Origin of the sequence: Pseudomonas tumuqii, assembly GCF_013184545.1 — a bacterium.
Classification (GTDB): domain Bacteria; phylum Pseudomonadota; class Gammaproteobacteria; order Pseudomonadales; family Pseudomonadaceae; genus Aquipseudomonas; species Aquipseudomonas tumuqii.
Genome location: NZ_JAAOJA010000011.1, coordinates 111,620 through 205,577 on the forward strand (window position 1 = coordinate 111,620; position 93,958 = coordinate 205,577).

Genomic DNA, 93,958 nt, shown 5'->3' on the forward strand with positions numbered 1-93,958 from the left:
AGGCCATGCCGCCGACCACCAGGAAGATCAGGGTGGCGATGGCCGCCGCCAGGGCGAAGTTCTGCCCTGAGTCCTGGAACGCGATGCGGTAGGTGTAGCTCACCAGCAGGTCGGTGGTACCGGCCGGGGTGGTTGCGCCGATGATGTCCGGACCGCCGCGGGTGAGCAGGGTAATCAGCACGAAGTTGTTGAAGTTGAAGGCGAAGCTGGCGATCAGCAGCGGCGCCAGCGGCTTGATCAGCAGCGGCAGGGTGATCTTCAGCAGGTTGTCCAGGGGCGTCGCGCCATCCATCGCCGAGGCCTCGTAGAGGTCGCGCGGGATCGCCTGCAACAGGCCCATGCTCAGCAGCAGCATGTAGGGATAACCGAGCCAGGTGTTGACGATCAGGATCATGCTGCGCGCCAGGGTCGGGTCGCTGAACCAGTCCGGGCGCACGCCGAACAGGCTGTCGAGCAGCAGGTTGATCTCGCCGAAGTTCTGGTTGAACAGGCCGCGAAATACCAGGATCGAGATGAAGGCCGGCACCGCATACGGCAGGATCAACATGACCCGGTAGAACGCCTTGCCGCGCACCAGGTCCCACTGCAGCAGGCTGGCCAGGCCCAGGCCCAGGGCCAGGGTGAAGAGCACGGTGAGGCCGGCGAAGGCCACGGTCCAGACGAAGATTTCGAGGAAGGGATCGCGGATGCTCGGCTCGCTCAGCACCCGGGCGAAGTTGCTCCAGCCGGCGTACACGGTGAAACCGGGGGCCACCTTGCTGCCGTGGCTGTCGACATAGAAGCCGCTGCCCTGATCGGCCTCCAGGCGCTCATTGCTGCGGGTATTGAGCAGGTCGCCATTGTCCAGCAGGCGGTACAGCGGCTTGACCGCCGCCACCTCGCGCAGGCCATAGAGGCGCAGCAACTCGCCGTCGGCGCCGCGCAACACCCACTGTTCCAGTTCAGCGCGGCGTTGGATCACCTCGCGCAGCGGCAGGGCTTCGGCCAGGCTCACGGCGCTGTCCGGCAGCAGCTCCAGCGGCTCGCTGAGCAGCGGATCGCCCTGCAGCGGCGGCGAGACAAACACGCCCTGCTCGCCCTGGTCCACCCGCAGGCGCAGTGCGCCGGCGTCATCCGCGTGCAGGCTGAAGGCGAAGCGCTCGCCGGCCAGGTAAGTCTGATTGAGGTGATAACGCTGCACCTGCTCGAAACTCAGCAGATTGGTCGCGCTGTAGTTGGTAAAGCCGATGCCCACCGTGTACAGCAGCGGAAAGATCACAAACACCAGCATGCCCGCCACCGCCGGGTAGATATAACGGTGGGCATAGGCTTTCTTGCTGATAAAAACGTAACTGGCGATACCGGTAACCACCAACCCGAGCAGGGCGAAGGCGACCTGCTGTTGGGCGTAAAGCGCCACCACCAGGTACAGCGCCAGGGCGTTGAACAGCCCCCAGACAGACCAGCGCAGGGGCTGACGCAGGTACGCAAAAGCGGATGTTCGGGTCATGGCAGGGCTGACCGGTGCGATTGAAAATTCCAGGGCTGACATCTTGTTATAGCCTCAAGCAAGGCGGTTGCCGACGTTCGGCGTCGGCAACCGCCGGTTGTCACTTGGCGATACGCTTGGCAGCGTCATCCAGCGCAGCGTCCACGGTCTGGCGACCGGAGGTGATATTGGTCAGCGCCGGGGCCATGGCCGACCAGAAGCTGCCCATTTCCGGGACATTGGGCATCGGCCGGCCCATGGCGGCGTTGTCGAAGGTGGCCTTGATCAACGGATCGTTGGCCAGCTCGGCCATATAGGCCTTGTTCGGCACCGCACCCAGGGGCACATCGGCATTGACCGTCTTCAGCCCTTCGACCTGCAGCAGGTAGTTCTCGAGGAACTCCACGGCCAATGCCTGGTTGGGGCTGGCGGCGTTCAGGGTCGCGGCCATCACCCCGGTGAACGGCCGGCTGGCGGCCTCGCCCACGGCGGGGATCGGCGCGACGCCGAAGTCGATGCCGCTCTTCTGGATGTTCGACCAGGCCCAGGGCCCGCTGATGAACATCGCCGACTCGCCCTTGTTGAAGGCTGCCTCGGCTGCGCTGTAATCCGCACCCTTGGGCATCACCCCGGCATCGATCAATTGCTTGAGCACGGCCGCGCCCTGCTTGGCGCCGGCGCTGTTGACCCCGGTCTGGCTGACGTCGTAGCCGCCGTCCACTTCGGCGAAGGCATAACCGCCGTTGGCCGCCAGCAGCGGCCAGGTGAAGTAGGTGTTGTTGTAGTCCCAGAGGATCGCGCGCTTGCCGTCTTTGGCCAGCTCGACGTTGAGCGCCAATACCTCGTCGAAGTTTTTCGGCGGGGTCGGCACCAGCGCCTTGTTGTAGATCAGACCGGTGGCTTCCACTGCCATCGGGTAGCCCCACAGCTTGCCCTGGTAGGTTACCGCGTCCCAGGCGAAGTCCTCGATCTCGGCCTTGTTCTTGGCACTCGGATTGATCGGCGCGATCAGCCCGCTCTGCGCCCATTCGCCGAGGCGATCATGGGCCCAGATAAAGATGTCCGGACCGTTACCGGTGGCGGCGGCCTGCTGGAACTTGTCGGTAGCGCTGTCGGGGTGCGCCACTTCGACCTTGATCCCGGTGTCGGCGGTGAACTTCTCGCCGACCTCGGCCAGGCCCTTGTAGCCCTTGTCGCCATTGATCCAGATAACCAGCTTGCCTTCCTCGATGGCCGCCTGAACCGATAGCGGCAGGCTCAGGGTGGCGGCCAGGCCGATGGCGGCAGCACTAAATAGCTTTTTGTTCATTGGGTGAGAGTCCTCGTGGCTTCTTGTTGTTGATCCACAACCGCTGCAGGCCGGTGAATGGTCGCGCAGCCCTTGCATCCTCGGACAGAACCACAAGCGCCACATCCTCCCCCGGCGCAGCTCGCGAGGGCGTAGAGACGGGGGCGTAGTCTGCCAGCCGCCAGCGAAAAAAAGTATGCGCACCGGCCCTTTCCACGCCTGCCGCAGACGGCAAAAACCGACTTCAATGGCGGCTCAACCGTACCGGGAGAAGTTCATGCGCCGCTCGTCACCGCTGCTCGCCAGTCTGCTTATCGCCATGCTCAGTCCTCTTGCCCAGGCAGCCCCGCAGTTGCAGGCCTGGCTCGACCAGCAGCCGCTGCAGCTGCTCTGGCACAGCGAAGCTAGGCAGCGTTACAGCAGCGAACTGGAGCTGCAGCCCGGCCTGCTGACCCTGCGCGGCCCCGCCAGCGTGGAGCCGGCGCAGGCCCTGGCGCTCTACCAGCGCCAGGCCTGGCAGGCCGACAGTCACCTGAGCCTGCAGGTACCGACGGCCGGACGCTATCGTTTGCTGTTCCAGGACGGCGACGACGCGCACCTGCGCCTGCTGCCGATCAAGGCGGCGGCCGTCAGTCAGGTCGCCTGCACAGCTTGGCAGGGCCAGGCCCTGAGCGTCGATGTCAGCCGGGTATTCGCCGACGGCCAACAGCTGCGCGATGGCTATAGCGGACAACTGGCGACGGTCGAAGACGGCCAGGTGCGGATGACCCCGGCCCCCCACAGCGGCGGCCTGCTGTTGCTCGAAGCCGCCGCGGCGCAAGCCAAGCCGGCCCACGACTGGCGCAACGCCACGGTGTATTTCGCCCTCACCGATCGCTTCGCCAACGGCGACCCGAGCAACGACCGCAGCTACGGTCGCCAGCCCGACGGCGAGCAGGAAATCGGCACCTTCCACGGCGGCGACCTCAAGGGCCTGACCGGCCAGCTCGACTACCTGCAGCAGCTTGGGATCAGTGCGCTGTGGATCAGCGCGCCCATTGAACAGATCCACGGCTGGGTCGGCGGCGGCGACCAGGGCGACTTTCGTCACTACGCCTATCACGGCTACTACGCCCTGGATTTCACCCGCCTGGACGCCAATATGGGCAGCGAGGACGACCTGCGCGAGCTGATCGCCCAGGCCCACGCCCGCGGCATCCGCGTGCTGTTCGACGTGGTGCTCAACCACCCCGGCTACTCGACCCTGGCCGATATGCAGGAACTCGGCTTCGGCGGCCTGCGCGACGGCATGGCCCAGTACCTGCCGCAGCGCTGGAGCGACTGGCAGCCGGAGAGCTACGAGAACCTGCACGCCTACCACAACCTGCTCGACTACCAGCACCCGGACTGGAAGCAATGGTGGGGCAAGGACTGGCTGCGGGCCGGCATCGCCGACTACGACAGCCCGCCGAGCGTGCTGGTCGATCCGCTCAAGGGCCTGCTGGCGTTCCTTCCCGACTTCAAGACCGAAAGTGAGCAGGCCGTGACGCTGCCGCCCTTTCTGCTGCGCAAGGCCGATACTCGTGCGGTGCCGCGCGAGGGCTACCGGGTGCGTGACTATCTGGTGGAATGGCTGACGTTCTGGGTACGCGAGTTCGGCGTCGACGGTTTTCGCGCCGACACCGTCAGGCATGTCGAGCTGGACAGCTGGGCGGCGCTACGCCAGGCGGCCGACCAGGCCCGCGCCGAGTGGTCGGCCGCCAACCCCCTTGATCCCATGAGCGGCAGTCCGTTCTGGATGGTTGGCGAAGTATTCGGCCACGGCCCCCAGGCCAACGTCTACCAGAGCAACGGCTTCGACGCCCTGATCAACTTCGCCTTCCAGGGCGAACTGGCGGCCAAGGCCAGCGACTGCCTGAGCCAGGCCGATAGCGGCTACGACGAATACGCCGGGCTGCTGCAGAACAGCCCTGGGCACAACTTCATGAGCTACGCCTCGTCCCACGACACCTCGCTGTTCTTCGCCGAACAGCACAATGACCTGACGCGCCAACAGGGCCTGGCCGCGGCCCTGCTGCTCAGCCCCGGCGCGGTGCAGATCTACTACGGCGACGAAAGCGCCCGCCGCCTCGGCCCCAGCAGCTCCGACCCGTATCAGGGCACGCGCTCGTCGATGAACTGGGCGGCGCACCAGCAGCCGCCCATCGCCGCCCTGCTCGACCACTGGCGCATCCTCGGCCAGTTCCGCGCGCGCCACCCCGCCATCGGGGCCGGCAGCCACCAACGGCTATCCAGCCAGCCCTACGCCTTCGCCCGCCGCCTCGGCGAAGACAAGGTGGTGATCGTTCAAGGGCCGTAAAAACCTTGGTGCGCACAGCGCACCCTGCGACAACGCGAACCCCGTAGGGTGCGCGGGGCCGCCTAGGCCGTGCGCACCAGCTCCCCCAGAGGTACCGATATGACCCCGGAACAACAACGCCAGCAGGCCCAACTGGCCTTCGCCGCCAGCAACGCCGACATCCAGGTCGGCCAGGCCGCCGACTGTCCGCTGCCCATCGAACAACTGCTGCTGACCACGGCCGCCAGCCCCTGGGTGCGTCGCCACTTCGCCAGCGGCCTGACCGCCGAGGTCTACCAGATCGAGGCCGACGGCAGACTCTGGACGCTCAAGCGCGCGCGGGCGCACTGCAAGGTGCAGAACCTCAACGGCCAAACCTCCTTTCTCAACGAGGTGCAGCGCCGCGCCGAACTGCAGGCCCTGAAACAGCAACCGGCCTGGGCCGCGGCGCTAAGCGGGATAGTCGCCACCCAGTACGCCAGCTATCGCCAGGGCCTGCTGCTGTCGCCCTGGATCGCCGGCGAAGCCGTACAGGAGTGGGACGAGCGCCGCCTGCTGCAGCTGTTCGCCAGCCTCTCGGCGCTATTGCAACTGGGCTTCTTCGACTGGGACCTGTGCCCGGGCAACCTGCTCGACGACGGCCAGATCCGCCTGTTCGACTTCGGCTATATGTACCGCTTCGACCCCTTGCGCGCCTGCAACAGCAACGGCCTGCTGACCCCGCAGTGCCACGCCGCCGAACGCTTCGAAACCCGCAGCTACTACGCCTACCTGCTCGAGCTGGAACAGCGCCGGGGTAGCGCCGCCGCCCTCAGCGCCCTGGAACTGGAAAAACGCATCGCCCTGGAGTGCTACCAGCACCTGCGCCACACCCTGGCCCGGTGCGGGGCATGCCACGACGTATTGACCTGGCTGGATGGCATCATCGGCGACTGGCAACAGGCCCTGCGCCACGACCTCGCCCGCCTCTACCTGCGCGAAGCCTGGCGCTCGCACTGGAGCGACCTGGACGACGACCTGCAAGGCCAGACCTGCACCCCCCTGACCCTGCAACGCCTGGATTGGCTGACGGAATGCCTGGACGCTCAGGGCTCGGAGTTACAACGCCTGGACCTGCTGCAAGACAGGCCCGTGGCTGCCTGGCGACAACAACTCGAACAGGCACGGGAACAGGCCCTGGCCTGGCAGGTCGGTGGTTAACCTACGAAAGAGCCCCCAGCAGCGCACGCCGTAGGGTGCGCCATGCGCACCGCGACTTGCGCGATTCTTCGCCAAATGCCACCCCATTCTGCGACAGCAATTTGACCGGTCGCTAGCCTGACAGATCGGCGTTTAACCCCGGTGCGCACGGCGCACCCTACGGGACCGCTGCCAACCCAGCACCGCCGCAAGGCACCGCATTTCGTAGGGTGCGCCGTGCGCACCGCGGCTTGCGCGGTCACTCGCCGACCGCGCCCTCCGCGTCCCCGCCACCGCCCCAATCCGCCGGGTATACGCCTTCGCGCACCAGGCGGTGATAGCTCGACCAGGGCCAGTCGGCCACCCGCTCGACCAAACCATGGCGCACCGGGTTCCAGTGCAGATAGTCCAGGTGCCGGCGGTAATCCTCGTCATCGCGGATGCGGTGTTCCCAGAAGCGCCGTTGCCACAACCCGGACTCGCGGCGCAAGCAACGGCTCAGGCTGATCGCCCCCGGCGCGCGGGGTAGCGCCTGGCTGGTCAACCGCTTGATCAGCGACCAGCGCAGGCCGAAGTCGGCATCGCCCGCGGGCAGCTGCCACAGGCAATGCAGGTGATCGGGCAGCAGCACCCAACCAGCAATAGTGAAGGGATAACGCTGACGCACCTGGACGATGGCCAGGCGCAGGGCTTCGCGCAGCCTCGGCTGGGTCAGCACGGGCTGGCGCTGGTGGGTCACTAGAGTGAAGAAATAGCAGGCACCCGGATCCCGGGCGCGGCGGTAGTCGGACATTCCCTGTCGCCTCAACGTTGATCGCCCCGCAAGGATAGGCCATGGGGCGCACGGCGCACCCTACGCCAGAGCTTGTGAACATATCGAGCGCCGTCGCGAGAGCGTCTGCTGGTGCGCGCGGCGCAGCCGCCATATTGGTCGCGCCGGATGCCGTAGGGTGCGCCATGCGCACCGGGCGTTGCCCCCTCAGGTCAGGTAGCGGCCACACAGCGCCTGCTGTTCGGCGACCATTGCCGCCTGGCGCACACTGGTTTCGCTGATGCCGACGAGGCGCTGCATATTGCACTCGGCCACCGCGTGAATGGCATGCATGCTGCGCGTCACCTCCTCGGCCGCCTGTTGCTGCTGGGCGGTGGCCTGGCTGATCTGCCGCGACATGCCGGCGATATCGCCGACCTGCTCGCGAATCTGCTGCATCACGCCGTCGGCCTGACTGACCTGGGCGAGGTTGGCCTGCATGCGCTGCCGGCTCAGCTCCACCGACTGCACCGCCACCTGGATACCCTGGACCAGACACTCGATACGCGACCGGATCTCCCCGGTCGAGCTGGCCGTACGCAGGGCCAGGTTGCGCACTTCATCGGCGACCACAGCGAAGCCTCGACCCTGTTCGCCGGCCCGGGCGGCCTCGATCGCGGCATTCAGGGCCAGCAGGTTGGTCTGCTCGGCGATGCCGCGAATCACCTCGAGGATCTGCCCGATCTGGGCACTGAAGGCTTCGACCTTGGCGATTTCGTCCACGCTGCCCTGCAGCTGCTCGGCCAGTTCGCGGGTGCTACCGATGGTGCCGGTCATGATGCGGCTGCCGTCGCTCACCCGATCCTCGACGCTGCCGACCCGCTCGGCCGTGTCCTCGGCATGCCGGGCGACCTCGGCGAAGCTCGACTCCAGCTGGGTCAGGCTGGTCGCCAGCGCACCGATGCTCGAACGCTGCTGTTCCAGGCCCTCACGCGCCTCGGCGCAGGAACCGGTATTGCTGCGGGCGATGGCGTCCTGTTCGTTGGCGGCGTGGCCCAGCCGGGCCAGGGCATCGCGCAGGTTGCCGGCGACCCGGTTGACGTCCGCTGCGACCCGGCCGAATTCATCCGCACGGCGGTAATCGCACTGGCCGCGCAGGTCGCCCTCGGCCAGCCGGTTCAGGGCGCCGGAAACCGCGCCCAGGGCCCGGCGCATGGTGCGGCTGAGCCACACGCCCATGCCCAGGGCGATGCCGAGCGACAGCGCGGCCAGCCACAGCAGGCGGTCGAAACCGCTGCGGTAGGTCGCCCGCGCCTGCTCGAGTTGGGCCTGGGCGTCCCGCTCGCCCGCCTCGATCAGCCGCTCGACCTGCTCTCCCACCTGCCCCTGCAGCCCCTGCAGCAGGCGCTTGCGCTCGTGGTTGCGCTGCTTGTCGGCGAGCCAGCCGGCGTACTGGCCCAGGGTACCCTGGCCGTCGAGGAGGATGTTGCGCTCGATCTCGGCGAATTCGCCCAGGTAGGTGTGGGCGTAGTCGGTGCGGCTGTCCTGGTGCGGCTTGAGGTCGTCGAGCACCCGGCCCAGCTTGTCGCGCAGGTTCGGCAGGCGTTCCCTGACCTTGACCTCGGCCTGCTCCAGGCGCTGCAACGATGCGCTGCCGACGGCATCGAAGATCAGCGCCTCGACCTGTTCCAGGGGAATGATGAACTGCTTGAGCGAGTAGGCCACGTAGTCGTCCTTGGTGCCGGCCTGCACCCTGAGCAGATCCTGCTTGAAGCGCGACAGCTGCAGCTGCAGATCGCGCAGCGCCACCGCGGTCTTGTCGACCCGCTCCAGCAACTGACGCTGCGCCTGCAGCAGCGCCTGGCTCTGCGCATCTAGCTGCGGCAGCAGCTGCACCAGCAGCGCCAGGGCCGGCTGCTCCGGGCTGCTGCCGCTGCCGCGCATGCGCTCGAGGCGCGCGCCGACCTGCTCGGCGCGCTGCCGGTGTTCGGCGACGAACGCCTCGAGATCCTCGGCGCGCTCCGCACCCAGGGCATCGGAAATATTCTGGGTCAGGCCTTGCAGGGCGCTGAAAAAGTTCTGGCTGGCCTGCAGCCGCGCAGCGGTGCGCGCGAGGCGCTCACTGTTGCCCTGCAGGTCGGCGATGGCGGCCAGGCTGCTGCCGCCCAGCAACACCAGCAACAGGGCTAGCGCCGCGATAAGTAGGTAGAGCCGGGACAGGAAGCCGAACTCGAGCGCGGCGAACCTGTTGGCAATGGAGGACAACATCCTTCTCTCCAATCGATAAGGGCCGGGCCGGCGGGTCGCCCCGTCGGCCCGGCAGGCTCAGAAGCTACCGCTGGTGGAGGCACCGGCGGCGCTGGTCAGGCTGTTGTTGGCACCCGGCTGCCAGCTCTTGACCTGGGTCGGGTTGCTTTCATTACGAATGATGCATTTCCATTCGAGGGCCTGCTGCGCGGGCAGGCTGATCGCACCGCGCCAGGTCGGATAGCCGCTGGTGTCGCTCAGCAGCACGGCGGCGGCCGGGCTCCAGTTGCCCAGTTCGCTGCTGTTGCCCACCGCATAGACGCTGTCACCCGGCTGGGTCACGCCGTTGTCGCAGCGAAAATTCACGCTGACCAGATCGCCGTCGCCACCACTGCCGGTGCCGGTGCCGGTGCCGGTGCGCCAGATGCGCACCTGACCGTTGTCGCTGGTCAACGCCTGACTGAAGTCGCCACTGGCCACCTGGCCGGGGCCTTCGAGGTTGGAGTCGAGGGCGATCAGCAGTTGCTGCTGACTACCGCTGACGGTCGCCACCAGGCCGCTGAACCCCGCGTGGAACTGGATCGCCGAGTCGGCCTTGATCCCCGCCGCACGGCGGATCTGGATCAGCTGGCGAATAAAGTCGCCGTACCCCCAGTCATACATGTGCGACCAATAGACCACCGGCATGCCGGGGCTGGCGAGGATATAGGCATAGGCCCGCTTGAGCAGGTGATCGGGCAACGGCCAGTGGTGCTGGCCGCCGTTGGGGCCGGGCGAATAGCCGGTGTCATGGTTGTCGACGAAGGTCACCGCCACCTCGCGCCAGCGTGGGTCGGGGTTGCCGTTCAGGCCATGACGCCAGTCGCTGACGCTGCCGTTCTGCATGCGTTCCTTGAGGGCGAAGTCGAAGATGGTGCACTTGGCCCGGTCCGACCAGTCCTTGAGGATCTGCTGCCAGCTCGCGCCGTTGCGCCAGTCCCAGCTCGGATACTCGCCCGGAGCCTTCCACAGCTCGCCGACGCAGAAGCCGTCGTCGTGGGCCTGGCCCATCCAGCTGTCGACCCGCTCGCCGGCGTAGCCACGGACGAAATCGAAGCGCAGCCCCGCGCCGCCGTAGTTGTTGCGCAGGTTGGCGAACTCCTGCTGGAACATCGCCTGGTTCTGCGGGTGACCGGTGTTGAGGTCGGCATCGCCGCCGACAAAGCGGTCGCCGTCGTCGCAGTCGTTGGGGTAGTTGCCGGGATCGGCGCAATCGTTGCGCCACAGGCCCTGGCCCGCCGGCAGGTTGATTTCCTTGTCCGGATAGCCGCGGTTCATGTGGTTGGGCACCACGTCGTAGATCGGTTTGACCCCGGCACCGTTCAGCGCGCTGGCAGCCTGCTTGAGCAGGCTGTCGCTGCCGTAGCGGCCGTTCTTGTTGAAGTCGTGCCAGAAGTAGCCCTCGCCGCCGCCCGAGGTGCCGTTGCTGGAGTCGCTCCAGCTGGAGAAGTCGCGCCACGGCACCGGCATCCAGATGGCGCTGAAACCGTCCGCGGCGATGCTCGGTGCCATGCCGGCGAGGGTGCTGTACCAGTTGTTGGGAGCGGTGCGCACGACGTTCCAGTGAAAGCCTTGCAGGATGATTTCGTCGCCGCCGTGGTAGCGCACGCCATTCGGCGATTTGCCCGCGGCTTCGGCCGCCTCGAGCAGGCTGCCGTAGGGGTACGCCAAGGGCGTCAATGCCAGGACCAACCCGGCAAGTCGCAGGTATCGTTTCATCGTAGAGCTCCATTTTTTTAGTTGTAGAGAGCATCCGACTACAGGGGATGTGTTGCGCGGGCGGACACCTGGGTCCACTCAGCCGCGCCAGCTTGGCGCTGCGCGCGCCAGCGCCATACCTCCCCTGGGCACTTTCTTGCGGCGTAGCTGGCAGGCGTAGACGCCACCTCACCCCACCCCCTACCCGACTCCACGGCGCTACGCCCCGGACACTCAGCCTTGAAAAAAACTGCCGGGGAGGATGTGGCGCGGGTGGCCGATCCATGACGCTTACCTCAGCCGCCGCCCTCGGTACCCCCTGGTGCGGTCGAGCCTGCGGGTCGAGTGTCGTCACGCCAACGAGGACGCCCACCCCGCCGGCAAATGCCCGAACGGGCAGTGCGCAAGGCTCCGGCCGCCCTGAATCCAAAAACAAAAAAAGGACCCACGATGAGCAAGATCCAACCTGCACAACTATTCCGGCCCAGCGCCCTGCTCGCCGCCATGCTCCTGGCGACCCCGGCCCTGGCCGTGGATTTCCATGGCTACCTGCGTTCCGGTATCGGCGCCACCGCTGGCGGCGGTGACCAGGCCTGTTTCCAGGCCGCCGGCGCCCCGGCCAAATACCGCCTGGGCAACGAGTGCGAGACCTATGCGGAGATCGGCCTCGGCCAGGAAGTCTGGAAGGAAGGGGAGCAGAGCTTCTACGTCGACAGCATGATCGCCTACGTCTCCGGCCAGGAGAACGACTGGGAAGCCACCGATAGCGAAGACAATCCATTCGGCGACGGCACCAGCTCGATCCGCCAGTTCAACGTGCAGGGCAAGAACATCCTGAGCATGCTGCCGGGCTCGACCCTGTGGGCCGGCAAGCGCTACTACCAGCGCCATGACGTGCACATCAACGACTACTACTACTGGGATGTCTCCGGCCCCGGCGCCGGTGTCGAGAACATCGACCTGGGTTTCGCCAAGGCGCACGTCGCCTGGGTGCGCAACACCGATGGCGACTGGACCTATCAGGGCGCCGGCACCGGCACCAACGTGGCCAATGACACCTTCGACTTCCGTCTCAACGACATCGCCTTCAACACCGACGGCAAGCTGGAGTTCGGCTACGACTTCGGCAAGGCCAACCTGACCGATCTGCAGGAGAAGGACCCGGGCTACCAGGACCAGAAAGGTCACCTGCTCACCGTGGAGCACGTCCAGGGCAACTGGTTCGGCGGCTTCAACAAACTCGCCCTGCAGTACGGCACCGACGGCATCATCGGTTCCAGCGGGCGCAACAGCACCGGCAACAGCGACGGCGACATGCAGCGCCTGGTCAACCAGGGCGTCGTGGCGCTCAGCGACAACATCGAAATGATGTACGTGCAGATCTACGAGAACAAAGACTTCGACAACGACTCCGGCCAGGAATGGTTGTCCTTGGGCGTGCGTCCCGTCTACAAGTGGGACAACGTGATGAGCACCGCCCTGGAGTTCGGCTATGACCAGATCGATCCGCAAGCCGATGGCGCCGACACCGTCGACCTGAAGAAGATCACCCTGGCCCAGCAGTGGTCGGCCGGCAGCAGCTTCTGGGCTCGCCCGCAGATCCGCGTGTTCGCCACCTACGCCATGTGGGACGGCGACAAGTACAACGCCGCCAGCGAGTCGGTCGAGGTCGGCGACGACAATGGCCTGACCTTCGGCGTACAAGCCGAAGCCTGGTGGTAACAGCCTGCTGCTGAGCTGTCGCGCAACCCCTACCTGGCGGGCCCCCGTTGCATCCGGGGGCTTTAGCCGGTCGATGCTTCAAACGCTGCTCCAGTAGTTTTTGCCCCGGACCTGCAACAGGCCGGGGCCCTTTTTCGAAGAGGCCGCTCACCCATACCCAAGCGCGTGAACCGGGCTCACAGGCGTGAACACAATAAGAGGAACAACCATGCCGCACTTCAAAACAACCAGCATCGCGCTGCTCGGACTGCTGCTGGCAGGCTGCGCCGGCGATTCCCTGCGCCGTGTCGATGCCCTGAGCCAGGCACCCGCGCCCCTCAATATTTCCCAGGATTCGGCCGTGCAAGCCCTCAGGGCGGCGCCGAACTGCTGCAGCGGTCTCAGCACCCTGCCCTATACCCCGCTCGAACCCGGTTTCAGCGGCAACGTGGTGATCGATCGCCACGCCCCGGCCTTCGAGTTCAAGAGCGGCAAGAGCTTCTTCCGCGCATTCAAACTGCCGCAGCACAGCCGCTCCTTCGAGATCCGCCTGTACAGCCAGGCCGGCGATACCGTGCTGGCGCCCAACGCCATGCTGCTCGACAGCCGGTTCCACACCACCCGCCTGCTCGGCGTGGAAGACTTCAGCTATGTACCCGCCCAGGGCCTCAAGGGCGACAGCCTGGATGCCCGCGTGCGGGTGGATCGCCTGTACCTGGACAACCCCGGCAACGAAAGCTACCTGGTGCTCTATACCAGCGCCGCGCAGATGGCCGGCAAAACCATCATCGAGCACCCGGCCAAGGCCTATGCCAAGGCCCGCGGCAACCAGCCGCCGAACATCCCCGACCTGATGGCCAAGCACGCGCCGGAAGGCATCATCAAGCTGGTGCTGATCGAGGATCAGAGTGGTGGCCAACAGGCCAACAGCTACGTGCCGCCACGCAGCATCGGCATGGAAATGGGCAATCAGGTTCCCAGCGTGCCTGCGCCGGCCGTGCTGCCGGAAACCCAGGCCTACTACCGCCAGGGCATCGACGCCGCATTGGCCAATCGCGACCTGGAGCGGGCCCTGCGCCTGGCCGACGAGGCCGCGCGGGTCGGTGACGACAGTGCCAAGGCCTATCTGCTCGAACGCATCCAGATCAAGTAAGCGAATCCTCTCCAGGGATGCCTTGCGGGCGGCCATCGGCCGCCCGTTTTTTTATTCCCCTGGCCCCTGAAACGCAACAGCCCGGCCAATGGCCGGGCTGTTGCAGGGGATTACCGCGTTCGATTTACTCGACTTCGACCTCTGCGTCGACACTGCCCACGATTGCGGGCTCATCGGCGAGGTCCTTGGCGGCCTGCTTGTCGGCCGCGCTCTGCAAACCCAGAGCCGCCGCCAATGCCGCTGGCGTGCTGGCGACCACGGCCATGGCCTTGGCCAGGCCGGTGGTTTCATCGGACTTGGCCACGGCCGAGGTGGTGGCTCCGCGATTGTCGCTGCGGCTGGCCTCGGCCTTGCCATTGGCTGCACCCAGCCCGGCCGCCGCACTGGCTCGGCCGACACCTAAACCGCCAGAACCCTCCGCACCGCCGCCATCGGCGCCACCACGGCCGCCCGCGCCACCGCCACTGCCACCAGCGCCACCACCTCCTGCGCCACCGCTGCCACCGCCACCACCTCCTGCGCCACCGCCACCGCCGCCACCGCCACCGCCACCGCCCTGGGCATAAGCGGAGCCGATGAACGGATTGGATTCAGGGGCAACCATTGCGGACAGCATCAGCGCGCAGGCGGATACCGCGAGTAACTTGGTGATGTTCGGCATGATCGTTATCTCCAGAAGGTTAGTGAATCCGCCGGCCCGGACGATCGCAGCCGGGCCAATGAGCCACGGCTACCCCGCCACGCCGGCGACAGGCGAATGAGCGGCCAAAAACCAATGTTCGGCACTACTGCATCCGACCGGATCAAACGGCAGCAAGTTCAGCGATAGAGCCAGGACTCTGCCGGCAATTGGCAGGGCTGTCTCGCTACTGGTTCGCAGGCCCGGGATCGGCCAACAAGGCGCCAATATCATCCAGGCCATCCTGCACGGCGGCCAACGCCTGGTCGCAGAGTTCACGGTAGCGCTGCAGCACCCGCGCGCCCATCTCGGTCAGTTGGCTGCCGCCACCATGGCGACCGCCCGCCAGGGTGGTGACCAAGGGTTCCTTGAAGCAGCGGTTCATGGTTTCGACCAGCAGCCAGGCACGCCGGTAGGACATGCCCAAACTGCGCGCGGCTGCGCTGATCGAGCCGGTTTGCCGGATGGCTTCGAGCAAGTCGGCCTTGCCGGGGCCGATGGCAATATCAGCGCCACAGTGCAGGCGAATCTTCAGGTCGAGTCTGTGCATGGGCTGCTTGCGTTTAAAGGTGGGGAGAAACCGTTCACAGCCAGCACTATACCTGCCACTTGCACCTATCAGGCGAACCGCAATCGGGCGAACATCCTGGCGCATGCCTGCCCGGCTTTACGATATATGCGATAAAACGTATATTCCAACAGCCATATATAAAACGAGACCCTGCAATGGCCTACCAAACCCGCGTGCTGTTCGTCTGCGTAGCCAATGCCGCCCGCTCGCAACTGGCCGAGGCGCTGCTCAGGCACACCGACCCGAACAACTTCGCCGCCTTCAGCGCCGGCAGTGCACCCACTGCAATCGACCCGCGCACCCTTGCGGCCTTGCAGCACCTGGGCATCGACACCCAGGGTTTGCGCAGCAAGTCGCTCGACGAATTGCGCTTCGATGAATTCGAATACGTTATCAGCCTGTGCGACAAATCCGCCGAGGAATGCCAGCACCTCGAGTTCAGCGGCGAGCAGCTCACCTGGAATTTCGCCGATCCGGTGCCCAGCGACGATCCAGATGCCTTCCGCCACTGCCTGCATGAGATCCATGAACGGATCAAGATGTTCGTGCTGGTAAAAACCAAACGATGAGGGCCGCAACGATGAGGGCCGCAATGGCAGAACAGCTGACCCCGACCAGCGTCTTCAAATGCCTGGCCGACGAAACCCGCGTACGCCTGATGCTGCTGATCACCGCCGAACAAGAACTCTGCGTCTGCGAGCTGACCTGCGCGCTGGACGAAAGCCAACCCAAGGTCTCCCGTCATCTGGCGCAATTGCGCACCTGCGGGTTGTTGGCGGATCGACGCCAGGGCCAGTGGGTGTATTACCGCCTGCACCCCAACCTGCCGGACTGGGTGATCGCCGTGCTGGACGCCACCCTGGGCGCCAACCAGCATTGGCTCAGCCCCGACGCCAAGCGCCTCGACGGCATGGGTGAGCGACCCGCACGCCTCGCCGCCTGCTGCTGATGCTACGTAACTGGAGCGAATTGATGGACGACGATCACCTGCCCAACCTGGATGACCAACTGGTCGAGCTGCCAACGCTGGAGAAATTCGCCAGCGCGCTGACGCTCAGCCACCCGCCACGCATCCTGCTGCTCTACGGCTCGAACCGCGAGCGCTCGTTCAGCCGCCTGCTGGTTGAAGAGGCCGCGCGCCTGCTGCAACGCTTCGGCGCCGAGACGCGGGTGTTCGACCCTGCCGGCTTGCCCTTGCCGGATGCCGCGCCGGACAGCCATCCCAAAGTGCAGGAACTGCGCGAACTGATGCAGTGGTCGGAAGGCCAGGTGTGGTGTTCGCCGGAGCGCCACGGCTCGATGAGCGCGGTGTTCAAGGCGCAGATCGACTGGGTTCCGCTGGCCATCGGCGCCATCCGCCCTACCCAGGGCAAGACCCTGGCGGTGCTGCAGGTGTGCGGCGGCTCGCAGTCGTTCAACGTGGTCAACCAGCTGCGCGTGCTGGGCCGCTGGATGCGCATGTTCACCATCCCCAACCAGTCCTCGGTGCCCAAGGCCTTTCTCGAGTTCGACGCCGATGGGCGGATGAAACCGTCATCGTTCTATGATCGGCTGGTGGACGTGATGGAAGAGCTGGTCAAGGTCACCCTGCTGCTGCGCGAGCGCCAGGATTACCTGGTGGACCGCTACTCCGAGCGCAAGGAATCCGCCGAAGCCTTGTCCAGGCGCGTCAACCAGCGCGCTCTTTAAATTCATTGCGCAATCGAACTCATTGCATAGTCAAATTCACTGCATAAGGAAGCCATCATGACCATCAAAGTAGGCATCAACGGTTTCGGTCGCATCGGCCGCCTGGCCTTGCGCGCCGCCTGGGGCTGGCCGGAGTTCGAGTTCGTGCAGATCAACGACCCGGCCGGCGACGCGGCGACCCATGCGCACCTGCTGAATTTCGACTCGGTGCACGGCCGCTGGCAGCATGAGGCGAGCAGCGCAGGCGACTGCATCCTGATCGACGGCAAGCAGGTCAAGGTCAGCGCCAACAAGGCCATCGCCGACACCGACTGGTCGGGCTGCGATCTGGTGATCGAGGCCAGCGGCAAGATGAAGACCGTCGCGATATTGCAGGGTTATCTGGAGCAAGGGGTCAAGCGCGTGGTGGTCAGCGCGCCGGTGAAGGAAGCCGGTGCCTTGAATATCGTCATGGGCGTCAATCAGGACCTGTTCGACCCGGCGCTGCACCGCATCGTCACCGCAGCGTCCTGCACCACCAACTGCCTGGCACCGGTGGTCAAGGTGATCCACCAACACCTGGGCATCCGCCACGGTTCGATCACCACCATCCACGACCTGACCAATAGCCAGAGTATCCTCGACCAGCCGCACAAGGACCTGCGTCGCGCGCGCGCTGCGGGCATGAGCCTGATCCCCACCAGCACCGGTTCGGCCAGCGCGATCGCCGAGATCTTCCCCGACCTCAAGGGCCGCCTGAACGGCCTGGCCGTGCGCGTGCCGCTGGCCAACGCCTCGCTGACCGACTGCGTGTTCGAAGTCGAGCGCGCCACCACGGTGGATGAGGTGAATGCCCTGCTCAAGGCGGCAGCCGATGGCCCGCTGAAGGACATCCTCGGTTTCGAGGAGCGTCCGCTGGTGTCGATCGACTACCGCACCGACCCGCGCTCCTCGATCATCGATGCGCTCTCGACCATGGTGATCAACGGCACCCAGGTCAAGCTGTACGCCTGGTACGACAACGAATGGGCCTACGCCAACCGCACCGTGGAACTGGCGCGCCTGGTCGGTTTGGCGGGCTGATACCTGGGCTGGGCCTGGCCATAGCCATCAACCACAACAAAACCTGATCCATGTCCGCTTTGTAGGGTGCGCCGCGCGCACCAACCACCGCGCCATGGTGCGCATGGCGCACCCTACGATCCGAAGCCGCGCCCACTGGATAACACCATGCCTGCCCTTCCCATGCTCTCGTCCGGCGTCCGTCAATACCTGCTGGTAACCGGCAACTACTGGGCCTTCACCCTCACCGACGGCGCCCTGCGCATGCTGGTGGTGCTGCATTTCCACAGCCTCGGCTATACGCCGCTGCAGATCGCCGCGCTGTTTCTGTTCTACGAAATCTTCGGCGTGATCACCAACCTGGTCGGCGGTTATCTGGGCGCACGCCTGGGCCTCAATCGCACCATGAATATCGGCCTGGGCCTGCAGGTGGCCGCCTTGCTGATGCTCACGGTACCGGCCCCCTGGCTGAGCATTGCCTGGGTGATGGGCGCGCAGGCCATGTCGGGCATCGCCAAAGACCTGAACAAGATGAGCGCCAAGAGCTCGATCAAGTTGCTGGTGCCGGACAGCCAGCAGGGCACGCTGTACAAATGGGTGGCGATCCTCACCGGCTCGAAGAACGCGCTCAAGGGCGTGGGCTTTTTCCTCGGCGGCGCCCTGCTCGCCCTGCTCGGTTTTCGCGGTGCGCTATTAATGATGGCGTCGCTGCTGGCGCTGATCTGGCTGGCCAGCCTGTTGCTGCTGAAAAAAGATCTAGGCAAGGCCAAGGCCAAACCCAGGTTCCGCGACATCCTGTCGAAGAGCCGGGCAATCAATATCCTCTCGGCCGCGCGCTTGTTTCTGTTCGGCGCGCGCGATGTGTGGTTCGTGGTGGCGCTGCCGGTGTACCTGTCCAGCGTGTTCGGCTGGGACTTCTGGATGGTCGGCGGCTTTCTCGCCGCCTGGGTGATCGGCTACGGCCTGGTCCAGTCCTGCGCCCCGGCACTTACCCGCAAGATCAGCGGCAAGGCCCGCGGCCAGGTGCCGGATGGCCGCGCCGCCTTCGTCTGGGCCGCCTTGCTGGCGGGTTTACCTGCGGCGATTGCCCTCGGCTTATACAGCGGGTTGTCAGCGCACTGGGTATTGCTCGGCGGTCTGCTGGTCTTCGGTGCGCTGTTCGCGGTGAATTCATCGCTGCACAGCTACCTGATCGTCAGCTACGCCAAGGCCGACGGCGTGTCGCTGGACGTGGGCTTCTACTACATGTCCAACGCCATGGGCCGCTTGCTCGGCACCCTGCTCTCGGGCTGGGTCTATCAGGCTTATGGGCTGGAGGCGTGCCTGTGGATTTCCTCGGCCTTCGTCCTGTTCGCCGCGCTGATTTCCCTGGGGCTGCCCAGGCATGCCGACTGACTGATCAGTTACAGCCCGGCGCACAACCGGATGACGGCCCCGGATAGACCGGCGCGAAACCGCCGCCCGGGGTGCGGAAGTTGGTGGTCTGGCCCTGGTACAGGCGCGCGGCCACCCATTGCACCGCACCGTCGTAGGCATAGTCGCGCACATCGAACTTCAGCGCCGGGGTATCGCTGGCCATCACCCGTTGCCCCGGCAGCACCAGGGCCTGGGCCACGTAGTCGCCGGCGAGAATCTCCTGCCAGACGCGCTGGGTCAGCTTGTCGCCACGGTAGGCGGCGCGGCTGCCATAACCGGCGCTGGGTTTGAAGAACAGCCGCTTGCGTTCGCGCCACAGGCGCTCGGCATTGGCCGGGTCCACCAACTCGGTATGCGGAATGGCTGCCAGCAGCAGCTCTCGAGTGGCCTCGGCCACCCCGAGCGCGGTCAGTTGCTCGGCATCGCAGAGCAGCGCCAGGTTGCGCTTGTCGGCATACAGGGCATGGGCTTGCGGGTGTGGTGTGAGCAGGCTGGCGTGCTCAAGATAGGCTTGGCGCAGCGTGGCATTGGCCGGGGCTTCAAGAGCGAAATCGGTCAGGCGGTTGTAGACCAGGTCGATGGCCAGCTCGCCATGCCAGAGCACGCCATTCTTCAAGCTCAACTCGGCGGGGTCGGCGATCACCGCCTGCAAGCCATGGCGCTGGAACAGCTGCTGAAACAGCAGAAACTCCGGGTACAGGTACTGCTGTTCGGGCGCCTCGTCGACGATGGCGATGCTGCGCAGCGGCCGCGCATGACCGGCCAAGGCCCATTCCTGCCGGAACATGGCGATGATCCCGGCCTCCAGCGTCTCGGCCCGTAGCGCTGGCGGCAGCAGTTGTTCGATGGCCGGGCAACAGGCTCGTTGCGCCCGCGCCAGCACCGCATTGAGCATCGCCCCGCCGGCATTGCTGTTGATCTCGATCAGGCCGAAAGCGCCTTCGGTGACATGGAAGTCGTAGCCGAAAAACACCCCCTTGGCGCCGCCCGGAGCATGCCGCGCGATGGCCGGCGAACGCGCCAATACCAGTTCACGGTAGGCCGGCAGGGCCACCACCGACTCGACGGCGCGGATCACCTCGGCCATGCGCTGCAAGTGCGCCGGCGCGATGAACACCGGATGCGCAGCGAACAGATAGGGGCAACGCTGCTGCACCAGCTCGAACAGACCGGGCTGGCCCAGCGTCGACTCCAGGGCGCCGCGCAACTCCTCGCTGTCCAGGCTGATGCAGAAGCAGCGGCTGTTCAGTGTCTCGATCGAAACCCCGGCCAGGGCTGCCGCAGCGCTAGCCGTCGAGAGATAGGTCGCGTCGTTATCACACAGGGGGAGCAGCGACTTGGTCATATCAGTTTCCGCGGGGCTGGGATTGGCTAACAGGTGCCCCGGAGTGCAGCGACTCTCCTGCCTGGGGTTCTGCAGATTGAGATGCAGCTGCCGCCGCGCAGATCGGCGCCGCCGTCGGGAACCAACCCTGGGTACGGTTGGCGAAGGCGACCAGCGACAGCATCACCGGCACTTCCACCAGCACCCCGACCACGGTGACCAGGGCGGCGCCGGAATTGAGGCCGAACAAACCGATCGCCACCGCGACCGCCAGCTCGAAGAAATTCGAGGTGCCGATCAGGGCGCAGGGCGCCGCCACATTGAAGGGCACTTTCCAGGCGCGTGCCGCCGCATAGGCGATGGCGAAAATACCGTAGGACTGAATCAGCAACGGCACTGCAATCAAGGCAATCAGCAGCGGCTGATCGAGAATGATCTGCCCCTGAAAACCGAACAGCAGCACCACCGTACCCAGCAGACCGAGCACCGACAGGGGCTTTACCCGGGCATTGAAACGAGTGACTGCCTGTTCGGCCTCCACCACTGTGCCGGCGGCGGCGCGGAGCTTCAGGCGGGTGAGCACCCCGGCGATCAGCGGGATCAGCACGTAGAGCCCGACGGACAGCAGCAGTGTCGCCCAGGGCACCTCGATGTCGGTGACCCCGAGCAGCAGGGCGACCAGGGGCGCGAAGGCGAAGATCATGATCACGTCGTTCAGCGCCACCTGGACCAGGGTATAGGTGGCATCGCCTCGGGTCAGTTGCGACCAGACGAACACCATGGCGGTACAGGGCGCGGCGCCGAGCAGGATCAAACCGGCGATATATTGGCTGGCATCGGCGGGATCGATCAGGTCGATAAACAAGTAGTGAAAGAACAACACCCCCAGGCCCGCCATGGTGAACGGCTTGATCAGCCAGTTGACTACCAGGGTGATGATCAGCCCCTTGGGCCGTTCGTGAATACGCTTGAGGCTGGAGAAATCCACCGACACCATCATCGGGTAGACCATCAGCCAGATCAGCACCGCGACTATGAAGTTGACCGAGCCGTATTCATAACTGGCCATGGTCTGGAACAGACCCGGCAACAGGCTGCCCAGGCCAATGCCGACGGCGATGCAGAGCGCGACCCATACCGACAAATAGCGCTCGAAAAAGCCAATAGGCTGTCTTGTACTCATGCCAGAACCTCTTCCAAACGCGCCTGCACGCGCAGACGCTGGCGGCCCTCCGACTCGTGCTTGAACCGCTGAATCACTGCGTAGCGCGCAAAATCGACTACATGAACGGCCTTCACTTTGACTCCCCAATAACTAATGACTGAATTCAGCACCGGCTTGCATACTTTCGGCCGGCGATATGACAGGGCACACGCTGATCAACTTGATGAACTGCGTGACGCAGCGCGTACACGCCTACCCACACCAAACACTGCTACTTTTCGTCGATGCCCGCCGCCCTGAGCCGGCCCTTGAGGCGCCCGACTTCCTCGATCAAATCCACCACCAGGGCAGCCAGTTCGGGGTTGGCGTCGAAATCCCGCTCGATCGCCCGCATGCGCCGGGCGCGGAGCAACTCGGCACTACTGAAGCGCTGCGGCTGGGCTACCTGGCAGAGCAACCCGGCCTCGACCCGCTCGACGATCCACAGCGTATCGACCGAGCAGGCCTGGGCCAGCTCATCGAGGTCGAGGGCAACCTCATCCAGCACGACGCCGGTGACAATTTCAGTGTGTGGCATGGCTCAGACTCCCATGGCCAGGCGCGGGTTGAAGGCCATCTCCCGCGCCATCATTTCATACAGCTGACGCGCCTTGTCGGTGTCGGCAGGCGGCAGCACGATCTCCAGCAGCAGATACAGATCACCCGCCGGTTCGCCGGGAATGCCGCGGCCCTTGAGGCGCAACTTGCGGCCAGCTTGCGAATTGGCAGGTATTTTCACCTGCACCTTGCCTGATGGGGTGGGCGCCTCGATGCTGGCGCCCAACGCCGCTTCCCACGGCGTGACCGGCAGGGTCTCGTAGACATCACGGCCATCCACGCGATAGTGCGGATCCTGTTTGAAGTGCACTTCCAAGAACAAATCCCCCGCCGCGCTGCCACCGATACCCGGGCTGCCCTGGCCGGCCAGGCGGATGTGCTGCCCTTCCTTGATGCCCTTGGGGATCTGCACGGTGAGGTTATGTTCCTGCATGCTCACGCGGCCCTGGGCATCGGCCCGTGCGCCACGCAGGGTGATGGTGCGTGGCGCGCCCTGATAGGCATCGCGCAGGTCGATGACGATCTTGGCGTGATGATCCTCACCGCGCCTTGGCCGCGGCCCGGCATGCCCGCCGCGACCTGCCTGACCGGCAGCGGCTCGACCGAACAGGTTGGCGAAAAAATCGCTGAAGTCGCCCATGTCGGCGCCGGAGAAGTCAGCACCGGAAAACTCGAAGCCGGCGTCCCAATTCGGAGGCGGCTGGAACTCCTGGCCATCCCGATAACGACCGCCGAGCTGATCGTAGGCCGCACGTTTTTCCAGGTCACCCAGTACCGCGTAGGCCTCGTTGACTTCCTTCATGTGCAGCTCGGCATCCGCTTCCTTGCTCACATCCGGATGATATTTACGCGCCAGCTTGCGGTAGGACTTCTTGATTTCATCCTCGCTGGCGCTCTTATCCAGGCCGAGAACCTGATAGTAATCCTTGAATTCCAATGGCTCGCGCTCCCCTGCTGGTTGATGGCTTGAGCGTACTCGATTGCGCTAGCTGGCGACCGGCATCAGCGGGCTTGCAGAAAAGTCGCTATCTCACCGGCCGTCAGCACCTTGCAGATTAGATGAATCAAAGCGGCCGAACACATCGCCCACCTGCTTCCGCTGCGTCAGTTGCGTCAGTTGCATCGGCGGCAGGTCGAGGATCTTGTCGTGCAGCACCCAGCTTCGACATGACGCTCCATCCTGACCCGACCGATCAGACTGCCAGCGAGCACCACCTAGACGATATCGACTGCCTGGAGAAGCCGAGCGGGCATGATGCTAGAACCTGAGTTGTGTTCAGTGTCCCCCAAAAGATACCCGAACAGCCGCAAGCGATCATGATCCAGGGCAGTTCGACAGCATTGATAGGCAACCCGGCGAAAAACGGCTACGAAAATGCAGCTCACTTGAGTCAAGTGAACAGCAAGCACCTGAAAGCAGAAAGAGAGCCTGACGAGCCTTGAACAAATCGGCGGACTTTTGCCAACGCTGGACCGTTGACTGCTCCGGGAGCCCGGAATGAGAGATGAAAACAGCTCCAGAAACTGCCCCCGCGTCATCGGCCAAGCCAGCAAAGAGCGGCACCTGGGTTTCGGCGCACCGCCACTCGGACCTCTGCTACGCCCGAGACCGCCCGACCGACCGTGTGACAGACAACTTCGCCGATATACAGGCAAAAAACCGGAAACCAGTCTTAAAAATAATAAACATCGCCGGATTAAGCGGAATTTTACAGAACAATCGGAGAGGATTTATTTGCAATCAAAGCCACTCAATACCGAAAAATCATTGCGTTCATCACCTTGCTGGGGTATTTCTAGTACTGCAATCCGCATCGATTCATAAGAGATACATCATGGCAAACCGCGAAACTGGCACCGTCAAATGGTTCAACGATGAGAAGGGCTTCGGCTTCATTACCCCGACTAACGGCGGCGATGATCTGTTCGTTCACTTCAAAGCTATCCAGAGCGACGGTTTCAAGAGCCTGAAAGAAGGCCAAACCGTTACCTACGTGGCCGCCCGTGGCCAGAAAGGTATGCAAGCTGAAGAGGTACAGGTAGCTTAAGCTTCCTGTCCTGTTCAAGACGAGCCCCGCACAAGCGGGGCTTGTTTTTTTGTGCTTGCCGAACAGTAACTACCCTGACCTTGATAACGTCCACGTACCTGCGCGAAAGGACACTCAAGCAAGGACGACACGCGAAACACCCCGCCACACAACGCCGCAAGGCCTTCGCGTCACTCTAGAGCCAAATCCCCCCCTATAAGCCCATCTGCTTGCTGATGATCTCGTTCATGATCTCGCGCGAGCCACCGCCAATCGACAGAATCCGATTATCGCGGTACAGGCGCTCCACCAGGCTTTCTCTCATATAGCCCATCCCGCCCATGATCTGCACCGCATCGTAGGTCAGCCGGTCGGCAATGTCGGTGGCGAAGTTCTTCGCCATGGAAATTTCCTTGATCACGCTCTTGCCCGCGGCCATTTTCGCAGCCTGGCGGTAGGTGAACTCGCGGGAAACCTCCAGTTGCGTAGCCATCTCTGCCAGGCGGTGCTTGAGCACCTGAAACTTGCCGATTGGCTTGCCGAACGCCTCTCGCTGCTTCGCCCACTTCATCGCTTCATCGAAGGCCAGTTGCGCCGTCATATTGGCCATGATCGCCAGCGACAAGCGCTCACTCTGGAAGTTGGCCATGATGCAGGCAAAGCCCATGTTCTCGGCACCGATCAGGTTCGACACCGGTACCCGGCAGTCGTCGAAGAACAGCTCGGCGGTATCCGATGCCCACCAGCCCATCTTCTTCAACTTGCGACCGACAGTGAAACCGGGCGTGCCCTTCTCGATCAGCAACAGGCTGACACCGCCGAAACCGTCGCCACCAGTCCGCACCGCCACCGTGTAGTAGTCGGCCCGAATGCCACTGGTAATAAAGGTCTTGCTGCCGGTCACCCGATAGCAATCACCGTCGCGTAGCGCGCGAGTCTTCAGGTTCGCCACGTCGGAGCCCCCGGAGGGCTCGGTGACCGCCAGAGCCATGATCTTCTCGCCCGCCAGCACCTGCGGCACTATGCGTTCGCGCAGCGCCGGCGCGGCCCACTTGACCACCGGCGGCAAACCGATATCCAGGGAACCGAGGCCAGCGACCAGGCCGCCGGAGCCCGAGCGCATCAACTCTTCACTGGCGGCGACCTTGGCGAAGATGTCACCCTCATGACTGCCGCCGAACTGCTCCGGGTAGCCGATACCAAGAATCCCGGCGGCGCCGGCCTTCAGATACAGCTCACGCGGAAACTCTTCAGCCTCCTCCCATTCATCGATATGTGGCAGGATTTCCCGCTCGACAAATCGCCGCACAGAGTCGCGCACCAGTTGCTGGGAGGCATCGAAGTAATCCTGAAAGACGGACATGGGGCAGCTCCCGCAGAGGTTTACGCGACCATACCGAGCGCTTGCTTGGTTTACAAGGCGAGGATTGCGCCATCTACGGAGGTGATAACGCCACACCCGAGACGACGCAGTGATCGACTCGACAGGCTGGACCTGAAGGGCGCACAAGGGGCAAATACTTCATAGGAGCGGCTTCAGTCACGAAGCTGTTGTAGTGCATCAAAGCGTTCGCGGCTGAAGCGGATCGCTACCCGACCGCTGAACTGGAGCAGGCCGACCGTAGCGATGCCCTTACAACTGAATCGGTCGCCGCCCGGCAATCGAATGCGCCAAGGTTCCACCGTCGACAAGCTCCAACTCACCGCCGAGCGGCATGCCGTGGGCGATACGCGAAGCGATCAACCCCTTGTTAGCCAGCAACTGGGCAATGTAATGCGCCGTCGCCTCACCTTCCACGGTCGGGTTCGTAGCCAGGATGACCTCGGCAAAACTGCCCTGGGCAATACGCACCAGCAGATCAGGAATGCCGATGGCCTCTGGCCCCAAGCCGTCGAGTGGAGAAAGATGACCCTTGAGCACGAAGTAGCGCCCGCGAAAACCAGTCTGCTCCACCGCGTAGACATCCATCGGCCCTTCCACCACGCACAACAGGCTGTCATCGCGACGCGGATCGAGGCACAGCTGGCAGATCTCATCCTCGCTGAGGCTGCGGCACTGCTTGCAGTGACCAACGCCCTCCATCGCCTGAGTCAGCGCCTGCGCCAGGCGCATTGCGCCACCGCGATCACGCTCGAGCATCTGCAACGCCATGCGCTGGGCGGTCTTCTGCCCCACCCCCGGCAGGATGCGCAAGGAATCGATCAATTGGCGAATCAGCGGACTGAAGCTCATGGGAGTACTCGTTGGCTACAGGAGTGTTAGCAAGCTTTTGACCTGGGGATCAACGCCGCTGCCAGGGGTGGTCAGACGGTGTGCAGGACAAGGCGCAAGCAGGCGCGGGCACCGGAGTTTACTGGCTGTAAATGAGGATGCCCGTGTCTGCTTGCAACGCAGTCATGTGCGCTGGCTGGACGCCCGGATTAGAACGGCATTTTGAAGCCGGGGGGCAGCTGCATACCTGCGGTCATGCCAGACATCTTGTCCTGACTGTTCTGCTCGACCTTGCGCACCGCATCGTTCACCGCTGCCGCGATCAGGTCCTCGAGGATTTCCTTGTCTTCCTGCATCAGGCTATCGTCCAGACTGACGCGCTTGACGTCATGCCGACCGGTCATCACCACGCTAACCAGGCCGGCACCGGATTGACCGGTCACTTCGGCGTTCGCCAGCTCTTCCTGCATTTTCTGCATTTTTTCCTGCATCTGCTGGGCCTGCTTCATCAGGCCGGCCATGCCACCTTTCATCATGGTGCTAGTCCTCGGTAATCAGGGAGTTAACTTGAGTATCTATGGGTTCGATGCTGTCCGCGCGGATAACCGCGGCGAACTGCTGAATCATTTGCTGCACCAGCGGATCGCCGTGGATCGACTCTTCTGCTTCGCGCTGACGATTGGCACGCTTGCGTGCCGCTGCCTGCGCCGGGGTTTCCTGCTCGGGCGTACACAACTCGATCTGCAGGTGCAATTCGCGTCCATGATACTGATTCAGGGCATCATTCAAACGACGCTGCTGGGTCGCATTGAACAACGCACTGTGCCCAGGATCGAGATGCAACAACCAGCTATCACCCTCGACCGCCATCAGCGTGCAGTTGGCGCCGATACTGCCGGTCATGCCAGACAGACCAAGCTTGGGAAACAGCTCCAACCAGTCGGCAGCCAGGCCGGTCGCCGGCTTCGCAGCAAGCTGCAGTTCCGGCTCGACGGGCGCAACGGAATCAACCGCATCGAAATCGTAGTCGAACGACTGCGCATCCATCTCCACATAATCATAATCGCCCAACGGCGGTTCATCATCGCTGTCGCTACCGGCCTCGACCGGCGGCGCAATGCTGGCGGGCTGTACGGCCAACGCCTCGGCTTGCGGCGGCACCGATAGCGACTCAGCCAGCGGCGTACAGCCCTCAACTGGAGCGGCCTGCTCTTCCCAGGGCAAATTTGTCACTGCAATAACCGCCGCCGGCGGCGCGGCAGTCGGCGGCGCGGCGACAACCGGGGGCGCTGCAACCGCAGGCACAGGCTCGACCAGCGCCGGTGCCTGAAATTCGACCGGCGCAAGCGGCGGTTCTGGCACAACAGCCGTCACCACCCCAGACTCGGCTTCAGCCTCGACAACGGCAGCGGTCACCGCCGACACAGCCATAGCCGTGCCGGCCACTGGGTTGGGACGGGGATCAGCTGTGGCCTGGCTAATCCCTAGCGGCTTTAGCACCACCCTCGGCCCATCGCCGCTATCGGCGGGCCGAAACGCCAACATGCGCAACAGCACCATCTCGAAGCCGCTGCGCGGATCCGGCGCCAACGGCAGGTCGCGCCGACCGATCAAACCCATCTGGTAATAGAACTGCACGTCTTCGGCAGGCAACACTTCGGCCAATGCCAGCACCCGATCACGGTCGCCCTGGCCGTTGTCGACCGCATCCGGCAGCGCCTGGGCGATGGCCACACGGTGCAGGACATTGAGAATCTCCGCCAGCACCCCATTCCAGTCAGGCCCCTGCTCGGCCAAATGGCGTACGGCATCGATCAGGCCGCGCGCATCGCCCTCGAGCAATGCGTGCAGCACGCCATACACCTGACCGTGGTCGAGGGTGCCGAGCATCGCACGCACGTCTGTCGCCAGCACCTTGCCTTCACCGAAGGCAATCGCCTGGTCGGTCAGGCTCATCGCATCGCGCATCGAACCATCGGCCGCACGTCCAAGCAGCCAGAGCGCATCCTCTTCAAACGGAATATTTTCCGCCCCCAGCACATGGGTCAGGTGCTCCACCACCCGCTCCGGCGGCATGTTCTTCAGAGAGAACTGCAAGCAGCGCGACAGAATGGTCATCGGCAGCTTCTGCGGATCGGTGGTTGCCAGCAAGAATTTGACGTGCGGCGGCGGCTCTTCCAGGGTCTTGAGCAAGGCGTTGAACGAGTGCGAAGAGAGCATGTGCACTTCGTCGATCAGGTAGACCTTGAAGCGCCCGCGGCTCGGCGAATACTGCACGTTATCCAGCAGTTCGCGCGTGTCTTCGACCTTGGTGCGGCTGGCAGCATCGACCTCGATCAGGTCGACGAAGCGCCCCTCGTCGATCTCCTTGCAGATAGAGCAGACACCGCAAGGTGTCGAACTGATCCCGGTTTCGCAGTTCAGGCACTTGGCGATAATGCGCGCAATTGTGGTCTTGCCAACCCCACGGGTACCTGTAAACAGGTAGGCGTGATGCAGGCGTTGACTGTCGAGGGCGTTGATCAGCGCCTTGAGCACATGGGCCTGGCCGACCATTTCGCGAAACGTGCGCGGACGCCACTTTCGTGCAAGAACCTGATAACTCATCTAAAACCGTCGCGAGATGAAAGCAAAAGTGGGCTAATCCTAACGGAGCATGGGCTAAATTGCATCCGATGCTCGGCTCGGCGCTGCCAGCGCAATAATCATTGCATCGACTCAGCCCGTATATTGCAGGCGCTAGCGGACTGGCGATCGTTGGCGACTGCTGGCGGATCGCCGGAATGCCGGACCACAGCCAATTGGCTCCTGCTGGGTATTATCCGTGCCCAGCGCAGATTCAGCTGGCTAAAACTTAATCAAACAGTTATCATCCGGCCCGTTAGTACCACGCTGTAAGTCATTCAGGCCTTCCGGCCCCCTCGATGGACTCCAGGTAAAGAACGCATACGCCCCATCAGGCTATGCCGCACAGTTCCTTACCAGACCCAACCTGCTGACTGATCAGGCCGTCTTGCGCAAGCACTGACTCAGCCTGCCTCCGAAGTACCGACCCGCATAAGCACTAGTCAACACTGAACTTATGCGCGCAGTCCCGCTCCGATCAGACTCATTCCTTCGACCAGAAGTCGAAAGCTTGGAGCTTTATTTAGCGCAATGACGCGCCCGTTGTTTTAGGAAACACCCAAAAAATGAATACTCAACACCAAATTCAGGATGCCATTCGCACCCTATCCAACGCCTTTGCGCCATTCGATTGCCGCATTCTTGCCAGCCGCAAGGGTAACTTCAGCTTCACTATCGTCAATCAGGCCGGTATTGCCCAGCATACCCAGCGCCTGTATCCCGAGCAGTACAGCAGCGAGTCCCTGCCGCAGGTAATCGAGCGCGCCCGACAGTCGCTACTGGCCTGACCGAACTACACAACACCATTGGTGTCATAAGTGATTAGCCTCAGGATGGAGAACGGTCATGGATAGCATCAATCGCCAGTTCGTCGAACAGTTGTTTGCTCCTTTACGCGTCACTTTCAGCCCGCGTCGCCCAGACGGCGGCGTTGTCCTCTCCCTGCTCGACGACGCCGACGTCACCGCCTACAGCCGGGTCCTCAGCTCCGCCCAGCGTGACGATGCGCAAGCTTTTGCACAGAGCCTTGAAGACATTCGCCTGGAACTCGCCGTTCGCTCCGGCAATATTCCCGCAGAGATGCGCAAGGCGCTGAAAGAACAGAACAGCGTGCTCAATTATCACATCGACTGAAATAGCCAGCCCAGCCTCGCACAGCAAAATGCCGCTCACTTGAACCAAGTGAGCGGCATTTTTGTAACCCTAGCTGGAACCCCGGGATACGGTCGAATTGCGCAGGTGACAACTCATCGACGCGACTGGAGCTACCCATTCGCTTACTGCGTTTGCACCTTAGCCAGAGCGATACAATTCGAGCAGGCTTAGGAGCGCAGCACAGCTGCCACTCCCCTCTGACTATCGCTTGAACTCGAACTGTAGTTCGGCTCCTTCCAGCGAATCCCAGTAGTCATCACTCCGCTCATTGGTGATCAGCTTGCCATTGAGCTGAAAGGGGCTTTCTGCTGCCTGCTCGGCCCGGAACAGCGGCGGCAGCAAGGCCGGTGACGGCGGTTCATCAGAGACGACGAGCGACTGCAATTCCTCAAACAAATCCGGCGGCAGGCTCAAGTCGAGGTTCGCCTTGAGCGGAGGGGCAACAACAGCGTCTTTAACCACCGGTTTTTTCACAACGACGGCAGGTCGAGCAGGCTCGCTTGCCGCCTTGATCGCCGGCTTGGGCGCGGGTGTGGGCGCTATATCTGCCGGCGGCGCTGGCATGACGGATACCACTGATTTGGCGGGCTCGCGCGGCACGGCGGTAGTAGTCTTTTCGTTGTCGCACGCACTCAGCGATAGCAGAGCCAGAAGTAAAAGCAAAAACCGGAAGCTGATCATCAACACGCATAGTCGCAGTAAAGAGGAAGCATCATGCTCTCCTCTCCCCCAACTTCTAGCAAGCCCACCCTGTAGTGCTTACACAGGATTTACTCAAAGGGTGGGAAAATATCGAGCGCCGCAGCGGGTGAGAGTTTTTCACAAGCTCGTAGCCTGCCGGCCAATGCACTCCACCTTCATATCGACAGCCTGCTAGTGTTTTTTCTCGAGTCGTTCGAGCTGCGCCTCGATATCCAGCTGCGGGTAATCCAGTTGCAGCCGCTGCTGCAGACGCTTTGCCTCCTCGACTTTACCTGCGCGGCGCAATTCGAGCAGATGCATCAGCGCTTTTTCCGTATCCAGCTTCGCCGCCATGCCAGCCAGTGGTGCCGATTCCACAGCAGTCATGGGTAACTCGGCACTCGGCGCCGGTAGCAAAGCGCTGGCCTCATCAGCTGCCTGCTTGCCCGCATCCTCCGCCACGCCCGGTGCCGACGCACTCTTCTCAACCTTTTGCCGCGCCGATGAATAACTCCGCAGCGCCGGCGCCTGTTCGCGCAGCAGGCCTTGCGGCGCCTCGGCTTCGACCATGGGGGCGGTTGGCGCCGGCGCCATCACCGCGCGCGGCATGGGGGCGTCATAGCTATCAGGGGCTTGCTGCAGGGAGCGCCAGGTCAGGCTGACGCCTATGCCGATGCAAGCCAGCCCGGCCACTGCCAGCGACCAGCGCTGGCGACCGCCTGGGCCGAACAGCCAGGCGTGCAGGCGCTGACTCCAGTTGGACGCGCTCGACACCTGCGCGGCGCGAGCAGCAGCGAGGATGCGTGCGTCCAGCTCAGCGGAAGGCTCGGCCTGGCTATGGGCACGGAAGTGATCGAGCAACGCCTGCTCATGCGGCTCGTGTTGATCGCGGTTCATGCAGATAGCTCCTCGGCGGCCGGGTCAGCCAGCAGCCGACGTAATTTCTGCAACGCATAGCGTAAACGGCTTTTCACCGTTTCCGCTGGCGTGCGGGTCAACTCGGCGATCTCGTGCAACTCCAGATCGCCGTGGGCGCGCAGCAGGAATACTTCGCGTTGTTCCGGCGGCAGATCGGCCAGCGCGGCCTGCAGGCGCTCCTGGTCGCGACTCAAACTGAGCTGCTGCTCAGGGTTGGTCTCGCTGCATGGCCGGTCATGCAGCTGCTCGTCGAACGCCTCATGCCTGCCCTGCTGGCGGCCCGTTTTGCGCCAGTGATCGATCAGGCGATTGCGCGCGATCTGGTACAGCCAGGTCTTGAACAGCACCGCCTCGCGCTGCAGCGACTGGCTGCGGATCAGGCTCATCCAAGTGTCCTGGAACACCTCCTCGGCCAGCGTCGGGTCGCCGCACAGACTACAGAGAAAACGGAACAGGCCGAGGCGATGGCGTTGATAGAGCAGCGCAAAGGCCTCGGCGTCGCCCAGGCGATAACGCCGCAACAAGGCGGCGTCCTCTTCGTCGGGCAGTGGAGCAGCAGGATGGGCAGTCACGCTCAATCGACCTTGGCAGCGCTGGGTGCGGGAAGTGAAGACGGAGTTTGCAGGCTTTGCGCCAGTTCGACCAGTTGCACGAACTCGCCGCGCAGGCCGAAGCGATCCTCGCCCTTGCCGCTGCGGGCCAAGTCGGCGCTGTCGGCCAGGTCGAAATCGCCGGTGTAGCGCGCGCCTTTCAGCTGCTGGGCAAAGGCGGCAACAGCGGCGGCGAAGCGCAGATCCTCGCTGGCCTGAGCAATCGCCGGAGTGTTGCGCTGCACCTCAATGGGGATTTCCAGCAACTTACTGCTGCTCTGCTGCGGCGCCTTGTAGCGGATGCGCAGCAGTGCCAGCTCGCCCTGCTTGCCGGCGGTTTTTTCTGCCTGCTGGTAGCGCAGCGGCTCCAGCCAGCCCTTATTGCCAGCCGGAACTATTTCATAGAGCGCAGTGACGGTATGACCCGCTCCTATTTCCCCGGCATCGACCTTGTCGTTACTGAAGTCCTCACGCTTCAACGCCCGGTTTTCATAGCCGAGCAGGCGGTACTCGCTGACCTGCGCCGGGTTGAACTCGACCTGGATCTTCACGTCCTTGGCCACCGTCGCCAGGGTCGAGCCGAGCTGATCGACCAGCACCTTGCGCGCCTCGCGCAGGTTGTCGATATAAGCGTAATTGCCATCGCCGGCATCGGCCAACTGCTCCATCAACCGCTCGTTGTAGTTATCGGTGCCGAAGCCCAGGGTGGTCAGGGAAATCCCGGTCTTGCGCTTGTCGGCCGCCAGTTGCTTGAGCGTTTCGAAGTCGCTGATACCGACGTTGAAGTCGCCATCGGTGGCCAGCAGGATGCGGTTGATGCCGTTCTTGATAAAACCCTGCTGGGCCTGCTGATAAGCCAACTGGATACCCGACTCGCCAGCGGTCGAACCACCGGCGCGGAGCTGATCGATGGCCGCGCGGATCTTGACCTTGTCGCTGCCCGCGGTCGGCTCCAGCACCACGCTGGATGAACCGGCATAGACCACCAGGGAAACCTTATCCTCGGCACGCAATTGCTCGACCAGCAATTTCAAGGTGCTCTGCACCATCGGCAAGCCTTCGCGCCTGTCCATCGAGCCGGAGACATCCACCAGAAACACCAGATTGGCCGGCGGCAGCTGCGCAACCTGCATATCCGAGGCCTTGATCGCGATACGCAGCAAACGGCTCTGCGGGTTCCACGGCGTCACCGCCAGTTCGGTGCCGACGCCAAAGGGCGTGGCGCCGGTCGGCAGCGGGTAGGCATAGGGGAAATAATTGACCAGCTCCTCCAGGCGCACCGCCTCGGCCGGCGGCAACTGGCCCTGGTTGAGGAAGCGGCGGACGTTGGCATAGCTGCCGGTATCGATATCGATACTGAAGGTCGACACTGGTGATTCGGCCACGGCATGCACCGGGTTGTCGGCCAGTTTCTGGTACTGCTCGCGGTATTGCTCACGGTACGCCGACGGCAGATGATCCGCCATAGGTGCGCCAGGCTGACCCGCCGCCGGCAGCGCAGCGATGGCGGCATCACGCTGCAACTCGGTTTTTTTCGCCCGCGGCGGCATCTGGGATAGCTCAACTGCCGCGACCAGCTCCTGCTGATCGGCAACATGACTCTGCGGCGGCTCCGGTTGAGCGGCATTGCAGGCGACCAGGGTCAGCAGCAGGCTTCCGGCAAAACCCTGCAGCAACGGTTGTGGATATAACGCACGAATCCTCGACATGACGCATCTCCTTGGGGCGAAAAAGCTCTTCGCCCTGGTAGACGCAATGCCTTACCGATTCGGGTTAACCGCGAGGACATTCAGCTACTTGCCGTTGCCTCCTGGCACAACTGGCTGGCCAGCATGCCCAGGGTCATCAAGGCCCGCTCGGCCTCGCGGCTCCAGGGGATGCCGCAATTGAGGCGGATGCAGTGATTGAACTGCTCGGTGTTGCTGAAGATCAGCCCCGGCGCGATGCTGATGCCCTGCTGCAAGGCGCGCACGTGCAAGTCCTTGGTGTTGACCCGCACCGGCAGGCTGACCCAGAGGATGAAGCCGCCATTGGGCCGGGTCATCTGCGTGCCTTCGGGGAAGTACTGCTGCACCGCCAGCTGGAAGGCGCTGAGGTTCTTGCGGTATTCCTGGCGGATATAGCGCAGATGGCGGTCGTAACCGCCGTTCTCCAGGTAGGCCGCCACGGCCATCTGCGTGACGCTACAGGCCGAATGGGTGCTGAAGGTCTGCAGACGCTGGATCTCCTCCTGGTATTTGCCGGCGATGATCCAGCCGATGCGCACCCCGGGCGACAGGGTCTTGGAGAAGCTCGAGCAATACACCACCCGCCCCTCACGGTCATGCGACTTGAGTGCCTTGATCGGGCCTTGCTCGAACATCAGTTCGCCGTATATGTCGTCCTCGACGATCTGGATATCGAAATCTCCGGCCAGGCGCAGCAACTGCTTCTGTCGCGGCTCGGGGATGCTGCCGCCAAGCGGATTGCTCAGGCGTGCGGTCAAGACCAGCGCCTTGATCGGCCACTGACTGGCCGCCAGTTGCAACGCCTCGAGGCTGATCCCCGTACTTGGATCGCTGGGAATCTCGATGACTTTCAAACCCAGCAGATCGGCCAATTGCAGCAGGCCGTAATAGGTCGGCGACTCGGTGGCGATCAAATCCCCCGGTTTGGTCAGCACCCGCAGCGACATCTGCAGCGCATCGACGCAACCATGGGTAATCACCACTTCCGATGGGTCGACCACCACGCCGGCATCGCGCATGCGGATCGCCACTTGGCGACGCAGCGGCTCGAAACCCGGGCTGAACATATAGCTGAAGGCGCGCGGACTCTGAAACCGGGTGACCTTGGCCAACTGCTGATGCAAGGCGCGCACCGGCAGGTAGTCGACATGCGGCACCGCCGCGCCGAGAGGGAATACCCCTTCACGGCGCGACTCGGTGAGGATCTGATTGATGATGCTGCTGCGCGTCACCAGGCTGGGACGCTCGACCCGGGCGATATCCGGGGTCGGCGCGGTCAGGGCCGGGGTCTGGTGCACATAGAAACCGGATTGCGGACGCGCGCGAATCAGGCCCTGGTCCTCCAGGTTGGCGTAGGCCTGCAACACCGTGGCATGACTGACGCTGAGCTGCGAACTCATCTTGCGCACCGACGGTACCCGCTCTCCCGGCTGATAGACGCCGCGACGGATGTCTTCCGCCAATTGCTGGGCGATACGCTGATAGAGCAACAGACTGGTCATGGCCGCCTTCCCGCTTTATTGAACCGTTACAGTAACCCGACGAACCGAAAGTGCACCGGTACAGTTCCATAAATTGTGGACGACACAGCGGCGATCCGCCAGCGACTGCAGTGGAACAATTCAATAACAAGCCAACTGTTTGTTGAATTGCTCGCCTCCTCCAGGCCGCTGCGATCCTGGCTAGGGGCGGCGATAAATCGCGGGCAGAAAAAAACCGGTGCACCCGGGCAGAGGGAGGCGCCTGGATCAGCGTAGCCCGGATGCAATCCGGGAAGATCGTTGACGATGCTCCGGCCCCGGCTTTGACAAACTCGGTAGGTGCACGGCAGGCAGGACTTGCGCATGCCGAGGCACGGTTCAGCGTGCCAGGCCCAGACGCCCCTGCTCGTCGGAGAACACGATCTCGACCCGGCGGTTCTGTGCCCGCCCCATGGCCGAAGCATTCTCTGCGACCGGGAAGCTCTCGCCATGGCCCTGTACTTCGATACGCTTGCTATCGATGCCCAGGTCGATCAAGACGTCGGCGACGGTTTGCGCCCGTGCGCGGGACAGTTCGAGGTTTTCCAGCTTGTCGCCACGACTGTCGGTATAGCCCTCGATGCGTACCACCCGGCGCGGATTCAGTTGCAGGAACTGCACCAGCTTCAGCACCGTACGATTTGCCGACGCTTTCAGATTGGCCTGTCCTGCATCGAACAGCACATCGCCCAGGGTCATCACCAAGCCACGTTCGGTTTCGCTGGTTGCCAGGCTGACCATCTGCTCTTCCAGCCAGTTACTCTGCTCCTGCACACTGAGCAACTTGGCCTCACGCAGGGCCAGCTGCAGGCGCTGGCGCTCCAACTCGAGCTTGGCCGCCCGCTCCTGATTCAGGTTCAAGGCACTGTTTTGCCCGGCGATTTCGCTGTAACGCTGACTGAGGTAGGCGTAATGGCTAACGTCATCCGTACTGCCCCAATAGCTCGACAAGCGGTCTGCACGGGCCAGGGACTCACCCGCACGGATCACATCTTTCGGTGCGCTGCGCAGCACATCGGAGTTTTCCTTTACCGCCTGAAAGCTGCTGCGGGCCGCCTCGAGTGCCTCATTGCTGCTCTGCTGCTGCGAACCCGCGCAACCACTCAGCAGCAACGCCGACAGAACGCCTCCCAGCAGCGGGATCCGAGCATTCATCACAGCTCCCCCAACTGCTTGCGCAGGCGATTGATCCGGTTATTCAGTTCGTTCAGCTGGTCCTGACTTTTCTGCGTCAACACCCGAGCTTCCGCCAGACGGGCATCCAGTTCGGCCTGCTCGGCAAGCACCCGCGCCTCCTTGAAGGCATCACGTTGCATGGCAGATTGAGCCTGCAGCAATTTGGCTTCGGCCATTGCCAGTTCAGCTACCTGCTCATCGGCACCAACAGCCTTGGCTTGCGCCAAGGCTTGCTCGGTAAGGCGCAATTGCTCGGTCGGTGCCGGATCGCTGGCGCAACCGGTCAAACTCAGCACCACCATTGCGGCGCATGAAAATCGATTAATCACAAAAAACTTCCTACGGATTCGGGACGCTTGCGGGTTGCAACTGCTGCTCTTTCCAGCGCAATAGGTTGTCCTGCAGCAAGGTTTCCGGCAGGCCGGCAGCGATCGATTCTGTCATCTTTTTCGCCAGTTGTCCGCGCAGCCAGGGATCGTTGCATGCCGAGTTGTGCGACAGGGTCAGGTACAGACCCTCGCTGGAAATAGGCGGATCCAGCACCAGCAGGTTATCTTCCATGCTCAGCGTTTCGGCCAGAGCCAGACCGGGAAAACGCTCGTAGAGGACATAATCGGTACGCCCCAGCAACAGCTTTTGAAAGGCCTGAGCCAGGCTGGACACACCCTCCAAGGTCAGGTTGGCCTTGGCATAGGTATCGAACTGCTGACCGAAGCTGTTATTCACCAACGTGCCACCAGTGCGGCCCTGCAGGTCGGCCCAACTGGCGTAGGGAAACTCCGCGCCTTTACGCACCCAGACCACGCTTGGGGTGAAGAAAAACGCCGGGTGCACATAATCCATGGTTTCCAGACGCGGCAAGGTCAGAAAAGCACCGGCGATCAAATCGACCCGCCCCGTGCGCACCTCGTCTTGGGCGCGAGACCAGGGCCCGGTATAGATCACATCGATCACCAGATCCAACTCTTTGGCCAAATGCTTGAGCAAGTCGGCATTGGCACCGATCAACTGCTGCGGATTCTGCGGGTCACGCCACAAATAAGGCGGATACTCCGGATTGCCGGTGGCGACCAGGCGCTCACACTTGCCGGCGGCAGCACTCAACCCTGGCAACAGCGCCACGCCGAGCAAAAGCATTACGGATTTCAACAACCCACGTTCGAGCATGGCGACTTCTCGGCTGAACTTTTGATGGACTTTCAGGGCACGCGAACACTGGTGGATGCTGGCTGCATGTTAGCGTACAACCGGCTCAATAATAATTCGCGATAAGGGCGCGCCATGAAAAAACTGATTCTCGGCTTGATACTGTTGCTCGGCGGCGCCGCCGCGACGCTCTACCTCTGCCCCGCCGCACTGCTGGCTACGACGCAACTGGTCGCACTGCAGCAGGCGGATCTCAGCACCAAGCGGGTGACAGTCGGCGATCTTAGCATTCATTACTACCAGGGCGGCCCGAGCGTCGGCGAAACCATTCTGATGATCCACGGCTTCGGTGCCAGCAAGGACAACTGGCTGCGCTTTGCCCGCTACTTCACCGAGGGCTACCAGGTGATCGCCCTGGACCTGCCCGGCTTTGGCGACAGCAGCAAGCCCTACGCCAGTTACGATGTCGGCACCCAAGTCGAGCGCCTCGCCGCTTTCACTCAAGCCTTGCAGATCAAAAAACTGCACCTGATCGGCAGCTCGATGGGCGGCCATATCAGTGCCCTGTATGCCGCACGCTATCCCGAACAAATCCTGTCAGTGGCGTTGCTCGGCAATGCTGGCGTCGACTCGCCACAGAAAAGCGAGTTGATCGAGCGCCTCGAACGCGGCGAACCCAATCCGCTGATCGTGAAAACACCGCAACAGTTCGAGCAGCTGCTGGAGTTCATCTTCGTCGAAGTGCCGAGCATGCCCGAGCGCCTGAAGCAGGCGCTGGCGGAAAGAAGCGTCGCCAACAGTACGCATAACGAGCGGGTCTTCGCCCAACTGGTCAGTCGTTATATTCCGCTCGAACCGGTACTGCCGAAGATCCAGGCGCCGACTCTACTGTTATGGGGCGCCCAGGACAGGGTTCTGCATGTTTCCAGCATCGAGGTCATGCAGCCACTCCTACAGCGCCCCAGCGTGGTGATCATGCAAGACTGCGGGCACGCGCCCATGCTCGAACGGCCCAAGGAAACTGCCGAGCACTACCAGGCGTTTCTGCACACCCTCGCAGCAGAGCGTGAATAAAGCCAAATCGTACACAAGAAAAAACCCGCTCAAGGCGGGTTTTTCATGGGGCAAGGGAAGCCGGTTTACACCAGTTTCTCGAACTCCGGGATAGCGTCGAACAGATCCGCCACCAGGCCGTAATCGGCCACCTGGAAGATCGGCGCTTCTTCGTCCTTGTTGATCGCAACGATCACCTTGGAGTCCTTCATGCCGGCCAGGTGCTGGATCGCGCCGGAGATACCGACGGCGATGTACAGCTGCGGCGCGACAATCTTGCCAGTCTGACCGACCTGCATGTCGTTGGGCACGAAACCGGCGTCGACCGCGGCGCGCGAGGCACCGACTGCCGCGCCGAGCTTGTCAGCCAGGGCGTAGAGGTGCTTGAAGTTGTCGCCGTTCTGCATGCCGCGGCCGCCGGAAACGACGATCTTGGCAGCGGTCAGCTCCGGACGATCGGACTTGGCCAGCTCTTCACCGACGAACGCCGACTTGCCGGCGTCGCCGCCAATAGCCACGGCCTCAACGACAGCGCTGCCACCCTCGGCTGCGACCGGGTCGAACCCGGTGGCACGCACAGTGATCACCTTCACGGCAGCGGAAGACTGCACGGTAGCGATGGCGTTACCGGCATAGATCGGTCGCTTGAAGGTATCGGCGCTTTCCACGGCGATGATTTCGGAGATCTGATCGACGTCCAGTGCAGCGGCTACGCGCGGCAGGATATTCTTACCGTTGCTGGTGGCAGCAGCCAGGATGTGGCTGTAGCCCTTGCCCAGTTCGGCTACCAGCGGCGCGACGTTTTCCGGCAGCTGGTGGGCGAAGGCTGCGTTGTCGGCCACCAGCACCTTGGCCACGCCAGCAACTTTGGCAGCGGCTTCGGCAGCTACGCCGCAAGCGGCACCGGCAACCAGAACGTGGATGTCACCACCGATTTTCGCGGCAGCAGCAACGGTGTTCAGAGTGGCGGGAGCCAGAGCGGCATTGGTGTGTTCAGCGATAACCAGGATAGTCATTTAGATTACCTTCGCCTCGTTCTTCAGTTTCTCGACCAGTTCAGCCACCGACTTGACCTTGATACCAGCGCTGCGGGCAGCAGGCGCTTCGACTTTCAGGGTTTTCACGGTGGAAGCGGTGGAAACGCCCAGGTCGCCCGGGGTAACGGTTTCCAGCGGCTTTTTCTTGGCCTTCATGATGTTCGGCAGCGACGCGTAGCGCGGCTCGTTGAGGCGCAGGTCGGTGGTCACGATCGCCGGCAGGTTCAGTGCCACGGTCTGCAAGCCGCCATCGACTTCGCGAGTCACGTTGACCTTGTCGCCAGCCACTTCCACCTTGGAGGCGAAGGTGCCTTGGGCGTAACCGCTCAGCGCGGCGAGCATCTGGCCGGTCTGGTTATTGTCGCTGTCGATCGCCTGTTTGCCGAGGATCACCAGCTGCGGCTGCTCCTTGTCGACCACCGCCTTGAGCAGCTTGGCCACGGCCAGGGAATTCAGCTCATCGCTGGATTCGACCAGAATGGCGCGATCGGCGCCCAGGGCCAGGGCGGTACGCAGCTGCTCTTGAGCAGCAGTCGGACCGATCGACACCACGACGATTTCGCTGGCCACGCCTTTTTCTTTCAGGCGTACCGCTTCTTCCACGGCAATTTCGCAGAAGGGATTCATCGACATCTTGACGTTGGCAAGATCAACGCCGCTGTTGTCCGCTTTGACGCGGACCTTGACGTTGTAGTCGACCACTCGTTTGACAGCTACAAGAACCTTCATGGATTCCTCGTTACTCTCCGGTGAATAGGAATGTCGCCAGAAGCGAACATGGCGGGTGATGCAAATCGGCCGGAACCGACCTTCAGCCCAGACGGCGAACGCAAAACCGCCCGTATCTTGACCGTACGACCTGGCCCGGTCAATACAATGAATCGGCCAGTCATCCACGATGTAGTAGGATTCTAGCAGGACTACAGAATATTCAAACAAACGTTTGTATTGGCCCGCTAGAAGGGTGCAGATATAATGCGCCAGCATCGCCCAGGGAACGAGCCTGATCGTCAAATAAAATTAGAGAGCCTGAGTAGGAGATAGCCTGTGGAACGCGAGTTTATGGAATTCGACGTCGTCATCGTCGGCGCCGGCCCAGCCGGCTTGTCCGCCGCCTGCCGACTGAAGCAGAAAGCCGCCGAAGCGGGCAAGGAAATCAGCGTCTGCGTGGTCGAAAAAGGCTCCGAAGTGGGTGCGCACATTCTCTCTGGAGCGGTGTTCGAACCGCGCGCCCTGAACGAACTGTTCCCCGACTGGAAGGAACTCGGCGCACCGCTGAACACCCCGGTCAAGCGCGACGACATCTACCTGCTGAATAACGCGACAAAAGCCAGCCGAATCCCCGACCTGTTCGTGCCCAAGACCATGCACAACCAGGGCAACTACATCATCTCCCTGGGCAATCTGTGCCGCTGGCTGGCCCAGCAGGCCGAGAATCTGGGCGTGGAAATCTACCCCGGCTTCGCCGCCCAGGAAGCGCTGATCGACGACCAGGGCTCGGTCTACGGCATCCTCACCGGCGACCTCGGCGTGGATCGCGAAGGCAACCCGAAAGAGGGTTACTACACCCCCGGCATGGAACTGCGCGCCAAGTACACCCTGTTCGCCGAAGGCTGCCGCGGCCATATCGGCAAGCAGCTGATCAAGAAGTACAACCTCGACAGCGAAGCCGACGCCCAGCATTACGGCATCGGCATCAAGGAAATCTGGGACGTCGACCCGGCCAAGCACGAGCAAGGCCTGGTGGTGCATACCGCCGGCTGGCCGCTGTCGCTGGTCGACAGTGAAAACACCGGTGGTTCCTTCCTCTATCACCTGGAGAACAACCAGGTGGTGGTCGGTCTGATCGTCGACCTGTCCTACAGCAACCCGCACCTGTCGCCGTTCGACGAGTTCCAGCGCTACAAACACCACCCGGTGATCGCCCAGTACCTGGAAGGTGGCAAGCGCGTGTCCTATGGCGCCCGCGCCATCAGCAAGGGCGGCCTCAACTCGCTGCCGAAGATGGTGTTCAACGGCGGCGCACTGATCGGCTGCGACCTCGGCACCCTCAACTTCGCCAAGATCAAGGGCAGCCACACCGCGATGAAGTCCGGCATGCTCGCCGCCGACGCGGTGGCCGACGCGCTGTTCGCCGGCCGTGAGGGCGGCGACCAGCTGACCGGCTACGTCGAAGCGTTCAAGACCAGCTGGCTGTACGACGAGCTGTTCCGCAGCCGCAACTTCGGCGCGGCGATTCACAAGTTCGGCGTGCTCGGCGGCGGCGCCTTCAACTACCTCGACCAGAACCTGTTTGGCGGCAAGATCCCCTTCACCCTGCACGACACCAAGCCGGATTACGCCTGCCTGAAACTGGCCAGCGAAGCGAAGAAGATCAGCTACCCGAAACCGGACGGCAAACTCAGCTTCGACAAGCTCAGCTCGGTATTCCTCTCCAACACCAACCATGAAGAGGAACAACCCTGCCACCTGAAGCTCGCCGACCCGAGCATTCCGCTGACCAAGAACCTGCCGCTGTACGATGAACCGGCGCAGCGCTACTGCCCAGCTGGCGTGTACGAAATCGTCACCCTGGAAGACGGCGAGAAGAAGTTCCAGATCAACGCGCAGAACTGCGTGCACTGCAAGACCTGCGACATCAAGGACCCGGCCCAGAACATCAACTGGGTGGCTCCCGAAGGCGCTGGCGGGCCTAACTACCCCAATATGTAAGATGCAAAAGGCTCCTTCGGGAGCCTTTTTGCTTTTAGCCACAAGCTACAAGCAGCCACCCGCGCGCGCTTTCTTGCCGCTTGAGGCTTGCCGCTTACAACTGAGCCCTACGGCTGCGGCCCAATCGGGAAGAACTGCCCACTGCTCCACACCCCCAGCCATATCTGGCCGTCGATCTCGCGCGGCACCGCCAACTCGACCAGCTGGTAGAACACGTTGCGGTGGATCAGCGCCTCGAGGTTCGCGCGCACGTGCACATAGGGTGCCGGTTCCTGGGACTGCGCATCCAGCTCGACCCGGAGCGGGTGCTCGGTATCGGCAACGGTTTCCTCCTCGACGTTGGTGGTGAAACGCAGCACCTGCGCCTCGCCCTCGCCGTCTACCTGCAGACTGACGGCAACGAAGGGCGCATCGTCGACCTTGATGCCGACCTTCTCTACCGGGGTGATCAGGAAGTAATCGTCGCCATCGCGGCGAATGATGGTGGAGAACAACTTGACCATCGGCTTGCGTCCAATCGGCGTGCCCAGGTAATACCAGGTGCCATCGCGCGCGATGCGCATGTCGATGTCGCCGCAAAAATCGGGGTTCCACAGGTGTACAGGCGGCAAGCCCTTCTTCTCGCCCTTGGAAATCTGTGCCAACAGGTCGCCGGCTTTGCCTGGGTTCGTCATGCGAGTGTCCTTAGAGGCTCTGGCCAATCAGGCTGCGGGCATAATCGCGCAGCGGTGGACCGAGCAAGTCTTCTGGTTTGGCATCATAGAATGTCAGGAAGCCGCCGCGGCTGTGAATCCGCGCAGTATCGACCAGATAACGGGTATTGGTTTCGATCAGCATCAACTGAATGACGCTACGGTCGGTGCCAAGCCGGTCCAGCACCTGCTGATCAGCCCACTCATCCCCCGTGCCGATGCGGTCATCGGCATAGGCAAAGCGGCTGTAGAGCAGATAATGCGCGCCGGCCGCACGCGCCTGGTCCATGGCCTCCTCCAACCCGGCCGGACTACGCGCCCGACGGACCAGCGGGAAATACTCGACGAAGCCCTTGAACGCCTCTTCCGCAACCACATTCGGTCGCGGATAGGCCGCGCCGGGAGGAACGAAATGCCCCTGGGCGATATAGATGAAAGAGTCCTGCTGCAGGCGCCGCGAGGCCATGCGCTCGGTTCGCCCATGATCGAGAAAACCGGCATCGCGCAATTGATAGGTGGCGCCATCGGCCAGGTCGCTGACCTTCATGCAGCCACCCAAGACCATCAACACCAGGATTAATATCAGGTTGCGCATCACTCTCCTCCCGTTGCCGGTGACGGAATACCGGCGGACAGGCCAGTAATGCAGGTTTCACGCCATCACAGGCCGCGCTGCCACTCCTGGCGCAACCCGGCGCCCTGCGGCTGTTCGATGGCGGCGCGCACCTGCGCCAGCAGACGCGCCTTGTCCGCCCCCAGGTTGCCTTTGAGCACCAGATAGTTGGAGGCATGATCACTGCGAAACACCGTGTCGCGCAGCTCCAGGCCCTGCAACAGACGCTCGACCTCAATGAACAGTTGCTGCTGACTCAACGATTGATAATCGGCGAACGCCTGGCGAAACCGCGCCTCGCCCTGGGGAAAGCTGACGACCAAGGTCGAGAGGAACTCCGGTTGCGCGGCATTCATCAGACGCGCCGAGTTATCGGCATGCTGGCCGCTCAAGGCGGTCCCACCAAGGCCATTGAGGATCATCACCGAACGGGCAATCCCGGCCTGGCCAAGCTTGTCCAGGGCGCTCAGGCTGGACTCGAAGGTTTCGCCCTTGTTGACCCGCGCCAGCACCTCGTCATCACCCGACTCGCAGCCCACATAGGCCATACGCAGCCCGGCGTCGGCCAGTTCCTTTAGCTCAGCGACCGACTTCTTGCGCAGATTGCGCGGCAGGCAATAACTCGAGACCCGCTCGACATCCGGCATGTACTCACGAATGGCCGAAAGGATGACCAGCAAACGGCGCGTCGGCAGCACCAGAGCATCGCCATCGGCGAGAAACACCCGCTGCACGATCAGCCGCTCGCCAGCGCGGCGAATTTCGTCGAGCACCTCCCGCTCATCGCGGGCACGGAATTTCTTCTGCGCTTCGGTGTACATCTCGCAGAAGGTGCAGTTATTCCAGGAGCAGCCGTTGGTCACCGGCAGAATCAGCGAGTGGGCCTCGCTTGGCGGGCGGAATACCGGTTCGATATAGGCAATGGGGAAATCAGTCATACTTTTTCGCGTCAAGCTTCAAGCCAGGATGCCTTGCACAGCCGATAGAAATCACCCTTTTTGCGGCTTGCAACTCTCATCCTCCAATAATCTTCATGACGGTCACGCCTCCGGAAAAGGCCACCTCCTGCTTGTCACCCAGCGCCTTGACCAGCAACCCCTGCAAAGCAGGCAAAGCCTGATGACGCGGTTTATCGAGCAGATCGCCGACATAATGGCGATTGCTCGACGACAGACAGCCGTGCAGCCAGCCAGTCGACGACAGGCGCAAACGTGAACAAGTCCGGCAGAACGGTACACTTTCGTTGGCAATCACCCCGAAAAAGCCCTGGCCTGGAATCTCGTAGCGCAACGCGGTGGCATCCACCGGCGCATCGGCCTGGGTATAGTCGTAGTGCTCGCCGATCATGGCCAACAGCTCGGGCATGCCGACGAACTGGCGCAGGAAACTGTTGCCATCGCGCGCCAGATGGCCCATGCGCATCAATTCGATGAAACGCAGCTCGAACCCCCGCTCCATACAGTAATCCAGCAACGGCAGGACTTGATCGAGGTTTTGCCCGCGCAGCGGCACCATGTTGAGCTTGATCTGCATGCCGGCTGCCTGCGCCTCGTCCAAACCTGCCAGGACGGTGGCCAGATCACCGCCGCGGGCGATGGCGCGGAACGCAACCGGATTGAGGGTATCCAGGGATATGTTGAGGCGGCGAATGCCGTTTTCCAGCAGCAACGGCAGCTTGCGCGAGAGCAGTTGGCCGTTGCTGGTCAAGCTGATGTCAGCCAGGCCCAGCGGGCTGACGCCGCGCAGGAACGCCTCCAGCTTCGGACTGACCAGGGGCTCGCCGCCGGTGATGCGCAAGCGCTCGATGCCTGCGGCTTCGATCAGGTAACCGACCCCGCGCACCATGGCCTCGGCGGACAATTCGTCCTGCGCCGCGACCAGGCGCTTGCCGTCGGGCACGCAGTAGGTACAGGCGTAATTGCAGGCGGCGGTCAGACTTACCCGCAGGTTGCGAAAGCGTCTGCCTTGACGGTCAACAATCATGGAGGACTCCGATTAACGTTACCCGGAGTATATCGCTGCAATCCGCTACGGCACATGCACTCTATGCGCTATCAACCGGCCGAATACCGTCAACTAGCCGGAGTCTCGGTGTCACGTTTGCGCTTGTTGCCCATGCGCACACCGATATCCATGAGGAACTGGAAGAACCCCTCCTGATCTTCCAGCACATTGCTCCAGAACGGCGAGTGATAGAGCGCCACGGCACCGTGCACCAACGCCCAGGCCGCGCAATAATGAAAATATGGTGGCACGTCTTCAAGCTTGCCTTCGGCGATGCGGCCCTTGATCAGTTGAGTCAGGCGCTCGAAGTTGGAGGCGCGGATCTTGTGCAACTGCTCGACCAGTTCCGGCACCTGATTGCCCTTGACCACCTTCTCTTCCAGGCGGTCGAACAAGCGGTAGCGTTGCGGATCGCGCATGCGGAACTCGAAGTAGGCGCGCGACAGCGCTTCCTTGTCACGGTCGATGTCGGCCGAGTGCAGCAACTCGTTCAAGTCGCGCTCGTAGTCGAGCATCAGGCGCAGGTAGATCTCCGCCTTGGACTTGAAGTGCTTGTAGATGGTGCCTTTGCCGATACCGACGGCGTCGGCGATCATCTCGACAGTGACGCTGTCTTCACCCTGCTCAAGGAACAGTTTCAACGCGGTGTCGAGAATTTCCTGTTCGCGGCGGCGAAACTCACGGACCTTACGGGGTTCATTCTGCATAAGAAGGACTAAGAGGTCGAAAATCGAAGCCGAGTATTATGCCTAACTAGCGCAAAATTGCACGGATCATCCGACCATGTACGGCATTCATGACGAGTTTCCGCAACTTCCCGGTCTGCGTTACCTGAACCACGCCGCAATTTCGCCTTGGCCACGGCGTGCAGTGCTGGCGGTCAAGCTCTTTGCCGAACAGAACGCCCAGGTTGGCTCCCGCGATTATGCGGATTGGCTGCAGGTCCAGCGCAGTCTGCGCGAACGCCTGACGCGCCTGCTCAATGCACCCTGCAGTGACGATATCGCGCTGGTCAAAAGCACCTCGCAGGCGTTGTCCTTCGTGGCTTTCGGCCTGGACTGGCATGCAGGCGACCAGGTGGTGATCAGCAACGAGGAGTTCCCCTCCAACCGTGTGGTGTGGGAGGCGCTCGAGCCGCAAGGAGTCGACGTAATCAAGGTCGACCTGCATGGCGGCGACCCGGAAAGCAAGCTGCTCAACGCCTGCGGCCCGCGCACCCGGCTGCTGTCGATCAGCGCCGTGCAATACGCCAGCGGTCTGCGCCTGGACCTGCAGCGCCTCGGCCATGGCTGTCGGCAACGCGGCGTACTGTTCTGTGTCGATGCGATCCAGCAGCTTGGCGCCCTGCCCTTCGATGTCCAGGCCTGCCAGTGCGCCTTTGCCATGGCCAGTGGACATAAATGGCTACTCGGCCCGGAAGGGCTTGGCGTGTTCTATTGCCGCAGCGACCTGCGCGCCCGGCTTGCACTGCATGAGTACGGCTGGCATATGCTCGAACACCGCGGCGACTACCTGCGCCAGGACTGGCAACCCGCGCACTCGGCCAGGCGCTTCGAATGCGGCAGCCCGAACCTGCTGGGCAGCATGGCGCTGGAAGCCAGCCTGTCGCTCCTCGAGGAAGTCGGCATGGTCGAGGTCGGCAAGGCCGTACAGGCACGCGTGCAATGGCTGCTCGACGGCCTGGCCGGCATGCCGGGCATCACACTGCATAGCCCGATTGACCCGGCTCGGCGCGCCGGCATCGTCACCTTCAGCCTCGCCGGCTGGGATAATCAGGCACTATTCCAGCGACTTAGATCCGAACAGGTGATTTGTGCTCAGCGCGGCGCCGGCATCCGCCTGTCCCCCCATTTTTACAGCGAGGCTCGGGTAATAGAGGAAACCCTGAGTCTGCTGCACCAGCTGGCAACAGGCTGAGGACTCAACAGCCGGCCAGGTATTCCAAATCTGTTTAAAAAATGAGCCTAATTGGCCTGGACGTTCGGCAAACTTCGCCAATACTCAAGAGTACTGGCGCGCGGCATCTCCCCCCAAGTGTCCCGCCAGGCAAGGTACCGTGGACCGCGTGCCTTGATTTACTCCTAATGGTCTTAACCCGGATTCCCCCCCAGAACCCGGGTTTTTTTTGCGCCGGCTTTATCCGCCGAGTGCATCCTGTGCTCCATCGGCTGCGGACGGCACGGCAGCTACCCGTCGACGGCCTCGAGCCAATAACGCCGCGACAACCCCCACCCAAGTCTCATGCGCAGATGTCAGGCAACCCGCGCCAGCGGGAACAGGCGCTTGAAGTTGGCGCTGGTCTGCTCGGCCAACTGCTCGAAACTCACGCCCCGCAACAGTGCCAGATACTCGGCCACGTCGCGTACATATTCCGGCAGATTTGGCTTGCCACGGTGCGGTACCGGCGCCAGGTAAGGCGAGTCGGTTTCCACCAGCAAGCGATCAGCCGGCACCTGGCGGGCGACTTCACGCAGCGCCTCGGCATTGTGAAAGGTGACGATACCGGACAGGGAAATATAGAAGCCGAGGTCCAGCGCCGCCTTGGCCATCGCCCAGTCTTCGGTGAAGCAGTGCAACACCCCGGCCTGCGGCAAGGCGGCCTCGCCCAGCAAGGCCAGGGTATCGGCACGGGCTTCCCGGGTATGCACGATCACCGGCTTGCCGGTGATCCGGGCAGCCTGCAGGTGCAGGCGGAAAGCCTGCTGTTGCAAGGCTGCTGCTTGCGGTTCGTAGTGGTAGTCCAGCCCGGTTTCACCGATGGCCACCACCCGCGGGTGGTTCAGCTCGGCCAGCAACCAGTCCAGGGCTGGCGCGGCGCCCGGTTCGAGATCCAGCGGATGAACCCCGACCGAGCAATCGACATCGGCATAGCGCTCGGCCAGGCCTTTGACCGTCACCGCATTGTCGGCACTGACTCCGATACAGAGGAAATGACCAACGCCGCGCGCCCGCGCTGCATCCAGCGCAGCATCGAGGGAGCCGCCATGGGCGGCCAGATCGAGACGATCGAGGTGACAGTGGGAATCGATAAGCATGGGGGCCTCAAGCGACAAGCTGCAAGCCACAAGCCACAGCCCGAAGCGCAGCAGCTTACTTGTGGCCTGGAGCTTGAGACCTGCGGTCTGCGGTTACATGGTATGGGTCGGCCGATCCGACTTCAGCGCACCCGCCAGGTAGGTCTCGATCTTGTTCCGCGCAGTATTGTCACCGTCATTGAACTGCACGCCGACACCTGCCGCGCGGTTGCCCTGCGCACCTTTGGGCGTGATCCACACCACCTTGCCGGCGACCGGGATCTTTTCCGGCTCATCCATCAGATTGAGCAACATGAACACTTCATCGCCAAGCTTGTAGCTCTTGTTGGTCGGGATAAACAGCCCGCCATTCTTGATAAAGGGCATATAAGCGGCATAGAGCACGGACTTGTCTTTGATGGTCAGAGACAGGATTCCGTTACGCGGGCCCAAATTAGGTGGCAAGCTCATGCGGCGTTCCTGGTTTTCATTACTTGATGGCCGATTCTAGCCCGGTCCGGGCAGGCTTGCCCACTGCACCAGCAGGGCTTCGAGAAGCAGGACACGATTGAGGTTGGCTTTCCCGATGACTTTCTGCCGCTGCGCCAGCAACCAATCCTGCATCTGCAAGACTTTCGCCTGAGGCGTTTTCTCCGCCAGGTACTGTACGACCTTGCGCATATCGGCTTGCCCCAGCCCGGCCTCGTCACGCGTCAACTGATAACGCAGGATCAGCTGCGCCCAGTCGCAGAACCAGTCGAACAACAACTGCAGGGATACCGCGTTCCAACTTTCTGCCAGCGGGCTCGGCGCGATCTGCTGCTTGAGCAGCTTCTTGACCCCGTCGACCACCAGGGCACGCTGCTGACGCACGCCCTGAGCATGCATGCGCGCGGCGACCAATGGCGAGCCAGCCGCCAGACAGAGCAACTCGGCGCGCTCTTCATCGGCACACTCCGGCAACGCCTGTGCCAGCCAGGCCTGGCTCATCGCCTGACTCGGCAATGGACAGGCCTGCTGCACACAGCGACTCCTCACCGTCGGCAGCAAGCGACTGGGCTGATGACTGATCAACAGCAACACTGTATCGCCGGAAGGCTCTTCCAGGCTTTTCAGCAGGGCGTTGGCAGCGTTCAGATTCATAGCTTCGGCAGGTTCGACCAGCACCACCTTACGTCCGGCGAGTTGAGCGGTCTGCACCACGAAGTTAACCAAATCACGCACCTGGTCGACCTTGATCGCCTTGTCGGCTTCTTCCGGCTGCAGAATGTAGTTGTCCGGGTGGGTGCCGGCAGCCAGCAGATGGCAGGACTTGCACTGACCACAGGCATCCAGGCCGACTGGCCGCTGACAGAGCAGACGAGCCATCAGGCGCTCGGCGAGTGCGCGCTTACCGATACCGGCCGGGCCATGCAGCAGATAGGCATGGGCATGCTGCGTGCGCCCGGCCAGTTGCTGCCAGAGCGTGGCTTGCCAGGGATAGGCATCAGCCACGGCACAGCTCCACGATATGCACCAACATGGCGTCCAGATCCTGCTGCACCTGACTCAGGGACTGCGCGGCATTCAAAATCCGATAACGCCGAGGCTCTTCACTGGCACGGCGCAAATAGGTCTGGCGCACCGCTTCGAAAAACCCCCTGTCCTCCTGCTCGAATCGATCCAGCCGGCCACGCGCCGCGGCACGGGCCAGACCGACCTCTACCGGCAAATCGAATACCAGGGTCAAATCCGGACGCAGATCGCCCTGCACGAAACTTTCCAGCACGGCAATACGGGCCTCCGACAAACCGCGACCGCCACCCTGGTAGGCATAGGTAGCATCGGTAAAGCGGTCGCAGAGCACCACACAGCCACGGGCCAGCGCGGGGCGAATCACCTGAGCCAGATGCTGGGCACGGGCTGCGAACACCAGCAGCAACTCGGTATCGGCCGCCATTGGCTCATCGCTCGGGGCCAGCAACAGTTCGCGGATACGCTCAGCCAGCGGAGTACCGCCCGGCTCACGAGTCAACAGTACCTCTATACCCTGCGCTCGCAGGCGCTCGGCCAGAAACTCACGGTTAGTACTTTTGCCAGCGCCTTCAGGGCCTTCCAGAGTGATAAACAAACCGCTCACAGGCTGTCCTTTATTGATTGTTCGACTGCACGGGGGCAGGGCTTGAACGGTAATCCTCGCGACGGATGAGCTGGTACTCGCGCACCGCACGGTTGTGTGCCTCGAGGGTATCGGAGAATACATGGCTGCCATCGCCGCGAGCGACGAAATATAGGCTCTTGCCCACCGCTGGATGCAGTGCGGCATTGATCGCTTCGCGCCCAACCATGGCGATCGGCGTCGGCGGCATGCCCTCGATCACATAAGTGTTGTAGGCCGTCAGCTCACGCAGGTGAGCGCGCGTCAACTTGCCGTTGTAGCGCTCACCCAGGCCATAAATCACCGTCGGGTCTGTCTGCAGGCGCATGCCGATGCGCAGACGCCGGACAAATACACCGGCAATCTCGCCACGCTCCTCAGGCACCCCGGTTTCCTTTTCGATGATCGAGGCCATGATCAAGGCCTCATAAGGAGTCTTATAAGGCAGCCCGTCGGCGCGCCCCTCCCACTCCTCGGCCAATACCTGCTCCAGGCGGACGTAAGCTTGCTTGAGCAGATCGAGATCGCTCATGCCACGCACGAAACGGTAGGTATCGGGGAAAAAGCGCCCTTCCGGATTGACCCCTGGGTAGCCCAGGCGCGCCATCAACTGGGCGTCACTCAGGTCGGTCAAGGTCAGTTCAAGCTTGCCTTGGCGCTCCAGGGCCGTGCGAACCTGACGAAAACTCCAACCCTCCACCAGCGTCAGGCTGTACTGCACCACCTCGCCACGCCGCCACAACCCGAGCATATCGCGCACGCTGAGTTCTGGAGTGAGGCGATACTCGCCACTGTGCAGAGGCTGCCCCTTGAGATTGAAGCGCCAGTAGAGTCGCAGCCAGAACGCATCATGCAAGACACCATCAGCCTGCAGGCGATTGAGCACACCGCCAGGAGTGGCGCCAGCAGGCACCTCAAGCATCAGCTCATCGCTCAAATTCAGCGGTTGCTCGAGCGCCGAGTGCTGCTGCCAGGCGACAAAGGCCACCAGCAAACCAGCAATTAATACACCGCCCTCAAGCAGCAACAACAATTTACGTATCACTAATCAGCTGTCCAGTAGATCGCGGGCTATGACCTGCAGTTTACGGGTCAGCGGGCCAACCGACCACTGATGCCGTTGCAGGGCACGAACAGGCCAGATGCCATAGAGACTGTTGCAGAGAAAGACTTCGTCGGCCTGCAGCAACGCATCAAGGCCAATATCGCTCACATCGCAGTGCAACCCCTGGGCCTCTGCCTGCGCCAGCAGCTCGGCACGCATCACCCCGGCTACACCGCAACGAGAAAGATCGGGCGTGAGCAAGACGCCATCCTTCACTAGAAACAGATTGCTGTAGACGCCCTCGATCACCCGCCCGGAGGTATCCAGCATCAGGCCTTCGGCATGCTCGGCGTCCTGCCACTCGGCACGCGCAAGCACCTGCTCGAGCCGATTCAAATGCTTCATCCCGGCCAACAGCGGCTGCTCGGCCAGTCGCGTAACACAGGGGAACAAGCGTACACCCAGCTCTGCGTTGCCGACCGGATAAGATGGTTTGCTGCTGCCCTGCAAAATCCGTCGCGGCAATCCAGGCTGCGGCGGCGCATAGCCGCGCAAACCGTCGCCGCGCGTCACGATCAACTTGGCTACGCCATTACCCAGCTCACGACTGAACGCCAGCAGCTCTGCACGCACCAACACCAGATCGAGATCGATCAGCAGGCGCGCACAACCTTCGCCAAGCCGCGTCAGGTGCCGCTCCAGCAATGCGGGATTGCCGCCACTGACGGCGATGGTCTCGAACAGTCCATCGCCGTAGGCCAGACCACGGTCTTTGACGGAGAGCCACTCCATCGGCTGACCGTCGATCCAGCTCGGCATCAGCCGGCGTACCGGCGGAACACCAGCGAGCCGTTGGTACCGCCAAAACCGAAGGAATTGGACAGCACCACATCGATTGGCATGGCTTTGGCCTGGTGCGCAACGAAGTCGAGGTCGCAGCCCTCGCCAGGCTCGTCCAGGTTGATGGTTGGTGGCGCCACCTGTTCACGAATCGCCAAGATACTGAAGATCGCCTCAACCGCGCCAGCCGCGCCCAGCAGGTGACCGGTCATCGACTTGGTCGAGCTGACGGCAAGCCGGTAGGCATGTTCGCCGAACACCGATTTGATCGCCGCGACCTCGGCCCTGTCGCCCGCCAAAGTCGAGGTGCCGTGGGCGTTGATGTACTGCACCTGATCGGCATTCAACCCGGCGTCGCGCATGGCATTGGCAATGCAGCGTGCGGCACCTGCACCATCCTCCGGCGGCGAAGTCATGTGATAGGCGTCGCCACTCATGCCAAAGCCGATCAGTTCGGCATAGATGGTTGCACCACGCGCCTTGGCGTGTTCCAACTCTTCCAGGACCAGTGCACCGGCACCATCCGACAGCACGAAGCCGTCGCGGCCCTTATCCCACGGACGACTGGCGCTGGCCGGGTCGTCGTTGCGCGTGGACAGTGCCCGCGCCGCAGCAAAACCACCAATGCCCAAACCACAGGCAGCCATCTCGGCGCCACCGGCGACCATCACATCGGCTTCGCCATAGGCAATATTGCGCGCGGCCATGCCGATGCAGTGGGTGCCCGTGGTACAGGCCGTGGCGATCGCATAATTCGGCCCCTGCAACCCCAGATGGATCGACAGGAACCCGGAAATCATGTTGATGATCGAGCCCGGCACGAAAAACGGCGAGATACGCCGCGGGCCCAACTCATGCAACAACTTGCAGTTGTTCTCGATATTGGTCAGACCGCCAATACCCGAACCAAGTGCCACACCGATACGCTCACGGTTGGCGTCGGTCACTTCCAGTCCGGAATCGCGCACAGCCTGAAAGCTCGCGGCCAGACCATACTGAATAAATAGATCGAGCTTGCGCGCCTCTTTGGCGGACAAATACTCCTCGACATTGAACCCTTTGACCGAACCACCAAAACGGGTGGTGTAAGCGGAAAGATCCATGTGCTCGATGGGGGCGATGCCACTGCGTCCGGCCAAAATGCCCTGCCAGCTGCTCGTCACATCGTTACCCAGCGGCGACAGCATGCCCATACCGGTAACCACGACGCGTCTACGCGACACAGCAATCTCCTTTTATCGGTTATTCAACACCTATCCACTCCCTCACCGCTGCTAGCGGACAACGAGCGAAGAACAGGCAAGACGCTACACCGCGCGGTGCAGCAACAGCCAAAGGCCGGCCCACAGGGCAAGCACAGCAAGCGAGTCCGCCGATGATACAGCGAGCCAGCCAGGCCTCACTTCGCGGCCTGACCTGCAAAGCACATAGCCGCCTTCAACAGCCCGTCAAAGAAAAACCGCACGCCCGATGAGGGCTGTGCGGCTTTTCCAGGTCGGGAATCGACGATCAGCTTATTGCGCGTGCGTAGTCACGTAATCGATAGCTTCCTGAACGGTGGTGATCTTCTCGGCTTGCTCATCCGGAATCTCGGTTTCGAATTCTTCTTCGAGAGCCATTACCAGCTCAACAGTGTCAAGGGAGTCGGCACCCAAGTCTTCAACGAAGGAAGCGCTGTTGGTTACTTCGTCTTCTTTGACGCCAAGTTGCTCGGCAACGATTTTCTTGACGCGTTCTTCGATGGTGCTCATACCGTGTTTTCACTCCTATTGGACAAATCCGGGCAGCTGGTCTGCGGCCAAGTGTATATAAAGGGTTTTCAGCATTTCAAGCAAAAAGCAAAGTTGCCCCAGAACACTTCAACGATCTACCTAAACCCTATTGCAGCTTTGTAACGGATTTTAGACAGCATCTATGACAGTTTTCTGAAGAGCGGGGTCACATTCAGCTCATGTACATTCCGCCGTTCACAGGGATAGTAGCCCCTGTGACGTAGGCTGCGCCATCGGAAGCGAGGAAAGCGACCACTTTTGCGATCTCTTCGGCCTGCCCCAAACGACCCAGAGGAATCTGTGTCAGCAATGCATCACGCTGTGCTTCCGGCAGTTCCCGGGTCATATCGGTATCGATAAAACCAGGCGCCACCGCGTTTACGGTGATCGACCGCGAACCCACTTCACGCGCCAGCGCACGACCGAAACCTTCCAGCCCGGCCTTGGACGCAGCATAGTTCACTTGCCCGGCATTGCCCATGGCGCCGACAACCGAACCGATATTGATGATGCGCCCGAAGCGCGCCTTGGTCATCCCGCGCAGCACCGCCTTGGACAAACGATAGAGGCTGTTCAGGTTGGTGTTGATGACATCGAACCACTCATCATCTTTCATGCGCAGCATCAGGTTATCGCGCGTGATGCCGGCATTGTTAACTAGGATCAACGGCTGACCGAGGTGCTGCTGAATGTGCTGAAGAGTCGTGGCGACCGATTCGTCGCTGCTGACATCCAGCACCAGACCAGCACCTTCGACGCCATGTTCTTTCAGGTATTCGGCGATGCGCTCGGCACCAGACGGCGAAGTCGCCGTGCCGATCACAACGGCGCCCTGCCGCCCCAATTCCAGAGCAATGGCTTGACCAATGCCGCGACTCGCGCCAGTGACCAATGCAACCTTACCTTGCAGGCTCATAACAACCTCTCTTAATTCAGGCCAAGGCCGCGCGTGCGGCGGCGAAGGCGTCTGGGGTGTCCAGATTATACGTATTGATTCCTTTGACGCAGCGCTTGTTCAGCCCCGACAGGACACGGCCCGGACCGCACTCGACCAGATCGGTCACGCCTCGCTCAGCCATGCAGACGATAGACTCGACCCAGCGCACCGGGCTGTACAGCTGCGCCAGCAGATCAGCCTTGAGAGTATCGAGATCGGCAATCACGCTCGCGCTGACATTCTGCACCAACGGGATCTGCGGTGCTTGCCAGGCAACAGCCGCAACCGCCTCGGCAAAGCGCTCGGCAGCCGGGCGCATCAGCGCGCAATGCGACGGCACACTGACCGGCAGTGGCATGGCACGTTTGGCGCCACGCGCCTTGCATGCTTCGACGGCGCGTGCCACGGCAGCAGCCGAACCCGCGATCACCACCTGGCCCGGCGCATTGAAATTCACCGCGCTCACCACCTCGCCCTGCGCCGCCTCGGTGCAGGCTGCCAGCACGTCGGCATCGTCCAGCCCGAGGATAGCCGCCATGCCACCCTGACCAGCCGGTACGGCCTGCTGCATCAACTGGCCACGCAGCTCCACCAGCTTGACTGCCTCAGCAAATGCCAGACTGCCTGCAGCAACCAGCGCCGTGTATTCACCCAGGCTATGGCCGGCAACGAACGCCGGCTGCAAACCGCCCTCAGCGCGCCACAGGCGCCACAAGGCAATGGATGCGGCAAGGATCGCCGGCTGGGTTTTGTCGGTTTGATTGAGTTGCTCTTCCGGCCCCTGCTGGATCAGGGCCCAGAGGTCGTAGCCAAGCGCTTCGGAAGCCTCGGCAAAAGTGTCGATAACGACTTGCTGTGAGCCGTGCCCAGCCAACATCGTCAGCGACTGCGAGCCTTGTCCTGGAAAGACGAATGCGAGGGATGCAGACATGTAAACGAGCCTCTATGGTCTTATCGTCGAAAAATTCGCGCCTGGCAGAGTCAAACGCAACAAACTGACAGTTGGATGACAGACCACATGCCGCGGTCACATTAGCAGGCTACGGCATCACCAGCGCCCTGCACCCGCAAGCCCGCATGACTCACCGATAACCGGCTCAGAGCAACATATCCTCGAGACGACCATGCAGGCGCTGCGGCAAATTGTCCTCAATTTCCCTCAGCGCGCGACGAATGGCGCTCTTGAAACCGTCCGCACCTGCCGAGCCATGACTCTTCACCACAATACCCTGCAGGCCGAGCAAGCTCGCCCCATTGTGCTGTGCGGGCGCCAACTCGGCGCGCAAGCGACGCAATACCGGCATCGCCACCAGGCCGGCCAACCGCGAAACCAGATTGCGCCTGAACAACAGCTCGATACGCGCCGCAATCATCGTCGCCAGGCCCTCGCTGGACTTGAGCAGAATATTGCCAACAAAGCCGTCGCACACCACCACATCGGCGTCGCCACGATAAAGCCCGTCGCCCTCGATAAAACCGATGTAATTCAAGCCACGAGCCTGCTGCAAAAGACTCGCGGCAAGCTTGACCTGCTGATTACCCTTGACCTCTTCGGTGCCGACATTGAGCAACGCCACCCGCGGCCGCACTACCCCCAGCGCCTCAGCCGCCACCGCCCCCATCACGGCGAACTGGTAGAGCTGCTCAGCACTGCAGTCGACATTGGCCCCCAGGTCGAGCAAGTGACAGCAGCCAGTCTGGGTTGGTACAGCCGTCACCATGGCCGGACGATCTATCCCCGGCAACGTTTTCAGCACATAACGCGACAACGCCATCAAGGCCCCGGTATTGCCAGCACTGACACATGCCTGAACCCGTCCATCACGCAGCAATTCCAGCGCCACCCGCATCGACGAATCCGTCTTGCCACGCAACGCTTGCGCTGGACGCTCGTCCATGGTGACTACTTCGCCAGCATGCTCGACATGCAGGCGTGCGCGGTCGACGCCAGGACTGCGGGCAATCAAATCTTCGATAAGAGGGGCTTGGCCGACGAGGACCAGGTGCAACGAAGGGTACTCAGCCAAGCAGGCAATGCTGGCCTGAACAATGCTGTGGGGACCGAAGTCCCCACCCATTGCATCAATCGCGATGATCGGAGCGGACAAGGATTACTCGTCAGCGCCCTTGTCGATCACTTTGCGACCACGGTAAACACCTTCCGGCGATACGTGGTGGCGCAGATGGATTTCACCGGTGCTTTTCTCGACGGACAGCGTGCTGGCATCGAGCGCATCGTGCGAACGACGCATGTCACGGGCGGAACGGGATTTTTTGTTCTGCTGAACAGCCATAACTGATTAACTCCTAAACGTTTGGGTCACGCTTTAACTGCGCCAATACACTGAACGGGTTGGACCGTGTCACCTCGTCCTCGCTCGACTCGGGCTCTTCGAGGCCGACCGGCTGCTGGCAATCTTTAGGGTCATGAACCGGGACAATGGGCAAGGCGAGCAACAGCTCCTCCTCAACCAGCGCCAGCAGATCCAATGGATCTTCACCCAACTCCAGCACGTCATAGCCCTTCGGCACGGACTGGGTATTTGCACCTTCCTTCACCACAGCGTAATCACACGCGCTATGGATCGGCAGGACAACCAGTTCCAGACAACGCTGGCAAACCATCTTGACCTCAACCTCGAGCTCACTATGGAAAACCACAGCATTACGCTCATCACGCTCGAAGAAAAACTTCGCACGCACCATGCCTTGATTATCGGCAAGTGGGTCGCAGAGTCGCGCCAGATCGACTAGCGGTACCACGCCTTCAAGCGTGGCACCACGATCAGCCAATTTGCGCGGATCAACATGAGGTGGAATCGGTGCATTTAACATAGGCGCCGCATTCTATGGATGCACCCTGCCCCTGTCAAAGGATATTCGGCCTGTCCAGCACGAAGAGTGCCGACTAGAATTGCCGACCTATATAAAAGGAGATGCACAGATATGCTACCTCTGGTGCTCGCATCCAGTTCGCCCTACCGCCGAGAACTATTGACCCGCCTGCGCCTACCCTTTACCTGGAGCGCGCCCGCGATCAACGAAACCGCTCGACCCAATGAAGACGCCAACACCCTGGTACGCCGCCTGGCAGAAGAAAAAGCCCGCGCGCTCAGCCTCAAGCACCCGCAACACCTGATCATTGGCTCTGATCAGGTCGCAGTACTTGGCAATCAGATCCTCGGCAAGCCCCAGACACACGAACGCGCCCACGCACAACTGCTCGCCGCAAGCGGCAACAGCGTCACCTTCCTGACCGGCCTGGCCCTGCTTGACAGTCAAAGCGGCCACTGCCAGATCGACTGCATCCCTTTCACCGTGCACTTTCGCCGACTGAACGACGCGCAAATCACCCGCTACCTGCAGGCCGAGCAGCCCTACGACTGCGCCGGCAGCTTCAAGGCTGAAGGGCTGGGCGTCAGCCTGTTTCGCTGCACCGAAGGCACTGACGCCACCAGTCTGATCGGCCTACCCCTGATCCGCCTGGTGGACATGCTCCATATAGCCGGCATTGATATCCCATAAAGCAACAAGCCCGATCAATGACCGGGCCTGTGCGCAACGCGAAATCAACTAGCGCAGGCTTGGCCCCTGAAAGCCCATCCACATGGCCAGATCCTCGGCGACGCTGGCACCCAGGCGCTTGGCGAAACGATCGAACGGCGACTCCTTGACCGTAAAGTCAACCAGTTCCTTCTCACCGATCACTTCACGCGCAACGTAGCTGGTATTACCCAAGGCATCGATCAAGCCAAGCTGCAACGCCTGCTCACCCGACCACACCAGCCCCGAGAACAACTCAGGATGCTCCGCTGACTTCAGCCGATCACCACGCCCTTGCTTGACGCTGTCAATGAACTGGCGATGCGTGGTTTCCAGCACCCCCTGCCAAAACTGCGCCTCATCCTCTCTAGGCGGCTGGAAGGGATCAAGAAACGCCTTATGCTCGCCGGCGGTATACACCCGACGATCGACACCCAGTTTTTCCATAACCCCGACAAAGCCGAAACCAGCCGCGGTCACGCCAATCGATCCGACCAGACTGGCCTTGTCGGCATAGATCTGATCCGCGGCGCTGGCGATGTAATAGGCTCCAGAGGCCCCAAGATCGGTGATCACCGCATACAGCTTGATCGCTGGATACTCGGCGCGCAGACGACGAATCTCGTCATAGATATAACCCGACTGCACCGGACTGCCGCCCGGACTGTTGATCCGCAGGATCACACCCTTGGTGTTAGCGTCCTCGAACGCGGCGCGCAGGCTGCCGACTATGTTATCGGCACTGGCTATCTCCTTGTCGGCGATCATCCCGCGCACCTCGATCAATGCGGTATGACTCGCACTACTCTTGACGCTCTCCTTCAGATCGAGCAGCGGCGCAAACAGCGCCAGCGCAGCAAACAGATAAATAAAGGTCAGTGACTTGAAGAAGATCCCCCAGCGCCGCGCCCGACGCTGTTCCTGCACGCCAGCCAGCAGGGTTTTTTCCAGCAACTTCCAGCTTTTCTCATCACCTTCGCCGGCAGCCGATGCTTTCCATTCATCCGACATATTCACCCACCTCAATTGGTTGCCCACCTGCACGCCGATCGAGCCAGGCATGCAATTCCATGAAATTCTCTATTGCCAGCGCCGGACCATGCTCACGCAACACCGCCAAGGGCTGAGCCCCATAACCTACCGCCACGCAATCCATCCCGGCATGCCGAGCCATCCGCAAATCGAACGATGAGTCACCTACCATCAAGGCCCGCTCCGCAGGGACGCCACAATGCTCGAGGATTTCCTCCAGCATCAGCGGACTCGGCTTGCTCGCCGTTTCGTCGGCACAGCGAGTGACATCGAAGTAATCCAGCCAGCCACGCCCCTCCAGCACACGCTGCAAGCCATGGCGACTCTTGCCCGTGGCCACAGCCAAACGATAGCCCTGCGCACGAAACATCTCCAGCGCCTCAGCCACCCCCGGGAACAACGCCGAGGGCTCCGCCTCCAACGCCAGGTAGCGCTCGCTATAACAGCGCCGGAAGCGCTCGACCAGCGCAGTCTCGACCAACTCGGGATGCAGGCTGGCGATCGCCTCCGGCAAACCAAGCCCGATAATCCCCTTGACCTGCGCATCGCTACACCGCACCAGCTCACAAGAATCCGCAGCCCAATGCATCGACTCGACGATACGACCAATGGAATCGACCAGCGTGCCGTCCCAATCGAAGATCAACAACTCATAGTCAGGCACTCAGACGCTCCAGCGTGTGCGCCCAGGTCGCATCGACCGGCGCCTCCAACTTGAGCTCACCACCATCGGGCAGCGGCACGACCAACGCATAGGCATGCAGGAACAGACGCTTGCCGCCCAGCTCACGGATCTCGCGACTGAATTCATCATCGCCATACTTGCTGTCGCCGGCGATGCAATGCCCCGCATACTGGCTGTGCACGCGAATCTGATGGGTACGCCCGGTCACCGGCTTGGCCTCGACCAAGGTGGCGAACTCACCAAAACGGCGCAGTACACGGAACAGCGTCAGCGCCTCCCTGCCCTCCTCGTTGACCTCGACCATGCGCTCACCAGAACGCAGATTGCTCTTCTGCAAAGGTGCATTGACCCGCTTCTTGGCAGTCGCCCAGTGCCCACGAACCAGCGCCATATAACGCTTGTCCACGCCGTCGCCGCGCAAAGCCTCGTGCAGATGCCGCAGCATGCTGCGCTTCTTGGCGATCATCAGCAGCCCGGAAGTGTCGCGATCGAGGCGATGAACCAGCTCCAGCTCCTTGGCGTCCGGCCGCAACTGACGGAAAGCCTCTATCACCCCGTAATTGAGGCCGCTACCGCCATGCACAGCGATGCCGGCTGGCTTGTTCAGCACGATCAAGGCCTTGTCTTCATAAACGATGGCCGCCTCAAGGCGTTCGAGCAACCCCTGCGCCAGGGGTGCCGGCTCATCTCGCTCAGCCAGACGCAGCGGCGGAACACGAATGATGTCGCCCGCCTGCAGCTTGTACTCCGGCTTGATGCGTCCCTTGTTCACCCGCACCTCGCCTTTGCGCAAAATGCGGTAAATCAATGTCTTGGGCACACCCTTTAACTGAGTGCGGAGGAAGTTATCGATGCGCTGGCCGGCGAGTTCCGGCGCAACCTCGAGCAGCTGAACGCCGGAGGTTGTAGAAGTAGGAATTGTCATCGCGCAATCATAACAATTTTTTATGGAATTGAAGCACTTAATCATTACTGCTATAGTCGCGAACGCCGCCAAAAGCGGTCCGGCCTGCGGATGATCGCCAAAACTGCCATCCCTAACCGACGCAATTCATTTGGGACGTAAGGCCGTCCGACGGGTTATTCAGAGATAGAAAGCCGCAAAGGCCGCGAATAACTCGGAAATAAAGCCTTGAGCCATGATGCGCAGCCGCCCCCATTGGGCGTTTGCGGTAACTGCCAACCCGCTGCGGATTTTATGCGAGCGGCACCCGATTTTCAGTGATACGTGTAGGGTGGAGACGTACAACCGTCGGTCTGCGTAGCAATTAGCTTTATCGAAGACGCTTCATCTCGTCCGCTACCGACAGTTGATTCCTCCTCCTGACTAGTGCTTTCTGTCACAACAGCGAGCAGGAGATGTCCGTCACGACCCAGCCCAACTGGCTGACTGTCGTTTGACAATGAAACGATTTACGACCGTTTCTGACGCGCCTGACACCGACCCTGAGAGTCGTGTGTGCCGAACGCCGCTTCCGCCAGCACCGGAAACCGACGGTACAACATGAAAAGAATGCTGATTAACGCAACTCAACCCGAAGAGTTGCGTGTTGCTCTGGTCGATGGCCAACGCTTGTATGACCTGGACATAGAATCGGGCGCCCGCGAGCAGAAGAAGGCCAACATCTATAAAGGCCGCATCACTCGCGTCGAACCCAGCCTCGAGGCCGCTTTTGTCGACTTCGGCTCGGAGCGCCACGGCTTTCTCCCCCTCAAAGAAATCTCCCGCGAATACTTCAGCAAGGCTACCGAGGGTCGCGTCAACATCAAAGACGTGCTCAAGGAAGGTCAGGAAGTCATCGTTCAGGTCGAAAAAGAGGAACGTGGCAACAAGGGCGCAGCCCTGACCACCTTCATCAGCCTGGCCGGTCGTTACCTGGTACTGATGCCGAACAACCCGCGTGCCGGCGGCATCTCGCGCCGCATCGAAGGCGAAGAGCGCAACGAACTGCGCGAAGCCCTCAATGGCCTGGTCGCCCCGAGCGACATGGGCCTGATCGTACGCACCGCCGGTCTCGGCCGTTCCAGCGAAGAAATGCAGTGGGACCTCGACTACCTGCTGCAACTGTGGAACGCCATCAAGGAAGCCTCACTCGATCGCGCCGCCCCCTTCCTGATTTACCAGGAAAGCAACGTGATCATCCGCGCCATCCGCGACTACCTGCGCCAGGACATCGGCGAAGTGCTGGTCGACAGCGTCGAAGCGCAACAGGAAGCGCTCAGCTTCATCAACCAGGTGATGCCGCAGTACGCCAGCAAGATCAAGCTGTATGAAGACAGCGTGCCGCTGTTCAACCGCTTCCAGATCGAAAGCCAGATCGAAACCGCCTTCCAGCGCGAAGTGAAGTTGCCGTCCGGCGGCGCCATCGTGATCGACCCGACCGAAGCCCTGGTGTCCATCGACATCAACTCGGCGCGTGCGACCAAAGGCAGCGACATCGAAGAAACCGCGCTGCAAACCAACCTGGAAGCAGCCGAAGAAATCGCCCGTCAGCTGCGTTTGCGCGACATCGGCGGCCTGATCGTGATCGACTTCATCGACATGACGCCAGCCAAGAACCAGCGCGCCGTGGAAGAAAAGGTCCGCGAAAGCCTGGAAGCCGACCGCGCCCGCGTCCAGGTTGGCCGCATCTCGCGCTTCGGCCTGCTGGAAATGTCCCGTCAACGCCTGCGCCCGTCGCTTGGCGAAAGCAGCGGCATCGTCTGCCCGCGCTGCAACGGCCAAGGCATCATCCGTGATGTCGAATCGCTGTCCCTGGCGATCCTCCGTCTGATCGAAGAAGAAGCCCTGAAGGATCGCACCGCCGAGGTCCGCGCCCAGGTGCCGATCCCGGTTGCGGCCTTCCTGCTCAACGAGAAACGCAACTCGATCACCAAGATCGAACTGCGCAGCCGTGCACGCATCGTCATCCTGCCGAACGACCACCTGGAAACGCCGCACTTCGAAGTGCAGCGCATTCGTGACGACAGCCCGGAAGCACAATCCACCCAGTCCAGCTATGAAATGGCTGCCACCGAAGTGGAAGAAGTGCAACCGGCCGCCGCCACCCGCACCCTGGTTCGCCAGGAAGCGGCGATCAAGACCGCGCCACAGCGTACCGCACCGACACCCGCGGCCGAGGTCAGTGCCCCAGTAGTAGCCCCCGCCAGCCAACCGAGCCTGTTCAAGGGCCTGGTAAAATCGCTGGTCAGCCTGTTTGCCGGCAAGGAAGAGGAAGCAAAACCTGCGGTAATCGAGAAGAAAGCCAGCGAACGCCCGCAGCGTAGCGATGAGCGTCGTAATGGCCGCCAGCAGAACCGCAGCCGTGGCGGTCGCCGCGACGAAGAGCGCAAGCCACGTGAAGAGCGCGCTCCGCGTGAAGAACGGGCACCTCGCGAAGAGCGTCAGCCGCGCGTAGCGCGTGAAGAAGCGCAACCGCGCGAAGAACGCCAACCACGTGAAGCCGTTGAAGTTCGCGAGCCGCAGGAAGTCCGTCAATCGCGCCCACCGCGCGAAGGCCAGGAGAATCGCCGCGAGCGCAAGCCACGCGAAGAGCGTCCAGCCCGCGAACTGCGCGAGCCACTGGACGCAGCGCAAAGCGCTGACAGCAGCAGCGAGAGCAGCACTGCAGAAGTGCGTGCCGAGCGCCCTCAGCGTGAACCGCGCCAACCGCGCGCACCACGTGAAGAGCGCCAACCACGCCCTGAAACAGCTGCCGTTATCGACGATGAAGTACTGAGCAACGAAGACGCTCAGCCAGACGATGAACCGGAAGGCGTAGAAGGTGAACGTCCGCGCCGCCGCTCGCGTGGCCAGCGTCGTCGCAGCAATCGCCGCGAGCGTCAAAGCGACGCCAGCGGCAATGTGATCGAAGGCACTGAAGAAAGTAGCGAACCCCAGGCTGAAGCCACGATGCCACTGGTCGTAGCCGCAACCGTTGCCGCTGAAACAAGCGCAGAACTGGTCAGCGCCGAGCCCGTCGCGACCGAGCAAGTGGCTGAGGCAACTTCGGCGCAGGAGACTGCAGAGCCAGAGCTGCCAGTGGCCGAGCAACCCAGCGAAGCACGCACTACTGAAGCGGCTGAAGAAGCAACGGTAGAGACTGCCGAAGTCAGTGCGCCACCGGTCATCGAAGCAATCCCTGAGATCAGCACAGAAGCCGTCACTCCCGCGCCAAGCGAAGAGCCCGCCGAAGTGGCGGTCGACATCGTTGCCAGCGAGCCGGCTGCAGCAGCAATCACAGTGACCGAAACCGTCAGCGAAGCACCCGCAGAGATCGCAAGCATCGTACCGAGCGCTACAGGTCGCGCGCCGAACGATCCCCGCGAAGTGCGCCGCCGTCAACGCGAAGCCGAGCGCCTGGCGCGCGAAGCTGCCGAGACCGCAGCCGCTCAGCCAGCCGGCGCGGTAGAAGCAACCAGCCCAGCCGAACCGGCGGCTGAAGCTGCAGCCAGCGACGAAGCCACTGAAGCAACCCACGAAGCACCAGCGGCTGAGACCAGCGAGCCGGAGCGCACGCTGGTCAGCGTAATGGATGCCGAAACTGAAACTGAAAAGAATCAGAATGAGCATGCGGACAAACCGCACGCCTGAGACTATTCAGCGCAATAAAAAGGGGATGCTTCGGCATCCCCTTTTTTATGCTTCTGCCCACGCTACACGACCAAACCCAACGGGATCATGGCTCGCAGGCATAGCCATCTCTTGGCGCCGAATACGGCTTAAAGCACGTTAGGCTCGATTTCCAGATCTACGGCAAAGCGCCGGAAAATATCCGCCTGGATACGCCGCGCCAACGCCAACAACTGCTGCCCGGTGGCCTGACCATAATTGACCAGCACCAGAGCCTGCAATCGATGCACCCCGGCATCGCCCTCACGAAAGCCTTTCCAGCCAGCGCGCTCGATCAGCCAGCCAGCGGCCAGCTTGACCCGTCCATCGGCCTGCGGATACGCCACCAGATCGGCATGTTCGGCGCTCAAGCGCTGCGCCAGCTCAACTGCAACCATAGGGTTCTTGAAAAAACTGCCGGCGTTACCCAGCACCGCCGGATCCGGCAATTTCTCGCTGCGAATCGCACAGATCGCCTGGCTGACATCGACAGCCGTCGGCGCCGTCACCCCCTGCTCCACCAGGCGCTGACGCAGTGGACCGTAGTCGAGATGCAACGCGGCCGTACGGCTCAAGGCGAAGCGTACGCGCAGGATCACCCAGCGTCCTGCTTCCTGCTTGAACAGGCTGTCGCGATAGGCGAAGCCACAGTCGGCCAGGGAAAATTCGCGCAGCTCGCCGCTGCGGCGATCCAGGGCGGTCAAGCCGGCGAACAGGTCTTTCAGCTCGACACCATAGGCACCAATATTCTGCATCGGTGCGGCGCCGACCGTACCCGGGATCAGGCTGAGGTTTTCCAGGCCAACCAAACCCTGCTGCAGCGTCCACTGCACGAAGGGGTGCCACGGCTCGCCGGCCTCAGCCTCGACCAGCACCCGCTCGCCGTCATCCTGCAACACGCGAATGCCGCGGCTGGCCATGCGCAGCACCAGCGCCTCGACGTCGGCGGTCAGCAGCATATTGCTGCCACCGCCGAGCAACAGCACGGGCAACAGCTGCTGTTGTGCATAAGCCAACGCCTCACGCACCTGATCGTCGTCATGCGCCTCGGCAAACCAGCGCGCCGCAACATCCACGGCGAAGCTGTTATAGGCCTTGAGCGAAACCAGCGGCAGAACATTGAGACTCATAGTCGCCCCCGCAGCTCGCGGAGCAAGCCATCGCAGGCCTGCTCGAGCAGATCCAACACCTGCTCGAAACCTTCCTCGCCACCGTAATAAGGGTCCGGCACCTCATCCAGCGCCAGGTCATAGCGGCGCAGGAACAGATCCAGCTCGGCCATGGCGTCGCCTGGACGCATGCGCCGCAGGTGTTCCAGATTGCTGTTATCCATGGCCAGAATCAGATCGAAACGCCTGAAATCACTGGCGCAGACCTGACGCCCGCGCAGGGCGGAAAGATCATAACCGCGCAACTGCGCCGCTTGCCGAGTGCGGCTGTCCGGCGGCTTGCCCACATGCCAATCGCCGGTGCCGGCGGAATCGACCACGACGCCCTCCTCCAGCCCCAGTTCACGCAACTTGTGCCGCAGCACCGCCTCGGCAGTAGGCGAGCGGCAGATATTGCCCAGGCAGACAAACAGGATCCTCATCAAGCCCCCAACAGTCGGCGCACGCGCTCTAGATCTTCCCGGGTATCGACCCCAGCCGGCGGGGCCTGCAGGGCATCGGCGACATGGATGCGCACCCCATGCCAGAGCGCGCGCAGCTGCTCCAGGCACTCGGTGTCTTCCAGCCAGCAAGGCCCCCAGGCGACGAAATCGTGGAGGAACTGCGCGCGGTAGGCATAGATGCCGATATGCCGACGGTAGGGCACGTTGGCCGGCAACTGCTCGCGACTTACGGCAAAAGCATCGCGCGCCCAGGGTAACGGGGCACGGCTGAAGGTCAGCGCCAGGCCATGGCGATCGCTCGCGACCTTGACCACGTTGGGATTGAACAGCGCAGCCACATCGTCGATCGGTTCGGCCAGGGTGGCGATCGCCGCCTGCGGGTTGGCCGCCAAGTTGGCCGCCACCTGATCGATGATCGCCGGTGGAATCAGCGGTTCGTCGCCCTGCACGTTGACCACGATGGCATCGGGCGCCAGCCCCAGCACGGCGGCCACTTCGGCCAGGCGATCGGTGCCGGAGTTGTGGTCGATACGGGTCAACAGCACTTCGGCGCCGAAACCGCGGCAGGCCTCGACGATGCGCGCATCGTCGGTCGCCACCACCACCTGCCGGGCGCTGCTTTTACCCGCCTGTTCCCAGACATGCTGGATCATCGGTTTGCCGGCAATGTCCTGCAGCGGCTTGCCGGGCAGACGGCTGGAGGCGTAACGCGCCGGGATCACAACGGTAAAAGCGTCGTTCATTTACTTGTCCAGACGCTCGTCGACGTTGAGGGTACGGGCTTCGCTTTCCAGCATCACCGGGATGCCGTCACGCACCGGAAAGGCCAGGCCATCGGCCTTGCAGATCAGCTCGGACTTGTCGGCGGCGAGCTTGAGCGGGCCCTTGCACAGTGGGCAGGCCAAGATATCGAGTAATTTCGGGTCCATGGGAGATCCTTGCTGTAGAGCGGCTGCAATGAATGGGACGGCGCTCGCCATAGCCGCTGGCTTAGCGAGCGAGAGGCAGCAAAGCGGTCAATTGCGCATCGAACCAGGCAATGAAGGCCGCCGAGGGCTCGGCATCCACCACCAGGTACCACCAGTCATCGGCGGCAAAAGCCCGGCATTTAACCGCATCCTTTTCCGTCATGACCACAGGCAACGCCGGGCTGAATTTCAGCAGCTCGGCGCTGAACTGCGCATGGTCGGCAAAAGCATGCGGAATCGGCCGCCAGTGTAGCGTTTCGAGCGTATCGAAGAAACGCTGAGGGTTACCGATGCCGGCGACGGCATGCAGCTGCTGTTGCGGCGAGAAATGCGTCAGCGGGTACTGCTCGCCACTGCGCAGGTTGACCAGGGCGCGCGGACGCAAGCCGAAGGCGTAACCACCCTGCGGATCGCTGCTGGCACCGTTGTAGAGCAGCGCATCGACACTCAACAGGCGCTCGACCGGCTCGCGCAACGGCCCGGCGGGCAGACAACGTGCATTGCCCAGGCCGCGCGCTGCATCGATCAGCACCAGTTCCAGATCACGGGCCAGGCGATAGTGCTGCAAGCCGTCGTCACTGAGAATCAGATCCAGCGGCTCCGCTGCCAGCAAGGCAGCCACCGCACGCCCGCGATCGGGGTCGATCATCAAGGGCACAGCACTGCGCTGGACGATCAGCAGCGGCTCGTCGCCGGCAACGCCGGGGCTTTGATCGGCTTGCACCCGCCAAGGCAATTGCGGCGGTTTGGCGCCGTAGCCACGACTGACCACGCCGACCCTGAGGCCACGCTGGCGGCAATGTTCGATCAACCAGAGGATCAGTGGGGTCTTGCCAGTGCCGCCGACGGTGATATTGCCCACCACCACGACCGGCACCGGAGCGCGGTATATCTTGCCCTCCCCCGCGAGGAAGCGTGCACGCTTGCGCTTTACCACCGCACGGTAGAGACCCTCGAATGGCCGCAGCAGGGTCAGCGCCGGGTGCCCGGCATACCAGGCCGCGAGCAGCCGGTCGGATAGACTCATCGGCGCACGTTCCTCAAGGCGTGGCCTGCGCCTCGACCGTGGTGATGCGCAGGTGGGCAAAGCCCAACTTGCCGGCGGCGTCCATGGCCGTGATCACCGCCTGATGGGGGGTCTTGCCATCGGCACTAATGGTCAGCGGCAGGCTGTTATCACCCGCCGATTCCTTTTGCAGCGCCGCCATCAAGCCATCCAGATCACTTTTCAGCAGTTGCTTGCCATTCAGCGAATAACTGCCGTCGACGGCGATCAGTACCTCCAACTGTTTGAGCTCGGTCTGCTCCGGCGGCGTGCCACTGGCGGCCTCGGGCAGATCGACCTTGAGCTGGGTCTCACGGGTGAAGGTGGTGGTGACCACAAAAAACAAGAGCAGGATGAACACCACGTCGATCAGCGAAGCCAGGTTGATCTCGACGTTCTCCCGCGGTTTGCGCCGGAATTTCACGCCTTGCCCTCAGCAAAATCGACATCACGATCACCTTGCACCACTTCCACCAGCTTGATCGCTTCCTGTTCCATACCGACCACCAGCTCATCGACCCGGCGCTGCAGGTAACGGTGAAAGAACAACGCTGGAATGGCCACCATCAAACCGGCCGCCGTAGTGATCAATGCCTTGGAAATACCCGCGGCGAGCAGCGCCGCATTGGCCATGCCCGAACCCATGAAGGAGCTGAAGATCTCGATCATGCCCAGCACGGTACCGAGCAACCCGAGCAGCGGCGCGATACCGGCAATAGTACCCAGGGCATTGAGGTAGCGCTCCAGATCGTGAATAACACGTGCGGCCGCCTCTTCGATGCACTCTTTCATGATCTCGCGACCATGCTTGGAGTTGGCCAGGCCGGCAGCCAGAATCTGTCCCAAGGGCGAGTTGGCACGCAACTCCTTGAGCTTCTGGTTGTTCAGCTTTTTATCCTTGATCCAGCGCCACACCTGACCGAGTAGGTGTGGCGGTGTGATACGGCTGGGCCGCAGCGTCCACAGACGCTCGGCAATAATGCCGACCGCAACGATAGAGCAGAGCATGATCGGCAGCATTATCCAGCCGCCAGCTTTAACCAGTTCCCACACGGTGGCACATCCCCTTTGGAAAAGTGGCGCCACTCTAGCATAGGGGCGACATGTCGCCGACCGCCGCTGTTCTCATTTTTCTCGCCAAAAACGTGCGCGCTCGCGCAACCCTTGCCCTTGGACAAAGGCGCCCAGACGAATATGCACGGCTCCGTACTCGACCGTGTCATAGAGCCGCGCGGGCAGCGCTTCGTAGCGCGCCACCACACTGGCATGCGGATGACCGAATGCATTGTGCTGGCCGCGGGAAATCAGCGCGGCGCGCGGCGCCACTGCATCCAGCAAGGCCTGTGAGGAAGAGCTGCGACTGCCATGGTGCGGCGCCAACAACCAGTGCGCGCGAACATCCAGGCCACTGTCGAGCAGTGCACGCTCGGCGCTGCTGTCGATATCACCCGTCAGTAGCAGGCGCTCACCAGCCGCCTCGATCAGCAATACGCAGGAGGCCTGGTTGCCATCCGTCGCCTGCGCCCAACGCCAGAGAGTGAAATGCACCCCATCCCACTGCCAGCTGCGCCCCGATTCGCAGGCCTCGGCCCGAAGCATTCCGGGGAGTGCCGCGGCCTCGCCGCTCACCACCTGCCTGACCGGCATGCCCCGCTGAATCGCCAGCGCACCGCCAGAATGATCGTTGTCGGCATGGCTGAGCAGTAACATATCCAGCTGCGCCACCCCCAATCCGCGCAGCGACGGCAGCACGACACGCTCGCCCATGTCGAAATCGCCGAAGCGCGGCCCGGCGTCATACAGCAGTGCGTGCTCGCGGGTGCGCAGCAAGACCGCCAGGCCCTGGCCAACGTCCAGCATCCACACCTCAGCCTGGCCATCGGCCGGCCGCTGTACCTCGGTATAGAACAGTGGCAGCAGGAGAATCCAGCCCAGGCTGCGCAATGGCACACCGGCCGGCAGCAGCAACAGCAAAGTACCTAGCGCCACCAGCAACCAAGCCCAGAGCGGTAATGTCTCGGGCAACCAGGCCGGCAGCCAGGTGGCAATCTGCGCCAGCAGCATGAACAGCAGCTTGAGCAAACCACCGGCGAGCCATAGCAGTGCCTCGCCCAGCCAGGGCAGCGGCAAGAGCAGGGTTCCCAACAATGCCAACGGCACCACCGCCAGACCGACCCAGGGCACGGCAAGCAGATTGGCTAGCGGGCCACTGGCACTGACCGGCAAACCCAAGGCCAGCAACAGCGGCAGCAACCCGACGGCCATCGCCCACTGCGCCCGCCCCAGCGTTTGCCACCACGGCCAGGCGCCCAGCCGGCCACTGAAAATCAGAACCAACAACAGCACGGCGCCGAAGGACAACCAGAAGCCCGGCTGCAAGCTGGCCAGGGGCTCCAGCAGCAAGACCACAACCAGGGCGACCAACAACGGCAAGAAAACCCCGAGATGGCGGAAGCGCCAACGCCACAGCAGCACCAGGCCGACCATCACACAGGCACGCCGCACCGGCACCTCGAAGCCTGCCAGCAGGCCATAGCCGAGCGCGCCGGCGAAGGCCAGACCACAAGCCCAGGGTAACCACGGCCACTGGCGCGGCCACCAACCCAGACGGGCCAAGCCGGCAATCAAGCCATACAACAACCCGGCCAGCAGGCCGATATGCTGACCGGAAATCACCAGCAAGTGCACCGTACCGGTGTCTTGCAACACACGCCAATCGGCCACCGACAAGCCAGAGCCATCACCCAACACCAGCGCCGCCAACGCTCCCTCGCGACCATGGGCATCGACTGCGAGCAAGCGCTGGCGCAAGCCATCACGCCAACTCCCAGGCCCGCTGGCGGCGCTCAGCAGCTGGCCACTTTTGACCGTGCCGGCAGCGCCAATGCGTTGCGCCAGCAGCCAGGCTTCGTAATCGAATGACTGTGGATTGACCAGACCATGGGGCCGTTTCAGACGCACCGCCAGGCGCCAGGTCTCGCCGGCCCGCAGCTCGGGGCCGCCATACCAGCCCAGACGCAGTCGCTGCGGCAACTCGCTACGCCGTGACTCGGCCTGCTGCAGTTGAAACCTGACCACCCCAGCGCCCCTATCGGGCAGGCCGACCACTTGCCCCTGCAACCACAAGGTACGGCCATCGAGTTGCGGTGCCAGCCTGTCGTCCAGGGCCGACTGCGCCGAGATACCGGCCCAGCTGAAGCCAAACAGGAAAAACGCCAGCGGATAGCTACGAAATGGCAGCAACATCAGCCCCAGTATCGGCAGCAGCCATAACAGCCAGACCGGCGGTAAAGCCGGCAATAATCGTAGCAGGAGCAAACCCGCTACCAGCGCTGACATCCCTGTGCGCATAACCACTCACTCCTTGAGATCCGGTTCCGTGGATCTAACCCAACAGCCGGTTTTCACTTATTTGCTGTGACAAAGTGAGAAAGCGGCTCGTCTTGAATCGGTGCATAATATCGGCGCTTTTAGCCTGCCAGAGAGCCCCGATGCCGCGTCGTTTTTTCAAACGCTATATGCCTCACCCGGATCGCATCAAGGCCAACAAGTCCCTGCGCTTTCTCGGCGCCCTGATTCACGACCCTAACCTCTGGCACCTCAACCGCCACTCGGTTGCACGCGCTGTGGCCATCGGCCTGTTCTGGGCGATGATCCCCATGCCGCTGCAAATGGCCGCCGCCGCACTGGTCGCCATTCCCGCACGCGCCAACCTGCCCATTTCCGTTGGACTGGTCTGGCTGACCAACCCGATCACCATGCCTCCGGTGTTCTATTGCAGCTACAAATTCGGCGCCTGGATGACCAATACCCCTACCCTGCGCATGCCCGACGAGATCACCCTGAGCTGGGTTGGCCATATGTTGCAGACCCACTGGCAGCCTCTATACCTAGGCTCTTTCGTGCTCGGCGTGCTGTTCGCTGCACTGGGCTACCTGGCTACCAATACCTACTGGCACTGGTGGGTACGGCGCAGCTGGCGCAAGCGCCAAGAACAACGCCGCCACAACAAGCCGGATAATTGAGCGTTTTTCCACCACCTCTGAAAGCAAAAAGCCGTTACTCGAGTAACGGCTTTTTGCTTTCAGAGAGACTAGCTCATTCGTAGCGCAAGGCTTCTGCCGGCTGGATACCCGCCGCACGCCAGGACGGATAGAGGGTCGCGAGAAAGCTCAGGGCGAAGGCCGCGCCACAGATCAACAGCACATCGGCGAGCAGCAATTCGGACGGCAGATTGCTGATGAAGTAGACATCCGAGCTGAGTACCTGCTGACCACTGAGACGCTCGATCCAAGCGACCAACTGGCTGATATTCAGCGCCGCCACGATGCCCAGAACGGCACCGATCAGCGTGCCGACCACCCCGATCACCGTGCCCTGTACCATGAAGATGCCCATGATCTGCCCGGGGGTCGCGCCCAGGGTACGCAGGATGGCGATATCCCCCCCCTTGTCGGCGACCACCATGATCAAGGTGGCAATGATATTGAACGCAGCCACCGCCACGATCAGCAGCAACAGCAAGCCGATCATGGTCTTTTCCATCTTCATGGCACTGAACAGGCTACCCTGGGTCAGCGTCCAGTCGCTGGCTCGATAGCCCTCGCCCAACTCGCTGACGATGGCGGCCGACACCTGCGGCGCCTGATACAGATCTTGCAATTTCAAGCGCACGCCGGGCACCTGGCCCGGCTGCAAGCGCTGGATCTGCGCGGCATCGGCGACATGCAGCAAGGCCAGCGAGCCGTCCAGCTCGGCACCGACCTTGAACACCCCGACCACATTGACCGCCTGCATCCGCGGCGTGATACCACCGGGCACCGAACTGGCCTCGGGCACGATCAGCGCCAAGCGGTCGCCGAGCTTCAGTTGAAAGCGCCGGGCGGTAATTTCGCCAATCACCACACCGAACTCGCCGGCCTGCAGATCGCCCAGACGGCCCTGGGTCATGTGCTCGGCAATGATCGACACCTGCGACTCCAGCTCGGGATCGATGCCCTGCAACTGAATCGGCTGCATCGCGCCGCGGTAGGACAACATGCCTTCCAGCTCGGCAAAGGGCACGGCGGCCAACACTTGCGGATTGCGCTTGGCAGCCGCGGCCACCGCCTGCCAATCATCCAGCGGCTGGACCCCGGCGATCGCCGCATGCGGCACCAGGCCGAGGATCCGCGAGCTCATTTCCTTCTGAAACCCATTCATCACCGACAGCACCACGATCATCGCCAGCACGCCCAGGGCGAGGCCAATCATCGAGGTCAGGGAAATAAAGGAAATGAAATGGTTACGCCGCTTGGCCCGGGTGTAGCGGGTACCGATGTACAGACTCAGAGGGCGAAACATCAGGCGGCCACCAACTTGCCGTCTTCCAGGCGCAGGATACGGTCCATCTGCTGAGCCAGGGCCAGGTCGTGGGTCACCACCAGGAAAGCGGTGCGCGACGCGCTGCTCAATTCCCTCATCAGGTCCTGAATGCCCTGGGCGGTGTGATGATCGAGGTTGCCGGTAGGCTCGTCGAGCAGCACCAGTCCCGGTCGATTGACCAGGGCACGGGCAATCGCCACGCGCTGGCGCTCGCCACCGGACAGCTCCGCCGGCTTGTGCGCCAGGCGATGGCCAAGCCCGACCCGTTCGAGCAGTGCGGTCGCCCGCTGACGCGCCTCGGCAATCGGCGTGCGCCCGATCAGCAGTGGCATGCAGACGTTCTCCAGCGCCGTGAACTCCGGCAGCAGGTGATGGAACTGATAGACGAAACCCAGCGAGCGGTTGCGCAGCAGGCCACGCTCCTTCTCACTCAGCGCCGACAGCTCCTCACCCGCCAGCCAGACGCTCCCCGTGCTGGGCGTATCCAGGCCACCGAGCATATTCAGCAAGGTGCTCTTGCCCGAGCCCGAACTGCCGACAATCGCCACCCGCTCGCCGGGGTGCAGCTCCAGCTGCAAGCCTTCCAGCACCACCACCGACTGCGGACCTTCCTCGTAGCTTTTGCCGAGGTTGCGGCAACTCAACACAGCACTCTCTTGCATAACCTGATCACTCATAACGCAGTGCCTCCGCGGGCTGGGTACGCGCCGCGCGCCAGGCCGGATAAAGGGTGGCGAGAAAACTCAGAACCAGCGCAGCGGCGCAGACCAGCAGTACATCCGCGAGCATCAGTTGCGATGGCAGGTAGTCGATGAAATAGACATCTGCATTGAGAAAGCGCATGCCCAGTGCACGCTCCAGCGCCGCGATACCGGCACTGACATTGAGTGCCGCAAAGATCCCCAGCAACGCCCCGATAAGGGTGCCGACTACGCCGATCACCGTGCCCTGGACCATGAAGATGGCCATGATTTGCCCGGGCGTAGCACCGAGGGTGCGCAGGATGGCGATGTCGCCCTTCTTGTCCGTCACTACCATGACCAGCGTCGAGATGATGTTGAACGCGGCGACCGCGACTATCAGCAGCAGCAGCAGGCCGATCATGGCCTTCTCCATGCGGATCGCCTGATACAGGTTGCCGTGGGTGCGGGTCCAGTCGCGGGCGTAATAGTCACGCTCGCCCAGGGATTGGGCCAACTCCCAGGCCGTGCGCGGCGCCTGAAACAGATCGGCGACCTTCAGGCGGATGCCCTGCACCTGATCCGCCTGGCGGCGCTGCAAGCGCGCCAGATCCTGGACGTGGGTCATCGCCACGTGACCATCGATCTCTCCGGCGCCAACATGAAAGATGCCAACCAGGGTGAAACGTTTTAACCGCGGAAACATGCCCGCCGGCGTTACCGTGACCTCGGGCGCGACGAAGGTGATCTTGTCGCCCAGGCTCACGCCCAGCTTGGCGGTGGCCTTGTCACCAATGACAATGCCAAAGGCACCGGGTTCGAGGTCTTGCAAGCGGCCCTGCTGAAAGAAATCACCAATGATCGAAACCTTCGCCTCCTCGAGCGGATCGATGGCGTTGATCAACACCTTCTGCACCTTGCCCTCATTCGTGAGCAAGCCCTGCATCTGGCTGAATGGCGCAACGGCCAACACCTGCGGGTTCTCCAGCGCCTTGTCGGCGAGGCTGCGCCAATCATCGATAGCCGTCGCCGACTCGACGGTGGCATGCGGCACCATCCCGAGCACACGCGTGCGCATCTCATGATCGAAGCCGTTCATCACCGACAGGACCACAATCATCACGAGCACACCGAGTGCCAGCCCGATCATCGAGGTCAGGGAAATAAAGGACACGAAGTGATTGCGGCGTTTGGCGCGTGTGTAACGCGTACCTATATATACGAACAGGGGTCTGAACATGTCGGGGGCTGATTCGCGGGAAAGAGGAACGTCCTTGTGGCGGGGCCTGGCAAGCGGCCTTACACTCAGACCACTACTGCTGCCATGGGTTCGCCATGTCGATTCAAGATGAAGATGACCGCCGCGAATACTATCGTATCGACGATACGATCGCACTGGAATTCACCCCGCTGTCGGGCGCCGAGGCGCAGGCCAGCGATGAACTTCACGACAGCTCGCCGCTGTTCAATCTGCTCAGTGAATTGCACCTGCTGGACTTCGAGTCACAGCACCTGCTGCGCCATATCAGCGAGCGCGACCGCACCCTGGCCAACTACCTCAAGGTGATCAACAAGCGCATCGACCTGCTCGGCCAGGCCGTCGCCCAGAGCCTGTTGCGCGACATCGGCACACCGCGGCGGGTGTGCCTTTCCGAGGGAGGAGTGAGTTTCACCAGCAGCCAGAACCTGGCCATCGGCAGCCATCTGGCAATCAAGATAGTGCTGATGCCGCAGGCACTCGGCCTGCTGCTGCGGGCCAAGGTGATTCACTGCCAGGCGCTCACCGAGCAGCAGTTCGAGATCGGCACCGAGTTCGAAGCCTTGACCGACGCACAGCGCCAGTTACTGGCCCGGCATATCCTCCAGCGCCAAGCCCTGGAGCGCCGCCAGGCCCGTGAACAACCCCAGCCTTAGTGACGAGAAGCCCATGCCCCGCCTTTTCCTAGCGTTGATCCTGTGCCTGCCGTTCGGCGCCAACGCCGACACCCTGCAGATCCCCCTCGGCCAGCAAGGCGCAGCCACCACTCAACTGCCGCAGCACGGCGAATCGCAGCGCTCGGTGCTGGAACGCTTCGGCCTGGCCGACGAAGAACACCCGGCGGTCGGCAGCCCGCCGATTAGCCGCTGGGATTACCGCGAGTTCAGCGTGTACTTCGAATACGACCACGTGATCAACAGCGTGCGCCACCATCAACCGCGCACCAGCGATTCTGCGAAGGAGCAACCGTGACCCTGATCTATGGCCACCGCGGCGCCAAAGGCGAAGCACCGGAAAACACCCTGACCAGCTTCCAGCAGTGCCTGGAACATGGTGTGCGCCGCTGCGAACTGGATCTGCATCAGTCACGCGACGGCGAGTTGATGGTGATTCATGACCCGACCCTGAAACGCACCACCGGCCATCGCGGCAAGGTGGTCGAACACGATGCCGCCGAACTGGCCAGCTATGACGCCCGCAAAGGAGGGCCCGGCTGGAAAACCCCCTGCCCGATCCCACGCCTGGCCGAGCTGTTCGAGAAGTGCGCCTTCGAGCACTGGCAACTGGAGGTCAAGAGCGCCTCCAAAGCCCGCGCCACACAGATGGTCGAGGCGATTGCCGAGCTGACGGCGCGCTATGAGCTGACCGATAGAGTCACGGTCACCTCGTGTTCACGGGAAGTGCTGAGTGCCCTCAAGCACCTGACACCGCAGCTTGCCCGCGGTCTGGTGGCCGAATACGCCTGGCTCGACCCGCTGAAAGTGGCCCAGCACTATGGCTGCAGCCTGCTGGCGTTGAACTGGACCCTGTGCACCCCGGAACGCCTGCTGAAAGCGCAGAAAGCCGGTTTGCATGTCTCGGTCTGGACGGTCAACGAACCGGCACTGATGCGCCGACTCGCCGATTTCGGCGTGGACAGCCTGATCACCGACTTTCCCGGCCTCGCGGTGCAGACCCTGCCGCCAAATACCTAGACAGAGCTTCGCGAGACCCAATATGTCGCTCCTGCCGCCGCCGGATGGATCTGCCGGTCTTCGTCGCCGCGTCGATCAACCTGTGCGGCCCGCCCCAACCGTGCGTCTCGGCTACTGCCGCCTACCAAGCAGGCAATAAAAAACCGGCCACGCAAGGCCGGTTTTTTATTATTGCTGCTGCCTGGTCAGAAACTCTCCCGGTTCGGCCAGCGCCACGCCAGGGAGTCACTGAACGGATCTTCCCCGACCGGCTCAGGCCACCGGTCGGAGCCGTTCAAAAAAGCCGGTTGAGACCGTCGAACGCCGCCACTCGATAGGCTTCGGCCATGGTCGGGTAGTTGAAGGTGGTGTTGACGAAGTACTTGATGCTGTTGGCTGCACCCTTCTGGTTCATGATCGCCTGGCCGATATGCACAATCTCCGAGGCCTGGTAGCCGAAGCAGTGTACGCCGAGCACTTCGAGCGTCTCGCGGTGAAACAGGATCTTCAGCATGCCCACCGGTTCGGCGGCGATCTGTGCCCGCGCCATGCTCTTGAAGAACGCCTTGCCCACCTCATAGGGGATCTTGGCCTGGGTCAGCTCGCGCTCGTTCTTGCCGATCGAGCTGATCTCCGGGATGGTGTAGATACCGGTCGGCACATCGTCGACAAAACGCCAGCTGTCGTTCTCGACGATATTGCCGGCCGCCGAGCGGCCCTGGTCGTAGGCGGCGCTGGCCAGGCTCGGCCAACCGATCACGTCGCCCGCAGCGAAGATATTCGACACTTCGGTGCGGTAATGCTGATCGACCTCGATCTGCCCGCGGCTGTTGACCTTGATGCCGATGTTTTCCAGGCCCAACTGGTCGGTGTTGCCGGTACGGCCGTTACACCAGAGCAAGGCATCGGCCTTGATCTTCTTGCCCGACTTGAGATGCAGAACCACCCCGTTATCCACACCCTCAATGCTCTCGTACTCTTCATTGTGGCGAATCAGTACGTTGCTGTTGCGCAGGTGATAGCTGAGCGCATCGGAAATTTCCGAATCCAGGAAGCTCAGCAATTGGTCACGATTGTCGATCAGGTCGACCAGCACACCGAGACCGCTGAAGATCGACGCATATTCGCAACCGATGACCCCGGCCCCATAGATGATCAACCGGCGCGGCGTATGACTGAGGGTGAGAATGGTATCGCTGTCGTAGACCCGCGGATGATGGAAGTCGACATCCGCCGGACGATAGGGGCGTGAGCCGGTGGCGATGACGATCTGCTTGGCCACCAGCTTTTCCACCACACCATTGGCGCAGACCACCTCGATGGTCTGCTCATCGGCAAAGCTGCCCGTGCCGAAGAACAGATCAATGCGATTACGCGCGTAGTAACCGGTGCGCGAGGTCACCTGCTTGGCGATCACCCGCTCGGCGCTTTTCAGCACATCGGGGAAGGAAAACCAGCGCGGCTCGCCGATCTGACGAAACATCGGGTTGGTGTTGAACTGCATGATCTGCCGCACCGAATGGCGCAACGCCTTGGACGGGATGGTGCCCAGGTGGGTGCAGTTGCCACCAACCTCGCGCCGGCTATCGACCACCGCCACCTTGCGCCCCGCCTTGGCGGCGTTCATTGCCGCGCCCTCACCCGCCGGGCCCGAACCCAACACCACTACGTCGTAGTTGTAGACCGCCATGTTTACTCCTTCAGATCACACCGGAGCGCTTATGGCGCACTCTCGGCAGGGCCAGCGCTGCATCAGGGCAGCCTGGCAATCGATACGTGATTCGACAGCCTGACATGCAGACCGGCGAATGGCGATTAGCGCTTGGTCGCGTCGTAGGGCAGTGCGCTGGTGCCGGCCGGCGGCGTGCTGTTGACCTCTTCGCACTTCTCGCGGCTACCGCCGCAAATCGAGCACTCTTTCTCGATCCCCAGATTGGCAATGCCGCCACAGGAACCGGCAATCGGTTTACGCCCCATGATCACGCCAACGGCCATCAACGCCACCACCAACAGCATGGTGAAAAATACGATCAACCAAATCATTGCTCTTCTCCTGCAGCGAATAGCTGCTCGAAAGCCGTGCTAGCCCGTGTGACGAAGCCTTCGCCTTCGCGGGTCACGAAAAATGCTGCGATGCCGGCTTGCTCAGCGTAGGCCAAACCCCGCTCTGGCCCCAGCACCATCAACAATGTAGACAAGCCATCGGCGCGTAAAGTCGACGGATCGGCGACCGTCACCGCCGCCAGCGTGTGGGTAATGGGCGCGCCGGTTTGCGGATCAAGCGTATGCGAGTAGCGCACGCCGTTCTCCTCGAAATAATTACGGTAATCCCCCGAGGTGGAAATACCGTAACCATCCAGTTGCAGAATCTTCTGTGCCACCCGCTGATCATCACGCGGCGCCTCGATGGCGATGCGCCAGGGCTGCCCATCCGGCTTCTTGCCCGCCCCCTTGAGCTCCCCGGTGACGTCCACCAGGTAGCTGTCGACACCCAGCTCGGTCAGGCGACTGACGATTCTTTCGACCGTATAACCGGCGGCAATACTGTTGAGATCCAGCTGCAGATCGACGTCCTTGCACAGTTGCTGCCCGTCTATGCGCAGGTGCCGATAACCGCTGCGCAGCCGCGCCTCGGCCAGTTGCTCGGCGCTCGGCACACGCTCGACCCGCGCCTGCGGGCCGAAGCCCCACAGATTGAGCAACGGTTCGAGGGTCGGATCGAAAGCACCGCCACTGTCCTCGGCCAGCTCCAACCCCAAGCGCACCACCTCGAGCATCCCGGCGGGAATGGCCATACAGCTGCCCGCCGGCGCCCGGTTGAACGTCGAGATCAGCGAATCGTCACGGTAGGTGGACATCTGCTGATCGACTTCGGCCAGAATTGCCTCGGTCGCGGTCTTGAGGGCCGGCGCATCGGCGACACCCTCGCCGGTGACATATTTGACCGTGTAGGTGCTGCCCATGGTCGGGCCGCCGAACTCTTCGACCTGCTCAGAATGCAAACAGCCCGCTAGGGCTGTCGCCAAGGCGACAGCGATAACGGGCTGGAGAAACGCTGACTTCATGCTTAGCCGCCGAAGTCGTCGAGCAGGATATTTTCCTCCTCCACACCCAGGTCGACCAACATCTTGATCACGGCGGCGTTCATCATCGGTGGGCCGCACATGTAGAACTCGCAATCTTCCGGAGCCGGATGCTCCTTCAGGTAGTTCTCGAACAACACGTTGTGGATGAAGCCCTTCATCCCGGTCCAGTTGTCTTCCGGCAGCGGATCGGACAACGCCAGGTGCCACTTGAAGTTGGGATTCTCCACCTGCAACTGATCGTATTCTTCGACATAGAAGGCTTCACGCATGGAACGTGCGCCGTACCAGAAACTGATCTTGCGCGTCGACTTGAGGCGCTTGAGCTGGTCGAAGATATGCGAGCGCATCGGCGCCATGCCGGCACCGCCACCGATGAAGACCATCTCGGCATCGGTGTCCTTGGCGAAGAACTCACCAAACGGACCGTACACGGTGACCTTGTCGCCCGGCTTGAGGCCGAACACCCAGGAGGACATCTTGCCCGGTGGCAAATCGTCCTTGCCCGGTGGTGGCGAAGCAATCCGGATATTGAACTTCACCAGACCCACTTCTTCCGGATAGTTGGCCATGGAATAGGCACGGATCGTGGTCTCTTCGACCTTGGACACGTACTTCCACTGGTTGAACTTGTCCCAGTCGCCGCGATACTCCTCTTGAATATCGAAGTCCTTGTAACGCACTTCGTGCGGCGGGCACTCCAGCTGTACATAGCCACCAGCGCGGAAGTCGACGTTCTCGCCTTCCGGCAGTTTCAGCGTCAGTTCCTTGATGAAGGTGGCCACGTTCGGATTGGACAACACCGTACATTCCCACTTCTTCACGCCGAAGACTTCTTCCGGAACCTCGATCTTCATGTCCTGCTTGACCGGAGTCTGGCAAGACAGACGCCAGCCAGCCTTGGCCTCGCGACGGGTGAAGGCAGCTTCTTCGGTCGGCAGCATTTCGCCACCACCGCTTTCCACTAAACACTTGCACTGCGCGCAGGTACCGCCGCCGCCACAGGCGGACGACAGGAAGATGTTGTTGGACGCCAGGGTCTGCAGCAGCTTGCCGCCCGCAGGCACCACAATGGTTTTTTCGCCATTGATCTCGATGCTCACGTCACCACTGGAAACCAGTTTGGCGCGCGCAGCGAGAATGATCAGCACCAGCGCCAGCACAATGCCGGTGAACATGCCGATCGCGAGAAAAATTTCGTAATTGATCATCTATTCATCCCTTCCTTACAACTGCACGCCGGAAAAGGACATAAAGCCCAGAGACATCAGACCGATGGTGATAAAGGTGATGCCCAGCCCCTGCAAACCTGCCGGTACGTCGCTGTACTTGAGCTTCTCGCGAATCCCCGCCAAAGCGGCAATCGCCAGCGCCCAGGACAGCCCCGAGCCGAAGCCGTACACGGTACTTTCCGCCAGGTTGTAGTCACGTTCGACCATGAACAACGAGCCGGCCATGATCGCGCAGTTCACCGTGATCAGTGGCAGGAACACGCCGAGGGCGTTGTACAGCGAGGGCACGTACTTATCCAGGAGCATTTCGAGGATCTGCACGATCGCCGCGATCACCCCGATATAACTGAGCAGCCCGAGGAAGCTCAGATCGACTTCCGGCATACCGGCCCAGGCCAGCGCACCATCCTTCAGCAGATAGGTATAAAGCAGGTTGTTCGCCGGTACGGTAATCACCTGTACGACAATCACCGCGATGCCCAGACCAATCGCTGTCTCGACTTTCTTCGAGATGGCGATGAAGGTGCACATGCCGAGGAAGAAGGCCAGCGCCATGTTCTCAACGAACACCGCTTTGACCAGCAAGCTGATGTAATGCTCCATTAGTAGGCCTCCTTGTTCGAGACTTGCGGCGCCATCTTGAAGCTCGGCTTCTCGACCTGCTCTCTTTTCCAACTACGCAAGGCCCAGATGAACAGACCAATCAGGAAGAACGCCGAAGGTGGCAGCAGTAACAAGCCGTTAGGCTGATACCAACCACCGTCGTTGATCACCGGAATGATCTCGTAGCCCATCAACTTGCCCGCGCCGAACAGCTCGCGAACGATACCCAGCACGATCAGCATGGCGCTGTAGCCCAAGCCGTTACCGATACCATCGAAGAACGACAACACCGGCGGGTTCTGCATGGCGAAGGCTTCGGCGCGGCCCATCACGATGCAGTTGGTGATGATCAGCCCGACGAACACCGACAGCTGCTTGGACAGGCTGAAGGCATAGGCCTTGAGCACCTGATCCACCACTATCACCAGGGAGGCGATGATCACCATCTGCACGATCATGCGGATCGAGCCGGGAATCTGGCTGCGAACCATCGAGATGAACAGGTTGGAGAAACCGGTCACCAGGGTCAGTGCTATGGACATGACCAGCGCGGTTTTCAGGTTCGAGGTCACCGCCAGGGCGGAGCAGATACCGAGGATCTGCAGGCCAATGGGGTTGTTATTGAAAATAGGATCCAGCAGTACTTGTTTGATCGTGGGTTGCGACATGATCAAGCCTCCCCTGCGCGCAGGTTCGCGATAAACGGACCGAAGCCACTCTGGCCGAGCCAGAATCGCAACAGGTTCTCCACCCCTTTACTGGTCAGGGTGGCGCCTGCCAAGCCATCGACCTGGTGCTTAGCCTCGGGGCTTTGCGGATCTACGCTGCCCTTGATGATTTGCACGACTGGCTTGCCTTCTTCGTCGAAGAGGATTTTGCCTGGCCATAGCCCCTTCCATTTGGGGTTATCCACTTCGCCGCCAAGACCCGGGGTTTCGCCGTGCTGATAGAAACCCATGCCGACCACGGTATTCAGATCGCCTTTGACCGCGATAAAACCATGCAGGGTCGACCATAGGCCATAACCACGTACCGGCAGGATCAGGGTTTCGAGTTGCCCCTCCTGCTGGACGATATAAACCGTGCTGAAACGCTCCTGGCGCTTGAGCCCGGCAATATCTTCACTGCCTGGCAGAGCGCTGGAGAGCTTGGGATCTTTCGAGGCTTTCAACGGATCGAAGGTCATCGGGTTCTGAGCATCGGAGAACTTACCGCTCTCCAAGTCGACCAGCTTGGCGCTGATAGTACTTTTGAACAGCTCTTTGACCTGGCTTGCCGACATGCTCGGCTCGCCCAGCCCGGCAATCGCCAGAATGCTGCGCTGTTTGTCCAACAGCCGGTTGTCCAACTGGGTCGGCTTGAGCGCCACGGCGGCACCGGCGACGAACACCGAGCACACCAGGCACACCAGCAGGGCCACTGTCAGGGTGCGGGCGGTGGATTCTTTTTGACTAGACATTGCGTGCCAGCCTCCGCTTGATATTGGCTTGAACGACGAAGTGGTCGACCAGCGGTGCGAACAGGTTGGCGAACAGAATCGCCAGCATCATGCCTTCCGGGAAAGCCGGGTTGACCACGCGGATCAACACCACCATCACGCCGATCAAGGCACCGAAAATCCACTTGCCGGTATTGGTCATGGACGCCGACACCGGATCGGTGGCCATGAACAACATGCCGAAGGCGAAACCGCCGACCACCAGATGCCAGTACCACGGCATGGCGAACATCGGATTGGTTGCCGAACCAAGGGCGTTGAACAGCAGGCTGAGGCCGATCATGCCCAACATCACCCCGGCGACGATGCGCCAGGAAGCAATCTTGGTGATCAACAGCACACTGCCGCCGATCAGGATCGCCAGGGTGCTGGTTTCACCCAGGGAGCCGTGAATGGTGCCGACGAAGGCGTCCATCCAGGTAATGCCCTGACCGATCACGTTTTCGATCCCGCCGGACGCGGCCAGGCTCAATGCGGTCGCACCGGCGAAGCCGTCGACTGCGGTCCACACCGCATCACCCGACATCTGCGCCGGGTAGGCGAAGAACAGGAAGGCACGGCCGGTCAGCGCCGGGTTGAGGAAGTTCTTGCCGGTACCGCCGAACACTTCCTTGCCGATCACCACACCGAAGCTGATGCCCAGCGCCACCTGCCACAGCGGAATGCTCGGCGGCAGAATCAGGGCGAACAGCACCGAGGTGACGAAGAAACCTTCGTTGACTTCATGCTTGCGGATCGAAGCAAACAGCACTTCCCAGAAACCGCCAACGATGAAAATCACCGCATAGACCGGCAGGAACCAGGCAGCTCCCTGGATGAAGTTATCCCACAGGCTGTTTGGATCGAAACCGGCCAGCGTGCTGATTAACGCAAAGTGCCAGCCTTCCTGCGCGGCCAACAGCTCGGGGCTCTGGGCGAAAATCAGGTTGGCCTGGTAACCGGTGTTCCACATGCCGAAGAACATCGCCGGGAAGGTGCACAACCAGACGATGATCATCATGCGTTTGAGGTCGATGCCGTCACGCACGTGAGCAGTGGTTTTGGTCACGCTAGCGGGGCGATAGAGGAAGGTGTCAACCGCCTCATACAAGGCGTACCACTTCTCGTACCTGCCGCCCTTCTCGAAGTTGTGCTCGATCTTGTCGAGGAATTCGCGAATACCCATGGGTTAACCCTCCTTTTCGATACGGGCGAGGTTATCGCGCAGGATCGGGCCATATTCATATTTGCCGGCACAGACATAGCTGCACAGCGCCAGATCTTCCTCGTCGAGTTCGAGACAGCCAAGCTTCTGGGCCATCTCGGTGTCACCGACGATCAGGTAGCGCAACAATTGCGTCGGCAGGATGTCCAGCGGCATGATTTCTTCGTAATTGCCGACCGGCACCATGGCACGCGGACTGCCGTTGGTCGTGGTGGAGAACGCGAACTTCTTCGCCGCCGCCAGCTTGGAAACGAACACATTCAACACCGAATGCTTGTTCACCCCGGCACGCAGGTAATGCAGCATCTCGCGGTCATTACCCTCAGCCAGGCACGACACCTGCAAGTGGTAACGCCCCAGGTAAGCGAAGGCGCCCTGGGCGGTACGCCCGCCCAGTACCGAACCGGAAACCACGCGGTTATAACCAGATTGCAGTTGACCGGCAGTCAGTTCGTCCAGACTGGCACCCAGGCGGGTACGCAGCAGACGCGGTTGCTCAACCACCGGACCGGCCAGGGCGACTACGCGCTCGACCCACAACTGCCCGGTAGTGAACAATTTGCCGACGGCAATCACGTCCTGATAGTTGATCGACCAGACACTCTTGCTGGCACTGACCGGATCAAGAAAGTGGATATGGGTGCCCGCCAGACCAGCCGGATGCGGACCGGCAAACGCCTCGGTCTGCACCTTGCTCAGTTGCTCACCCGGCAGGCTGCTGCCCTCGGCCTTGCACAGGAAGACCTTGGCCAGATTGCTCAGCACCTTGAGACCGTTTTCGAAATCAGCGGCATATTCGCCGATGACCACAGCCGGATCAGCGGCCAACGGCTGGGTGTCCATGGCCGTGACGAAAATCGAGCTGGGCTGCGCATCTACCGCAGGCACCTTGCTGAACGGACGAGTGCGCAGTGCGGTCCAGAGACCGGACTGCTGCAGGTTCTGGCGAACCTGCGCATCACTCAACCCATCCAACTGCGCCAGCGGATAGCTGGCAAAGGTCACTTGCTCATCGCCGTCCAGGTCGATCACCAGCGACTGCAGCACGCGCTTCTCACCGCGGTGAATCGCACTGACCACCCCGGCGCCTGGCGCAGTGTAATCAACCCCTGGCGATCTCTTATCGGAGAACAGCACTTGACCAAGTTTGACTCGATCGCCGACCTGCACCTGCATCGTTGGCTTCATATCGTGATAATCGAAGCCGACGATGGCGACACTGCGTATCGGCCTTGCAGCCTCTATACGCTGCGCCGGCGCGCCTGTTATGGGCAAATCAAGCCCATGTTTCAATTTGATCATAGGTTTGCCTAACCACTGATTTATAAGCTTTTTTTAGAATACGGGCGGCATCTGGATGCTTAATAGCCATACCCACACCAATACTGATATTGGCGTGGGTAATGATGCCGAGCGCGGGTAAAAAATCCGTTTGATTATAAAGACGCGCCCCCCAACTGACCACCCAAGCGCTTGCTTTTTTTGAACTTTTCGTAATAGGGCGCAACAGTCCGAACTTGACTCAAATCATTGCACGGGTGAAATGACAGTCACCCCGCCGCCCGGAGTCACAGCATGCGCAAACTACTGCTGCTTACCGCCCTGCTCTTGCTCAGCCCCGCCCTGCTCGCCAACCCCGACGAGCGCTTGCGCGAGGCGAATTTCGCTCCACTGGCGACCCTGGAACGAGCCAGCCTGGAGCGCAAGAACCAAAGTGTGCTGCGCTACCTGTGGGTCGACGTCTACGCCGCCGCCCTCTATGCAGAACCCAACATCAGCGCAGCCCAGGCCCTTGACCGCCAACACAGCAAGCGTCTGGAGCTCTATTACTTTCGCAAGATCCAGCGCGACGACGTGATCGAGGCCGCCTGGATCACGCTAGAAAGGCAGCATGACAAACCTACCCTCGAACGCCTGCGCAGCGATCTGGATGCCTTGCACGCGAGTTTCCTGGACATCAATCCAGGCGACCGTTACGCCCTCAACTACAACGCAAATAGCGGCCTGAGCTTGGAACGCAACGGCAAAACCGCCTTCGCCAGCAACAACCCGGAACTGGCCAGCGCCTACCTGGGCATCTGGCTGGCACCCAACGGGTTGTCGGCTAGTCTGCGGAGCAGCCTGCTCAACGATTGACCAGCAGGCCCGAATAAAAAAACGGGAGCCGAGGCTCCCGTTTTTTTCAATTGCTGCTAACGCTTAGCGCGGAAAAGCCGGCGGATTGACTCCGACCATGTCTTCCATCACGCGCACCACCTGGCAGCTGTAGCCAAACTCGTTGTCGTACCACACATAGAGCACGACACGATTGTCATTGGCGATGGTTGCTTCGGCATCCACCACGCCGGCGTGACGCGAGCCGACGAAGTCGGTGGAGACCACTTCCTGGGAATTGACGAAGTCGATCTGCTTGTGCAGATCCGAGTGCAGCGCCATGTAGCGCAGGTACTCGTTCATCTCTTCGCGGGTTGCGGGCTTTTCCAGGTTCAGGTTGAGGATGGCCATGGACACGTTCGGCGTCGGCACGCGAATGGCGTTGCCGGTCAACTTGCCCTTGAGCACCGGCAGCGCCTTGGCAGCGGCAGTGGCGGCACCGGTCTCGGTGATCACCATGTTCAGCGCGGCACTACGACCCCGACGACTGCCCTTGTGGAAGTTGTCGATCAGGTTCTGGTCGTTGGTGTACGAGTGCACTGTTTCGACGTGGCCATTGATGATGCCGTACTTGTCATTCACCGCCTTGAGCACCGGCACGATGGCATTGGTGGTGCAGGAGGCGGCGGAAATGATCTTGTCGTCGGCGGTGATATCGCCATGGTTGATGCCATGCACGATGTTCTTCAGCGCGCCCTTGCCGGGCGCCGTCAGCACCACGCGAGCGATGCCCGGGCAGGCCAGGTGCTGGCTCAAGCCCTCGGCATCACGCCACACACCGGTGTTGTCCACCAGCAGCGCGTTGTCGATACCGTACTGGGTGTAATCGACTTCGCTGGGCGACTTGGCATAAATCACCTGGATCAGGTTGCCATTGGCGGTGATGGTGTTGTTTTCCTCGTCGACAACGATGGTGCCGTCGAACGGACCGTGCACCGAGTCACGCCGCAACAGACTGGCGCGCTTGTCCAGATCGTTATCTGCACCTTTGCGCACGACAATCGCGCGCAGGCGCAGACCGTCACCACCACCGGTTTTCTCGATCAGGATGCGCGCCAGCAGACGACCGATACGACCGAAACCATAGAGCACCACATCGGTACCCTTGCGGGCCACGACATTCTGCTGACCGGCTACCGGCTCCAGCTCGTCACGCACGAACTGCTCGATGCTGCGGCCATTGGCCTCTGCCAGGTACTTGGCCATCATCCGGCCCAGATCCACGGAAGCGGCGCCCAGCTTGAGCTCGCTCATGGTTTTGAGCATCGGGAAAGTGTCATGCACCGACAGCTCGGCATCGCCATCCAGACGATGGCGGGCGTAGCGATGGGCTTTGAGAATCTGAATGACCGAACGGTTGATCAGGCTACGACCGTAGATCGAGGTGACTACGTTGTTGTTGCGGTAGAGTTGACCAATCAAGGGAATCATCGCTTCTGCGAGGGCTTCACGATCGATCCACTCACCGAGACACTGGTCGGGCTTCTGATTCACGGGCAGTACCTTCCACATGTAGGGGCTGAAAAAAGGGGCTACATTATGACGGCGGAGACAATCGCCGGCAATCTGCAACGGACGAAACACTGACAGCAACCAGCGCGGATAGTTACAATCGCGGGCCATGTCGTCATGCCCGTGAGCCGCCCGTGTCCGTACTGCGTCTACCGTCCCTGCCCGCCACCGCCGGGAAACAGCACTGGGGCAACCTGCCCGGTGCCGCATTGAGCCTGGCGATTGCCGAAGCCGCCAGCGCTGCCAAGCGCTTTACCCTGCTACTGACTGCCGACAGTCAGAACGCCGAGCGCCTGCAGCAGGAGCTGAGCTTCTTCGCCCCGGAACTGCCGGTTCTGCATTTCCCCGACTGGGAAACCCTGCCCTACGACCTGTTTTCACCGCATCAGGACATCATCTCGCAGCGCATTGCCGCGCTCTATCGCCTGCCAGAGCTGAAACATGGCGTGCTGGTAGTGCCGATCACCACCGCCCTACACCGCCTGGCGCCCAAGCGCTTCCTGCTCGGCAGCAGCCTGGTGCTGGACGCCGGCCAGAAGCTCGACGTCAACGACATGCGCACCCGCCTGGAAGCGGCGGGCTATCGCTGCGTCGACACGGTCTACGAACACGGCGAATTCGCCGTGCGCGGCGCCCTGATCGATCTGTTCCCGATGGGCAGTGACCAGCCGTTTCGCATCGACCTGTTCGACGACGAGATCGAAACCCTGCGCACCTTCGACCCGGAAACCCAGCGTTCGATCGACAAGGTCAAGTCGGTCAAGCTGCTACCGGCCCGCGAATTTCCGCTGGAGAAAAAGGCCGTCACGGATTTTCGCGGACGCTTTCGCGAGCGTTTCGACGTCGACTTCCGCCGCTGCCCGATCTACCAGGACCTGTCCACCGGCATCACCCCGGCCGGTATCGAGTACTACCTGCCGCTGTTTTTCGAAGAAACCGCGACCCTGTTCGACTACCTGCCGCAGGACACCCAGGTATTTTCCCTGCCTGGCGTGGAAAAAGCCGCCGAGCACTTCTGGAGCGACGCACGCAGCCGCTTTGATGAGCGCCGGGTCGACCCCGAACGCCCGCTGCTACCGCCGGCCGACATCTTCCTGCCGGTCGAAGACTGCTTCGCCCGCCTGAAAGACTGGCCACGAGTCGTCATCAGCCAGGAAGACATCGAGCCGGGCGTCGGCCGCCAGCGCTTCAACGCGCAACCCTTGCCCGACCTGGCGATCCAGGCCAAGGCCAGCGAGCCGCTGGCCGCCCTGCGCCGCTTTATCGAAGAGTATCCGGGCCGCGTGCTGTTCTGCGCCGAGTCCGCCGGGCGCCGCGAAGTGCTGCTGGAACTGCTCGCCCGCCTCAAACTCAAGCCCAGGGAAGTGGCCAGTTGGCCGGAATTCACCGCCAGCAAGGAGCGCCTGGCTATCACCATCGCCCCGCTCGACGACGGCCTGCGGCTCGACGACCTGGCCCTGATCGCCGAGAGCCCACTGTTTGGCCAGCGGGTGATGCAACGCCGCCGCCGCGAGAAATCGCGCGACGGCGGCGACAACGTGATCAAGAACCTCACCGAACTGCGTGAAGGCGCGCCCGTGGTGCATATCGATCACGGCGTCGGCCGCTACCTGGGCCTGGTCACCCTGGAAATCGACGGTCAAGCCGCCGAGTTCCTCGCCCTGATGTACGCCGAGGAAGCCAAGCTGTATGTGCCGGTCGCCAGCCTGCACCTGATCGCCCGCTACACCGGCAGCGACGATGCCCTGGCCCCGCTGCACCGCCTCGGCTCGGAAGCCTGGCAGAAAGCCAAGCGCAAGGCCGCCGAACAGGTGCGCGATGTCGCGGCCGAACTGCTCGACATCTATGCCCGCCGCGCCGCCCGCGAGGGCTATGCCTTCGCCGACCCGCAACTCGACTACGTGACCTTCAGTGCCGGCTTCCCGTTCGAGGAAACCCCGGACCAGCAAACCGCCATCGATGCGGTGCGCGACGACATGCTCTCGGCCAAGCCGATGGATCGCCTGATCTGCGGCGACGTCGGCTTCGGCAAGACCGAAGTAGCTATGCGCGCCGCCTTCATCGCCGTGCACAGCGGTCGCCAGGTGGCCGTGCTGGTGCCGACCACCCTGCTCGCCCAGCAACACTACAACAGCTTTCGCGACCGCTTCGCCGACTGGCCGGTGAATGTCGAGGTGATGAGCCGCTTCAAGAGCCCCAAGGAAGTCGCGAGCGCCATGCAGCAACTGAGCGAGGGCAAGGTCGACATCGTCATCGGTACCCACAAGCTGCTGCAGGGCGAAGTCCAGTTCAACAACCTGGGTCTGGTGATCATCGACGAGGAACACCGTTTCGGCGTGCGCCAGAAGGAACAGCTCAAGGCCCTGCGCAGCGAGGTGGATATCCTCACCCTCACCGCCACGCCGATCCCGCGCACCCTGAACATGGCCGTGGCGGGCATGCGCGACCTGTCGATCATTGCCACGCCGCCGGCGCGCCGCCTGTCGGTACGCACCTTCGTCATGGAGCAGAACAACCCGACCATCAAGGAAGCGCTGCTGCGCGAGCTGCTGCGCGGCGGCCAGGTCTATTACCTGCACAACGATGTGAAAACCATCGAGAAATGCGCCGCCGACCTCGCCGAGCTGGTACCGGAAGCGCGCATCGGCATCGGTCATGGGCAGATGCGCGAACGCGAGCTGGAACAGGTGATGGGCGACTTCTACCACAAGCGCTTCAACGTGCTGATCGCTTCGACCATCATCGAGACCGGCATCGACGTGCCGAGCGCCAACACCATCATCATCGAGCGCGCCGACAAGTTCGGCCTAGCCCAGCTGCACCAACTGCGCGGCCGGGTCGGACGCAGTCACCACCAGGCCTACGCCTACCTGCTCACCCCACCGCGCAAGCAGATGACCGACGACGCGCAGAAGCGCCTCGAAGCCATCTCCGGCGCCCAGGATCTCGGCGCAGGCTTCCTCCTGGCCACCCACGACCTGGAAATCCGCGGCGCCGGCGAACTGCTCGGCGACGGCCAGAGCGGGCAGATCCAGGCAGTCGGCTTCACCCTCTACATGGAAATGCTCGAGCGCGCGGTGAAAGCCATCCGCAAGGGCGAACAACCCAACCTCGACCAACCCCTCGGGGGCGGCCCGGAAATCAACCTGCGGGTGGCGGCGCTGATCCCGGAGGACTACCTGCCGGACGTGCATGCGCGGCTGATCCTCTACAAACGCATCGCTTCGGCTGCCGACGAAGACGGCCTGAAAGAGCTACAGGTGGAAATGATCGACCGCTTTGGCCTGCTGCCGGAACCGAGCAAGAACCTGGTGCGCCTGACCCTGCTGAAATTGCAGGCGGAAAAGCTCGGCATCAAGAAGGTCGATGCCGGCCCACAAGGTGGCCGCATCGAATTCGCCGCCGATACCTGTGTCGATCCGTTGACCCTGATCAAACTGATCCAGGGCCAACCGAACCGCTACAAGTTCGAAGGCGCCACACTGTTCAAATTCCAGGTGCCGATGGAGCGCCCGGAACATCGATTCGACACCCTGGAAGCGCTATTCGAGCGCCTGACTCCCTCTGCCTAAAGGACTGACCCCATGCGCGCACTCCGCCCCCTGGCCTCGCTCTCGCTTGTTTTGCTAGCGCTACTGAGCACTAGCACCGCCTTTGCCGAGGCCATGTACCAGGTTGAAGTGATCGTCTTCCGGCAAACAACCCAGCCGCTGCCCGCCGCCCGCCCCGCCCCCGACGACTGGGCACAAGGCGCACTGCCGATTGACCCCAGCCAGGAGCGTGCCACTACGCTGAATAATGAAGCGGGCAAACTCACTCCGGCTAACGGCTATACCGTGCTGCTGCACAAAGCCTGGGCGCAGAGCATCGGTGCCAGCCCGGGCCGAGTGGCGCTGAGCAGCGGCACCGAACAGTTCGGCCATTTTCCGGTTGAGGGCACCCTTGACCTGAAACAGGATCGCCTCATCGACCTGAGCGCCAACCTGTGGGTCAATCGCTTCGATGACAGCGGCGCACTCAGCAGCAGCGAATTGATCAAGCACAGCGTTCGCCTGCAAAGCGGCGAACTGACCTACCTCGATCACGGCAGCCTCGGCCTGCTGGTGCGCATCAGCCCACTTTAAACGTTACGCCTAACGCCTGCCTGGAATCGAGTAGGAGACGGCTTCACAGCCGCCGTCCTCTCACACCACCGTACGTACGGTTCCGTATACGGCGGTTCAGGTTATGCAGCTAAGCCGGTTTATCGTATCCAGTATCGAGAC

At 62.0% G+C, this 93,958-nt stretch carries 93 protein-coding genes and 1 pseudogene (1 of these 94 only partly in view); 24 read left to right on the plus strand and 70 right to left on the minus strand.

The window, feature by feature from the left end:
• Together malF and malE are read right to left on the minus strand one after the other, a co-directional pair.
• Window positions 1-1,489, minus strand: the 5' portion of a protein-coding gene (gene malF, locus G9C89_RS19075) for a maltose ABC transporter permease MalF (RefSeq protein ID WP_256674326.1). It extends 35 nt beyond the left edge of the window; 1,489 of the gene's 1,524 nt are visible here — the first part of the coding sequence; it begins with the start codon at window positions 1,487-1,489; its stop codon lies off the left edge, out of view.
• Between the two features lie 100 nt (window positions 1,490-1,589).
• The gene (gene malE, locus G9C89_RS19080) at window positions 1,590-2,777 is read right to left on the minus strand and encodes a maltose/maltodextrin ABC transporter substrate-binding protein MalE (protein ID WP_172151038.1); all 1,188 of its coding nucleotides are present in this window, start codon (window positions 2,775-2,777) and stop codon (window positions 1,590-1,592) included.
• Window positions 2,778-3,033: 256 nt separating this feature from the next.
• Here malE and G9C89_RS19085 point away from each other — a divergent pair, with 256 nt between their 5' ends.
• On the plus strand, window positions 3,034-5,094 hold the full coding sequence (locus G9C89_RS19085; protein WP_172151040.1) for an alpha-amylase: 2,061 nt from the start codon (window positions 3,034-3,036) through the stop codon (window positions 5,092-5,094).
• Between the two features lie 99 nt (window positions 5,095-5,193).
• Entirely contained in the window at window positions 5,194-6,273 is a 1,080-nt protein-coding gene (locus G9C89_RS19090) for a hypothetical protein (RefSeq protein WP_172151042.1), read from the plus strand.
• A 238-nt stretch (window positions 6,274-6,511) separates the two neighbouring features.
• Here the strand turns inward: G9C89_RS19090 and G9C89_RS19095 are convergent, their stop codons facing one another.
• The 4 genes and pseudogenes from G9C89_RS19095 to G9C89_RS19105 form a co-directional block, all read right to left on the minus strand.
• On the minus strand, window positions 6,512-7,045 hold the full coding sequence (locus G9C89_RS19095) for an REP-associated tyrosine transposase (RefSeq protein WP_172151044.1): 534 nt from the start codon (window positions 7,043-7,045) through the stop codon (window positions 6,512-6,514).
• Between the two features lie 186 nt (window positions 7,046-7,231).
• The gene (locus tag G9C89_RS25580) at window positions 7,232-7,840 is read right to left on the minus strand and encodes a methyl-accepting chemotaxis protein (RefSeq protein WP_390623849.1); all 609 of its coding nucleotides are present in this window, start codon (window positions 7,838-7,840) and stop codon (window positions 7,232-7,234) included.
• A gap of 246 nt (window positions 7,841-8,086) precedes the next feature.
• Window positions 8,087-9,271: pseudogene (locus tag G9C89_RS25585) on the minus strand (hypothetical protein); the annotation flags it as partial.
• Between the two features lie 57 nt (window positions 9,272-9,328).
• The gene (locus tag G9C89_RS19105; protein ID WP_172151048.1) at window positions 9,329-11,008 is read right to left on the minus strand and encodes a glucan 1,4-alpha-maltotetraohydrolase domain-containing protein; all 1,680 of its coding nucleotides are present in this window, start codon (window positions 11,006-11,008) and stop codon (window positions 9,329-9,331) included.
• Window positions 11,009-11,437: 429 nt separating this feature from the next.
• On the opposite strand from G9C89_RS19105, the gene G9C89_RS19110 reads away from it, so the two are divergent.
• A complete protein-coding gene (locus G9C89_RS19110; protein ID WP_172151050.1) occupies window positions 11,438-12,709 on the plus strand; it encodes a maltoporin in 1,272 nt (423 codons plus the stop codon).
• 208 nt (window positions 12,710-12,917) lie between these two features.
• Window positions 12,918-13,841 (plus strand): MalM family protein, encoded by a 924-nt coding sequence (locus G9C89_RS19115; RefSeq protein ID WP_172151052.1) that lies wholly within the window; start codon window positions 12,918-12,920, stop codon window positions 13,839-13,841.
• A gap of 124 nt (window positions 13,842-13,965) precedes the next feature.
• Here the strand turns inward: G9C89_RS19115 and G9C89_RS19120 are convergent, their stop codons facing one another.
• Window positions 13,966-14,502, minus strand: coding sequence for a hypothetical protein (locus tag G9C89_RS19120; RefSeq protein WP_172150819.1), 537 nt, complete (start codon window positions 14,500-14,502; stop codon window positions 13,966-13,968).
• A gap of 205 nt (window positions 14,503-14,707) precedes the next feature.
• Window positions 14,708-15,070 carry a winged helix-turn-helix domain-containing protein gene (locus tag G9C89_RS19125; RefSeq protein WP_172151054.1) on the minus strand — a complete coding sequence of 121 codons (363 nt, stop codon included), beginning with the start codon at window positions 15,068-15,070 and terminating at the stop codon, window positions 14,708-14,710.
• 176 nt (window positions 15,071-15,246) lie between these two features.
• On the opposite strand from G9C89_RS19125, the gene G9C89_RS19130 reads away from it, so the two are divergent.
• The 5 genes from G9C89_RS19130 (at window position 15,247) to arsJ (ending at window position 19,216) form a co-directional block, all read left to right on the plus strand.
• Window positions 15,247-15,660, plus strand: a complete 414-nt coding sequence (locus G9C89_RS19130) for an arsenate reductase ArsC (RefSeq protein ID WP_172151056.1) — start codon at window positions 15,247-15,249, stop codon at window positions 15,658-15,660.
• Window positions 15,661-15,683: 23 nt separating this feature from the next.
• Complete coding sequence (locus tag G9C89_RS19135) at window positions 15,684-16,040, plus strand: metalloregulator ArsR/SmtB family transcription factor (RefSeq protein WP_172151058.1); 357 nt, start codon at window positions 15,684-15,686, stop codon at window positions 16,038-16,040.
• Window positions 16,041-16,063: 23 nt separating this feature from the next.
• Window positions 16,064-16,780 carry an arsenical resistance protein ArsH gene (gene arsH, locus G9C89_RS19140; RefSeq protein WP_172151069.1) on the plus strand — a complete coding sequence of 239 codons (717 nt, stop codon included), beginning with the start codon at window positions 16,064-16,066 and terminating at the stop codon, window positions 16,778-16,780.
• A gap of 57 nt (window positions 16,781-16,837) precedes the next feature.
• Window positions 16,838-17,842, plus strand: coding sequence for an ArsJ-associated glyceraldehyde-3-phosphate dehydrogenase (locus G9C89_RS19145; protein WP_172151071.1), 1,005 nt, complete (start codon window positions 16,838-16,840; stop codon window positions 17,840-17,842).
• A gap of 147 nt (window positions 17,843-17,989) precedes the next feature.
• Window positions 17,990-19,216 carry an organoarsenical effux MFS transporter ArsJ gene (gene arsJ / locus G9C89_RS19150; protein ID WP_172151073.1) on the plus strand — a complete coding sequence of 409 codons (1,227 nt, stop codon included), beginning with the start codon at window positions 17,990-17,992 and terminating at the stop codon, window positions 19,214-19,216.
• Window positions 19,217-19,220: 4 nt separating this feature from the next.
• Here the strand turns inward: arsJ and G9C89_RS19155 are convergent, their stop codons facing one another.
• From G9C89_RS19155 to G9C89_RS25285, 5 genes are all read right to left on the minus strand, one after another.
• Window positions 19,221-20,582, minus strand: coding sequence for a hypothetical protein (locus G9C89_RS19155; RefSeq protein ID WP_256674327.1), 1,362 nt, complete (start codon window positions 20,580-20,582; stop codon window positions 19,221-19,223).
• Window position 20,583: 1 nt separating this feature from the next.
• A complete protein-coding gene (gene arsB / locus G9C89_RS19160) occupies window positions 20,584-21,744 on the minus strand; it encodes an ACR3 family arsenite efflux transporter (protein WP_172151075.1) in 1,161 nt (386 codons plus the stop codon).
• Between the two features lie 253 nt (window positions 21,745-21,997).
• Window positions 21,998-22,303 (minus strand): chaperone modulator CbpM, encoded by a 306-nt coding sequence (locus G9C89_RS19165; protein WP_172151077.1) that lies wholly within the window; start codon window positions 22,301-22,303, stop codon window positions 21,998-22,000.
• A gap of 3 nt (window positions 22,304-22,306) precedes the next feature.
• Window positions 22,307-23,260, minus strand: a complete 954-nt coding sequence (locus tag G9C89_RS19170) for a DnaJ C-terminal domain-containing protein (protein WP_172151086.1) — start codon at window positions 23,258-23,260, stop codon at window positions 22,307-22,309.
• Window positions 23,261-23,353: 93 nt separating this feature from the next.
• Entirely contained in the window at window positions 23,354-23,479 is a 126-nt protein-coding gene (locus G9C89_RS25285; protein WP_256674328.1) for a hypothetical protein, read from the minus strand.
• 679 nt (window positions 23,480-24,158) lie between these two features.
• On the opposite strand from G9C89_RS25285, the gene G9C89_RS19175 reads away from it, so the two are divergent.
• Window positions 24,159-24,371: a cold-shock protein gene (locus tag G9C89_RS19175; protein ID WP_069516724.1), complete on the plus strand. Its 213-nt coding sequence runs from the start codon at window positions 24,159-24,161 to the stop codon at window positions 24,369-24,371.
• A 193-nt stretch (window positions 24,372-24,564) separates the two neighbouring features.
• Here the strand turns inward: G9C89_RS19175 and G9C89_RS19180 are convergent, their stop codons facing one another.
• The 4 genes from G9C89_RS19180 to dnaX all read right to left on the minus strand — a co-directional run bounded on the left by G9C89_RS19180 (window position 24,565) and on the right by dnaX (window position 29,169).
• Entirely contained in the window at window positions 24,565-25,713 is a 1,149-nt protein-coding gene (locus G9C89_RS19180; RefSeq protein WP_172151088.1) for an acyl-CoA dehydrogenase family protein, read from the minus strand.
• Between the two features lie 270 nt (window positions 25,714-25,983).
• A complete protein-coding gene (recR, locus tag G9C89_RS19185) occupies window positions 25,984-26,583 on the minus strand; it encodes a recombination mediator RecR (protein WP_172151090.1) in 600 nt (199 codons plus the stop codon).
• Between the two features lie 188 nt (window positions 26,584-26,771).
• Window positions 26,772-27,098: a YbaB/EbfC family nucleoid-associated protein gene (locus G9C89_RS19190; protein ID WP_090385942.1), complete on the minus strand. Its 327-nt coding sequence runs from the start codon at window positions 27,096-27,098 to the stop codon at window positions 26,772-26,774.
• Between the two features lie 4 nt (window positions 27,099-27,102).
• On the minus strand, window positions 27,103-29,169 hold the full coding sequence (gene dnaX / locus G9C89_RS19195) for a DNA polymerase III subunit gamma/tau (protein ID WP_172151092.1): 2,067 nt from the start codon (window positions 29,167-29,169) through the stop codon (window positions 27,103-27,105).
• 584 nt (window positions 29,170-29,753) lie between these two features.
• Between dnaX and G9C89_RS19200 the strand changes: the two genes are divergently transcribed.
• Entirely contained in the window at window positions 29,754-29,975 is a 222-nt protein-coding gene (locus G9C89_RS19200; protein ID WP_172151094.1) for a hypothetical protein, read from the plus strand.
• Window positions 29,976-30,033: 58 nt separating this feature from the next.
• Window positions 30,034-30,321 carry a DUF3509 domain-containing protein gene (locus tag G9C89_RS19205; RefSeq protein ID WP_172151096.1) on the plus strand — a complete coding sequence of 96 codons (288 nt, stop codon included), beginning with the start codon at window positions 30,034-30,036 and terminating at the stop codon, window positions 30,319-30,321.
• A 222-nt stretch (window positions 30,322-30,543) separates the two neighbouring features.
• Here the strand turns inward: G9C89_RS19205 and G9C89_RS19210 are convergent, their stop codons facing one another.
• From G9C89_RS19210 to G9C89_RS19245, 8 genes are all read right to left on the minus strand, one after another.
• The gene (locus G9C89_RS19210; protein WP_178115627.1) at window positions 30,544-31,023 is read right to left on the minus strand and encodes a hypothetical protein; all 480 of its coding nucleotides are present in this window, start codon (window positions 31,021-31,023) and stop codon (window positions 30,544-30,546) included.
• A 192-nt stretch (window positions 31,024-31,215) separates the two neighbouring features.
• Window positions 31,216-31,920, minus strand: a complete 705-nt coding sequence (locus G9C89_RS19215) for a hypothetical protein (RefSeq protein ID WP_172151098.1) — start codon at window positions 31,918-31,920, stop codon at window positions 31,216-31,218.
• Window positions 31,917-32,513, minus strand: a complete 597-nt coding sequence (locus G9C89_RS19220; RefSeq protein WP_172151100.1) for an RNA polymerase sigma factor — start codon at window positions 32,511-32,513, stop codon at window positions 31,917-31,919. Before G9C89_RS19220 ends, G9C89_RS19215 begins: the two co-directional genes overlap by 4 nt.
• A gap of 2 nt (window positions 32,514-32,515) precedes the next feature.
• A complete protein-coding gene (locus G9C89_RS19225) occupies window positions 32,516-34,240 on the minus strand; it encodes a vWA domain-containing protein (protein WP_172151102.1) in 1,725 nt (574 codons plus the stop codon).
• 80 nt (window positions 34,241-34,320) lie between these two features.
• The gene (locus G9C89_RS19230; RefSeq protein ID WP_172151104.1) at window positions 34,321-35,760 is read right to left on the minus strand and encodes an aminotransferase-like domain-containing protein; all 1,440 of its coding nucleotides are present in this window, start codon (window positions 35,758-35,760) and stop codon (window positions 34,321-34,323) included.
• 357 nt (window positions 35,761-36,117) lie between these two features.
• Window positions 36,118-36,933 carry an OmpA family protein gene (locus G9C89_RS19235; protein WP_172151106.1) on the minus strand — a complete coding sequence of 272 codons (816 nt, stop codon included), beginning with the start codon at window positions 36,931-36,933 and terminating at the stop codon, window positions 36,118-36,120.
• Window positions 36,933-37,256, minus strand: a complete 324-nt coding sequence (locus tag G9C89_RS19240) for a DUF4398 domain-containing protein (protein WP_178115629.1) — start codon at window positions 37,254-37,256, stop codon at window positions 36,933-36,935. Before G9C89_RS19240 ends, G9C89_RS19235 begins: the two co-directional genes overlap by 1 nt.
• Window positions 37,257-37,293: 37 nt before the next feature.
• Entirely contained in the window at window positions 37,294-38,121 is an 828-nt protein-coding gene (locus tag G9C89_RS19245; protein WP_172151110.1) for a substrate-binding periplasmic protein, read from the minus strand.
• A gap of 114 nt (window positions 38,122-38,235) precedes the next feature.
• On the opposite strand from G9C89_RS19245, the gene G9C89_RS19250 reads away from it, so the two are divergent.
• Window positions 38,236-39,174 (plus strand): alpha/beta fold hydrolase, encoded by a 939-nt coding sequence (locus tag G9C89_RS19250; RefSeq protein ID WP_172151111.1) that lies wholly within the window; start codon window positions 38,236-38,238, stop codon window positions 39,172-39,174.
• 65 nt (window positions 39,175-39,239) lie between these two features.
• On the opposite strand, the gene G9C89_RS19255 is transcribed toward G9C89_RS19250, so the two are convergent.
• Both G9C89_RS19255 and G9C89_RS19260 read right to left on the minus strand, forming a co-directional pair.
• Window positions 39,240-40,169 (minus strand): electron transfer flavoprotein subunit alpha/FixB family protein, encoded by a 930-nt coding sequence (locus G9C89_RS19255; protein WP_172151113.1) that lies wholly within the window; start codon window positions 40,167-40,169, stop codon window positions 39,240-39,242.
• Window positions 40,170-40,919 (minus strand): electron transfer flavoprotein subunit beta/FixA family protein, encoded by a 750-nt coding sequence (locus G9C89_RS19260; protein WP_172151115.1) that lies wholly within the window; start codon window positions 40,917-40,919, stop codon window positions 40,170-40,172.
• A 318-nt stretch (window positions 40,920-41,237) separates the two neighbouring features.
• Here G9C89_RS19260 and G9C89_RS19265 point away from each other — a divergent pair, with 318 nt between their 5' ends.
• A complete protein-coding gene (locus G9C89_RS19265; protein WP_172151117.1) occupies window positions 41,238-42,902 on the plus strand; it encodes an electron transfer flavoprotein-ubiquinone oxidoreductase in 1,665 nt (554 codons plus the stop codon).
• Window positions 42,903-43,009: 107 nt separating this feature from the next.
• Here G9C89_RS19265 and G9C89_RS19270 read toward each other — a convergent pair whose 3' ends face one another.
• The 5 genes from G9C89_RS19270 to G9C89_RS19290 all read right to left on the minus strand — a co-directional run bounded on the left by G9C89_RS19270 (window position 43,010) and on the right by G9C89_RS19290 (window position 46,918).
• Entirely contained in the window at window positions 43,010-43,576 is a 567-nt protein-coding gene (locus G9C89_RS19270; protein ID WP_172151119.1) for a DUF1285 domain-containing protein, read from the minus strand.
• Between the two features lie 10 nt (window positions 43,577-43,586).
• Window positions 43,587-44,189 (minus strand): DUF4823 domain-containing protein, encoded by a 603-nt coding sequence (locus G9C89_RS19275; protein WP_172151121.1) that lies wholly within the window; start codon window positions 44,187-44,189, stop codon window positions 43,587-43,589.
• A 65-nt stretch (window positions 44,190-44,254) separates the two neighbouring features.
• Window positions 44,255-45,145, minus strand: coding sequence for a radical SAM protein (locus G9C89_RS19280; RefSeq protein ID WP_172151123.1), 891 nt, complete (start codon window positions 45,143-45,145; stop codon window positions 44,255-44,257).
• Window positions 45,146-45,221: 76 nt separating this feature from the next.
• Entirely contained in the window at window positions 45,222-46,190 is a 969-nt protein-coding gene (locus tag G9C89_RS19285) for a GTP 3',8-cyclase MoaA (protein WP_172151125.1), read from the minus strand.
• An 89-nt stretch (window positions 46,191-46,279) separates the two neighbouring features.
• Entirely contained in the window at window positions 46,280-46,918 is a 639-nt protein-coding gene (locus tag G9C89_RS19290) for a TetR/AcrR family transcriptional regulator (RefSeq protein ID WP_172151127.1), read from the minus strand.
• Window positions 46,919-46,994: 76 nt separating this feature from the next.
• On the opposite strand from G9C89_RS19290, the gene G9C89_RS19295 reads away from it, so the two are divergent.
• Entirely contained in the window at window positions 46,995-48,128 is a 1,134-nt protein-coding gene (locus G9C89_RS19295) for an aminotransferase class V-fold PLP-dependent enzyme (protein WP_172151129.1), read from the plus strand.
• A gap of 335 nt (window positions 48,129-48,463) precedes the next feature.
• Here the strand turns inward: G9C89_RS19295 and G9C89_RS19300 are convergent, their stop codons facing one another.
• The 13 genes from G9C89_RS19300 to G9C89_RS19360 all read right to left on the minus strand — a co-directional run bounded on the left by G9C89_RS19300 (window position 48,464) and on the right by G9C89_RS19360 (window position 58,791).
• Window positions 48,464-49,246 carry a TatD family hydrolase gene (locus G9C89_RS19300; RefSeq protein WP_172151131.1) on the minus strand — a complete coding sequence of 261 codons (783 nt, stop codon included), beginning with the start codon at window positions 49,244-49,246 and terminating at the stop codon, window positions 48,464-48,466.
• 93 nt (window positions 49,247-49,339) lie between these two features.
• Complete coding sequence (locus tag G9C89_RS19305; RefSeq protein ID WP_003245164.1) at window positions 49,340-49,696, minus strand: PilZ domain-containing protein; 357 nt, start codon at window positions 49,694-49,696, stop codon at window positions 49,340-49,342.
• A 36-nt stretch (window positions 49,697-49,732) separates the two neighbouring features.
• On the minus strand, window positions 49,733-50,719 hold the full coding sequence (locus G9C89_RS19310) for a DNA polymerase III subunit delta' (protein ID WP_172151133.1): 987 nt from the start codon (window positions 50,717-50,719) through the stop codon (window positions 49,733-49,735).
• Window positions 50,712-51,344: a dTMP kinase gene (gene tmk, locus G9C89_RS19315; protein ID WP_172151135.1), complete on the minus strand. Its 633-nt coding sequence runs from the start codon at window positions 51,342-51,344 to the stop codon at window positions 50,712-50,714. The genes G9C89_RS19310 and tmk overlap by 8 nt, the downstream gene beginning before the upstream one ends.
• A 10-nt stretch (window positions 51,345-51,354) precedes the next feature.
• A complete protein-coding gene (mltG, locus tag G9C89_RS19320; protein ID WP_172151137.1) occupies window positions 51,355-52,407 on the minus strand; it encodes an endolytic transglycosylase MltG in 1,053 nt (350 codons plus the stop codon).
• Between the two features lie 3 nt (window positions 52,408-52,410).
• A complete protein-coding gene (pabC, locus tag G9C89_RS19325) occupies window positions 52,411-53,226 on the minus strand; it encodes an aminodeoxychorismate lyase (RefSeq protein ID WP_172151139.1) in 816 nt (271 codons plus the stop codon).
• Window positions 53,226-54,470, minus strand: coding sequence for a beta-ketoacyl-ACP synthase II (gene fabF / locus G9C89_RS19330; protein ID WP_172151141.1), 1,245 nt, complete (start codon window positions 54,468-54,470; stop codon window positions 53,226-53,228). Before fabF ends, pabC begins: the two co-directional genes overlap by 1 nt.
• 291 nt (window positions 54,471-54,761) lie before the next feature.
• The gene (gene acpP / locus G9C89_RS19335; protein ID WP_172151143.1) at window positions 54,762-54,998 is read right to left on the minus strand and encodes an acyl carrier protein; all 237 of its coding nucleotides are present in this window, start codon (window positions 54,996-54,998) and stop codon (window positions 54,762-54,764) included.
• A 193-nt stretch (window positions 54,999-55,191) separates the two neighbouring features.
• The gene (gene fabG / locus G9C89_RS19340; protein ID WP_172151145.1) at window positions 55,192-55,935 is read right to left on the minus strand and encodes a 3-oxoacyl-ACP reductase FabG; all 744 of its coding nucleotides are present in this window, start codon (window positions 55,933-55,935) and stop codon (window positions 55,192-55,194) included.
• Window positions 55,936-55,951: 16 nt separating this feature from the next.
• Entirely contained in the window at window positions 55,952-56,887 is a 936-nt protein-coding gene (gene fabD / locus G9C89_RS19345) for an ACP S-malonyltransferase (RefSeq protein ID WP_172151147.1), read from the minus strand.
• 166 nt (window positions 56,888-57,053) lie between these two features.
• Window positions 57,054-58,064 carry a phosphate acyltransferase PlsX gene (gene plsX, locus G9C89_RS19350; protein ID WP_172151149.1) on the minus strand — a complete coding sequence of 337 codons (1,011 nt, stop codon included), beginning with the start codon at window positions 58,062-58,064 and terminating at the stop codon, window positions 57,054-57,056.
• Between the two features lie 3 nt (window positions 58,065-58,067).
• Window positions 58,068-58,250 carry a 50S ribosomal protein L32 gene (gene rpmF, locus G9C89_RS19355; RefSeq protein ID WP_079201670.1) on the minus strand — a complete coding sequence of 61 codons (183 nt, stop codon included), beginning with the start codon at window positions 58,248-58,250 and terminating at the stop codon, window positions 58,068-58,070.
• A gap of 13 nt (window positions 58,251-58,263) precedes the next feature.
• Window positions 58,264-58,791: a YceD family protein gene (locus G9C89_RS19360; protein ID WP_172151151.1), complete on the minus strand. Its 528-nt coding sequence runs from the start codon at window positions 58,789-58,791 to the stop codon at window positions 58,264-58,266.
• A gap of 111 nt (window positions 58,792-58,902) precedes the next feature.
• On the opposite strand from G9C89_RS19360, the gene G9C89_RS19365 reads away from it, so the two are divergent.
• Complete coding sequence (locus G9C89_RS19365) at window positions 58,903-59,481, plus strand: Maf family protein (RefSeq protein ID WP_172151153.1); 579 nt, start codon at window positions 58,903-58,905, stop codon at window positions 59,479-59,481.
• A gap of 48 nt (window positions 59,482-59,529) precedes the next feature.
• On the opposite strand, the gene G9C89_RS19370 is transcribed toward G9C89_RS19365, so the two are convergent.
• The 3 genes from G9C89_RS19370 to rluC are packed head-to-tail and all read right to left on the minus strand — an operon-like array spanning window position 59,530 to window position 62,141.
• Window positions 59,530-60,510, minus strand: coding sequence for a S49 family peptidase (locus G9C89_RS19370; RefSeq protein ID WP_172151216.1), 981 nt, complete (start codon window positions 60,508-60,510; stop codon window positions 59,530-59,532).
• Window positions 60,500-61,195, minus strand: a complete 696-nt coding sequence (locus G9C89_RS19375) for an HAD-IA family hydrolase (RefSeq protein ID WP_172151155.1) — start codon at window positions 61,193-61,195, stop codon at window positions 60,500-60,502. Before G9C89_RS19375 ends, G9C89_RS19370 begins: the two co-directional genes overlap by 11 nt.
• Window positions 61,188-62,141 (minus strand): 23S rRNA pseudouridine(955/2504/2580) synthase RluC, encoded by a 954-nt coding sequence (gene rluC / locus G9C89_RS19380; protein ID WP_172151218.1) that lies wholly within the window; start codon window positions 62,139-62,141, stop codon window positions 61,188-61,190. Before rluC ends, G9C89_RS19375 begins: the two co-directional genes overlap by 8 nt.
• Before the next feature lie 579 nt (window positions 62,142-62,720).
• Between rluC and rne the strand changes: the two genes are divergently transcribed.
• Complete coding sequence (gene rne, locus G9C89_RS19385; protein ID WP_172151157.1) at window positions 62,721-65,789, plus strand: ribonuclease E; 3,069 nt, start codon at window positions 62,721-62,723, stop codon at window positions 65,787-65,789.
• A 128-nt stretch (window positions 65,790-65,917) separates the two neighbouring features.
• On the opposite strand, the gene murB is transcribed toward rne, so the two are convergent.
• From murB to G9C89_RS19425, 8 genes are all read right to left on the minus strand, one after another.
• Window positions 65,918-66,937, minus strand: a complete 1,020-nt coding sequence (gene murB / locus G9C89_RS19390; RefSeq protein ID WP_172151159.1) for a UDP-N-acetylmuramate dehydrogenase — start codon at window positions 66,935-66,937, stop codon at window positions 65,918-65,920.
• Complete coding sequence (locus tag G9C89_RS19395; RefSeq protein WP_172151161.1) at window positions 66,934-67,398, minus strand: low molecular weight protein-tyrosine-phosphatase; 465 nt, start codon at window positions 67,396-67,398, stop codon at window positions 66,934-66,936. The genes murB and G9C89_RS19395 overlap by 4 nt, the downstream gene beginning before the upstream one ends.
• Window positions 67,398-68,162, minus strand: coding sequence for a 3-deoxy-manno-octulosonate cytidylyltransferase (kdsB, locus tag G9C89_RS19400; RefSeq protein ID WP_172151163.1), 765 nt, complete (start codon window positions 68,160-68,162; stop codon window positions 67,398-67,400). Before kdsB ends, G9C89_RS19395 begins: the two co-directional genes overlap by 1 nt.
• Window positions 68,163-68,348, minus strand: a complete 186-nt coding sequence (locus tag G9C89_RS19405) for a Trm112 family protein (protein ID WP_079201660.1) — start codon at window positions 68,346-68,348, stop codon at window positions 68,163-68,165.
• Window positions 68,349-68,409: 61 nt separating this feature from the next.
• Window positions 68,410-69,414: a tetraacyldisaccharide 4'-kinase gene (gene lpxK / locus G9C89_RS19410; RefSeq protein ID WP_172151165.1), complete on the minus strand. Its 1,005-nt coding sequence runs from the start codon at window positions 69,412-69,414 to the stop codon at window positions 68,410-68,412.
• A 13-nt stretch (window positions 69,415-69,427) separates the two neighbouring features.
• Window positions 69,428-69,856 (minus strand): ExbD/TolR family protein, encoded by a 429-nt coding sequence (locus tag G9C89_RS19415; RefSeq protein WP_172151167.1) that lies wholly within the window; start codon window positions 69,854-69,856, stop codon window positions 69,428-69,430.
• Window positions 69,853-70,485, minus strand: a complete 633-nt coding sequence (locus G9C89_RS19420; RefSeq protein WP_172151169.1) for a MotA/TolQ/ExbB proton channel family protein — start codon at window positions 70,483-70,485, stop codon at window positions 69,853-69,855. Before G9C89_RS19420 ends, G9C89_RS19415 begins: the two co-directional genes overlap by 4 nt.
• A gap of 72 nt (window positions 70,486-70,557) precedes the next feature.
• Window positions 70,558-72,783, minus strand: a complete 2,226-nt coding sequence (locus G9C89_RS19425; protein ID WP_256674329.1) for a DNA internalization-related competence protein ComEC/Rec2 — start codon at window positions 72,781-72,783, stop codon at window positions 70,558-70,560.
• Between the two features lie 140 nt (window positions 72,784-72,923).
• Here G9C89_RS19425 and G9C89_RS19430 point away from each other — a divergent pair, with 140 nt between their 5' ends.
• Window positions 72,924-73,457: a DUF2062 domain-containing protein gene (locus G9C89_RS19430; protein ID WP_172151171.1), complete on the plus strand. Its 534-nt coding sequence runs from the start codon at window positions 72,924-72,926 to the stop codon at window positions 73,455-73,457.
• A 73-nt stretch (window positions 73,458-73,530) separates the two neighbouring features.
• Here the strand turns inward: G9C89_RS19430 and G9C89_RS19435 are convergent, their stop codons facing one another.
• The 3 genes from G9C89_RS19435 to G9C89_RS19445 are packed head-to-tail and all read right to left on the minus strand — an operon-like array spanning window position 73,531 to window position 76,716.
• Window positions 73,531-74,775, minus strand: coding sequence for a lipoprotein-releasing ABC transporter permease subunit (locus G9C89_RS19435; protein ID WP_172151173.1), 1,245 nt, complete (start codon window positions 74,773-74,775; stop codon window positions 73,531-73,533).
• Window positions 74,775-75,458, minus strand: a complete 684-nt coding sequence (gene lolD / locus G9C89_RS19440; protein ID WP_172151222.1) for a lipoprotein-releasing ABC transporter ATP-binding protein LolD — start codon at window positions 75,456-75,458, stop codon at window positions 74,775-74,777. The genes G9C89_RS19435 and lolD overlap by 1 nt, the downstream gene beginning before the upstream one ends.
• Window positions 75,459-75,465: 7 nt before the next feature.
• The gene (locus tag G9C89_RS19445; protein ID WP_172151175.1) at window positions 75,466-76,716 is read right to left on the minus strand and encodes a lipoprotein-releasing ABC transporter permease subunit; all 1,251 of its coding nucleotides are present in this window, start codon (window positions 76,714-76,716) and stop codon (window positions 75,466-75,468) included.
• 95 nt (window positions 76,717-76,811) lie between these two features.
• On the opposite strand from G9C89_RS19445, the gene G9C89_RS19450 reads away from it, so the two are divergent.
• From G9C89_RS19450 to G9C89_RS19460, 3 genes are read left to right on the plus strand one after another with little or no spacing between them, the layout of a single operon-like run.
• Entirely contained in the window at window positions 76,812-77,390 is a 579-nt protein-coding gene (locus G9C89_RS19450; protein ID WP_172151177.1) for a PilZ domain-containing protein, read from the plus strand.
• 13 nt (window positions 77,391-77,403) lie between these two features.
• Window positions 77,404-77,706, plus strand: coding sequence for a phosphodiesterase (locus G9C89_RS19455; RefSeq protein ID WP_172151179.1), 303 nt, complete (start codon window positions 77,404-77,406; stop codon window positions 77,704-77,706).
• On the plus strand, window positions 77,703-78,428 hold the full coding sequence (locus tag G9C89_RS19460) for a glycerophosphodiester phosphodiesterase (protein ID WP_172151181.1): 726 nt from the start codon (window positions 77,703-77,705) through the stop codon (window positions 78,426-78,428). The genes G9C89_RS19455 and G9C89_RS19460 overlap by 4 nt, the downstream gene beginning before the upstream one ends.
• Window positions 78,429-78,702: 274 nt before the next feature.
• Here the strand turns inward: G9C89_RS19460 and sthA are convergent, their stop codons facing one another.
• The 10 genes from sthA to G9C89_RS19510 form a co-directional block, all read right to left on the minus strand.
• Window positions 78,703-80,097 (minus strand): Si-specific NAD(P)(+) transhydrogenase, encoded by a 1,395-nt coding sequence (gene sthA, locus G9C89_RS19465; RefSeq protein WP_090497347.1) that lies wholly within the window; start codon window positions 80,095-80,097, stop codon window positions 78,703-78,705.
• Between the two features lie 125 nt (window positions 80,098-80,222).
• Window positions 80,223-80,450 (minus strand): (Na+)-NQR maturation NqrM, encoded by a 228-nt coding sequence (gene nqrM / locus G9C89_RS19470; protein ID WP_172151183.1) that lies wholly within the window; start codon window positions 80,448-80,450, stop codon window positions 80,223-80,225.
• Window positions 80,447-81,472, minus strand: a complete 1,026-nt coding sequence (locus G9C89_RS19475; protein ID WP_172151185.1) for an FAD:protein FMN transferase — start codon at window positions 81,470-81,472, stop codon at window positions 80,447-80,449. The genes nqrM and G9C89_RS19475 overlap by 4 nt, the downstream gene beginning before the upstream one ends.
• A 2-nt stretch (window positions 81,473-81,474) precedes the next feature.
• Window positions 81,475-82,701, minus strand: a complete 1,227-nt coding sequence (gene nqrF / locus G9C89_RS19480; protein WP_172151187.1) for an NADH:ubiquinone reductase (Na(+)-transporting) subunit F — start codon at window positions 82,699-82,701, stop codon at window positions 81,475-81,477.
• Window positions 82,702-82,716: 15 nt separating this feature from the next.
• On the minus strand, window positions 82,717-83,325 hold the full coding sequence (nqrE, locus tag G9C89_RS19485; RefSeq protein ID WP_172151189.1) for an NADH:ubiquinone reductase (Na(+)-transporting) subunit E: 609 nt from the start codon (window positions 83,323-83,325) through the stop codon (window positions 82,717-82,719).
• Complete coding sequence (locus G9C89_RS19490) at window positions 83,325-83,999, minus strand: NADH:ubiquinone reductase (Na(+)-transporting) subunit D (RefSeq protein ID WP_172151191.1); 675 nt, start codon at window positions 83,997-83,999, stop codon at window positions 83,325-83,327. The genes nqrE and G9C89_RS19490 overlap by 1 nt, the downstream gene beginning before the upstream one ends.
• The gene (locus G9C89_RS19495) at window positions 83,996-84,784 is read right to left on the minus strand and encodes a Na(+)-translocating NADH-quinone reductase subunit C (RefSeq protein WP_172151193.1); all 789 of its coding nucleotides are present in this window, start codon (window positions 84,782-84,784) and stop codon (window positions 83,996-83,998) included. The genes G9C89_RS19490 and G9C89_RS19495 overlap by 4 nt, the downstream gene beginning before the upstream one ends.
• The gene (locus G9C89_RS19500) at window positions 84,777-85,988 is read right to left on the minus strand and encodes an NADH:ubiquinone reductase (Na(+)-transporting) subunit B (protein WP_172151195.1); all 1,212 of its coding nucleotides are present in this window, start codon (window positions 85,986-85,988) and stop codon (window positions 84,777-84,779) included. Before G9C89_RS19500 ends, G9C89_RS19495 begins: the two co-directional genes overlap by 8 nt.
• Window positions 85,989-85,991: 3 nt before the next feature.
• Window positions 85,992-87,329: a Na(+)-translocating NADH-quinone reductase subunit A gene (locus G9C89_RS19505; protein ID WP_172151197.1), complete on the minus strand. Its 1,338-nt coding sequence runs from the start codon at window positions 87,327-87,329 to the stop codon at window positions 85,992-85,994.
• Window positions 87,304-87,534: a hypothetical protein gene (locus G9C89_RS19510; protein WP_172151198.1), complete on the minus strand. Its 231-nt coding sequence runs from the start codon at window positions 87,532-87,534 to the stop codon at window positions 87,304-87,306. The genes G9C89_RS19505 and G9C89_RS19510 overlap by 26 nt, the downstream gene beginning before the upstream one ends.
• 68 nt (window positions 87,535-87,602) lie before the next feature.
• On the opposite strand from G9C89_RS19510, the gene G9C89_RS19515 reads away from it, so the two are divergent.
• Window positions 87,603-88,163: a chalcone isomerase family protein gene (locus tag G9C89_RS19515; protein WP_172151200.1), complete on the plus strand. Its 561-nt coding sequence runs from the start codon at window positions 87,603-87,605 to the stop codon at window positions 88,161-88,163.
• A gap of 63 nt (window positions 88,164-88,226) precedes the next feature.
• Here the strand turns inward: G9C89_RS19515 and G9C89_RS19520 are convergent, their stop codons facing one another.
• Window positions 88,227-89,693, minus strand: coding sequence for a glyceraldehyde-3-phosphate dehydrogenase (locus tag G9C89_RS19520; RefSeq protein ID WP_172151202.1), 1,467 nt, complete (start codon window positions 89,691-89,693; stop codon window positions 88,227-88,229).
• Window positions 89,694-89,827: 134 nt separating this feature from the next.
• Here G9C89_RS19520 and mfd point away from each other — a divergent pair, with 134 nt between their 5' ends.
• Together mfd and G9C89_RS19530 are read left to right on the plus strand one after the other, a co-directional pair.
• Window positions 89,828-93,265 (plus strand): transcription-repair coupling factor, encoded by a 3,438-nt coding sequence (mfd, locus tag G9C89_RS19525; RefSeq protein WP_172151204.1) that lies wholly within the window; start codon window positions 89,828-89,830, stop codon window positions 93,263-93,265.
• A gap of 12 nt (window positions 93,266-93,277) precedes the next feature.
• Window positions 93,278-93,817, plus strand: a complete 540-nt coding sequence (locus tag G9C89_RS19530) for a CsiV family protein (RefSeq protein WP_172151206.1) — start codon at window positions 93,278-93,280, stop codon at window positions 93,815-93,817.
• Window positions 93,818-93,958 lie beyond the last annotated feature (141 nt).

Bases quoted from the DNA above. Each gene is read 5' to 3' on its own strand.
- G9C89_RS19145 (WP_172151071.1), top strand. From the start codon at position 16,838: ATGACCATCAAAGTAGGCATCAACGGTTTCGGTCGCATCGGCCGCCTG.
- G9C89_RS19455 (WP_172151179.1), top strand. From the start codon at position 77,404: ATGCCCCGCCTTTTCCTAGCGTTGATCCTGTGCCTGCCGTTCGGCGCC.
- G9C89_RS19250 (WP_172151111.1), top strand. From the start codon at position 38,236: ATGAAAAAACTGATTCTCGGCTTGATACTGTTGCTCGGCGGCGCCGCC.
- G9C89_RS19305 (WP_003245164.1), bottom strand. From the start codon at position 49,696: ATGAGCTTGCCACCTAATTTGGGCCCGCGTAACGGAATCCTGTCTCTG.
- G9C89_RS19435 (WP_172151173.1), bottom strand. From the start codon at position 74,775: ATGTTTCGCCCTCTGAGTCTGTACATCGGTACCCGCTACACCCGGGCC.
- G9C89_RS19520 (WP_172151202.1), bottom strand. From the start codon at position 89,693: ATGTGGAAGGTACTGCCCGTGAATCAGAAGCCCGACCAGTGTCTCGGT.
- G9C89_RS19135 (WP_172151058.1), top strand. From the start codon at position 15,684: ATGGCAGAACAGCTGACCCCGACCAGCGTCTTCAAATGCCTGGCCGAC.
- lpxK (WP_172151165.1), bottom strand. From the start codon at position 69,414: ATGAGTCTATCCGACCGGCTGCTCGCGGCCTGGTATGCCGGGCACCCG.
- G9C89_RS19430 (WP_172151171.1), top strand. From the start codon at position 72,924: ATGCCGCGTCGTTTTTTCAAACGCTATATGCCTCACCCGGATCGCATC.
- lolD (WP_172151222.1), bottom strand. From the start codon at position 75,458: ATGCAAGAGAGTGCTGTGTTGAGTTGCCGCAACCTCGGCAAAAGCTAC.
- fabG (WP_172151145.1), bottom strand. From the start codon at position 55,935: ATGAGCCTGCAAGGTAAGGTTGCATTGGTCACTGGCGCGAGTCGCGGC.
- rpmF (WP_079201670.1), bottom strand. From the start codon at position 58,250: ATGGCTGTTCAGCAGAACAAAAAATCCCGTTCCGCCCGTGACATGCGT.
- G9C89_RS19370 (WP_172151216.1), bottom strand. From the start codon at position 60,510: ATGTCGGATGAATGGAAAGCATCGGCTGCCGGCGAAGGTGATGAGAAA.
- G9C89_RS19500 (WP_172151195.1), bottom strand. From the start codon at position 85,988: ATGGGTATTCGCGAATTCCTCGACAAGATCGAGCACAACTTCGAGAAG.
- G9C89_RS19130 (WP_172151056.1), top strand. From the start codon at position 15,247: ATGGCCTACCAAACCCGCGTGCTGTTCGTCTGCGTAGCCAATGCCGCC.
- G9C89_RS19110 (WP_172151050.1), top strand. From the start codon at position 11,438: ATGAGCAAGATCCAACCTGCACAACTATTCCGGCCCAGCGCCCTGCTC.
- G9C89_RS19290 (WP_172151127.1), bottom strand. From the start codon at position 46,918: ATGCAGAATGAACCCCGTAAGGTCCGTGAGTTTCGCCGCCGCGAACAG.
- G9C89_RS19205 (WP_172151096.1), top strand. From the start codon at position 30,034: ATGGATAGCATCAATCGCCAGTTCGTCGAACAGTTGTTTGCTCCTTTA.
- sthA (WP_090497347.1), bottom strand. From the start codon at position 80,097: ATGGCGGTCTACAACTACGACGTAGTGGTGTTGGGTTCGGGCCCGGCG.
- G9C89_RS19260 (WP_172151115.1), bottom strand. From the start codon at position 40,919: ATGAAGGTTCTTGTAGCTGTCAAACGAGTGGTCGACTACAACGTCAAG.
- G9C89_RS19225 (WP_172151102.1), bottom strand. From the start codon at position 34,240: ATGTCGAGGATTCGTGCGTTATATCCACAACCGTTGCTGCAGGGTTTT.
- fabD (WP_172151147.1), bottom strand. From the start codon at position 56,887: ATGTCTGCATCCCTCGCATTCGTCTTTCCAGGACAAGGCTCGCAGTCG.
- G9C89_RS19300 (WP_172151131.1), bottom strand. From the start codon at position 49,246: ATGCTTATCGATTCCCACTGTCACCTCGATCGTCTCGATCTGGCCGCC.
- G9C89_RS19280 (WP_172151123.1), bottom strand. From the start codon at position 45,145: ATGACTGATTTCCCCATTGCCTATATCGAACCGGTATTCCGCCCGCCA.
- G9C89_RS19495 (WP_172151193.1), bottom strand. From the start codon at position 84,784: ATGTCTAGTCAAAAAGAATCCACCGCCCGCACCCTGACAGTGGCCCTG.
- G9C89_RS19285 (WP_172151125.1), bottom strand. From the start codon at position 46,190: ATGATTGTTGACCGTCAAGGCAGACGCTTTCGCAACCTGCGGGTAAGT.
- G9C89_RS19515 (WP_172151200.1), top strand. From the start codon at position 87,603: ATGCGCAAACTACTGCTGCTTACCGCCCTGCTCTTGCTCAGCCCCGCC.
- rluC (WP_172151218.1), bottom strand. From the start codon at position 62,141: ATGACAATTCCTACTTCTACAACCTCCGGCGTTCAGCTGCTCGAGGTT.
- G9C89_RS19295 (WP_172151129.1), top strand. From the start codon at position 46,995: ATGTACGGCATTCATGACGAGTTTCCGCAACTTCCCGGTCTGCGTTAC.
- G9C89_RS19445 (WP_172151175.1), bottom strand. From the start codon at position 76,716: ATGTTCAGACCCCTGTTCGTATATATAGGTACGCGTTACACACGCGCC.
- G9C89_RS19190 (WP_090385942.1), bottom strand. From the start codon at position 27,098: ATGATGAAAGGTGGCATGGCCGGCCTGATGAAGCAGGCCCAGCAGATG.
- G9C89_RS19085 (WP_172151040.1), top strand. From the start codon at position 3,034: ATGCGCCGCTCGTCACCGCTGCTCGCCAGTCTGCTTATCGCCATGCTC.
- nqrE (WP_172151189.1), bottom strand. From the start codon at position 83,325: ATGGAGCATTACATCAGCTTGCTGGTCAAAGCGGTGTTCGTTGAGAAC.
- G9C89_RS19095 (WP_172151044.1), bottom strand. From the start codon at position 7,045: ATGTCCGACTACCGCCGCGCCCGGGATCCGGGTGCCTGCTATTTCTTC.
- G9C89_RS19165 (WP_172151077.1), bottom strand. From the start codon at position 22,303: ATGCCACACACTGAAATTGTCACCGGCGTCGTGCTGGATGAGGTTGCC.
- G9C89_RS19255 (WP_172151113.1), bottom strand. From the start codon at position 40,169: ATGACTATCCTGGTTATCGCTGAACACACCAATGCCGCTCTGGCTCCC.
- G9C89_RS19245 (WP_172151110.1), bottom strand. From the start codon at position 38,121: ATGCTCGAACGTGGGTTGTTGAAATCCGTAATGCTTTTGCTCGGCGTG.
- G9C89_RS19405 (WP_079201660.1), bottom strand. From the start codon at position 68,348: ATGGACCCGAAATTACTCGATATCTTGGCCTGCCCACTGTGCAAGGGC.
- G9C89_RS19395 (WP_172151161.1), bottom strand. From the start codon at position 67,398: ATGAGGATCCTGTTTGTCTGCCTGGGCAATATCTGCCGCTCGCCTACT.
- G9C89_RS19105 (WP_172151048.1), bottom strand. From the start codon at position 11,008: ATGAAACGATACCTGCGACTTGCCGGGTTGGTCCTGGCATTGACGCCC.
- G9C89_RS19275 (WP_172151121.1), bottom strand. From the start codon at position 44,189: ATGCGCAACCTGATATTAATCCTGGTGTTGATGGTCTTGGGTGGCTGC.
- arsH (WP_172151069.1), top strand. From the start codon at position 16,064: ATGGACGACGATCACCTGCCCAACCTGGATGACCAACTGGTCGAGCTG.
- G9C89_RS19505 (WP_172151197.1), bottom strand. From the start codon at position 87,329: ATGATCAAATTGAAACATGGGCTTGATTTGCCCATAACAGGCGCGCCG.
- rne (WP_172151157.1), top strand. From the start codon at position 62,721: ATGAAAAGAATGCTGATTAACGCAACTCAACCCGAAGAGTTGCGTGTT.
- G9C89_RS19175 (WP_069516724.1), top strand. From the start codon at position 24,159: ATGGCAAACCGCGAAACTGGCACCGTCAAATGGTTCAACGATGAGAAG.
- pabC (WP_172151139.1), bottom strand. From the start codon at position 53,226: ATGCCGAGCTGGATCGACGGTCAGCCGATGGAGTGGCTCTCCGTCAAA.
- G9C89_RS19215 (WP_172151098.1), bottom strand. From the start codon at position 31,920: ATGAACCGCGATCAACACGAGCCGCATGAGCAGGCGTTGCTCGATCAC.
- G9C89_RS19090 (WP_172151042.1), top strand. From the start codon at position 5,194: ATGACCCCGGAACAACAACGCCAGCAGGCCCAACTGGCCTTCGCCGCC.
- G9C89_RS19450 (WP_172151177.1), top strand. From the start codon at position 76,812: ATGTCGATTCAAGATGAAGATGACCGCCGCGAATACTATCGTATCGAC.
- G9C89_RS19120 (WP_172150819.1), bottom strand. From the start codon at position 14,502: ATGCCGAACATCACCAAGTTACTCGCGGTATCCGCCTGCGCGCTGATG.
- arsB (WP_172151075.1), bottom strand. From the start codon at position 21,744: ATGAGTACAAGACAGCCTATTGGCTTTTTCGAGCGCTATTTGTCGGTA.
- G9C89_RS19230 (WP_172151104.1), bottom strand. From the start codon at position 35,760: ATGACCAGTCTGTTGCTCTATCAGCGTATCGCCCAGCAATTGGCGGAA.
- malE (WP_172151038.1), bottom strand. From the start codon at position 2,777: ATGAACAAAAAGCTATTTAGTGCTGCCGCCATCGGCCTGGCCGCCACC.
- G9C89_RS19210 (WP_178115627.1), bottom strand. From the start codon at position 31,023: ATGATCAGCTTCCGGTTTTTGCTTTTACTTCTGGCTCTGCTATCGCTG.
- G9C89_RS19155 (WP_256674327.1), bottom strand. From the start codon at position 20,582: ATGACCAAGTCGCTGCTCCCCCTGTGTGATAACGACGCGACCTATCTC.
- nqrM (WP_172151183.1), bottom strand. From the start codon at position 80,450: ATGATTTGGTTGATCGTATTTTTCACCATGCTGTTGGTGGTGGCGTTG.
- kdsB (WP_172151163.1), bottom strand. From the start codon at position 68,162: ATGAACGACGCTTTTACCGTTGTGATCCCGGCGCGTTACGCCTCCAGC.
- nqrF (WP_172151187.1), bottom strand. From the start codon at position 82,701: ATGATCAATTACGAAATTTTTCTCGCGATCGGCATGTTCACCGGCATT.
- G9C89_RS19235 (WP_172151106.1), bottom strand. From the start codon at position 36,933: ATGAATGCTCGGATCCCGCTGCTGGGAGGCGTTCTGTCGGCGTTGCTG.
- acpP (WP_172151143.1), bottom strand. From the start codon at position 54,998: ATGAGCACCATCGAAGAACGCGTCAAGAAAATCGTTGCCGAGCAACTT.
- G9C89_RS19200 (WP_172151094.1), top strand. From the start codon at position 29,754: ATGAATACTCAACACCAAATTCAGGATGCCATTCGCACCCTATCCAAC.
- G9C89_RS19180 (WP_172151088.1), bottom strand. From the start codon at position 25,713: ATGTCCGTCTTTCAGGATTACTTCGATGCCTCCCAGCAACTGGTGCGC.
- G9C89_RS19425 (WP_256674329.1), bottom strand. From the start codon at position 72,783: ATGCGCACAGGGATGTCAGCGCTGGTAGCGGGTTTGCTCCTGCTACGA.
- G9C89_RS19270 (WP_172151119.1), bottom strand. From the start codon at position 43,576: ATGACGAACCCAGGCAAAGCCGGCGACCTGTTGGCACAGATTTCCAAG.
- G9C89_RS19125 (WP_172151054.1), bottom strand. From the start codon at position 15,070: ATGCACAGACTCGACCTGAAGATTCGCCTGCACTGTGGCGCTGATATT.
- dnaX (WP_172151092.1), bottom strand. From the start codon at position 29,169: ATGAGTTATCAGGTTCTTGCACGAAAGTGGCGTCCGCGCACGTTTCGC.
- G9C89_RS25580 (WP_390623849.1), bottom strand. From the start codon at position 7,840: ATGACCGGCACCATCGGTAGCACCCGCGAACTGGCCGAGCAGCTGCAG.
- recR (WP_172151090.1), bottom strand. From the start codon at position 26,583: ATGAGCTTCAGTCCGCTGATTCGCCAATTGATCGATTCCTTGCGCATC.
- murB (WP_172151159.1), bottom strand. From the start codon at position 66,937: ATGAGTCTCAATGTTCTGCCGCTGGTTTCGCTCAAGGCCTATAACAGC.
- G9C89_RS19475 (WP_172151185.1), bottom strand. From the start codon at position 81,472: ATGAAGTCAGCGTTTCTCCAGCCCGTTATCGCTGTCGCCTTGGCGACA.
- arsJ (WP_172151073.1), top strand. From the start codon at position 17,990: ATGCCTGCCCTTCCCATGCTCTCGTCCGGCGTCCGTCAATACCTGCTG.
- G9C89_RS19365 (WP_172151153.1), top strand. From the start codon at position 58,903: ATGCTACCTCTGGTGCTCGCATCCAGTTCGCCCTACCGCCGAGAACTA.
- G9C89_RS19360 (WP_172151151.1), bottom strand. From the start codon at position 58,791: ATGTTAAATGCACCGATTCCACCTCATGTTGATCCGCGCAAATTGGCT.
- G9C89_RS19115 (WP_172151052.1), top strand. From the start codon at position 12,918: ATGCCGCACTTCAAAACAACCAGCATCGCGCTGCTCGGACTGCTGCTG.
- G9C89_RS19530 (WP_172151206.1), top strand. From the start codon at position 93,278: ATGCGCGCACTCCGCCCCCTGGCCTCGCTCTCGCTTGTTTTGCTAGCG.
- G9C89_RS19240 (WP_178115629.1), bottom strand. From the start codon at position 37,256: ATGGTGGTGCTGAGTTTGACCGGTTGCGCCAGCGATCCGGCACCGACC.